Below are 115,343 nucleotides of genomic sequence, written 5' to 3' on the forward strand. Positions count from 1 at the left end.
AATATCATCAAACAAAAAGAACCAAACAACTATTCTTTAGTTGCTTGATTCTTTTTCAAAACTATTCATCAACAGGATTTGACAAACAGCCTTTAATTTTTATACAACAAAAAAGATCCAGCCTTTCGACTGGATCTTTTAAATTATGCTGACTAAAGCGCAGAGGTTTTAGCCAACACCCTTGATATATCAATATTTTTAATAGGCACAATACTTGCAAAGTGCAAATAAAGTGCATTTTTAACTAACAATTCCAAAGTTGAGAATTTTCTTTATAAGATTCACGATTTTCCTTTACATAAGTTGAAAGAAAAACTTGAATAGTATTTCCCATTCTTTGGCAAGCATACATATTAGATATGCGATTATCATTACCTAATAAACTGCTTAAATAAACTCTCAAAGAATACAAAGCTAAAATTGAATCTTTCTGTTTTTCAATCCCTGCATTCTTACAAACAGCTTTTAATTTTTCATTTAAGCTCTTTTGTGTTACCGGTAATTGGTTATTTGAACTAATTGATTTATAATTATGTAAGTTCAGAAAGATGTATCCCGATGTATTTTTTAAACCATATTCATCGAGATACTTTTTTTGTTTAATCTGAAAATCTTTAATCAAATCAATTACTTCAATATTCTTAATTGGCAAACAATATCTATAAGCGCCTTTGGGTCTGTCTTTCAAAGAACCATTAGGCTTTTTTTCTTTTTCAGACCAGCTATCGTCAATTTTAAAAGTATAAGAGCCTTCATACTTTACTAGTTGATCAAACTTTAATACCTGTAACTCTTCTGGACGTAATCCAAGATAAGTATCAACAATTAAAGCGAGCCTAGACACAGAATTAGCAATCGTGGCTCCTTTATACTCTTTAAGTAATTCTTCCCTTAAAGCACTAACTTCATCTTTAGAAAATAAGTGCCACTTCCTACCAGTACTAAAATCAGACTGCTTAAAGAATAATTTTAGGTAACCTCTAGGAATTGGATTTACAGCAAGAACAGCCTTATCTATAAGGAAAGTAAAGAAAGTTCGAAAATGTGCTAAAGTTACATCTATTACGGTACTTTTCTTTACACTAGCCTTCGGATGATTATTAAGATACCAATGTCCAAAATCGTTAAAAAAATGCTGGTCAATATCTCTTAATTGAATATCTACCTTTCTTTCCTGCTCAAGGTATTCATTTAACAAAGTTAATGAATATTTCCAGCTTCGATTCGTTGTCGCAGTAATAGACTGTGCCTTTTTTTCAACAAACTTGGTGTACTCAATTAAAAGTTGAGATTCATCAGTGATACTTGGTAAACCATTCTTATAGCTCGCATATTTCACTTTCAAATCAATTTCAAGCTTCTGTGCTTCAAGCTTACTATCAGCTCTTCTTGTTACACTTTTACGCTTGCCATTGACCATTGGTTGAATTCGCACTAGCCAAAGGCCTTTATATTTGCCCTTTAGAATTTTTTTGATCATATTAAACCTCTTTTATAAAAAGAGAGCGGAATAATGATCTCTTACATTATCCGCCCTCTTAATTATTTTGTCCAAACTTTTTCTTGGTGATAACCTGCATCTTTTAACCAATCAACGACTTGATCAATCAAGTAAAAAGGTCTACCGCCTGGTAGTTGATGGTAGGGCATACCCGCTTTCCGAAATTTATACAATAGCGTTGTACTAATTCCTAAAGCCTCACATAATTCTTTACCAGTTAGATATTTGATCATTATTATTCTCCTTAAATTGTTTTATAAGCAATTTTGGGATAGAATCAAATTAGTCGAGATTCTAGTCAATGCTTTTGTCGCTATCAGCATGACTAGTATTTTTTTTGTGATTTTATCTTCCAAATTGCTTCTGCTATTTCTTCATCTTTAATTAGTTCATTTTTTAGATCACTATACGTATCCTCGGTTAACTTTAAAGAAACAATTCTTCTTTTCAATTGCTCAAACGAATCTACTACTTGATTTGAAATGTTACATTCAAAATAAAAACTAAGTGGATCATATGGTGTAGTGATATAAATTGAACGAGCATTGAGATAACGATCATGGTATCGTGCAGGCGCCATTTTATCAATTTCCCAAGGATCTAAAAGAGTAAGCAATTGACCATAGTCGTAATCGTTGGGTCTAAGGTCATTAATTACTATGAATTCCTGACCTTTGTACTCTTGAAAGTGATCACGTTGAGACCCAAGAATAATAAAATTGTTGGGATGTAATTCTTCTAAAACTTCACGAACAAGTTTTGTTTTTCCAATTCCAGAAGATCCCCAAATCCAATAAGTGGTACACTTTTGTCCTTTAAAGTCTTTTAAAAATCGTTGATGTTTTTTATAAGCTAAAATGTCTTCAATATGATCCAACAACGTTTTATGTTTTGCCATCTCAAGGACACCAATTTTTTCTTGAAGTTCTTCTTTGGTTAATTGTTCATTTGAATAATCATCAATAAAATTCTCTATGTCATGTCTTGACGGTTTATTAACTTTTTCCCTAATTTGTTTAATCCTTGTTACAAAGTCAAAAGATGCAACTACTTCACTAGGATCATAATGATGTTTATTTTTGGCATTAGTTGTCTCATGAATTAAGTAACTATATCCATTATTAATGGTATTGTGCCAAACTTCGACATATTGTTGTTGATCATTAAATAATTTAGCAATACGGGAAATTGTTTTTGCATCTTTAAATTTTAAAATCACATGAAAATGTGGTCTAATTGGTTCGCCTTTTTCGTTAACATCTTTGTCATGAAGAATATACGCCCATTGTTCGGCATTCGACTTTTCAAGTAGCTCTTTTAAGTCTTCCTGTTTGAATGGAAGGTGTTCAATGTCTTGGGTATACATGAATTGTCTGGCTCTTACAGCCTTTTTCATCTTTACCACTCTCCTTTTTTGCACAATTTACACAATCTTGTGTAGGGGCTGAATAACAAGCTCTCAGCCCAGAGCAATAGTGATTATGGATACTTTACACAACACATTTTACATAAAAGTGCGAGTGCCTTCGCTTACGCGTTATCCCTTGTCAGGGCACGCGTGCTACGGCACTCGCGTTCCTTTTATTTGGTTCCTTCGCTGATTAGATAATACCCTTGTCGTTCAAAACCTGTGAAAGAATAGTCAGGATTCTGACTAACAATTGATTCACGTAGTTTGTTTAGGTTGTCATCCAACAATTTAGCTGCAGCAATGTTGATTGGTAATCTAATACAAATGTATAATTTATTATCTCTATATTCGCCATAGCTTTGGTAAAGATAAGAATTATATGTTTGTGTGATCGCATTAATTTTTCTTTTGCCTGTAAATTCATTAATTTCTGCTGGAATTACCAACATATGTTGAATATCAAATGTCAGCAAAAGTGATTTAATATAGTTAATTAAACTTTTGTGAACAATTTGAATTGCTAAAATGAGTAAACAGATTCCAGCAATAATAGTATTTACGATTAATGATTGAGCAATTTTTACTTTCCAAAAGTAAAATAGTGCCCAATTAATGGAAGTCAAAATCAATGTGCCCAAAAACATCATAAAAGGTAAATATAACTTAATGTGACTGGGTTGATATTTATGATTTTCAATCATAAAATTCCTCCTTTGATATTGTACGTAGGTGTTAATAGAGGTAACACCTGAAATGGATGAGTATTGTCGGTTATTTGAAAAAGACCTGTACCTTTTCCCGTTGGTATTAATATCCCATCAGGATCAATATCAAAAAGAAATTGTGTTGTTTTCTTATTGATATTGCCCAACTGCAAGCATACATTTGCCTGCTCACGAACGGCGATGGGAATAGCATCATTGCTAAAACGCTGGCTAATCAAAAGCAGGTGCACCTTCGTTGCTCTACCAAGAAGAGATATCTGTGAGAGTAATGAGAAGAAAGTATCTTTTATTTTTTTTGGCAATCCATCAGTTAAAGCCAGCACTTCATCAATACAAACTGTTAAATGCTTGAAGTGATGATGTGGATCGATGTAAAGGATTCTTTGACGCACATATATCTCTTTAACGACATTAGCCAATAGTTCATTACATTGGTTAACAAAATCGCTATTTGACATTTCTTCGGTTGGAAAGATTGTTCTATCTTCTAAACCATAGACATGCGCCCAACGCGCTGGCACATCACATTTTGGATCGATTATATACAGGTCAGAAATATCTTTTAAATAAAGAACTGTAAGTAAATATGTCAGCGTGTAGGACTTACCTGAACCAGAATTTCCAGCAATCAAAATTGAAGTTACTTTGTCATAGTCGATAGATACATCTTGCATTATTTCAATGTCTTTATTAGGATTGGAAGCAAGGTATGCATTCATATCTGTAATTGTGAGTCTTCTACTAATGCCAGTCCACGGATAGTAGAAGGCTCTTTTATTTCCAAAGTCTTCTTCATTTGTTGCAACAAGATACATAGTTGACTGCTTTAGCAAAGATTTAAGCGGATACAATGCAGAATTGGCAATCTTATAAATCCGCTGATAAAGGTCATTATCAATGATGTAACTTGCAGGTAAATGAGGAATGAAAAGAAAGCCATCATTCAACACCTTGACTTTAAAGCTGTTCGTATAACTTGTTTCACCTGAAAGATCAAGTGACATATTGAGACATTGGGTAATATAACGAGCAGTTTCACTACTTGACATTATTTCATCACCTCAAGCCCGTTAGCTTTGAAGTATACGTTATTCCCAACCTCACAAGCTTCGAGATTTTGAAATTTAATTTTGGTAAACATAGATGGTAGGCTAACCTTATTAGGAAATTTAACCTTAAATGGTTCTGTTCCTTCAGCAATAAACCAGCATTGATAACCCGTTACTTCATCTGTAGGTTTTCCATTGACCCATTTAACTTGAGTATCTAAATTAATAGATAATGAGTAAGTTGAGACGTCACTTGGAATGTACATTTTGGCTAGTGCTTCTGAGTAGCCACTTGTTCGTTTGATTTTCATTTTTTGAAAATCCTCCTTAATTAAAATTTATTTTGAAGATTTCTTTAATCTTCACTGTTTACTATAAAGTGTATGATGATAAAATACACGTACAGCTTTATGTTCATAACTTTTGACGGTGAAAGAAGATATTATTATGCCCAAACCTAAATATCCTATTCCTAATAACAATTTTCCTAGATTTATTAATGAATATTTAAGTGGTCATTCAGACTCACAAAATGACTTTGCGCGCAAAATAAATAAGCTAGTTCCAAAGAAACTAGCTATACCAATAGATAAGTCTGAAATGAAAAGCGGAAATTCCAATATTTTTAGTTGGAAAAAAGGAAACAGACCCAAAGAACCCGTTATTAGAGAGGCTTTATGTAAGATTTGTGCAATTGATTATATTGAAACTCTTTTTCTTATTCCAGCTAATGCTACTGAATATTTAATGAAAGTTTATAACTATATAAAGACTTTCATTGAAGACTTTGATATTGGTGAAACGGAAATTTCGTTAAATATGTACAATATAGGTTTTATAATATCTAGTAATACTCGTGCAAAAAAATATTTGAATTTGAATTATTTAATAAATTTAATAATTCGTGCCGAAGAGGATAGAAAAGACATCTTTAATAATGTTGCCTTAAAAAAGTTCTGTGATGATGGATTTAATGAAAATGACTATAGTATATTGTTTGAACCGCAACCACCATTTACTTTTTTTGAGTTCTCTAATTCTAATCTTCATATGATAAACGAAAAAAATAACTCGTATTTATATCCACCAAGTTGTATGTTTTCTAAACTGAGTGAAAGCTTTAATAATTTACAGCCAGATTTAGAATTTATGCTTAGCGATGATGATTGGAACACAGATAACTATAATTATAATTACTTTAGAATGTGTCTTTTTAATGATACGTCAGATGAAAATATATTATGTTTTAATACAGCAATCAATTTGCTAATTGAGTGGATAGAAAAACTGGATAAATTTTATTTAAATGAGTTAGCTAAAATGGGAATAGATGAAGATAATACTTTTTACAAAAGATCAGCTGAAACTATGCTTGAGAATAATGATTTTTTCGGTAAAAGAAAATAATTAATAATCTTAAATATGAAAATACAAAAGACTATTTACTTCAGAGTATTAAAAATAATATTTTTATTGACACCGATTGGGCAGGTACATTACGTATTTTTTTAAGCATTAGGTAAATAAAAAATTTAAAAATACAAGATATTGATTATTTGCTCATTATCACCCTGATCATATGAATTTATGATCAAAGTATTCAATTAGTGACCGTTAAAATATTACTAATGTCAGTAGACGGAAATTATTTATTTTTTAAATAAAATAAAACCAAGTTGAAAATCAACTTGGTTTTTTGGCTTAATTATTAAGATTTTCTAGAGCTACTTATGAATTAATAGCTAAATTTACCAGCATACTGGTAAATGCTACATACAATGTAGTTCTATTACTAACCTCTTTAGTAAAGTTTATTAATATAAAATACGTTCTATCTCGATTTTTCGAACAAAACAACCCATTTTGTAAAAATATTAATTACAATCTTATTTATTAAGTTGAGCAAATAATTCTTTCAAATCATCATCCTTAATAAAGTAGTACGCCATTTTCCCTCTTTTTTCACGACCTAAAATATTCTCGTCGTAAAGCTTTCTTAAATGGTGTGAAGCAGTAGCAATACTACAATCCAAAATATATGCAATATCACAAACACAGAGTGATTCTTGTGCAATCAATGAAAAAACGATTTTTAATTTCTTTTCATCAGAAATCTTAGATAATGCATAAAAGTATTTCTTTATATTTGGTTTGCCAAGAAAGTCTGAAACTTTTATCACTTTATCTGTTTCTACTAATGTTTGGTCACAAGTGATATCAGCTTTATCTAAAACGTCCATAAGTTTACCTCACTCATTATTTGAATAAGTTAATTATAAATTGAATTGATCCATTTTCAATTAAAACAGAACCGCCAATAAAAATATAGACGAATCCTATGAACCAACGACTATATTTTTCAAGAACCGCACCTATAGTAGGAACATTAGCCATCTTTTGAGCAACAAAAACTAACAAGAAAATCATTATCAAAAATACAATCAAGGTTATCACTAAATTCAATGGTGTCAAACTAATGAAGTAAGGTACAAATAGTCCAATATTATCAGCCCCACAACTTACGATAGTAATGAACATAAGAGTTCTTATTAAATTCATTTTATTATTACTATTCAGTTCCTTATTGGCCATCTTTTCACCATCGGAGTCACCAAAAATTAAAGCCTTTAATCCTAAAAATATAGGGATTATTCCAAGTAGTCCTAATAACCGCTTATCAGGAACATAATGCAATATAAAAGCAAAGAATAAACTAACTAGTATTAGAACATCAGATCCAAGGAATTGTCCTATATAAATGTCTCTAATACCTTTTTTGTCTTTAATTTTGGCAAAGAAGAGCATCAAAATTATTAATAAATCTATAGCGGTACTACTATATGTGATTGCACTGGTAATAATAGTTTTTAACATTTTATTTCGATTTCCTCCAAATAACATTCAAATCTACATTTGAATGTTATTTTGGAATATTTGAATCTAAATGTCAAGACATCTTTATTTTTTTCTTTAAAAAGTAAAAAGATCATGGTCTACATGACCATGATCTTTATCATTACATTATTCCGCTCTTAACACCGTGTGCAAAAATTGCACTTTAAAAATTTAACTGCGTGCACTTAGTGTGCATCATTTTTCTTTACGCAAAAAAATTAACCTCAACTTACCTTCGTAAAACGTCGATAAATCAAGGTTAATCAATCTAAATGAATCTTTATAATGCTGACTAAAGGATTCGAACCTTCGACCTCATCATTACTAATGACGTGCTCTGCCAACTGAGCTAAGTCAGCATCAACACATAATAGTATATCAGATGCGGTCAAAAAAGCAAGCATAAATTTTTATTCTTTATTTACAACGGTAATTCTTTCTTTGCTGTGCTCTGGATACAAGATTTCATTAACAACTAACTTAGCCATTGTGCCGTTAGTTACCTTGGATTCGCCATTTTCATCATAAAGTAATTCATCGCCACCTACTTCATAAGCAGTCGCAGGACCTGCTTCGTAAGTTAATGATGGGGAAATTCCTAGCCAATCAACGTCATCGACGCCGTTTAAGTAGTCTAGCTCTTTAAGTTGTTGCTCTGGAACATTGATCCAGTCTTTAGCGCCCGGCATTTGTGCGATGTCTTTAACAACTAAGTGGTGATCTTCACCGGTGCGCAGACTGCCTGCACCTAAAATAAAGATCACTCTAATCTTATTTTTACGCGCTAAGTCGATCAACTTTCTAGCTAAAACTAATTGATCGCCTGCTTGAGCAGGAATTGTGCCGAATGCATCGACAATTACGTCAAAGTTTTTAAACATGCTGTCGTTCATCGTCAACACGTTGCCAATAACTAAATTTGCATCGTCGCCTAATACGCGGTGAGCCTTGGCTTCATTTCTAACAATTCCAGTAACTTGTAAAGTAGGATTTTGTGATGCTAATTTATAAATTGCACTTTCAGCCATGCCAGAAGCGCCGATAATTCCAACCTTTGTCATATGCGTAGTCCTTTCTATTTTAAAATAGATTACTTCTCTTTTAGCATAGCATCTTTTAAGAAAAACTCGTCCTTTAACGCACTATTAGATTGACTTTTTCTTGTTTTGTGCACCGTTTTTCAATAAAATCTAAAGTTAACAGCTATTATTTATAAAAAGGAGTCCGCCATGAAAGCAATTCTTACTGTATTAGGCAAAGACAAAGTTGGTATCGTAGCCAGCGTTAGTCAAGTTTTAGCCGAAAATGACATTAACATTTTAGACGTTTCGCAAACTATCATGGACGATAATTTCGTCATGATGATGATGGTTAATGTCCCTAAAGATAAAGATTTTGCTGATTTAAGCGCCAAATTTACTGACTTAGGTAAAGACTTAGACGTTGAAATTAACTTGCGTAACGAAGAATTATACGACGCAATGCACCAACTTTAAGGAGAAAGTAAATGGACGCAAATCAAATCTATGAAACAAGCCAGATGCTATCTAGCGAAAACTTAGATATTCGTACAATCACGATGGGAATTTCTCTGCTTGACTGTATCGACAGCGATAGCGACCGCGCTTGTCAAAAAATCTACGATAAAATCACTACTAAGGCTCGCGACTTAGTAAAAGTTGGCGAGCAAATTGAACAAGAATATGGCATCCCAATTGCTAACAAACGCGTTACTGTAACGCCGATTTCTTTAATTGCCGCTGCAAGTGACGATAAAGACTACGTTAAATATGCCAAAACTTTAGATCGAGCAGCCAAAGAATTAGGCATCGACTTTATCGGTGGCTTTTCAGCGCTAGTTGATAAAGGCTACCAAAACGGAGACCGCATCTTAATCAACTCACTTGCTCAAGCATTAAGCGAAACTAACTACGTTTGCGCCAGCGTTAATGTCGGCTCTACCAAAAGCGGCATCAACATGGACGCAGTTAAGCAAATGGGCGATGTGATTGTCCAAGCTTCTAAACTCGACATGATGGCTAATGCTAAGTTAGTCGTCTTTTGTAATGCAGTTCAGGATAATCCGTTTATGGCCGGTGGTTTTCATGGCGTTAGCGAACCAGATGTTGTCATTAATGCTGGTGTTTCTGGACCTGGCGTAATTAAAGCTGCTCTTGAAAAAGTTAAGGGGCAACCAATGGACGTTGTCGCCGAAACAATTAAGCAGACAGCTTTCAAAGTAACGCGTATGGGGCAATTAGTTGGTAGCGTTGCCGCTGATAAACTCGGTGTGCCTTTTGGCATTGTTGACTTGTCACTTGCTCCTACTGCTGCACCTGGCGATTCAGTTGCCGAAGTTTTAGAAGAAATCGGCGTTTCGCAAGTCGGCACTCACGGAACCACTGCTGCTTTAGCAATGCTTAATGACGCAGTTAAAAAAGGCGGGATCATGGCATGTAGCCACGTAGGTGGACTTTCTGGTGCCTTCATACCTGTCTCTGAAGATGCAGGTATGATTAGTGCTGCTGAAAATGGAACGCTTAACATCTCCAAATTAGAGGCCATGACGGCTGTTTGTTCAGTTGGTTTAGACATGATTGCCATCCCTGGCGATACGCCTAAAGAAACAATCAGTGCAATGATTGCGGACGAAGCAGCTATCGGTATGGTTAATAGTAAAACTACCGCTGTTCGCGTAATTCCAGTTCCTGGTAGAGGCGTTGGCGAAGACGTTGAATTTGGTGGCTTGCTCGGTCATGCACCAATCATGGCTGTTAACCCAGCTCCAAGCGATCGTTTAATCAACCGTGGCGGTTTAATTCCAGCTCCAATTCACAGTTTTAAGAATTAATTTAATTGCATGAAAAAAACGCTAGAGGAAATTTAATCCTCTAGCGTCTTTTATTTACTCACAGTTTTAGTTATTAACTAGGAAAGTAAGAAATTAATCATTCTTTCTCTTCTTAGTGCCAGCTAAACCAATTAAACCTGCAAGACTTGCTACGGCTAAGCCGATCACGCCAGCATTGTTTTCACGTGCACCAGTTTGTGGTAATTCTTTACGTGAAGCATTGCTGTTGCTCTTTGCATTATCAGCATTGCGTGAAGCATTAGCATTTGCATTTTGACCATTTACGCCTGCTAAGCCGTTTGCATTAACGCTACCAACCTTGATTGCGTTAATTGCAGCTAAGCCCTTAGCTAATGCAGCATCTACGCCTGAATCACTAGTAGCAGCACCAATATTAGCTTTAGCATCACGAGCTGATTTTGATACTAAATCTCTTAGGTGTTCTTTTTGTGAAGCAGATAAGTTAGCGCGATTGATTTCTTCGTTCTTAGCATTGGCAGCCTTATCAATTTCAGTAATTGCTGAATCTTTCTTATCGCTAAGTGATGGAATAGTGATCGCATTAATTGCGGCGATACCGTTGTTCTTAGCAAGTTCAACAGCTTGCTCATCTCTTGCATTACTAATGTTAGCTTTAGCAGTGTTTGCGGCATCAGTTGCATCAGTAATTAATGCAGCTTTTTCGCTATCGCTTAAGTGGGATGCATTGTTGATTTCGTTAACCTTGTTAGCTAATGCTTGGTCAATTGCTTGAGTTGCTGAATCCTTAGCATTGTTCAAAGCAGCTTGGTCGTTAGTATCATTGCCCGCATTACCTGAATCGCCAGTTGTATCGGCTGGAACAACTACTTTAGCAATTGCATCAAGACCATTTTGCTTTGCGCTAGAAACTTGATCATTAGTTGTAGCAGCAGTAATTGCACCAATTGCGTCGTTAGCGGCCTTATTAGCAGCTTCAGTCAAGCTATCTCTTTGAGCTTGTGGTAAGTAAGTTGCATTGTTAATTTCATTAAGTTTGCTATTTAAAGCACTCTTAATTTCATCAACAGCACTATCTTTAGCTTCAGCTAGACTTGGAACCTTAACATTATTAATTGCATCTAAGCCTTGAGTTTCAGCATCCTTAACACCATCGTTAGTTGTTGCATTCTTGATATTTTCTTTAGCAGTTTCGGCTGCTTTATTTACTTTATCAATTAAGTCTTGCTTAGCCTTATCGCTCAAGTTAGAAGCTTTATTAATCTCATCAGTCTTAGATTTTACAGCATTATCAATGGCATCATTAGCATTTCGTTTTGCACTATCTAAGGTTGGGATGAACAAGTTGGTGATTTGATCAATTGCATTGTCACGAGCAGTCTTAACAGCATCATTAGTTGTAGTTGCTGGATCGTTGATCTTGGCAATTGCATCATCGGCAATCTTGTTTACTTGATCAGTTAAGTTCTTTTGCTCTTCAGGACTTAAGTTAGTTGCATCAGCAATTTGCTTATTCTTAGCTTCTTGAACTTGCTTGATGGCATTGATTGCGTTTTGTTTAACTTCATCAAGACTTGGAACAGGTACATTAGCAATTGCTTCAATACCCTTGTTTTGGGCATTGGTTACAGCATCGTTAGTGGTTGCCTTAGCGATATTGTCCTTGGCAGTATTAGCCTCATCAGTAGCCTTCTTAATCAAATCTTGCTTCTCATCTTGTGACAAGTTAGAAGCATTGTTAATTTCATTAGTCTTATTAGTTAATGCATTATCGATAGCATCAGTTGCAGCCTTCTTTGCATCATCTAAGTTAGTGAAGTTAACGCCCCTGATTGCTTCGACACCATCCTCTTCTGCCTTCTTAACATCATCGTTAGTGGTTGCCTTAGCGATATTGTCCTTAGCAGTATTAGCCTCATCAGTAGCCTTCTTAATCAAATCTTGCTTCTCATCTTGTGACAAGTTAGAAGCATTGTTAATTTCGTTAGTCTTAGACTTCAATGCATCATCAATTGCTTGGTTAGCATCCTTCTTAGCATTATCAAGACTAGGAATCTTTACATCTTCAATCTTCTTAACACCTGTATCAGCTGCTTGCTTGGCTTCATCATTGGTCTTAGCATTGTTAACGTTGTTAATTGCATCAGTAGCAGCCTTAGTAGCATCATTAATTAATTGTTGCTTTTCATCATTTGACAAGTTAGAAGCATTGTTAATTTCATCTTTCTTCTTATCTAAAGCCTTATTGATTAAGTCAGTACTTTCTTTCTTAACATCAGATAAGCCTGGAACAGTTACATCGGCAATTGCCTTTTCACCATTAGTTTGAGCAGTTTCAACATCTTGAGTAGTAGTTGCTTTGTTTATGTTGTCGTGAGCCTTGTTTGCGGCATCAGTAGCTTGCTTAATGAAATCTTGCTTTTCTTGATCAGTTATGTTAGTAGCATTATTGATTTCGGCTTCTTTGTTCTTCAAAGCCTCATCAATTGCCTTATTTGCGGCATCCTTAACTGGAGAAGTAGTTGGCACATTAATCTTGTCAATAGCATTTACGCCATCTTCTTGTGCCTTAGTTACTGCTTCTGGAGTTGTTGCGTTAGCAATGTTTTGTTTTGCATTATTAGCTGCGTCATTAACTAAATCAGTGTAAGTCTTCTTTTCCTCATCAGTTAATGGATCCTTAATTTCTTTAAGTTTTCCAGCTGCTTCGTTATCAATTGCGGCATTTGCTACTGTCTTATCAATACCAAGTTGCCCAGCATCAGTGGCCTTCTTAACATCATCATTGGTTTTAGCATTGTCAATGGCATCTTGAGCATTTTTAGCGTCGGTATCAATTTGATTCTTGGCTGCTTGCTTTTGATCATCGGTTAAGTTGCTGTCTTGATCGATAGCATCCTTAGCATCTTGAACTTGCTTATCAAGGTTTTCTTTGGCCTTGTCTTTTTCTGGTGAAGTTGTTGGAACTTGAATACCTTTAATTGCATCAACGCCATTCTTTTGAGCAGTAGTTACCTCTGCTGGAGTAGTTGCGCTATTAATGTTATCCTTTGCATTCTTCACTTCGTTAGCTACTTGATTACGCCACTTGTTTTGTTCATCAGTAGTTAATGGAGAACCAGCAATTTCTTTGTTCTTGCCAGCTGCTTCGTTATCAATTGCGGCATTTGCTACTGTCTTGTCGATAGCAAGCTTACCAGCATCGATTGCATTGTTGACATCAGTATCATTCTTAGCAGCATCGATTGCCTTTTGAGCATTCTTGGCGTCGTTATCGATTTGATCCTTAGCTGCTTGCTTTTGATCATCGGTTAAGTTGCTGTCTTGATCAATTTCCTTCTTAGCATCATCAGCTGCTTTATTGATGTTGTCTTTTGCTTCTTCTTTTTGAGTTGAAGTTGATGGAACTTTAATATCATCGATCGCAGCAACACCAGCGTTTTGTGCATCTTTTACTGTTTGTTCAGTATTAGCGGCAGAAATTTCACCCTTAGCATTCTTTACTGCTTGAGCTACTTGATCTTTAATGCCGTTCTTTTCTTCAGCAGTTAATGAAGATCCATCGATGGCTTTATTTTTGCCAGCAGCAGCATTGTCAATAGCAGCATTGGCGACAGTCTTGTCGATAGTAACTTTACCGGCAGTTGCAGCAGAAGTTACTGCGTCGTTAGTAGCAGCCTTATTGATAGCTTCTTTTGCAGCGCTAGCATCTTGATCTACTTGAGCTTTAGCTGCATTTCTTTCGTCTTCAGTTAAGTTAGTATCTTGATCGATTGCCTTCTTAGCTGCATCAACAGCAGTAGTTAAATCAGCAGTAGCTTTTTCCTTAGCATCCTTAACATTAGTTGTAGCACTAGTAGTTAAAGCCCTCTGTGCGTCTGTAATTGCCTTAGTTGCTCTATCAACATCGGCTTGAGTCAATGGAGATGGTGCTGTAGTTGGATCCAATAATTGTTGACCTGCTTTTACTGCATCATCGTATTGCTTTTGAACATCAGCACTAGCATCTTTGTAGTCATTGCCTGCTTTCACAGTATCAGCATTATTAACTGCTGCTGTAAGCTTGCTGGTGTCAGTTGCCTTACCATCTAATGCGTTCTTTGCTTCATTAATCTTATTCAATGCAGTTGTTAAGCTTTCAACTGTTGGATTTTGAGCGTTTAATGCATCAGTACCAGCACTAATTGCTGTGTCATATGCTTGTTGCTTAGCAGAATCGGCATTGTAGTATGCTGGGGTCTTTTCTGTAGTTGACTTGGCATATACTGCTTGTTGCAATGCATCTTTGGCATTTTGTAATGCTGAGCTATTGTCTAATGCTGTCTTTGCATTAGTTAATGCTGTGTTTGCTTCATTTACTGCTTGTTGTGTTGCATTTGGATCTGCTAATACTTGGTTAGCTTTATCAAGTGCATCAGTGTAATCTTGCTTAGCTTGAGCATCAGCATTGCTCTTATCAAGATCTACTGCATTATCTACACTATTTTGTAAAGTGGTTTTATTTGTTGGGTCTCCGTCTAACGCGCCTTTTGCAGCATTAATATTATCCAATGCTGTCTTTATTTGATCTGCTGTAGCACTTGGATTATCTAATACTTTTTGACCTTCTGATACAGCATTCTTATAGTCATTTTGTGCTTTTTCAGTGCCGTTATAGTACTTAGAAGAAGTCTTTTCAACTGTTGGTGCTTCTTTTACTGCATCTTCAAGAGTAGCCCGGTTAGCAGCTTCTGTCTTAGCATCTCCGTTCAATTTGCCATTGGCAGTATTAAGATCTTTTAATGCTTGAGTTACTTGAGCCTGAGTTGCATTCTTGTCGTCCAAAACGCTTTGAGCCGCTGTTACTGCATTGTCGTATGCTGTCTTTGCATTTTGATCAGCATTAGTGTAGTTATTGCTGTTCTTGATGTCTTTAGATTTATTAACTGCATCTTGAAGGGCATCTTTATTTGTTGGTTGACCATCTAATGCAGCCTTTGCATTAGTAATTGCATCTAATGCATTCTTGACTTCTGCTGGAGTTGCATTGCTTTTATCTAAAACTGCTTGTCCATCAGTAATTGCCTTATTGTATGCATCTTGAACTTTGCTACCTCCGTTATAGTATGCTGGAGTATTTCTTACATTCGGTGCGTCCTCCACTGCATCTTCAAGAGCTTGCCTGTTAGCGGCATCTGTCTTGGCATCTCCGTTCAATTTGCCATTGGCAGTATTTAGATCTTGCAATGCTTGATTTACTTGAGCCTGAGTTGCATTCTTGTTGTCCAAAACGCTTTGAGCCGCTGTTACGGCATCATCATATGCTGTCTTTGCTGCTGGATCGGCATTAGTGTAGTTGTTGCTGTTCTTAACGTCTTTAGATTCATCAACTGCATTTTGAAGATCTTGCTTATTGGTTGGTTGGCCATCTAATGCATTTTTAGCATTGTTAATATTCTTTAAGGCAGCTGTTAAGCTATCAACTGTAGCATTCGAATCATTTAATGCAGTACTACCGGCAGCAACTGCATTGGTATATGCTTTTTGCTTAGTAGTGTCTGCATTGTAATAAGTTGCAGAAGTCTTTTCAAAGTCTGAAGCTGCATCAACAGCATCTTGAAGATCTTGTTTTACCTTGTTGAGATCACCGTTTAAAGCAGTCTTAGCATTGACGATGGCATTAGCTGCAGCTTCAAGTTGTTCTGAAGTAGCACTGGAATCTTGAAGAAGAGTAGAACCAGCACTAATTGCACGTGTATAAGCAGTCTTAAGATTGTCAGTAGCATTAATGTAGTTAGAGCCTTTTTCAACATTAGGAGCTTCATCAACTAACTTTTGTAATTGATCACGGTAAGAACTAGTCATCCAGTCAGAAACAGTCTTAGTATCCGTATCACTAGTTACAAAGTCCTTAGCTGCATAAAGTGAAACTTGGTCGTTATCGTTTAACTTACCTAAGTTAACGCTAAATTTACCATCTGCTCCTGTTTCAGCAGTGTAAGGAACTTGAGAAGAAGTTGGATCTCCAGTTTCGCCAACGGTATAAAGAGTTTGTTCACCAGAAGTAGGAACTTGCTTAACTGTACCATTTACAGAAATGTACACGTAAGCACCAGTATCAGCAGCAGTATTTGCATTACCACTCATAATATAATTTCCATCAGCATCTTTAGTAAATGTGATATCTTTTAAGTCAACTTCTTGACCAGCAGCAATCAAGTTAATCTTATTTTTAGCATTATTTTCAGCAGTTCTAGTTGCTGTAGTTGTAGCTTCATCATAACTAGTGACTTTAGTAACAGTTGGAGTACCATTTGCTGCATAAGTAATGTCGATTTCGCCGATTGGCTGACCATCAGCTGAGGTCTTTACACCCTTAAATTGAACTTTACCGTTCTTGATTGCAGTGGCACCATCTGGCATTGAAATGTTAAATAATTCTGGTTGAGTTGAAGTGAAAGTGCTACCACTACCAAGTGATACACCAGTAGCCTTTGCGCCATCACCAGTTACATCAAAAGTACCATGGTGATTAATGGCGATTGTTGACTTACCATTCGATGAAACAATTGGGCCTGTGTAGCTATCGCCCATATTAGTAGCATCAATCTTAAATGATCCACCGTTGACATTAATTGCTGCAGTACCATTGATATATACAGGAACATAATCTGCGCGTTTGTTATAGCTAGATTGTCCATCAGAAGTAATATTCAAATTACCATTGACATTAATCGTAGCACCCGATTTTAAGTAAAGGGCACCTGAAAGATCTTGATCACTAGACTTTTTATTTAAATTAATATTTAAGTTGGCATTCTTATCGATAGTTAAATTAGTAGAACCTATTGAAGCAATTGCACGAGCAACTATACCTGAATCCATTCCATTTAAAAGTTCTGGTTTACCCTTTGAATGAGGATTTAACTTTACATTAGCACCATTTTTAACTTCAATGTTTGTAGTTCCACCATCAATTTCAAGAACATTGGAGTTAGTAGTAGTAAGAGTTACATTACTACCTTCATCAAAGATAATCTTATTATTTCCACCTTCAAATTGAAGAATTTGCTGATTATTGCCACCTTGGCTAGAACGAGTTTTGCCATCCAACGGACTAGTATATGACCCTACCGCAGTCGCATTAACAGTATTCTTAAATGTAACCGTAGAGTTAATACTTGGTTTTGTATAAACAAGTTGAGAGCCAGTGAAGTCAACATTATCGAAGGTATAGCCACCAGCGTTGTAAACTACACCCCAATAAGTACGACTGTAAATATTAAGATCCTTAAACGTTACACTGTTTTGGCTGCTCATGTTAAAGCAATAACCTGAAAAATCAATTGTGTGTTTTGTTCCTGAAGTGGCAGATTGAATAGTAAAATCACGATTTTTTATAGAAGGAACATAGTTATACTCCTTATCAGTTATAGTTCCCAAATTAATATCATTTGCAACATTAATTGTCGCTACATTTTCCTTTTGAATGGCATTAATTAAGCCCTGCGCATCAGTAACTGTAACTGAGTTTTCATCTTGAACTGCTGCTTTAGCTTTACTTTCTCCTAACGTTTTAGATAACGTATCCTTGTCAGCTGAAGCCTTAGCTTTTTCCACAATTAATTTAAGAGTTGCTGCGTTACTATTCTTATTTTCAGACTTTTCGTCTTTTTTATCAGCTGCCTGTTCATTAGCAGAATTCTTTGCAGGTGTCTTTGCTTTGTTACTGTCACCATTATCTGGTGCAGTGTTAGTACTATCAACAGAAGTTGTAGAAGATACCTCTGCATTTTCATTATTTGAAGCACTTTGAACTGAAGCCTTTGGAGCTTTTTCTTCACTCGCAGTTTCATTTACTTGTGCAGTATCCTTTACTTCAGATTCAGTTTTTACATTAATTTTCTTCGTAGTTTTGCCTACATTAGTATCTTGACCAGTAGCTTCTTGTTGACCATCATTAGTCGCAGCAGAAACTGATTGACCACCAGCCATAAAACTTAAACCAATTAAAACGGATGCGGCACCGATACTAAATTTCCTAATGGAGAATCGTTGCTTTTCATCACGCATTTTTTCTTCTAGCATCTTCTTATTATTTTTTGATACCATACAATCCTCTCCTAACAAAAATAGCCCAGGCCTGATCAATTTATTTTTATTGTATACGTAATACAATGACAACAAGTAAAGATCTAGTCTAAGCAAAATGTTTTTCTTTAACCTAGATTTACGAGTAAATTTCTCGTTTAATTCTACATTTATATAATAACATCTTTGCTTCCAATAAACATCCACAAATAAGTTATTAAAAAGTAAAATTACATATCAATAGTTTCACGTGTAACAATAATATTTACATAAAAATTGTCACTTATTCAATTACTCTTTACATTACAGATGCTTTAAGGTAAATCGTGTCCTGCAGCAAAATACAGGTCATACCATTCTTGACGTGTTAATTCGATATCGGCACCTTTAGCAGAATCTGCAATATGCGTTGGTGTCATTGTTCCTATAATTACTTGAACTTGACCAGGCCATCTTAAAATCCAGGCAGCAGCTATTGCATTTTTACCTACATTATATTTATCGCCTATTTCTTGTAATTTCCTATTTAGTTCTGGAAATTTAGGATTATTAATAAAAGTTCCTTCGAAATTTCCATATTGAAATGGTGACCATGCTTGCAGAGTAACATGATTCATCCTTAAAAATTCAAGCAAACTGCCATCATGATTAATCGAAGCATCATCAGCCATATTGGTGTGAAAGCCAAAATCAATCATTCCCGTATGCATTAAGCCAAACTGCAGTTGATCAAACATTAGTGGCTGACTTACTACACTTTGAAGCATCCTGAATTGTGCAGGATTGAAATTCGATACACCAAAAAATCTAACCTTACCTTTTGCTTGTAAGATATCAAAAGCTTGCTTGATGCCATCTAAATCCATCATAGCATCCGGTCGATGCAAGACAAGACTATCCAAATAATCGATACCCATTCTCTTTAAAATACCATCTACTCCATCTAAAATATGCTTTTTGGTGAATTCATAGCGTGAACCATACTTGCCAGCTGGTCCAAACACAATTCCAGTTTTTGATTGGATGAACAGATCTTCACGTTTGATGTTTGACAATTTTAAAGCTTCGCCAAAAACTTCTTCGGACTTTCCCCCACCATAAATATCAGCTGAATCAATAAAGTTAACGCCATTTTCATAAGCAGTTTTAATAGCTTCGGCTGCGTGCTTTGGCGCTTTTGCATCCATTCTCATAATACCTAAGGCCATATTTGGAATATCTAAACTTGTTTTTCCTAATTTTGTTGTTTTCATTTTCATGTTTTTCCTATTTACATTGAAACCGATTACACGAAAATGATACATATGATTTTAGAAGACGTAAAGTGCTTTTTAACAAAAAAGATCCAGCCTTTCGACTGGATCTTTTAAAGTATGCTGACTAAAGGATTCGAACCTTCGACCTCATCATTACTAATGACGTGCTCTGCCAACTGAGCTAAGTCAGCACGTTGCTTAACGCAATTATTAATTTAACCATACAACTAACAGTAATGCAAGCAATTTTTTTGTAATTTGGTTTTTCATACAAAAAGACTAAAATATAGTTCAGTAATTATCTATGTATTAAGGAGATCTTCACATGTCATTATCGTCATTTGTTTCTTTACCGACACAAGTTGACTGGCTACTAAGAATTTTAGTTGCTGCTTTATGTGGTAGTGCAATTGGTTATGAGCGTGCCACCCAGCGTAAAAGTGCCGGAATTCGTACCCACATGGTAGTTGCTGTGGCTTCGGCTTTATTCATGATTGTTTCTAAGTATGGCTTTTTTGACTTACTAAACATGCATGATATTGCACTTGATCCATCAAGAATTGCTGCTCAAATCGTAACTGGTATTTCCTTTATTGGCGCTGGCACGATCTTAGTTAGAAAAGAACAAATTTCTGGACTAACAACAGCTGCGGGAGTTTGGGCCACGGCTGCAATTGGAATGGCCATTGGTGCTGGTATGTATTTAATTGGAATTATCAGTACTCTGTTTTTATTTTTAATTCAAATACTCTTTCACGACGATTCATTTATCAACTTCATCATTTTGCATGTGCGCTTCAATGTTCAGATCGATGCCACTAACCACCCTGGCATTTTAGATGAATTAAAACAAAAGCTAAGCGAAAATGAAGTTGAACAAATTTCAATGAAAATTCTAGACGTCTCCGATGATCACATCTTAGTAAATGTCGATGGCGTCATCAGAAATCGTAAAGATGAAAATGACATTATTTTAACTCTTGAAAAAGATCGAGATATTAACCGCATTAATTACAGTCGTGGCGGAATGTAGCAAAAAAGCCTCACTTCAAAGTGAGGTTTTTATTTCCCAGGAAATATTTATAGTGGATATTGATATGGAAATTGTGCTGCTTGAGGAACATCTTGCCAGACCACAGTATGGCCAGCCCCATGCGAACAAAACACTGAATTAGGCGTATTTTCTAAATCAGATTCTGGGTCATAATTTTTATTGGAAATAATAGTTTGGGCATTATGGCAGTCAAAATAGCCTTTAACAACACATTCAAGATTTCCTTGTCCATGAGTATAAGTACGAACGCTAGTGGCATAATCACGCATTTGCTCAACTGGAGCACTCCCTGTTAAAACTGCTTGATCATTGATGGTTTGTGGCGTTTCAAATTGGCCGCCCATTTTTTGAATATCATTCATTGCCCGACCCACTTGATCTTGCGGTATTTCTAGACGGAAATCATACCATGGTTCAAGCAGCTTTAAGCTATTTTGAGCTCTTAATTCCATTAATCCCTGTCTGACTGCTCGCCAAGCAGCTTGTCTAAAGTCACCGCCAACTGTGTGGACATTGCTACCGCGTCCGCCAATCAGAGTTATCTTCATATCAGTTATCGGAGCACTGATTAAAACACCAAGATGTTCTTTTGCCTGCAAGGCAGTCATAATTTGATGCTGCCAATTTTTAGTTAAGACTTCAAGACTGCATTTATTTTCAAATTGTAGGCCGCTTCCTGGTTGTCCTGGCTCAAGCAGCAAATGCACTTCTGCATAATGACGTAGCGGCTCAAAGTGGCCTACTGCTTCGATTTTATTTGTGATCGTTTCTGCGTATAAAATATTTCCTTCTTCAAATTGAATATGCAGATCAAATCGTTCTTGCATAATTTGCTCAAGAATTTCTAACTGCACCTGACCCATAATTTGAACATGAATTTCTTGCAGATGCTCTGACCAAGTAACATGCAAACTCGGATCTTCATCTTCTAAAATACGCAACTTTTCCAAACAGACATTAATATCATTATCCAGTGTATTTAGCTTATAGGTCAAAACCGGACGCAGTGAGTTTTCAATCCGATCTTTTTCTTTACCCAAACCTTGACCTGGATAAGTTGACGTTAGCCCAGTAGCAGCTACAACTTGTCCTCTTTTAGCTACTGGCACAATTTCGAATTTTTCACCATTATAATTGCGGAGCTGATCGATTTTTTGATCAGGTAAGATTTCGCTTTTAGCTTTTAATTGACCGCCAGCAACTTTAATCCAAGTTAGGCGCTGGCCTTTTTTATCGTGAGAAATTTTAAATACGCGAGCGCCGAACGCAGAACCATATTGTGGCTGAAGGCTCCATTCTTGGATGCCAGCAAGAAACTGCTTGATGTTTTCTAATTTTAGAGCTGAGCCAAAATACACTGGAAAGACTTTTCGCTGACTGATCAAGTTTTGAATTGCGTCTTCAGAAACGCTACCAGTATCAAGATATTTTTCTAAAGTTTTTTCATCGCTTGCAGCAATATTTTCATAAAAAGCATCATCTTCATTGCTAAAATCAATACAGTTCTGATTAAGTGATTTTTGAATTTCAGACAAAGATTGTCCTTTATCGCTACCAGCCATATCCATTTTATTTACAAAAATAAAAGTTGGAATCTGGTATTTTTCTAGCAAATGCCAAAGAGTTTTCGTATAACTGGTCACGCCATCGCTAGCGGCAATTACTAAGATTGCATAATCTAGTGCAGTGAGGACTTGCTGAGTCTGACTTGCAAAGTCAATATGGCCTGGAGTGTCGAGCAATGTTAGATGCATATCAGGCATTTGAAGTTGAGCTTCATGAGAAAAGATGGTGATGCCGAGTTTTTTCTCTAAACTATCAGAGTCTAAAAAAGCATCGCCATTATCAACGCGACCCAACTTGCGGAGATTTCCCGCAGTATAAAGTAAGCTTTCTGATAAAGTAGTCTTTCCTGCATCAACGTGAGCAAGAATTCCCGTAATTAGTTCTTTCATAATTTTTATTTTCCTTTAAATTAATTACTTTTATTTTTGTCCAAGTTGTTAAAATATGCAAAATATTATTTCCTAGGAAATGATATTCACTAATTCTTGGGCTAAAATTGAAGGTAGATTGCTTTTTTATGCATATTATTTGACGCTGAGTCCGATTCGGCTTCATGATTAAATAAATAAGACTTTTAAGATGTTAATATTTGATATGCTAAGCTACAATAATTAAACATTTCAAAAATTATTTTTATCCACTACTTTATTAGACCAAAAATACTAAAATAAACATATATACTTTCATGAAAGGAGTATTGGATGCCTAAATTACTAGACTACATTCGTTGGCGTGGCGACTTATCTTTTGAAAGTCAGCCTTTTAACAGCGTCGATGCTGCCCTTTTTGCCCACCTGATTTATTTACCATATGATTCATCAGTTGGCGGACACAAAATTGGCGAAGCTTCAAAAAGACTTTTATTCAAGCGCACTAAACCTTATCAACTAAATAAAATGGACACAACAGAAATAGAACTATTGCCATTAAGCGATCGCTACCGCAAAATGGAGATTCTCGATTGGACCGACTACATGCAAAAAAAGCCAGCAGTTCAATTTACTGCAGCAACTATTCGCTTAAATAAAGATACTATTATCGTTACTTTTCGCGGAACCGATGGCACAATGATTGGACTTAACGAAGACGTCGACATGTCTTACCGGCCAGAAATAGTCGGACAGACTATTGCAGCCGATTATTTAAAAGCCATGGCAGAAAAATATCCTCACGATCGTATTTATACGATTGGTCATTCAAAAGGTGGCAATTTTGCAGCTTACGCAGTTTCTGCCTTACCTATTGAAGCACAAGATCGCGTTATCAAAGCCTTTAGTTTCGATGGTCCTGGCTTTATGCGCTCGACTTACTCAAGTCCATCGTTTCAGCGGATTCTACCTAAATTAATCACCTATGTTCCAGAAGGCTCAATTTTTGGTATGATGCTTGACCACCCTGAACGAACTTTAGTTGTGCGCAGCAATGCGCATATGTTAAAGCAGCACGATCCTCGTAGATGGCGCGTTGCACGCAATGGCTTTGTTTTAGCTCCCGGCTTAAGCAATGCTAGTCGCGTAATTCGTAATTCATTTATTTCTTGGAATACTAAAATTCCTCGTGAAAAGCGCGAATCATTTTGGCTTGCACTCTTTAGTGCTCTAGAAGATGAAAAAATCACTGAATTTAACCAGTTAACAGCTAACAAATTGCGTGGTGCAATTCAATTTAGTCACGCCTATCTTTCACTTGATCCTGAAATTCGCTTGGTTGCTAATGAAATCATTTCTGACATCGCCGCTACTGCACGTCAGCACATTAATATTCCTTTTGTAAACAAAGCTAAGATCTTAGAGCCACTTGGCAATGATTCTAGCAAAGGACCAATTGTTAATGATTCTTATGATGGCTCCTAAAGTTTCACGTGTAACAAAAAAGGCCTCTTCTTATTTTTCAAAGAAGAGGCCTTTTTAACGTAGTAAATTTACACTGATTTTGGTTCTGGCTTACCTAAGATCATTGTTGCAACTCTTGTTCCTGCCCAAACAGCAATAAATGAAGCAAAGTAAGAAACAACAAAGAAAATTAACCAATCATGCACGCAGCCATTAATCCAAGTTTGCATTCTAGCAGCTTGTGGTATAGCTGGATTGTAGAAAATACTTTGTCCACTACAAATCAAAGTATTGAATGTATTCAATACAGCAGAAGGAATTAATGCTTGAACTAAGTTAAAGCTGACTGTACCTTCTTTTAAGTGGAATAATTTTGCTAGCCAGTTGCCCCAGTCGTTGTAAGGAACAAACAAACTAATGACAAAGACGATCATAAAGATTTCTGCCCATAACTTAAAAATTACGGTCCAGTTCATACCCAAATTATCAACTAATGCGACGGCTACAGCCCATCACAAATCCCATGATGATTGAAAGCACAGTAGTAATAATTGTGCCAAAATGACTCTTTAAAAACATCCTAATTCACTCTTTTCTTGTCCTAAGCAATTAATGAGCTGAGGCACCAGTACTTGCATCGCTATTATTTTCTTCAAAGGCAGTATTAGCTGCGATGCGACCAAAGGTAAAGATATCAGCTAATGAGTTTCCACCTAAACGGTTACCTGCGTGAATACCACCGGCATTTTCACCAGCACTGTAAAGTCCCTTAATTGGCTCTCCTTGCTTATTCAACACGCGAGCCTTAGTATCGATTACTAAACCACCCATGGTATGGTGGATAGCTGGCTTACGTGGTGTTGCGTAAAATGGACCAACTTCGCATTTAAGCCCTAAAACATTCTTATGAAATTCTGGATCAGATCCTTGGTCAACATAAGAGTTGTAAGTCTTAATGGTTTCTACTAAAGTATCAGGATCCATGCCAATTTGTTTTGCCAAACCTTCTAAAGTATTATCTCTAAATAAGGTTCCGGCCTCAACTTGGGCATCAAGTGATTCCTGAGTAGTGTTATAAGCAGTATCCTTAATCTTGTCATCAGCAATCAAGTAGAACAAGCCACCGTTAGCAATTGCTGCTTTAGCCAAAGTATCACGTTCCGCAAACTCATTTACAAAACGCTTACCCTTTTGATTAACCATGATGAAGTTTGCAGGTGGAGTTTGAACACCAGTAAAGATTTCACCAGTCTTAGGATCAGATACAGGCATCAATTGGATAAAGCCCATGCCGAACAAATCAGCGCCAGCTTCAAGTCCCAAATTAATACCATCGCCGGTGATAGATGGTGAGTTAGTTGTGGCAATATCGTCGTCAATCTTTTGCCAGTAAGTGTTGTACTTTTGAACCATTTTCGTGTTAGCACCAAAACCACCAGCAGTTAAAATGACAGCTTTGGCATGAATAGTAACTTTACTGCCGTCTTTTCTTTGAGCAACTACGCCTTTAACTACGTCATCTTCGATGATCAAGTCCATTGCACGAGTTTCAGTTAAAAGATGTGCCCCATGTGCTTTAACCCAGTCTCCTAAAATATGAATATAGGCATAACCCATTGGTTCAACTGGCTTATGTCCTCGACGCCAGAGTCCACCAACTGGCTCAGTTACGTCGTCATTATCAAACTTAACGCCCAAATCAGCTAACCACTTAACTGAATTCAAAGCATTAATTACTAATTCATGGACTAAAGCATATTTACCGTGAATTTCATTGCCCTTTAAGTCAGTTCTCTTACCACCTAAGTAAGTTTGAATTTCGTGAAGTAAGGTCGAATCAAATAAGTAATCTGCACCTAAACCAATGTAGTCTTGAATTTGTTTTTGCAGTTTCTTAAAGTCTTCCTGATATTCTGGATCGATTTTTTCAATTGGAGTTGCAGCAAGTTCTATTAAGGTGTCTTTTTCACCAGGCAAAGCCTTAAATTTTTCTTGCCATTCAGGTTCAGCAGCATTCATTGGGCCACCAGCACGGCTAGTGTTACCACCAATTTGTGGGTACTTTTCCAAGATGACTACATCTTCGTCATGTTGAATTGAACGAACTGCTGCAGCAAGGCCGGCACCACCAGCACCGACAACAACAACGTCGGTCGTCATTTCTTCATCTTGAGCTTTTTGTGAAGCAGGTTTAGCGCGATTCTTCCATTCGTTGCTATCGCCACCAGCTTCGTCAATTGCTTGGGCTACTCCATCGATTACTCCGTGGCTAGAAATAGTAGCACCAGAAACAGTATCAACATTCAAAGTTTGGTTATCAACGATTTGCTTAGGCAAACGTTTAAATACTTCGTCAGCTACGCCACGAGTTTCGCCGCTTGAATCAATACTGATGGCAGCGATCTTATCTTCATCGATTGTAACTTCCATTGGCATAAAGCTTGATCCATGTCCCTTAGCTTTTACTTCGTATTTTCCTGATTTCATATTCATAATTATTAACTCCTAAAAACGTTTCCAATTGCTTTACAAGTTTATTTTATCGACCCTTTATTTTTTAGTGAAATAGTTTTATTACAAGTACGCTATAATAAAATTATTATCGCTATATATACAGAGGTTTATTTATGAACGATCCTGACGAACTACTCCATACCTTGGATATGCTCTTAAAAGAAAGTAATTTTACTAAAGCAGCACGCGAGCTCTATATTTCTCAGCCCTATTTAACGCAATTAATTAAGCGAATTGAAAAAAGAGTGGGAGCTAAAATTATCAACCGCGATGTCCAGCCTTTTACGTTGACGGAAGCTGGTTTGATTTATTACAAATATCTAGAAACGATTTCTTATGACGGCTTGCAGCTAGAAAGACAGCTGGCGCAATTTTCTCATCCAGAAAAAGAAATCATCCGAATTGGTATTTTAGAAAGTTTGGGCTCTTATTTACTTCCGGCAATTCTGTCCTCTTTCTTACAAAAGCATCCCAATGCCGAAATTCAGCTCTTTGAAGCTTTCCCTAGAAAAACTGAAAAGCGTCTTTTAAATGAGGAAATCGACTGCTATATTGGTCAAACGCCCGATGCTATTTCTCGAGGATTAGATTTTTATACTAACGGTGGCGAGCAATACTATATCGTCATCCCATCAAATTCGAAATACTTTCAGCCAAACAAGTTTATCTTAGAACCAGATGAATTAGACATCAAAGAATTGCTCAGCCAGCCACTAGTTTTGAGCCAGCCAGAGTCGGCGATTCGGCACCAGATAAATGGATTGTTGCAAACGTTTCACGTGAAACCACATATTGTTATGGAAAGCAATAGCGTAATTACGGTTGCTAACCTTGCAGTTAATGGCATTGGTTTAACCATTTCTTCAGCAAGTATTCTCAAGCGCTTGCGCCATCAGCCAATTAATTTATTGCCGCTCGATCGCAGCTTAATCATGATTAAGTTCTTTATTGCAGTAAAACAAGGGCGTAAACATTCACAAGCTTTGCAAGATTTAATCAAAACCTTCCAGCAAATCAAACTAGAACCATCAATTCACTAAAAAATAAAAGGGATCGGAAAATTTTCCAATCCCTTTTTGAGTTGAGTAGTAAAGTTTATTTTTAATTATTTATTTTCTAATGCTGCACGAGCTAATTCAAAATCGCCTAGCGTAGCCGAACCATTATCTGCAACTGCCGGAGTGACAATTAACTCATCTAAGTCTGGAGTTGCAACATAGTTATTATTGAATTGATCAAAGAATTTACGTACTTTGACTAAATCATCTTCGTTTAAGACAGAGCCACCAACAACCATTACATCAGGTCTTAAAGTCATATAAGCATTATACAAACATTGGGCAACGTAATATGCCACATAAGTAAAGACCTTGTTATCACGGCTCAATTTTTCACCAGGAATTCCGGTTCTAGCTTCAAGAGAAGGACCAGCAGCCATCCCTTCAACACATTTATTTTGGTGGAATGGACACTTGCCTTCATAATCATCGCCTGGATATGGCGTAACCAAAGTATGGCCGATTTCTGGGTGATTGTTTAAGCCAACGAACTTTCCAGCTTGAACGATTCCAGCGCCAACTCCCGTCCCAATTGTAATGTAAAAGTAAGTCTTACTATCATCTTTACCGCGGGCAATATATTCGCCATAACAAGATGCATTAACATCAGTAGTCATTGCTACTGGAACGCCTAATTCTTTTTCAAAGTAGCCTTTAACGTTTGTTCCAGACCAACCACGTTTTGGCGTATCCAAAATATAACCGAAAGTTCTGGAATTAGGATTAATATCAATCGGGCCAAAAGTACCGATTCCTAAAGCATTTACTGGATACTCTTTAAAGAATTGAGCAGTTTTAGCCAAAGTTTCTTTAGAATCAGTCGTAGGAATTCTCTTGCGTGCTACAACTTCACCAGTTTCTGCATCTTGAACTGCGGCGATAAACTTAGTTCCGCCAGCTTCAATACTGCCGAGATATGTCTTTTCTGTCATTTCATTTTCACCCTTTTTATATAGATTTTTTGTTTTTTAGATAATACGCTCTTATATTATAAAGAAGATTATGGTAAAAAGTAAGTGCTTTCAATGTAAAAAATGTCATTTATCGCCATACCATCTATGGCAACTAAATGACATTTATTTTTTTAGCCCTTTATTTGCTTGGATCATCATGCGTGTAATCCAGGTTAGAAAATCTGTTATATGGCTTAGAGAACATCAATTTAACGGTTCCTCTACTACCAGAACGGTTCTTTTCAATGATAACTTCAACTTCACCATTATCTTGTTCTGCCTCGACTTCGCCATCATCGCTGTCTTCATTTTCATCGCGATAATAATCATCACGATATAAGAAAGCAACAATATCAGCATCCTGTTCAATGGAACCAGATTCACGAATATCTGATAAAACTGGCCGCTTATCTTGTCTTTGTTCAACTGAACGCGACAACTGCGATAGTGCAATTACTGGAATGTGCAGCTCTTTAGCTAACTTTTTTAACTGACGCGAAATAGCAGAAACTTCTTGCTGACGCGACTCGCTTCTTGGACCTTCGATCAACTGCAAGTAGTCGATTACAACTAGGCCTAAGTTACCTTTTTCTTTAGCTAAACGGCGTGCTTTAGCCCTGATTTCGCTCATTTTAATGCCAGGAGTATCATCAATATAAATACTCGTCCGATCAAGCGAACCAGCTGCGACAACCAATTTGCGCCATTCATCTTCAGTTAATTGACCAGTTCTAAGGTGCTGCGAATCAATCAAGCCTTCTGAAGCCAGCATTCTTTGCACTAACTGATCAGCACCCATTTCTAGAGAAAACATGGCAACGGTCTTATCCGTATGCAGTCCCACAAATTGTGCTACGTTTAGGGCAAAGGCCGTTTTACCAACACCAGGACGCGCTGCTAGGATAATCAATTCATCATCATGAAATCCTGTCGTCATTTTATCTAATTCTTGAAAGCCTGTTGGTAGGCCCGTCACCATATTTCCATCGTCAGGAATATTATTAATGGCTTCGACAGTTTCATTTAAAACGTCATGGATCGATTTAAAGCCTCCTGAAGCATTTTCCTGGGAAACATTCATAATTGAACTTTCGGCATTATCTAAGATGTCTGTGACGTCGTCAGAGCCTTCTATGGCATTTTGAATGATACGTTGACTTGTTGTAATTAAATTACGCAATAATGCTTTTCGCTTAACAATTTGTGCATAATAAGTCACGTGCACTGCCGTTGGCGTAGCAATTGCTAATTGAGAAACATAAGCTAGTCCGCCGATGTCTTCAAGCTGATTTTTCTTTTTTAATTCATCTTGCAATGTCACAACGTCAATAGCGCTGCCACGATCTGCAATATCAATCATTGCGCTAAAAACCAGACGATTAGCATGTTCATAAAAATCGTCTGGTTCTAGTATATCTGAAGCTTCAATAATCGCTTCTGGGTTTAAAAAGACGGCACCTAAGACCGCCTTTTCTGCCTCACTATCATGAGGTATTTGTTGAGAAACAACATTATCCATTTTTAATTAATCTTGCTCCGTAATATGAACGCGAACTGTTGATTCTACGCCTTTGAACAACTTAACTGGTACATTAGTATAACCTAAAGACTTAATTGGTTCAGGCAATGATAATTTACGTTTATCAATCTTAATGCCGTATTGCTTTTCTAAGCCCTCAACAATCTTCTTACCAGAAATTGATCCAAACAAACGTGAATCAGTACCAGCCTTAGATTTAAAGTTAACAATAGTCTTGTCATCTTCAAGTTGCTTTTTAATTTCTTGTGCTTCAGCTTTTTGAGCCTCATACGCATCTTTTTCTGCCTTTTCAAGGCGCTTTAAAGTATTAAGGTTTGAACTAGTAGCTTCTTTAGCAAGTCCTTTTTTAATTAAAAAGTTTTGAGCGTATCCATCTGGAACTTCCTTAACTTGGCCTCTTTTACCTTTTCCTCTAACATCTTGAGTAAAAATAACTTTCATAACTATTACTCCTATTCATTTTCTTTTAAATATTCATCAATTGCCTTAAGCAATTCGTCTTTTGCTTGCTCAACTGTTACATCTTCAAGCTGAGTAGCCGCATTAGACAAGTGACCGCCACCGCCTAATTTTTCCATGATTACTTGAACATTGATTTCACCCATAGAGCGAGCCGAAATTCCAATAGTAGTCTTACTGCGTCTGGCAATCGCAAAACTTGCATCTACATGCTCTAATGATAGAGCAGTATCAGCTGCTTGAGCCACAATAACTGGGTTATAAATTTGATCATTTTCACCCATTAAAAGCGCCATATTCGGCTTGATCATTTCAATAGTTGATACTAAATGGCTGCGCTGCAAGTAATTATTGATATTTTCTTTTAATAACTCTGCCACAACTGTTGAATCTGCTCCAATTGAACGTAAATAACTAGCTGCATCAAAGGTTCTAGTTCCTGTACGCAAGGAGAACTCTTTAGAATCAACTGTAATTCCGGCCAGCATGCCAGATGCTTCAAGTGGACTTAACACGCCCTCTCCGCCTTGTGGCTGGTATTCAATCATTTCAGTTACAAGCTCACAAGTCGAAGATGCATATGGCTCAATATAAACTAGCATTGGATTTTCAGGAAATTCTTCACCACGTCTATGGTGGTCAATAACAATCAACCTATTCTTCAATCTATTATATAGTAACTGGTCATAAGTAATTGAGTACTTAGAGTGGTCAGTTAATACTAGCAATGAATCATCGGTTGCCTGATCTAATGCATCTCCAGGACTGATAAAAATATCTTTATCAATTCCAGCTGCTTTCATTTTAGCAACTAATCGCCCAACATCATAGTTCACATGTTCAGTATCTAAAACAACATTAGCTTTAACGCCGTGAACTTGCGCAATTTTCACAATTCCAATTGCAGATCCAATCGCATCTAAATCTGGATTGCGGTGTCCTTGAACAAAAACTCGATCAACGCCTTTAAATAATTCTTCAAGTGCTTGAGAAACCATTCTTGCACGAACGCGGGTCCGTTTTTCCATTGGGTTAGACTTACCGCCATAAAAGCGAGCATCTTTACCAGGCCGCTTAACTACAACCTGATCACCGCCTCGTCCAAGAGCTAAGTCCAAGTTCGATTGAGCTTGATCCGCAATTTCGTTCAAACTTTCAGAACCAAAGGCAATTCCGATAGATAAAGTAAGTGGCGTATTGCGACGACTTGATTCTTTTCTAATTTTATCTAAGATTGAGAACTTATCTTCTTCCATCTTATCCAAATCAGAAACGTGAGCCAGCAAAATAAAGTGGTCCTCATCAATTCGCTTCAAATATGCATGGAATTGTTTAGCATATTCATTGAGCGATTTTTGAACGTATGAACTCATATCGGTCAAATCTTGATCGCTCATGGCCTGGCTTAATTCATCATAATTATCAATAAAAATTAGGGCAATTGCCAAACGTTGCTGCTTATATTTTTCTTCGATATTAGCATACTTAGTAATATCAAAAAGATAAACGACGCCGAGATTATTTTGGACGACCATTTCAAATTTATGATTGCCCCAAGTAATTACTCGGTTTTGCGAAGTTTTATCATCAATTGCTTCATTAATGAACTGATAAAGCTGCGGATCGACTGATTTAATCGATGATCCAATGGCGTCTTTATCTTTTAAATAAAGCTGCAGATAAGGATTAATCCATTGAATCTGTTGATCATCATCATATAGCAAAATACCTAGCGGCATTTTAATCATAGCTTCTTGTTCGCCGCGTTTTATTCTGTAAGATAAATTGGCCGCATAATTATTAGCATTGCCAGCGAGTACATATGTCCCGTATACTGCAAACGCACAAGTCAAGACAAACAACAAAAACATCGCTAAGCCATAAAGCGGGCTAATCAAAAAGCCGATAATGGCTCCAATTAGGGATAGCACTAAGATAATAATTAGAGATGCTGTTAATCTTGAATCCTTAATGAATGCAGGCAATTCTAATTTTCGTAAAAAATCTTTCATAAAGATCCTTTCTGATTGCATTAACATCTAGAAAATAGTGTACACTGCGTTAATTTATATTATACCCTAGTAAAGAATGATGTGTGGATAATTTAAAGAGCAAAAGCCAAATAAAAGATATCCACATGTGGATATCTAAAATAAAAAAGAGCAACTTTTTGCTCTTTTATCACATCATATCATGTTTCTTCAAGTACCACAGCAAAACTAGCATTACTAAAATGGTGCCAATTGTAATCAAAATCCAGTCAGCCGTGCTATTGAGAATCGGCAATTTAACGTTCATCCCGAAAAATCCAGTAACAATAGTCGGAATAGTTAAAAGCAGCGACCAAACCGTTAAGAACTGCATGGTATTGTTTAGGTTGTTATTCAAAATATTATTAGACGTTTTAGAAATTTCTTCAGTCACTTCGTTATAGATCTTAACCATCTGCGATGATTGCTGAACTTCGATGATAATGTCATCACACATTTCTTCTTCAGATGCATTCATATGTAGACCTGATTTTTTATTTTTAACAGTTTCAAGCATCATTAAATTAGTTCTAATTGAACTAGATAAGAAGACTAAACTTTTTTCTACTTGAGCTAGTGCCTGCAAATCTTTATTTTTAATTCGACCACTTAAGTGACTATCTAAAACAATACGTTCACTATTTAACTGACTTAAAGCTCTTTGGAAATATTTAGTTACCGAAAATAGAATCGCAAAAACTAATTCTTTTTCACTATGGATTGTTTCATCAGTTTTTTGACGAAAATCTTCAATCATATAAGTCGTATCTGGAGTATGGACCGTAAATAAAGTACCACTAACCATCAAAAATTTAATTGGCAACGTTGTAAAATGGTCTGCATCTTCAGTTGGCCAAATCGGTACATCGTAAACGAACAAGTCACTATTAGTAATATAATCGTGATCAAAGTGAGGACGTTCATGAAGGTCGTTGATATAAGAAATAATCTCTGAAGTAAGATGGAACTTAGATTTAAGTATTCGAATATCATGATCATCTAAATTGTAGATATCATACCACTTATATTTAAAATCGTATTGGCCTGGTAAACTTTGTTTAATGATCATTGTCCAATCCCCTTTTTTAGCTTGCAGTACTATCATAACGCAAATAAGTAATAAAAAAGAGTACCTTTCGGTACTCTTTTTTGCTTTTTGATCTGTTTTAGTCTTCTGCGACAAATGGCAATAAGCCCATAACGCGAGCTCTCTTGATTGCAACAGTCAACTTGCGTTGATTCTTTGCGCTAGTGCCAGTGACACGACGTGGTAAAATCTTACCTCTTTCAGAGATAAAACGTTTCAACAAATCAACATCTTTGTAGTCGATGTAATCGATATGGTTAGCAGCAATGTAGTCAACCTTACGACGACGACGGCCACCTCTTCTTTGTTGAGCCATGTTCAAAGATCCTTTCTAGTTAAAATTTAAAATGGGAGATCATCATCTGAGATATCGATAGAACTACCTGAATCTGCAAATGGATCTTGCGGTTGCGCATTGTTATTAGTGTTAGCGGTATTGTTGTTAGTGCTTGGTGCACTATTTCCACCAAAGTTATTAGTACTTGGTGCACCAGCATTATTACCAGCTTGTGGTGCAAATCCTGGGTTACTTTGACGATTCTCACGATCGCGACGTGATTCCAACAATGAGAAGTTATCTACGACTACTTCAGTAACGTAGACCCTCTTACCATCTTTATCATCATATGTTCTCGTTTGAAGACGTCCTTGAATACCAACTAATGAGCCTTTTGAAGTAAAGTTAGCAAAGTTCTCTGCAGCTTTACGCCAAATTACACAACTGATGAAATCAGCGCCACGCTCACCTTGGCTATTAGTATATTGACGATCAACAGCAAGAGTAAACGTAGCAACTGAGATTCCGCTCCCAGTAGTACGTAAATCAGGATCACGTGTTAAACGGCCAACAAGTACAACATTATTAATCATACTTTTGTCCCCTTCCTAATTCACGAAAAAATAATTACTTGTCTAATTTAACAGTCATTGAACGTAAGATTTGGTTATCAATACGTGAAAGACGACCAAATTCGTTAACTGCATCTGCGTTATCAGCAGTGAAAGTTAAAATGTGGTATGTACCTTCACGGTATTTATCCATTTCGTAAGCGAAACGTCTCTTACCCCAATCCTTAGATTCAAGATCTTGAGCACCGTTGTCGGTTACAACCTTGTCAAAACGTTCAATCAAAGCCTTCTTTGAATCTTCGTCAATGTCAGGCTTGATGATGTAAGTAACTTCGTACTTAGTTTTTGCCATATAAATGCACCTCCTCATGGACTAAATGGTTCTTGTGTCAAATCAAGAACAAGGAGTAATGAATAATATTACTCACAATGGTTGATTTTATCACAGAAACAAAAAAATTACCAAACTTTTTTCACGTGATCCTGAGCAAATTGCTCATTATTTATTACACGAAAAGTTGGTAATTTTATTTTTAATCTAAATTATTCTTGTGAATCTTCTGAATTATCGCCGTCAGTTAACGCATTTTCTTCAGAATTTTCATTTTCTTGCTCGTCATCGTCTTGCGCTGGAATAGCGGTTACGCTGGCAACTTTAGCACCATCATCAACACGAATTAACTTGACACCTAAAGTAGCACGACCAGTTTGAGAAACATCGTTGACGTCGAATCTGATCATTACTCCGGCACTAGTAATTAACATGATGTCTTCATCGCCATTAACTACAGTTACACCAGCCAATGGACCGTTCTTTTCACCGATATTAGCGGTCTTGATACCTTTTCCGCCGCGGCCTTTAACTGGATATTCTGAAGCAGCGGTACGTTTACCGTAACCTTTTTCAGAAATTACTAAAACTTCTGAATCAGGCTCTAAGATATCAGAACCAACTACATAGTCATTTTCACGTAAGTTAATTCCGCGAACACCAGCAGCGGTACGTCCCATTGCACGAACGTCGCTTTCGTTAAAGGTTACAGCATAGCCTAAGTGAGTTCCAATTAAAATGTTTTGCTTACCATTAGTCGTCAAAACATTATTTAATTCATCGCCATCGCGCAAAGTTAAAGCAATCAATCCACTACGTCTAATATTGCTAAATTCGCTAACGTGAGTTCTCTTTACAGTTCCTAAACGCGTTACAAAGAACAAGTAGTTGTCTTGCGCATCTTCAGGAACATTGATGACAGCTTGAATTTTTTCGCCTTTATCTAACTGCAATAAGTTAATGATTGGCAATCCCTTGGCATTTCTTCCAAATTCAGGAATTTCGTAAGCCTTCTTAGAATATACCTTACCTAAGTTAGTGAAGAAGAGTAAGAAGTCATGGGTGCTTGAGAAGATCAAGTGGTTGATAAAGTCATCGTCTTGAACTCCCATACCTTTAATACCACGACCACCACGGTTTTGAACTTTAAAATCGCTCGCTGGCATTCTCTTAATGTAGCCGTTGTGAGTTAAAGTAAGCAATACGTCTTCTTTTTCGATTAAGTCTTCGTCTTCGATAGAAACTACTTCACCCGCAGCAATTTCAGTTCTTCTCTCATCCCCAAAACGCTTTTGGATATCAAGCAATTCATCATAAATAATCTTATCGATACGTTCAGGCTTAGCCAAAATATCGCGATAATCAGCAATCTTTGCTTGTAATTCTTGATATTCAGCTTCAATCTTGTCGCGCTCTAAACCTGTCAAACGAACCAAACGCATATCTAATATGGCTTGCGATTGACGATCATCTAAGCCAAAGCGAGAAATCAATTGCGCCTTAGCAATATCGCTGGTCTTAGAACCACGGATAATCTTGATAATTTCATCAATATGGTCTAAAGCGATTCTTAAACCTTCAAGAATATGAGCACGTGCTTCAGCTTTTCTTAAGTCAAACTTAGTTCTACGTGTAATAACGTCTTCTTGGTGGTCTAAGTAATATTGCAGCATTTGCTTTAAAGTTAAAAAGTGCGGTGCACCATTAACAATTGCCACCATATTGATACCAAAGTTGGCTTGCATTTGGGTTTCTTTGAATAAATTATTCAAAACCACGCTGGCACTAGCATCACGACGAATATCAATCGTAATTCTCATACCAGTCTGGTCAGATTCATCACGAACACCAGTAATTCCATCGATAATTTTTTCACGTGCTAAATCAGCGATCTTTTTAACTAATTCGGCTTTATTTACCAAGTATGGGATTTCGCTAACAACGATGCGTTCACGACCATTTTTCTCAGTTTCGATATTAGTCTTAGCACGTACAACTATATTGCCCTTGCCGCTTTCGTAAGCGCGATAAATTCCGCTGCGTCCCATGACAATACCACCAGTTGGAAAGTCTGGTCCAGGAATGACCTTCATCAAATCCTTAACCGTTACGTCAGGATTATCCATCAACATATGGATTCCGCTTATTACTTCAGCCAAGTTGTGAGGCGGAATATTAGTAGTCATACCAACAGCAATACCGCTAGCACCGTTTACTAACAAATTAGGAATTCTAGCTGGCAAAACAACTGGTTCATTTTCAGTATCATCGTAGTTACGTTGCCAATCAATGGTTTCTTTATTGATGTCGCGCAACATTTCAACGGCGATTTTACTCATACGAGCTTCAGTATAACGCATAGCAGCTGGTTCATCGCCGTCTACAGAACCAAAGTTTCCGTGACCGTCGACTAGCATGTAGCGGTATGAGAAATCTTGAGCCATGTGGGCCATTGCCAAATAAATTGATGAGTCACCATGTGGGTGGAATTTACCCATAACTTCACCAACAATTCTGGCACTCTTTTTATATGGCTTATCGGGACTGACGCCCAATTCGTTCATTCCGTACAAAATACGACGCTGCACTGGCTTTAAACCATCTCTAACATCAGGTAAAGCACGCGCAACGATAACTGACATTGCATAATCCAAAAATGAACTACGCATAGTGTGAGTCAGATCAACATTTCGTATTCTGCGATCTTGCATTTGATTATCGTTATCCATCTAAATCTCCTATGCATCCAAGTTTTCTACGTATTTAGCATTCTTTTCAATAAAGTCACGTCTTGGAGCAACTTCATTACCCATCAATAATTCAAAGACTTCATCGGCATCTTTAGCATATTCAGGGCTTACACGATCTAAACGTCTATTTTCAGGGTTCATAGTAGTTTCCCATAACTGTTCAGGGTCCATTTCTCCCAATCCCTTGTATCGCTGAACAACAGGCTTAGGACTTGGTTGAAGCGTACCTAAGTAGTCGTGCAATTCTTCGTCAGTATCAAGGTATTTTTCAATTTTTCCTTGACGCACTTGATACAGAGGGGGCCGTGCGATGTAGACATATCCTTTTTCAATCATTGGACGCATGTAATTGTAAAACAGCGTAAGCAGCAATGTTCTAATGTGAGCTCCATCGACATCGGCATCCGTCATAATAATTAACTTATGATAACGTGCTTTTGAAACATCAAAGTCAGCACCAAAGCCAGTTCCCAAAGCAGTAAACAAAGAACGAATTTCTTGGTTAGCTAAAATTCGATCCATTGAAGCTTTTTCAACGTTCAAAATCTTACCTCTGATTGGCAAAATTGCTTGCGTTAAACGCGAACGTCCTTGCTTTGCCGAACCTCCTGCAGAGTTACCTTCGACGATAAACAATTCTGAAATGCTTGGATCATTACTGGTATTATCGGCTAATTTACCAGGTAAGTTAGCAATCTCAAGGCCTGACTTTTTACGAGTAACTTCACGAGCACGCTTAGCTGCAACACGTGCGCGAGCAGCCAATTGCCCTTTTTCAACAATCTTACGACCGACTTGAGGGTTTTCCATCAAGAACTTACTAAAGGTTTCAGAAAAGGCCTTATCAACGGCTGCACGAGCATCTGAGTTACCTAGCTTAGTCTTAGTCTGTCCTTCAAATTGTGGATCAGGGTGCTTAACAGAAACAACCGCAGTCATCCCTTCACGAATATCTTCACCAGAAAGATTGTCATCTTTATCTTTAAAGATCTTAGCTTTACGAGCATAATCGTTAACTACACGCGTTAAAGCAGTCTTAAAGCCGGCTTCGTGCATCCCGCCTTCATAGGTATGGATGTTGTTAGCAAAAGTCATCAAAGTCGTCTTATAGCCATTAGTGTATTGCAATGCTACTTCAACAGTAATGCCATCGTATTCGCCTTCAACATAAACTGGTTCGTCAAATAAAACTTCTTGACCGCGGTTAAGAAATGAAACGTACTCTTTAATACCGCCTTCAAAATGGTAAACGTCAGTTTCAGCAGTTTCTTTACGCTTGTCAGTGAACGTTAACTTAAGACCCTTGTTTAAGAAAGCTAATTCACGAATTCTGTTTTTTAAGACCTTGTCATCAAACGTAGTTGTTTCAGTAAAGATATCAGGATCTGGATAAAAATGAACGATGGTTCCGTGTTGATCTAATGGCACAGTACCAATCTGTTTCATTTCTTGCACTACACGACCGTGGTCAAAAGCAATGGTGTACTTTTTACCATCACGCATAACAACAACGTCTAATTTAGTAGACAAGGCATTTACAACTGAAGCCCCTACACCGTGAAGACCACCAGATACCTTGTATCCGCCACCGCCAAATTTTCCTCCGGCGTGCAAAACCGTAAAGACTGTTTCTAAAGCTGGACGACCAGTCTTTTTCTGGATATCAACTGGGATACCACGACCGTCATCTTGTACAGTTACACTGCCGTCTTCATTAACAGTAATTTCGATCTTTGTCGCAAAACCGGCTAATCGTTCATCGATACTGTTATCGATAATTTCCCATACTAGGTGGTGCAATCCTTGGCTACTGGTAGAACCAATATACATACCAGGACGCTTTCTAACAGCTTCCAGGCCTCCTAAAACTTGAATCTGGCTGGCATTATATTCATCAGCTTTTTCTTCAAATTTTTTAGCTTTTTGTAAGTCTTGCTTGCTCTTATCTTCAGCCATTTAATTCTCCTCTTTAGTAATAATTCCTGACTTGATGTAGTAAATTCTTGGCGTCTTCACTACTTCCCAGGAAATTCCTTCCAAATCCGTAGTAGTAATAAAAGTTTGGGTTTTTCCATGAATGTAATTAAGTAAGCTGCTCTGGCGATTATGATCTAATTCGCTCATCACATCATCCAATAGTAAAATGGGATACTCATTAGTCAGATGATGCACCAGCTGGATTTCAGCTAACTTGATACTCAAAGCAATTGTTCGCTGCTGACCTTGAGAAGCATAATCATGAGCATTTTTACCATTAATCTTAAAAAGCAAATCATCGCGATGAGGCCCGGTCAGCGTAGTTCCTTTGCGAATTTCGTTTGCCTTATTTTTATGAAAACTATCTAAAACTTTATGATAGATCTCATCAACTTGATCACCGGCCTCAATTTCGTTAATTGAAGGTCGATAGTAGATTTCGAGTTGTTCTTTATTTGCACTAATTTGACTATGTGCATCATGGGCATAACTATTTAACAATTTTACGAAGTTGAGTCTGCGATAAATAATTTCCGCAGCGATACCTGCCAGTTGATCTGACAAGACATCTAAAAAAATCTTATCTTTTGCTTTGCCTAAAGACAGCTGCTTAAGATAATTATTTTTTTGCTGTAGAACTTGCCGATATTGACTAGAAAAATACAGATATTCTGCATTGATTTGTCCAAATTCCAAATCCATAAATCTACGCCTTAAAGCGGGTGCTCCTTTAACCAAGGCTAAATCTTCAGGTGAAAACAAAATCGCATTCATTTGTCCGACATATTTGGACAATTTTTTTTGCTCTAACCGATTAATCCAGGCCTTTTTGCCCTTAGGCGATAAGCGTAATTTTAGTTCTACTTCGACCTGACTTTTGTGCACCTTGCCTTGAAGACCAGCGTATTTACTGCCAAAGCGAATCAATTCTTTATCGGTGCTAGTTCGATGAGAACGCGTTAACGCTAAAAAATAGATTGCTTCTAACAAATTGGTCTTTCCTTGGGCATTTTGACCTAAAAAAATATTAATTTGTGGATCAAAATCTGTTTGCAAAGTTGAGAAATTTCGAAAATCCTTCAAAGCCAAATTTTCTAAATACATGACTACTCCGCAACAAATTTATAGGTTTGTCCCTCAACTTCAACTACATCATCTGGATGAAGCTTTTTACCTCTACGATTTTCTGGTGCCCCATTTAACTTAACTGGGTTGTCTTTTAAATACCACTTAGCCTGTCCACCGGAAGAAATAATACTTTCTTCTTTAAGAAATTGAGCTAAAGTAATAAATTCACCCTTAATTGTGAAATTTTTAATACTACTCACCCCATTTAACTAGTTATACCTTATTATTATACCGTTTTTCACGATGAAAAACAATTCACATTCGCCTTCTAAGCGCTTTTGAATGAATTTATAGTTAACTAATATCCCTATACTCAAACGTACAAAAAAAGCTGAAAATGGCAAAATTTGCCTTTTCAGCTTAAGTTATCACCAAAAAATACTTCGAGACTTTTAGAATGTTCTAACCGGAGTAATCAATTGCGTAAAGTCAACGTCTTCTTTTGCTGGCGTAACAGTAAATGGACGTAATGGCTGAGTAAATTTCATGACAATTGAATCAGTAATTGAAGCTCTTAGAGCGTCTCGTAAATAATCTGGGTTAAATGCAATTTCCAAGCTATCGCCAGTTAAACTCTTAAATGGAATTTCTTCTTCAACATTTCCGATTTCGGCAGATTGACCACGCAAAACTACGCTTTGCTTATCAGTGTCTAAATTCATCTTAACCACGTTGTTGCGACTTTCGTGGGTAAGCAAACTTGCACGGTCCAAAGAACGAGATAAAGTAGACAAATCAAATTCTACTTGAGTTGTAGAGCTAGTTGGGATTAAGCGATCAGTATCTGGATATGATCCTTCTAGTAAACGTGAGTAAAATGCAATATTTCCAATATTGAAAAGTACTTGATTATCACCTGGGTTAACAGTAATTTCAGGGTCTTTTTCACCAATAATTCTAGAAAATTCAACTAGACTATTTCCAGGAATTACCAAATTAGATTTCACTTCAGGTCCGTTTTCTACAGAAATTGTTCTTTGAGACAAACGATGACTATCAGTAGCAACAGCTTTAATTGCATTACTGCTAAAGCTAAAGTTAACCCCATTTAAAGTTGGACGGCTTTCTTGGTTAGCAACAGCAAATACAGTTTCGTTAATTACTTCTCTAAAAGTTTTACCGGAAAGCTCGAAAGCTGCATCGGTTGGAATTTCTGGTAAACGTGGATAATTATTTGCATCCAAACCGTTAATCATAAATTCGGTATTTTCAGATGTGATTTTTGTTTGGAAACTTTCTTTTACTTCAAATGAAAAGTCTTTGCCCGGCAATTTTTTGATAATTTCACTGAAAAAGCGTGCTGGTAAAACGATTGAACCAGTTGATTCAACTGTTAAATCATCGTTAACTGGAATTTTGATTTCAATAGAAATATCAGTATCGCTACCAGTTAAGACTAATTCTTGTTCAGAAAGATCCAATTTGATTCCGCTTAAAATCGGAATAGTAGCACGTGAAGAAATAGCACGCATAACATTGTTCAAATTATCGAGGAACAAATTTCTATTTATTGTAAATTGCATTGATTATCCTCCGTTTATTTTTGAGTACTCTTTTTTATTTAATTATATATTTAAATACTTAGAAGTAGTAGTAGGTACGGTGGATTATGTTGAAAACTGTAATAATCCACTGATATGAAAGAAAAGTACTTGTACAAAACATGTGAATAATTCTAAAAGTTATCCACATGTTATTAACTTTACTAATGATCAAGCATTGCTTTCAAATCATACACAGCCGACTTAATATCTGAGTCAGTTTTGATTGCACGATCGATTTTTTCGACTGCGTGCATGACTGTCGTATGATCTTTTCCGCCAAATTCTTGACCAATTTTTGGCAAACTAGAATCTGTTAACTCACGCGACAAATACATGGCAATTTGGCGTGGGACAACAATCTGCTTTACCCTCTTTTTACCTTTTAATTCGGCAGTAGAGGTTTGGAAATAGTTGGCAACGACTTCTTGAATCTTGGATATCTGCAGTCCACGATTTTTTTGGACTAGTTTTAAGTCGGTTAAAGCTTCTTTAGCTAAATCGACATTAATATCTTCTTTTTCAATCGTTGCATGAGCTTGCACTTTAACTAATGCGCCTTCGAGTTCACGGATATTAGTATCTACTTGCGAAGCGATATAGTCTAAAGTATTGTCGTCAATTGAAAGTCCGTCTGCTTCGGCTTTTTTACGCAAAATTGCAATGCGAGTTTCTAGATCAGGCGGCGTTATTTCGACCTGTAGTCCCCAGGTGAACCGCGAAACTAATCTTTCAGATAACGCTGGAATTTCGTTCGGCAAACGATCACTAGTCATTACGATTTGCTTTTGATCGTTGTAAAGCGTCTCAAAGGTGTGGAAAAATTCTTCTTGAATCCCCTCTTTTTTAGCAAAGAATTGAATATCATCTACTAATAAGAGATCACAGGTACGATATTTTTCACGAAATTCGTCTTGGGTCTTATTTTTTATGGAATTAATAAAATCATTAACGAAGGTTTCGCTTTGAATGTAAACAACTTTGGCATTCGGCTTTTCCGCAAGCATTTGATGACCGATTGCTTGCATTAGGTGAGTTTTACCAAGACCTACACCACCAAAGATAAATAAAGGATTGTAAAAACTACCTGGATTATCGGCAACTGCTAAAGCAGCTCCGGCAGCAAGTTTGTTGCCTTCGCCTTGAACAAAAGTATCAAAAGTATATTTACTATTTAATTGCAAATCTTTAGCAAATTCATCAGGTGCTTCTTCGTGAACTGGTTTTGGCTCAGTATGCGGTTGAGGTGTAACAAAGCGTTCAGGTCCTTCTTCGCCTGCAACGGTGAAAACTGGAGAAATTTCCATATCAGCGTAAGCATATGCTTCTTGAACTAATTGAGATGCAAGATTTTTTTCCCAATAGCCTTTTGACACGGGAGATTCTACAGCAATTAACATTTGTTTAGTAGTTTTATCAAAGGATAAAGGTTTAGTATTTTTAAACCATGCGTTATAGGCAACTTCACTGTAACGTTTTTTCATTTCAGAATTAAAAAATTGCCAAAATTTATCTAAATCAAACAAAAAAAGATCCTCCAATTGGATGGTTTACGTTTTAAAACAAAATAAATTTTAGCATTTTTTAGTTAGGTTTTCCACAGGTGAATAAGCGTAAATAACAATTACACAGGGATGTGGATAATTATTTTTTGAGTTTCCACAAGCAAGAAGAAAACAAAACGAAAATACACTTTTTCCACAAGTGAAGTGTGCATAACTTTTGCTTATTTTTCAAAGGTTTAAAAGCTAATTTAAAAATTATTTCCACAGGCTGTGAATTCTGTTTTTCACACCTTGTTGATTGTGGAAAACAGTGCGAATTATCCTGTGTATAATTTCTGAACGAAAAATTTATAAAAAATATTTCCACACCAAAAGATAAAAAATTGCGCAAGAGTTTGGTATTTTTTTCTTTTAAAACCTTGGTTTTTTGCGGTAAATATGCTATCCTAATTTAGAAATTGTGCTTAAAGTACTAAAAACGGAGGTGCATATTAATGTCCACTAAGAGAACTTACCAACCTAAGAAGCGTCACCGTTCACGCGTTCATGGTTTCATGAAACGTATGGCTACTGCAAACGGCCGTAAGGTTTTAGCAAGACGCCGTAAGAAGGGTAGAAAAGTCTTATCTGCTTAAGCCACTGAACTCAGTGGTTTTTTTAATCTAAGTTAGGATGAAAAGTTTTGAGAAAATCCTACCGAGTAAAATCCGAAAAAGATTTTCAAACTGTATTTGAATATGGCCAATCTATGGCGAATCGGGCCTTTGTTCTTTATGTTTTACCTAAAGAGGGTCAGAAGCATTTTCGCGTAGGTATTTCTGTCGGAAAAAAAGTTGGTCACACAGCTGTAGTAAGGAATAGATTGAAAAGATATATTCGTGCTACACTCACTGAATTTAAACCAAATATTAAACCTGATTTAGATTTTTTAGTGATTGCTAGGCCATATGCGAGAGATTTTAATATGGTAAGAACCAGAAAGAATCTTGAACATATAATGAAGCTTTCACATATTCTGACTACTACGGAAACCGAGGAACAGTAGAGTGAAAGACCTTTTAACAAAGAAAAATTTAAAAAGGCTTGTACTTGTTTTAGGAATTGTAGCATTAGTACTCACTGTAAGTGGGTGTGCTGCACCAACAGCAGGTAATATTCAACCAATTTCTCATACAAGCGGAAGCTGGTGGGATAGATACGTTCTGTATTACTTGTCACAATTCATTTTATGGATTGCAAGTTTGGTAAATAATTCCTATGGCTGGGCTATCGTAATCTTTACTATCATTATTAGAATTATCTTATTCCCACTGCAGGCTCTTTCTATTAAGAGTATGGCCAAGCAGCAAAAGCTCCAACCTCAGATGGATGCTTTACGTAAGAAATATTCTGGTACTGATGTAGAGACACGCCAAAAATTACAGGCTGAAACAAGCAAGCTTTATAAAGAAGCTGGCGTAAATCCATATGTTGGATGTTTGCCACTTTTGATTCAATTGCCAATTATGTGGGGACTGTATCAAGCAATTTATCGAACACCAGAATTGATGAACGGTAAATTCTTATGGATGGACTTAGGACGTCCTGACCCATACTACATCATGCCAATTTTAGCTGCGGTATTTACTTTTATGTCTTCATATATTAGTCAAATGTCACAGCCACAATCATCCCAAAATGGTATGACAAAATCTATGACCTACGTAATGCCAGTAATTATTGGTGTTTCAGCAATTGGAATTCAGTCAGCAATTTCAGTTTACTGGGTTATTTCCAACCTCTTCCAAGTAGTTCAAACCTTTATTTTGCAAAATCCATTCAAGTATCAACGTGAAATGGAACAACAAAAAGAGGCTGAGCGTGAACGTGAGCGTCGTTTACGCAAGACCTACAAGAAGTTAGGCCGTAAGAAAAAGTAAATAAATTATCTAAATCATATAGATAAAGTAGTCAAAGTGCTTTGTCCATCATGTTTCAATGGTGGAGTGGGCACTTTTTTTATTGAAATTTTTAGTTAGGGAGTAAAAATGGCACAAGTTTTAACTCAATTTGATACAATTGCTGCAATTTCTACGCCACTTGGTGAGGGTGGCATTTCAATTGTCCGTTTGTCAGGACAAGATGCTGTGAAAATTGCAAATAAAGTTTTTAAAGGAGCAAATTTAGCTAAAGTCGCATCGCATACCATTCATTATGGACATGTGATAGATCCTGAAACTAATAAGGTAATTGATGAATGTATGGCAACTGTCATGCTCGCTCCAAAAACATTTACACGTGAAAATATCGTCGAAATTTCTTGTCACGGTGGAATTGTCGTTACTAATGATATTTTGCAATTGCTTTTAGCAAATGGCGCTCGAATGGCAGATCCAGGTGAATTTACCAAGAGAGCCTTTATGAATGGGCGTATTGATTTAACACAAGCTGAATCAGTCATGGATATGGTGCGCGCTAAAACTGATCGTGCGCGTCAAGTGGCTATGAATCAACTTGAAGGCGGCTTAATGACAAAAATAAAGGCTATGCGCCAAGACCTACTAGATACCATGGCTCAGGAAGAAGTAAATATCGATTATCCTGAATATGATATGGATGATATGACTGGTCAGGAAATGAAGCAAAAGGCAATTTCTGTTTCTAAAAAGATCGATGAGCTTTTAAATACAGCCCAGGAAGGTAAAATTATTCGCTCAGGTTTAGCTACGGCAATTGTTGGGAAACCTAATGTCGGTAAATCATCTTTATTGAATTATTTAACTCAAGATGACAAGGCCATTGTGACCGATGTGGCAGGAACTACGCGTGATACTTTGGAAGAATATGTGTCAGTCAAGGGCGCTGCTTTAAAGCTAATTGATACTGCAGGAATTCATGAAACTTCTGACAAAGTAGAAAAAATCGGGGTCGAAAGATCTAAAAAAGCAGTTGATCAAGCTGATCTTGTCTTGCTCTTACTTGATTCTAGTCGTGAATTAGAACAAGAAGATCGCGATTTATTAGAATTTACAAAAAATAAAAAACGTATTATTGTTCTAAATAAAAACGATTTGGGTCAAAAGATTAGTCCAGAAACAATTAAAAAGATGACTGATAGTCCAGTAGTTGTAACGTCAGTTTTGCAAAAAGAAAACTTGGACCAATTAGAAAATGCAATTGAGAAGTTATTCTTTAAGGGAATTGAAAATTCAGCTGATCAAGTACTAGTTACTAACCAGCGTCAAGCAAGTCTTTTGGTAAAAGCTAGACAAGCATTAGCTGAAGTAATTAAGGGCGTTGATGATGATATGCCGCTTGATTTAGTCCAAATAGATTTAACCAATGCTTGGAATGATCTAGGTGAAATTACAGGTGAAAGTGCACCTGATGAGTTAATTACGCAGTTATTTAGTCAATTCTGTCTAGGAAAGTAGGAAGCATATATGAAGACATATGAATCTAATGAATATGATGTAATTGTCGTTGGAGCGGGGCATGCTGGCTGTGAAGCAGCCTTAGCTGCTGCCCACATGGGTGAAAAGACTTTATTATTAACAATTAATTTGGATATGGTTGCTTTTATGCCGTGTAATCCTTCTGTGGGAGGACCTGCTAAAGGAACTGTGGTGCGCGAAATTGATGCTTTAGGCGGTCAAATGGGCAAAAATATTGATGCTACTTATGTACAAATGAGAATGCTTAATACGGGAAAAGGTCCAGCTGTTCGTGCTTTACGTGCGCAAGCTGATAAGTGGCAATATCATGAACATATGAAAGACACCATTGAAAATACGCCTAATTTAACTTTGCGTCAGGGTGTAGCAGATGAATTAATCGTTGAAGATGGCGTATGTAAAGGCTTAGTTACAAATACTGGTGCTAGATATTTGGCTAAAAGCGTAGTTTTGACAACCGGTACTGCTGCTCGCGGTAAAATTATCATTGGCGAATTGACTTATTCTTCTGGTCCTAACAACTCGCTTCCTTCAATTAAGTTACCTGAAAATTTGGAAAAACTTGGCTTTAAATTGCGTCGCTTTAAAACAGGAACTCCTCCTCGTGTAGATGGCAATACGGTCGATTATTCTAAAACTGAAGAAGAACCTGGCGATAGCGAGCCACGCCATTTTTCTTACACAACTAGCGATGCTAATTACATTAAGCCTGAAGATCAGATGTCATGCTACATGACTTATACCAACCCTAAGACGCATGAAATTATACGTCAAAATCTGGATCGTGCACCGATGTTTTCCGGCATTATCAAGGGCGTGGGCCCACGTTATTGTCCATCAATTGAAGATAAGGTTGTTCGTTTTGCGGACAAAGACCGTCACCAAATATTCTTAGAACCCGAAGGTCGCCATACTAAAGAAATTTATGTTGGGGATTTTTCAACTTCAATGCCTGAAGAAGTACAACTGAAAATGGTGCACTCTGTTGCTGGATTAGAGCATGCCGAATTGATGCGTCCAGGATATGCAATTGAATATGATGTTATTGAACCTTGGCAGCTCAAGCATACTTTGGAAACTAAGAATATTAAAAACTTATTTACTGCTGGACAAATGAACGGAACATCTGGCTATGAAGAAGCTGGCGGACAAGGTTTAATTGCCGGAATCAATGCTGCGTTGCGCGCACAAAATAAGCCAGGCTTTACTTTACAAAGAGACGAAGCTTATATTGGCGTATTAATTGATGATTTAGTAACTAAGGGCACTAATGAACCATACCGACTGCTTACTAGTCGTGCTGAATATCGTTTATTATTGCGTCATGACAATGCAGACTTGCGTTTAACTGAAAAAGGCCATGAACTTGGTTTGATTTCTGAAGAACGTTACCAAGAGTTTGAAGCTAAAAAGAAGGCTATTGCTGATGCTATGCAGGTTATTAAAGAAGTAAAAATCCATCCAACTGATGAAGTCCAAGAATATTTAGCTTCAATTAAGCAAGATCGTCTAAATGCAGGCGTTAGCGGTGCTGACTTTTTAAAGAGACCGCGTGTTAGTTTTGAAGCTATTGAAAAACTAGTTGGTCATCCGTTAGCTAGTGATCGCTATGTAAAAGAGCAAGTTGAAATTGCTCTTAAGTATGAGGGCTATATCAAGAAAGAAAATGTTATGGTTGATCGTTTGCACCGGTTGGAATCTAAGAAGATTCCAGAAGGCATTGACTATAATGCTATTTCAAGTTTAGCTACTGAAGCACGTCAAAAATTCGAAAAAATTCGTCCAGAATCAATTGCCCAAGCAGAAAGAATTTCTGGCGTAAATCCAGCAGATTTAGCAATTTTGACAGCCTATATTCAACAAGGCAAGATAGCTAAACTGCCTGGATATGGCTCAAAGAAAAACGAAAAATAACGAAAAATCTGAATAAAGAGCACTATTTGAAAAAATAGTGCTTTTTTTGCTTTTAATATTACAAAAATGTTACAAAATCAAAAATATAAAAAATTATGATCACTTAATCACATCAAAAAATCCTCATAGGATAGAACTTATTGTGCTATTTTAAATAAGTTTGTGAAATAATTATCTTTATATTTACGTATATCCTTGTATAGCAAGAAATGAAAACACTTTCAAAGTGTGCACAAGTGTGGTTTAATTTAGATGTACAGAAATAGAATTTAAGGAGATGCGTATATATTATGGCAAAAATTAATGGCTCAGATGCTATGCTAAAAGTTCTATATGATTGGGGAATTGATCATATTTATGGTTTCCCAGGTGGTTCATTCGACTCAAGTATGAACGCTATTTATGATTTCAGAGATAAGATGAAATTCATTGAAGTTCGTCACGAAGAAGCAGGTTCTTTGGCAGCTTCAGCTGAATATAAATTAACTGGTAAGTTAGGTGTATGTTTTGGCTCAGCTGGACCTGGTGCTGCGCACTTATTCAACGGTTTATACGATGCTAAGTATGACAAGACTCCAATGGTAGCAATTGTTGCTAACGTACCAACTAGTCGTCAAGATATTGATTTCTTCCAAGCCTTTGACGAAGACAAATGGTTCTTAGATGCTAGCGTATGGTGCGCTTCAGCTAAGACTGCTGATTTAATTCCAGTTCTGACTGATGAAGCAATTCGTCAAGCTTACGCAAGAAAAGGTCCTGCAGTTTTAATAATTCCTAAGGACTATGGCTGGCAAAAGATTGAAGACAACTTCCGTGTAAACAAGGATGCTAAGCCAGAAGCTAACTACCCAGCTCCAACTAAGACTTCGGTTGACGAAGCTATTAAGTTGATCAATGAAGCTAAGAATCCTGTAGTTTACTTTGGTAACGGTGCTAAGGATGCTAGCGAAGAATTAAAGGAATTTTCTGACAAATACAAGATGCCACTTCTTTCATCTTACTTAGGTAAGGGTGTTGTAGAAGACGCATTCCCAGCATACATGGGTACTATTGGCCGTATTGGGCCAAAGCCAGCTAACGAAGTTCAAAGCTATGCTGACTTAGTTGTTTGGGTTGGTAACAACTCACCATTCTCATTGTTATGGTTCAACAAAGACACTAAGGTAATCCAAATTGATGTTGATGAAGCTAAGTTTGGTAAACGTCACTCAGTTGATGTTTCAATGCTTGCTGATTCTAAGAAGAGTTTACGTGCATTAATTGATGCTGGCGAAGAAAAGGCAGAAACTCCACTTTACAAGGCAGCTTTAGCTGACCGTGAAAATTGGGATGCATGGCATGAAAGCTTCAAGGATTCTGATGAAATGCCAGTTCGTCCAGAACCAATCTTTGATGTAATTAACAAAGAAGCTGACGATGACGCAATCTTTGCTATTGATGTTGGTAACGTTAATGTAGATCATACTCGTTTGCTTAAGATGCATGATGATCAAAAATGGACTACTTCAGGTCTTCACGCAACTATGGGTTATGGTGCACCAGCTGCTCTTACTGCAGCAACTGTATATCCAGACCGTGAAGTTTGGAACTTAGCTGGTGATGGTGGCTTTGCTATGATGAGTCAAGAATTATTGACTATGGCTCGTTACAACATGCACATCTTGAATGTGGTATTTACTAATGAAACTTTAGGATACATTCAAGCAGAACAAGAAGATGAATCTCACCAACCATTATCTGGTGTTATCATTCCAGATAACAACTGGGCAAAAGTTGCCGAAGGTATGAATGTCAAGGGTGTTGTAGTACGTACCAAGAAAGAATTCGAAGACGCAGTCAAGGAATTCAAGAAGATGGATGGTCCAATGCTTATTGATATTAAGTACACTCATGAAATGCCATACTCAACTGAATTAAATACTTTAAGTGATCCAGCCTTTGTTGAGAAGTATCAAGCAGAAGCTTTGAAGCCATTCAGTTACTTCGCAGAAAAATATGGTGTTGAAGCAGATGCCGCAAGTGGCGCTTCTGAGCACGAAGAAGAAAGTGCAGAAGAAGTAGTTGAAACTGATACTTCATCTGGAGCATCAAGACATTAATTTAAGCATAATATAGAAGAATAGATACGCCTGTAAAAGAAATGTTTCTAAGTTTTAAGAAACATTTCTTTTTTTAACTAAAAGTAAGCAAAACTGTGCGAAAAGTTGGCATAATCAAAATAATGAGAGTTGTTGACAATCAAATTATAATAGCTTAAAATTTTGTTAATTTACTTTTAATGATATCGCTATAGAGAGTGGTAAAGCATATGCTTTTCAATGTGTTATGGAGTAGGTAGTGACTCTGAAAGAAAATTAGAAAAGGAAGTCCAATCCTTAGAAGATATTATTCTTTAATTAAATTATTATGTAGGTGATTTTATGCGTGCTGTTCTAAAAGAGCTTAATGGCAAATACAAGTTTGAGTATTTTCTTTTTTTAGGAATGAATATTATTAATACGTGTATTGAAACATCTAATGTTTTTTTGGAAGGTATGCTAATAAATTCACTAGTATATAAGGCTGATAGGACATCATTCATACGCAATATAGTAGTGATAATAGCTTTAAACGTCATAAGATTGTTTTTGTCTTTTTTTATAAATAAAATTCAAATTCTAAAGTTTAGAAAAATAAACATAGAAGTAAACGATACGATAATAAAGAAGCTTTATTCAAAAGATACGTTAGAAGTCTTAAAACTAGATCCTATTCAAACTGCAGATAGAATTACGGAAGACACTAATGAAATCTTAAATTTCCTGTTTCAAACAGTAAATCAGATAACTTCAATTGTTATTTCCTCGATTATAATTTTTATTTATATTATTAAAGCCAAATCTCACTTTTTCTTGCTGGTAATGATTTTGCTACCAGCCTATATTATTTTGTACCTCTTTTTAAAACCTAAAATATTCAAAATAAACTTAGAATTAAGACGGATTTACAATGAATATTTTTCTGGGTTTGCTGAATGGCTGAATAGATATGTTGAAATTAAAGGCAATAAACGCGAAGAGATGGAATCTAAAAGGTGGAAAAAGACCAAAGCATCTCTTTTAAATATTACAAGAAGAAACTTTTTTCTTAATTTGGGAATGTCTACCGGCGAGATCGTCTTACAATTGATTTTTCAGTTAATATTGTTTATTAATGGCGGATTGGCCGTAATATCGGGAAGCATGACAATAGGAGCTTTTTCAGTTCTTTTCCAATATTTTAATCAATTATTAGGACAAGTAGATGAGATCTTTTCTATTTTATTTAACTTTGAATCTTTCCGGGTTGCATACATGCGAATTGATCAATTGATGTCTATCCGGAATGAAGTAGACGGAGAAATAGTCATTCCTAAGATTGAAAATATCCAAGTTCATAATTTCAATATTAGTCTAGATGCACGAAAGACGTTATTTTCCAAAAAACTTACATGTAGTTTTAATAATTCTGGTCTTTACGTTGTTAGAGGCAGAAATGGAATAGGAAAGTCTACTTTTTTAAGGACGATAATTGGACTGTATACGCCAGCAAAAAAAGGAACAATTTTAATAAACAATATAGATATTGACTTAATAAACAAGAAAAAACTTAGAGAAGATAATATAAGCTGCTTATTCCAAGACACGATTCTTCCCAATTGTCTTGTAAGAGAATATTTAGATATGTATGTAAATGAGAGTAACGAAGATCATATTTCTGAAGATCAATATTTCCAAAAAGTATTTAGCTCTTCGCAATTTAACATAAAAAAAGTGTTAGATAAGAAAATGACTGAGCTTTCAACAGGCGAAATACAATTAGTAAAACTTTACTCTGCTATTTTGAAAAAGAAGGCGCACTGCTTTTTATTAGATGAGCCATTAGCTAATATTTATCCTGAATTGCAATCAGATTTATTAAGCTTATTGAAAAAAATAGCGCAAACTAATCTAGTTATAATCATTAGTCATGATCTTGGAATTGAGGAAAAAGCTAAAAATATAAGGATAAGATAACTATGAAAAATTTTCTACACCTTTTGCTGGTGGGCTTTATGAAATAAAACGGATTGCTATAATTACCAAACTAATTTATGTAGCATATGGATCACTTTTTTAACTAAAAGTAAGCAAAACTGTGCGAAAAGTTGGCAAAAAAAGTATACTAGTAATTGAATGAATAAAACTAATTAAATGGAGGCACTATTTATGCAACAATTTGGGGTTATTGGCCTTTCAGTCATGGGTAAAAACCTTGCATTAAATGTTAAAAATCACGGCTTCTCTGTATCTGGATTTTCAATTGATAAGCCAGAAGTTGATGCTTTAGCTAAGTATGAAGATAAGGATTTAAAGCCTACTTATACTTGGGAAGAATTCGTTAACTCTTTGGAAAAGCCACGTAAGATTTTGATTCAAATTATGGCAGGTAAGCCAGTTGATGAAACTTTACAAAAATTACTTCCACTACTTGATAAGGGCGATATTTTAATTGATGGTGGTAACTCAAACTTCCACGATACCAACCGTCGCGCTCATGAAATGGCTAAGCATGGAATTCACTTCTTTGGTATGGGTGTCTCTGGTGGTGAAGAAGGGGCACTTAATGGTCCAGCTTTGATGCCAGGTGGAGATGAAAAAGCTTATGAAGAAGTAGCACCAATTTTAGAAGCAATTGCAGCAAAAACACCTACTGGTCAGCCATGTGTTGGTTACATTGGGTCAGAAGGTAGTGGTCACTACGTAAAAATGGTTCATAACGGTATTGAATATGGAATTATGCAAATTATCGCCGAAGTATATGACGTTTTGCGTACTGCGGGCAACTATTCAAACAACGAAATGAGTGAAATTTTTGCTAACTGGGACAAGGGTGCTCTTCAAGCTTATTTAATTGAAATCACTTCAAAAGTTCTTAAGCAAAAAGATGACCTAACTGATGACAATATTATTGATCATATCTTAAATGAGGCTTCTTACAAGGGAACTGGTAACTGGATGTTAGAAGATGCAATTAAGTTGGGTGCGCCAATTACTGTTATTGCTGAAGCAGTGCTAGCTCGTTTTATGTCAAAAGCTACCTTTAGAGATGGTACTGCTCCTAAGATGGATCAAGCTAGAGCTCCTAAAGATTTAGTAGATAAATTAGGCAAAGCATTGTACTTAGCCATGGCTGTATCATATGCTCAAGGATTTGAACAAATGACTATGGCAGCTAATGCTTATAACTGGAAATTGCACTTTTCAACTATTGCTCAAAACTGGGAAGCCGGCTGTATTATTCGCTCACAAATGCTTCACGACATTAAGTTTGCTTATAATTCAGATCCTGATTTGAAGAACTTATTTAAGGCACCATTCTTTGCTAAGGTTATGAATAGCAACCTTGATGCATTAAAAGAAGTTGTACAAATTGCTGCTGAAGCTGGCGTACCAACTCCAACTTTAAGTGCTGCGCTTAATTACTTAGAATCAATTTTCAACCCACGTTTACCACAGAACATTATTCAAGGACAACGTGATTACTTTGGTGCTCACACTTACCAAAGAAATGATCGTCCAGGTACATTCCATACTGAATGGTATGAAGAAAAATAAATTTGTTACACGTGAAACTTTAAAGCCACTACGAAAGTAGTGGCTTTTTGCGGTAAAATAATATTTATATCAATCAGAAAGCGGGAAAGTATGAAATACGAGGAAAAAAGCAATCTCAAATTAATGCTGCAAGCATTATGCGTGGGATTAATTGCTGGAGTTGTAGTGGGATTTTTTAGATATGGAATTGGTAAAACCGAAGCTTTTTGGCTCGATTTATTTAAAAAGTCGCACCAAAATCCATTATGGTTTATTGTAATCGTAGCAGGACTGGCATTAACTGGCATAATTGCAGGATATTTTGTTAAACAATATCCGCACGTTGGTGGGTCTGGTATTCCGGAAGTTAAATTACAAATGCAAGGAAAGTTAACTTTGCAATGGTGGCCGATTTTGTGGCGAAAGTTAATCGGCGGCATTATGGTTATTGGAACAGGATTATTTTTAGGACCAGAAGGACCATCGCTTCAATTAGGTTCCACAATTGGTCAAGGAGTCGGCCAAGGCTTTAAGCAAACTAAAACAAATTCACGAGTTTTGCTAGCAACAGGTGCTGCCAGTGGTTTATCAGCTGCTTTTGGTGCCCCTTTAAGTGGTGCGTTGTTTGTTTTAGAGGAAATTTTTCATAATTTTTCGCCACGTGTGTGGATGAATGCCTTGGTGGGTGCGATTGCCTCGAACTTTGTTGTATCTAACTTATTTGGTCAAAAACCAGCTTTAGCTTTAGCTTACAATCATTCTTTCCCAATGCCACTTTATTGGCATTTAGTGTTATTAGGACTTATTTTGGGACTTTTAGGACACTTATATAAATTGGGCTTGTTTAATTTTAAAAAGTTTTATGCAAAAATCACTTTTATTCCGCGCTGGCTACACGGATTGATTCCACTAGTGATCTTAATACCGATTATGTATTATTTGCCGCTAATTACTGGACCAGGTAATCATTTGATTTTGTCTTTACCTAAGTCAATTGCTTATAGCAGTTGGAATTTAGTAGAGATGCTGGCGATTTTTTATGTAATTAGAATTGCATTTTCAATTGTTTCTTATGATTCGGGTCTGCCGAGCGGCATCTTTTTACCAATTTTAACAATGGGTGCTTTAATTGGTGCAACTTACGGTCTATTTATGGTACAGCTGGGATTATTGCCACAAAAATTAGTTATTAATTTAATTATTTTTGCCATGGCTGGTTATTTTGCAGCAATTATTCGAGCACCATTTACAGCGATTATTTTAATTACTGAAATGGTCGGATCGCTGTTACATTTAATGCCGTTAGCTGTTGTAGCATTTATTGCTTTGTTAGTTGACCAATTACTTGGCGGCCGTCCAATTTATGATAGCTTAGCGGCTGCTATGGAGCCAAAATCTAGTGAAAAGGGATTGTGTGGAGAAGAAGATCAAATTTCAATCCCAGTCTATGAAAGCAGTAAATTAGTCGATGAAAAAATTGAAGATGTTAAATGGCCGGATGATACCTTAATTAAAGTTATTCATCGCGGCAGTCAAGATATTATTCCGCATGGAGATACCGTGATTGTAGCTGGCGATTTATTAGTGCTAGCTGTTGATCAAAATCGACGCGGACAAGTCTATGATGCAATTAAAAAATTGCAAGGTGTCGAATTAGATGGATAGCTTAAATATACAAAATAGCCCTCTAGCTCAAATTTAAGCTAGAGGGCTTATTTTTTTACAATTAAAGTATAGTTGCACCTAGACAAGATTTAAAATGATTTAAGGCCCATTTATGTCCATTTTCATCAAAACTTGCAACACCATCTTGGTGAATTACTAAATTATAGCAGCGATTATATGCATCCATTGCCGTATGAAGGACGCAGATATCGGTGCAGACACCAGTCAGATGCAGAGTATCGATTTTTCTTTCTCTTAAAATAAGATCTAAGTTAGTACCTGCAAAAGCAGAATAGCGCGTTTTATCCATGAATATGACATGATCATTCGTCTTATTTTTGTCATACCACGGTTGCAGCTTGCCATATAATTGCCGACCCCAAGTGTTTGGCAAATTATGCGGTGGAAATAACTTAGTTTCGGGATGATATTTATTTCCTGGGAAATGTAGGTCAGTGGGAATAATTACCCATTTATTTTGCTTTAAAAATGAATCTGCTAAATTGACAATTTCATTTTCAATTTCTTGAGCAGGTTTGCCACAAGTTAAGCTGCCTTTGTCTGAAACAAAATCATTAGTGTAATCGATGATTAAGAGTGCTTCTTGAGTCATAGTATTCTCCTTTATAAATATAATTATGGCTATTATGAGCCACAAAAGAAAAAGCCTCAAGTGAGACTTTAAAATTAGTTATTCTTTTTTGAATTTGGGTGAAGTTTCTGGTGCCCAAATTAAGCAGATAATGAAACTTGCGAGTAATACAATGCTGCAGACCAACATGGCTAAACTTGCACCACCGCTATTAGTTAAAATTGGTAGTAAGAATGTTCCTGCAGCGGCACCAATTCGACTGATTGTGATACAAGTGCCGACACCAGTTCCGCGAACTTTAATATCAAATAATTCAGTAGGATAAGGATAATCGAGTACTAGTCCTGAAGAAAGGATGATGGCAAATAAACAAAAGATTATCAGCTGTAAATTAGTTGGAATATTTTTAACTAAGGCTAAAATTCCAATTAAGACACCGGATAATAAAAAGTTTGAAACCAGAACGGCTCGGCGGCTGATTTTGTTAAAAATAAAAATTCCAAATAAAACTCCGACAAACATTCCGCCATTGTAAATAATTCCTGAAACCTTTTGATCAGTGACATGCATTCCTTGCAAAAGAATCGGCAAGAAAATGCTAATGCCGAAAAAGGCAAAGGCCTGACAGGCATAAAATAGGCCACCAATTAAGATGCGTCGTAGATATTTTTTAGAAAAGAGAATTTTCCAAGTAACTTCTTTGACTGGTTTAGCTTTTTTTAGGCGCTTGGGAATTCCCCATCTGCGTCCCATATGTTTTTTAATAACTTGGTTTGCTTTCTTAACTTTACCCCGACTAGCTAGCCAGCTTGGAGAAGCAGGCAATGGAAAAATCGATCTAAAAATTGCAGCTATAAATGCAGGAATAGCGCTGGTAGCTAAAATAATTTGCCAAGTATAACTGCCAAAACCATTTACAAATGTACCAGTGATATATGATGCAATGAAGCCAATTGTCCAGTAAATAAGCAAATGACTTTGGCGTTTGCTGTCTTCACCAGCAGGAAGCCACTCTGTAAGTAGAGCATTTCCAACAGTATAATCAACCGCAATCATCAGCCCAATAATTACTCTAATAATAAAGATCAGAGCAAAGTTTGCGGTTAATAACTGCAAAAGCGAAAAGATGCCCAAGATATACATATTGATCATCAGTAATTTGCGACGACCGATTTTGTCCGAAATTCTGCCAATGATGATACTTCCAGCAAGTCCAATTAATGAACCGGCGCCAATTAATCCCGTCCAAAGATCACTAATTGTTAAATACCTAGCTGCGTTAGATAAGGCAGTTCCGGATATTCCTAAGGCAAAACCACAGGCAATCTGGCCTAATACTACTGCTACAAAAACACGCATGTGAATTGGCATCAGTGGCGCTTTTTTGTAGTTCTTCTTTGGTTTTACTTTGTTTAAATTGTTTGCTTGATCACTCATAAAAAGAGACATGTTGAAAAATAGTCTCTGTAAAAATACCTCCTTAAATTTACTTTTCAAAATATAGTAACTATATTCCACCTTAACAAATTATGAAAAATCATGCAAAGTGGACATCTATTCAATAGTCTTATTAGCTTCAGATCTTTCAACTACTTACTTGATGACTGCGTCGACAAAATTAATACTTTCTCAATGAAACACATAAAAATAAAAAGCTATTATTAGTAACAGCTTTTTAGAATAAATATTCAATTAATTTTAATTATCTAATTAATCTTCTTTTTCAATCTTTCCTGCGGCAATTGGCAAGGTAGTGTGAGTATCATAATCCATTACACAGCCCTTAACAGTGTCTGGTAATTCAAGACTTTCAGGGACGCCGTGGACATAAACTACGCGTTTATCTAATTGAAGATCAGTGCTGCCGAAAGCTTTTTTGAAGTTTTCTTGTAATTCGGTCAAAGGCACATCAACTTCATATTCGTAATAACCATTGCTGTCAGCGACAGGGTAAGTATTGTTAGGAATATTCATTTTTGCTGGATCCGCATCAAGTGGCACCATCGTAGTTCCTGATACTGGTTCGGTTTCAGGTAAATCGACAAAGCCGTCGTGGTTGACATCTTGAGCCATAGTTGCAGCCTGAGCGACTTTACCATCAGGAAAGCCGTGGAAATGTTCCCAGTGTTCGATATTCTTTGGTGTATCAAACATTTCTACTTTAATGTGAAGTTGATCGCCATTTTCGGTAAATTCGGCTGTCCCATGGGACTGACAACCAATTTTTTCTGCATTTAGTGGGTTAATGTGAGCAATATATTTTGTCATAATAAAGATCCTTTCTTTTAAGTAACACTTCAGCTCTATCATAAATCAAAAAGCTTGAAAGTTCATTTATCAGTGCTTACAAGTTAATTATAAAAAGATAGGGTATAATAAAATTGATTTATATCAAGAAAGAAGTATGAACAAATGACAAAACATTCGCCACTTGCTTGTTTGAGTAATGCCACTTTATTTAAGGACTTACCAGAATCACTTAGAAAAAAGCTAGTTACCATTTCGACGCATCAAGAATATTTTCCTAAAGGCAGTTTGATTCGCCAACCCTTTGATGGAAAAGACGGGATGCTTGTCATGGATAAGGGAAAGGCTAAAGTTTATAGTCTTAATGAAGATGGTAAAGAGACGATTTTAGGCTTGCTGAATAAGGGCGATTCTGAAGGCCAGGAACATTTATTTTCGACTAGCAGTCCTGAGAGTTTTATTCAGGCAACTACTGATGCTTGGGTGTGTTCGATGACCCGGAATGATTTTCAAAAATTAGTTCGTCAAACGCCAGATCTAGCCTTAAGTCTACTCAATGATTTTGGTCAAAAATTAGTCACTGCGGAGAAAAATACAGTGCGTCGCAATTCAATGGATGCTAAGCAAAGAATTATGGCGTATTTGAATGATTTGTCAAAAAAACAAGGTACAAATAAAGTAAAGCTAGATCTTAAGAAAAAAGACCTAGCTGGTTATTTGGGCATTACGCCAGAAACTTTAAGTCGTAAGTTAAAAGAATTGGCTAAGGAAAATAAAATTCAAGTCGATAAAAAAATTATCACAATTGCAAAGTAAAGGAGCCGGTAATAAAACCCAGAAATTCGGACAAGAATTTCTGGGTTCATATCATTATCTAAGTTTGTCTATTTTTTTCAATTTTTTCCAAGCCTTTTTAGAACCACGGCTTAGGTCTTTATTTAATTTGTACTCTTTCCAATCTTGTACGAATAGTAGATCAAGATTGTAACCTTCTGGATAAAGGTCTTTTGCCTTTCTAACTAGCTTAGCTCCTTTAACTGGTATTGTCTTAAAATTTTTATTAACAAAGATAATGATTTGATTTGCAAGATCCGAGTTTTGATAAAACAAAACGTCTTGTTCGTACTCAGGGACTTTAAGACGATCACCTTTTTTAAAAGAAATTGTAGATTTAATTTTTTTCGAATGATTTTTAAATTTAATTTGACTTTGATTTAAAGGAAATTTACCAGTATTTAAGAAATTATTAGCTTGTGTTAAAACCTCTTGAGGCATACCATTCTTTTCAGCTATCCATAGAGCGCGGCTGGTTCCTATCTGATTTAACAGTAACTTATATGTTGGCTCAAGTGTCTTTAGATCAAAGTCCATAGCTGCAGTGATAAAAGCGGGATGCTTAGTAGAATAGTCTTTTATTGCACTATAGTGAGTGGTTGCTAAGATTAGACTGCCTTTTAATTGTAATGTCTGCAGCAGAGCAATAGCAAGAGCAGCACCTTCGTTTGGATCTGTACCGCTGCCTAATTCATCTAATAAAATTAGACTGTATTTTGTTGCATGCTGGACAATATAAGACATTTGTTTCATTTCAGCAGAGAATGTAGACAGAGAGTTATCTAAGTCCTGATGATCGCCAATTGAAGTATATATAGCAGTCATTATTGGAATTGAGCAAATCCCTGAACTTGGTAAGAATAGTCCAAATTCTGCCATTGCAATGGCCAAACCAACTGTTTTTAGAGTGACAGTCTTTCCACCTGCATTAGGACCTGTGATTATCAAACCACGTTTAGTAGAATCTAAATTAAGTGAAAGAGGAACCGGATTAGATAAAAGAGGATGCCTCATTTCGTTTAATTGGAGTTGATTTTGTTCATTTAACAATGGTCGTTTACCATTAATATTTTGAGAGTATTTTGCTCGGGCTAAGATACAATCTAGGTCAATAATAATATTAAGATTTGCCTCTAGTTGAGATAATTCCTGGTAAATTTTTGCTGATAAATCACCTAAAATTTGAGATTCAATTAAATAAATCTGATTTTCAACAGTTGCTTTTTCTTGGGTAAGATGCACGATTTTAGTGGGTTCTATAAAAACTGTATTTCCATTGTTAGAATGGTCGATAATATTACCACCAAAAGTGTGTTTAAAACTTGCTTTAATCGGGAGAGTATAATGATTATCTTTTTGAATTATCTGATAATCTTGCAGCATAGTTTGATATTTTTTACTTTGCAAATATTTTTGCAATGTATCTTGAATATTTTTGCTTAATTTTTTGCTTCTTTGTCTTAACTTAGCGAGATCTTTGTCTGCATTATCAGAAACTTGTCCACGTTCGATAGCATTATAAATTTCGCCTTCTAGCGTATCTAGGATAGTTAAAGTATCACAATAACTTGCGATAATTGGAGTATTATTTCTTTGCTTGTTAAAAAAGCGCACTAATAGACATGTAACTCTAATGAAGTCTGCTGTTTGTTCTAGTTCTGCTGGATTTAAGATAAATCCTTTTTTGACCTTATTTAAAATTGGAGTAAAGGCGTCTGAACTAATAAAAGGAATGTGTAATCCATGATTTAAAATCCAGACCATTTCTGCAGTCTCATCAAGTAAAGCAGTTGCTTTAATTAATTTAGTTGCAAGTGGTTGAACTAGAATTTTGTCTTTTGCTTCGGGTGAAACGGCATAGTGAGAGACAAGTTTACGTACACGTGAAAATTCGATTTCGTCAGTATTATTCAATTTTGTTTTTTCTCCTTAAGAAAATAGATTTTAAATTTGTTTTTCTCAAGGGAAAGTAAATTAGTCCCTTGAGACTAAAATACAATTAGCATCATATGGCAATATATCCTTTTCTAAATTATTGATTTTAATGATATAACATTTTTACGAAAAAATCATTATAAATTAGGGTAAACAAAGTAGCTTGAAAAATATAAAAATGCTGATAGTCTTCGCTTTAATGAACGATGATATCAGCATTTTGCTTTAATTATTTGTTTTTATAAAATGTCTCTTCTACTGCGTGAGTGATTGCAATCTTATCATGAGCATAAGAAAGTCCACCTTGAATGTATAGACGGTAAGGCGCACGAAGGGGACCATCAGATGATAATTCAATGGTAGAACCTTCAGTAAAGCTACCTGAAGCCATGACAACATCGTCTTCATAACCATCTTGGTGGTATGGAATTGGATCAACGAATGAGTTCATTGGGGAATAGTGCTGAATTGCGGCACAGAATTTAACCATTGGATCTGGTTCGCCAAAGGTTACAGTTTGAACAATATCAGTTCTTGGATCATCCCACTTAGGAGCAACCTTCATACCCATTTCTTCGCATAATGCAGCAGTAAAGATCATCCCTTTGATGGCTTCACCAGTTGTATGAGGTGCCATAAAGAATCCTTGGTAAATATCACGTAAATAGCCCCAAGTAGCACCTTCTCCTTTACCTGCTCCAGGGACGTTAAGGCGTGAGCCTGCGCCTTCGATTAATTCTTTTTTACCAGCTAAGAATGCACCACCTTTAACAATTCCAGCACCAGCATTCTTGAAAAGCGAACCTGCAAGCATGTCAGCACCATAGAATGTTGGCTCTTCAGTTTCAGAAAATTCACCGTAGCAGTTGTCGACAAAGATTTTTACATCAGGACGTACTTCTTTGATGAATTTAAGCATTTTTTTGATTTTTTCCATAGTGAAACTAGCACGTACAGCATATCCCAATGAACGCTGTATAGTTACAACCTTGATTGATTTATCTTGCAAATCTTTTTCAGCTTGTTCGTAATCAACTTCGCCATTTTCTAATAAGTCAGTATGCTTAAAGTTAATACCCCATTCTTTCATATTGCCTGGCTTATCGCCAGCTAAGCCGATAACTTCTTGAATGGTGTCATATGGCATCCCTGTTAAGTAATAGAGCGTGTCGCCAGGACGCAGCATACTGAATAATCCTACAGAGATAGCTTGCGTTGCTGATGAAAATTGTGGACGCACTAAAGCATCGCCAGTTTTAAAGTAGTCGGCATAAATAGCTTCGATTTTATCGCGTCCCATGTCGTCATAGCCATAACCGGTTGAAGGAACTAAATCTTCTTCGCCTACGCGGTGTTTTCTAAATAATTCTAAAACGCGTTGTTGGTTGTACAAAACTTGCTCGTCAATTTCGTTTAAACGACCAGCAATCTTTTTGTCAACTTTAACAACTTTTTCTTTTAAATCTTGTGGTAAATCTTCAGTCCATGAAAATGTCATATCTATCTCCTTATTTTTCTTTTAATACTTCAGCTTGTACGCTAATTTTGCCATTATCTTTTTGATCCCAGTAAACGCCTTGAATTTCTGGTACAAAACCAGGGAAGCGTTCGATTGCGCCAACTAAAACTTCAAAGTATTGGCGATCGATCTTAGACCACTTTTCGCCTGGTGCAACAATAAAGACGCCTGGTGGGTAAGGAAGTGCTCCTTCGGCAGCAATGCGGCCTTCAACGTCGTTTAAATCAACTAATTCACTTTCATTTTTCATGAATAACTGATCTGCAGCAGCTGGCGTCATAACGTAGTCTTGCATATCGTTTTTGGTAAATAATTCCCTTTGTAAAGTAAAAGTTTGATTTTCGCGATAATAATTGTGCATTTCTTGGCATAACTGTCTTAAAGTATAACCTTTATAGCGTTCAGGATAAACCTTGCTCAATTTAGGCAAAACTTTTTCTAGTGGAGCATCTTCGTCATAAAATTTTTCGAATTCTAAAAAGGCGTTAAGCAGTGTATCTAATTCTGCCTTGGTGTCGCCTGGAGTTAGTAAAAATAGCAGCGAGTTTAAGTCGTCTTTAGCGCGAATAATGCGTTTTTCCATTAAAAATTCGGCTACTACTGGGCCAGGGATGCCAGTTTCTTCATATTTGGCGTTTCTGACGTCGATGCCAGGAGTTTTGACAGTGATCTTTAATGGATCAAGCATTGCTTGACCAGCCGCAATTTTGCTAAAGCCGTGCCAAAGATTATCAGGTTCCAAATTCCAGTACTTTTCGCTGCTTGCTAGATCATCTGTACTAATATTTTCAAAATTATCAATTACTAGAGGCTTAAATAGTTTTGACTTTTTAATTAATTCTTTGCGCCATTCAATGCCTAAGCGCAAAATTTTATCCCACCATTTTTTATTACCAGCTCCGTTTGTTAAATAAGAGTTAACGGTTAAAGAAGCATAGAGTGGGTAAGAATAGCTGGAAGTCACAAATTTTAAGTAGGCATGGTTGAAGTGTTTGTGATCAACGTAGCGCTTTTGACCTTTTAAGTGGCTGTCTTTTTTCAAAATTTGTGAAGCTTGTCCCATGCCAGCTTGTTGTTTGTGAAGGGACTGAGTAACTAAAATTCCTGGATCGTCAGGTCCAAATTCTAAGTTAAGAGGCGACAGGTGATTCATAATTGGCACAAACTGTTCAAAGCCGCCCCAAGCACAGTCAAATAAAATGTAGTCGCATAACTTGCCAATTTTATCGATCATCCACTTAGCATCGTAGAAAAGACCATCATAAGTTTCAGATTGAATAATGGCTAATCTGAAAGGCCTCTTGGCTTTAGCTTTTTGAGGATCAACTTTAGCAATTTCTGATCTAATTTTTTCTTCACTAAGAAAGTTAGGATCCATTTCGCCAATTAACCCTAAAGCGTTGCGGTCTGTGGGAATGTAGACAGGTTTTGCGCCACTCATAACTAATGCACTATTATATAAAGATTTGTGGTTATTGCGGTCAAATAAAACTAAATCGCCCTCAGTTAAAAGCGCGCTGGCACAAATTGAGTTAGCACTAGTTGTTCCGTTAGTGCAAAAATATACTTTATCGGCATTGTATGTTTGCGCTGCTTTTTGTTCCGCTGTTAGTGGCGTACCACTATGAGTCATGGTATCGCCGAGTTCAGCAACAGTGTCGCTAGTGTCGGCATACATTAAGTTTTTGCCGAAAAAGCGATTGAAGACTACACCTGCAGGATGTTTTTCATAATAAAGTCCATTGTGGTGGCCTGGAGTAGTAAAGCTAACAGGACGATCTTGGGCAAAGTTAACTAAGTCTGTTAAAAAGCCTGGGACCATTTCATTAGTGTAGTTTTGTGCTTGTTTGATGATTTGTTTTTTCTCGTCTTGTGAGATCGTTTCACGTGAAACTTTAATAATAGGGATGCCAAGGCCAGAAGTTTTTTGAAGATCCTGAGCTATATTTTCAGCTTGCTTATTAGCTACAACAATTGCAGCTAATTCACTTGCCTGTGTATTTTTATTTAATGCAGTAGTTTTCCAATTGGAAAAATCTCCGTTTTGAATGTTGCCATCAACGGCAATTTTTAAATAATTCATTTTTTCACCTTATTTTCCCTATTATTTTCAAAAAAACTTGCAAAAGCTTGATAAATCCTTATAATTTTCTGCGGATGTTTTTTCATCTGAGAAATTATTATAAGGATGTTACGGCATAAATTATATCTACTTATTGAGGTTATAGACAAGTGGTTTTCAATACTTTGCTGATTGTATTAAAACCTCCCAACTTTTTTGCTTAGATAAATGGCAATTAAATTTGGGAGGAAAATAAAATTGGATAAACCAGATATCTTAGATAGCTTAGAACCTAACAAAAAACACTATATGAGTTGGCCAGTCATTGCCTTAATTGACTTTGTTACCATCATTAGTTTTGAAAATATTTTCTATCCATTTCAAAACCAAGGATTATCAGTAGTTATTTCATGGATCTTCTTACTATTTTCATACGTGATTCCTTACGCATTGATTAGTAGTCAGATGAGTTTAACTTTTGATAATCAAGATGGTGGTCTTGCTTCATGGGTAAGACGCAGTACGAATGATACTTTAGGATATTGGACTTCATGGATGTATTGGGTCCAGAGCGTGCCTTATATCGTGGACGTTTCCAACTCAGTTATTGTTTCATTTAGCTGGATGATCTTTGGAAACAATAGTTTAGATAAAAAGATGTCAACATTCTGGTTTGGAATTTTGACATTCGTAATTATTTTGATTTTTATTTTATTAGAAAATAAACTACGTAACTCACTAGAAATTCTTTCTTTAATTGGTGGGGGAGCAATGTTTATTATGTCTATGCTCTTTGTCTTGCTTGCTGCATGGTCAGTAATGCATGGACATCATATTGCAACGCAACCTTTTAACTGGGGTGCATTTAAGCCTTCATTTAGCTTGAATTACTTCTCAACTACCGGTCTTTTGATCTTTGCAATGTCGGGTGCTGAACTTGCTGCGCCATATGTGCAACAAATGAAGAATCCTAAGCGCGACTTTCCTAAGGCAATGTGGATGCTTGCCATTATGACTGGATTTTTAACAATCTTTGGAACATTAGCTTTAGCAATGTTCTTTAACGCTCATCATATTCCACATGATTTCAAGATGAACGGTCCTTACTATGCCTTTCAATTACTTGGTGAAAGTTTGGGCGTAGGTAAAGTGCTAATGTACATTTTCGCAGTTGTGCAAGCAATCTTTATGATGGCGCAACTGGCAGTGCTACTTGATGCATCAAGTCGTGTGTTTGCTGGGGATGTTGGTGAGAAGTTCATGCCAAAATGGCTTACCAAGAAAAATAAGAACGGTCGTCCAATTCACTCATACACATTTACCGTTGGACTTAGTTTATTCTTGCTATTATTAACTGGAACTTTACCTAACATTAATACCATTTATAACTGGCTTTTGAATGTTAACGGAATTATTTCACCATATAAGACTTGTTGGGTATTCTTTGCCTTTGTTGCAATGAGAATGCACCAAGAAAAGTATCACTCAGACTATGTCTTCATTAAAAATAAAGCTGGTGCTTTGGCAGTTGGTTTTTGGTGCTTGATTTTCACCTTTGTCTGCGCAACTTTAGGATTTATCCCACAAAACGTAGAATTAGGGACAAGCGCATTTAGCCACCAATTATGGATGAACATTATTACTGTCGTTGTATTGTTTGGCCTAGGATTTGTTTTACCATGGCTTAGAAAACGCGAAGCTAAGCGTGAACAAGCAATGAGTGAAGAATTAGACTAACTTAAAAAGACTGAATCGAGATTTTGATATCTCTAGATTCAGTCTTTTTTGCGTTTTAATTTACCAGATATGTACTCGTTTTTCGGGATCTAACCACATGCCATCGCCAGGCTTAATATCAAAGGTTGTATAAAAATCGTCGATAGATTGAGCAGCAACATTCGCTCTAAGCTCTTGTGGAGCATGAGGATCATAGGCAATAATTGATTTTCGATATTGAGGTGTCATTTTACCACGCCAAATTTTAGCCCAAGTTTGAAAGACTTCTTTTAGATCGCCGTTTTCTTTTTTAGCAGTTTCTATTGCGACTGTAAGACCACCTAAATCGGCAACATTTTCACCTACAGTTAAATTACCATTTGTTTTAAGACCTCCGCAGACAATACCATCAAATAAAGTGATTTCAGCTTGCGATAGTTCATTGAATTTAGCATAGTCTTCTTCACTCCACCAATTACGAATATTACCAACCTCATCAAATTTAGAACCATTTGGATCAAAAGCGTGGGTAATTTCATGAGCAATTACGGCACCAATACCGCCAAGGTTTTCACTTAAAGTACGTTCTGTACTGTAAAAAGGATCTTGTAAGATAGCTGCGGGGAAAGTAATGTCATTGTTTATTGGATTATAAAAAGCATTGATCAAGTTGGCAGGTGTATCTTCTCCCCAAAGTGTACGATCTACTGGCTTATTTAATTGGCTAAAATTGTATTTAATTTTAGTTTGGTTAGCCTTAACTAGATTTTCGTAAAGCGATTTAGTTGACGAAATTTCGATAAGATCATATAAATCAGAAACGTGATCAGGGTAACCAATTTTTAAAGTAATTGCATTAAGCTTTTTAAGTGCTTGTTTTCTTGTCTCATTGCTGAGCCAAGTATTATTGTTTAAACGCGTTTTATATGTTGCAAGCATTTTATGAATCATTTGTTCTACATCGGCTTTAGCTTGCTTTCCAAAGTAAGTTTGACCATAGTAAAGACCGATAATTTCACCAAAAACGCTATTGGCAATGCTGTAAGCGTGCTTATCTTTAGCTTGTAGTTCTTGTAATCCATAAATTGCATGTTCATAAGCAAAAGCTGCTTCACGAAATTCTTGTGAAAGATAATTGGCATAGCGATTAATAAATGTTACTATCATCCAGCCCTTGAGCTCTTCAAAGCTCGTAGAATTGATTAATTCATCGATATGCTTCAAAAACTCAGGTTCTGTTACAATGATTCTTTCTGGCAAGTCAGGAAAAAGACTACTTAACAATGCACTAATATCAAGGGATGTGAAAGCTGATTGGAAGTCTGTTAATGTATAGACATTGTAGATGGCTGCAATATCATTTAATTCTTCTTGTGATTTTTTGTATTTTGCTAAACGTTTATCGAATTTAATTGCGTCGCTAGCACATTTTTTACTATCGTCATCAGTAAGTCCGGATAGTTTTAGTAGATCTTGTGCTTGCTTTTCAAAAACAGATAGTAATTGATCAGCAGAAGAATCTTTATATGTAGCTGCATCTGGCAAAAAAGATTCAGTTGAGCCAAAGTAAAGTGCATTTTTAGCTGTGTTTTTCATATCGGCAAAGACACTGAGGCTGAATGGGAAGGCAAAATCAGATAAAAGTAAACTACTTGCTTGGCGATTAAAATCTGAGAAACTGTTTAAAGAAGTCAATTTGTTCAGATCATTTTTAATCGGTTTTGCACCATCGTCGTCTCTTTTATTAAAATCTAAAGCCAATTGGTAAAGCTGGATTGCTTTATTTAAATTATTGATTTTTGGTAGATTTTTATTGTTAGAAGAAAAATCATTAAGATCATCTAAAAGCTGTTTCTTGATTTTAATATCTAGTTCTACGAACCCATTAATCGAAGAACGGTCGGCAGGAATTTCAGCTTTTTTGAGCCATTTTGAATTAGTAGCTAAGTATAAGTTATCTTGTAATTTTGCAGCAGTGTTTACTACGGCTGAGTCACCAAGACCGCCACGAATTTTGAAAGTTTTCATAGTTATTTGCTCCTTTAAATTTAATGTTGATTTAATAATATCAAGAAAGTAAAATTATTTTAAAATTAGTCGTATTCGAATAATTTTAAGGAGTACAGAATGACTGTTGGCGAATTGCTTAAAGAATATCGAATAAAACAAAATAAAAATCAAAAAGAGTTTGCGGCCGGAATTGTTAGCCAGTCCTATTATTCAAAAGTGGAAAAGAATATCCATCGAATTACTGTAGATGATTTATTACTACTTTTGACGCATAATGCGATCCCAGTTAAAAATTTTTTTGAAAAGTTAGAAATTGATCCACATCAGCAACAATTAAATCAGGTAAACGCTCTTTTTGAGGAAGTAACCCGAGCTAATTATGCGGACAATTCATTAGCCAGATTTAAGAAGATTAAAGAAAAAGCTATTAACTTAGATATCGAAGCTGATATGAAGAAAAAGATGTTGTTGATAATTGATGGATTTTTAGAATCGGAAAAAGATGATCCCGAAACTTTTGACTTTAATTTAAGAAATAAGATAAAAGAAGAGTTATTTTTAATGCCAGAATATGATACCTATAAATTATCAGTGTATGCGAATTTCGTGGATTTGTATGATTTTGATAGTAATCGGCAAATAATTAAACAGATTGTTAAAGCTTTAGAAAAGAAAAAAGTCGAAAGACAAGACGAAATTTTATTTGCAATTATATTAAATGTCTTAAAGCAAGGCGTTGAAGAGAAAAAAGATAGTGAATTAAATGAGCTTATTAAAATAGGACATCAAATTTTTGTAATTCCTGAATTTTTTATGTACCGTGAAACGCTCACATTTTATGAAGAATTGATTGCTTATCGTACTGATAAAAAAGAGAGGCATTTAAAAAAGTGTGAATTGATTTTAGAAAGTTTTGAATGGGGCGGAATGTCTGCTTTTGGCAAAGGGATGCTAGAATTTCTTAATAGATATAAAGAGAAATAGATAAAAAAGCAATGAAGTTTTGAAGCTCCATTGCTTTTTGTTATAATCCCAAAATGCTAGATAAATAATACATCCCTGCCAATAGCAAAGTCATCAAGCCGATAAGACCAATCATAGTTGCCTGCAATTTCTTAGTGATCACAAGATAAGCAATAAATTCGCGAATAAAAGCATTCAAGGTGAAGTACCACTTGGTTTTAGCACCATAACCGATGCATTGCAGTCCTTGGCGTTTTGCTAGAACTAGAGCTCGGTAAACATGATAAGAATTAGTAACTAGGCAAAAACGTGCATTAGGCTTCATTAATTTATGGGAAAATTTGAGATTTTCGTTAGTTGTTTTAGATTGGTCTTCAATGATGATATCAGCTTTTGGTATACCGCCCTCTTCAGCATAAGCTGCCATTGCATGAGATTCAGGAATTTCTTCATCTCGACCTTGTCCGCCTGACATGATAATTTTCGAGCCGGGATTCCGCTTATAAATTTCAATTCCGCGATTAATGCGACTGGCTAAAAGTGGTGTAACTTTTTTGCCAATTAATCCAGCGCCGAGCACCACAACGTAGTTTAATTGCTTTTGCCGAATATTAATTAAGTTAAGCCAAGACGTTAAAGTGTACATCACCATGATAAAGATCAGATAGAAGATGCTGAGTGACAAAAATAGATAGATAAAACGAAACCATGGCTGTGTATTAAAGCGACCGAGCAAAGGAAATCCAAAAATTAAAAATAGGATTGCTACTCCCATTCCTAAAGAGAGAAAATTAGTCCATTTAGTTCCTTCTTTGAATAATATTTTAATGCCATTATAGACAAACATTAAAATGAGTAAAATCACGAATAAGAAGATTAATAAGGCAATGCCGACAGCGAGTAAGAGTAGAAACTGAGAAATCAGTTTATGTTGGTTAGGAAATTTTGTATCGATAACAATAATCGTATCAATAGCTAAGAATCCCAGAAACATCAAAGTGGTAGTTAAAGTGAATCCAGCCCACATTGACCGTCTTTCATGAGTTAAAACAAAAATAAATATTCCTAAACTTGCCAGGAATAGTCCTAGAGACCAATAGAAAATTTCAAACATAAAATTCCGCCTTTTAGCTGAGTATATTTTCTCTATAAAATAAATTTTAACAATATTTCAATGAAATTTACTCTATAAGGTAAATTTAAATAAAATAATTTTCTAAAGAAGAAATAAGTCTTGATATACTGGTATTTCTTCAAATTAAAATAGATAATCCTCATTAATTACAGTTGAATTCACATTAATCAAAAGAGAGAATCCCTTCAAAATTGGATTCTCTCTTATTTTTATTCTGCTTGTAGTGAAAGTTGCGACTCAAGTGCTGCATTTCTAGGCTGGATTAGATATCTTGCATTGGCTTTAAGTTGTTTATTGCCGAGTGCAATTACTAAAAGTGCACCGATTAAAGGAATAATGGTGATGAAGGCAGTGTATAATAATTCTCCATTACCGTAAAGTGACAAAAATCCACTTCCTGTGCTTGGAGATGAAAATGAAATAAAATCTAGTAAAAAATGGGCTAAAACTGGTAGCCAGAGTTGACCAGTGTATAAGAATAAAGTTGCCATTAAAATACCAAATCCTAAAGTATAGATTACTTGAAGAGAAACAGTGTTAAAAGTAGCACTAGGTTCTCTTAAGTTTAGATAGTGGGTAAGTGAAAATTGTAAACTTCCGACTAAGATGGCCAATAAATAACCATTCTTCATTTTTCTAAAACCAAAAAGTAAAATTACTAAAATAATATAGCGCTCAGTTTCTTCAAATAGGCCTGCTCCTACGCCTACAAAAAATTCTTTCCAACTTGGTATTGAAGTACTCATATCCCAGTTAAAGAAGAAGGTACCCCAATCGTATGCCTTAAATGACAAAGGTTCAAAGAAGGCAAACCATATAGAAAATAAAGCTATAAAAGTTGCTAAAACGTAGAATGATTTAGATAGAATTTGTGGTTTAAAAACCGGTCTAAACTTAAGTCCCCAGCCTTTCATCAAAAAGTAGGCTAGGATTAAGTAAATGAAACCGTACAGTGTAGTTGTTGAGAAGAAATTGTTTAAAAAGCTGTATTCTTCAGGAAAATGCACTGAATGAGTTAAAAGCAATGTTATGGTCAGATAGGTGACAGCAGCAAACCGCCAAAAGGTATTAGTGATTTTCGTAAAATATAGTGTTGTTACTGGTATTAAAACAAGTAAATAAGACAAGACATAGAAAACCGCAATTAAAAAACTCAATTGTGAAAAGTTTTGCACGAGTACGCCTATTAAATTACGCAAATAGGTAATAAAAATTAATGGACTTAAAGCAATAATATAGATAGTGCGTACTCTTTGAAGAGATGATTTTTGAGTATTACGCGTTAAATAAAATAATCCTAAAAATATAAATGCAAACAAGTTTTGGAGAAGAAATACAATATTTTTATGATTAAGAATTATAAAAAAGATAGCTAAAACTAAATTGAATAATAACTGTATATTGAAAGCATTTCTCCAACTTTTTTTCATGAAAACCCCTCCTATTGTAAGTGCTAAATTAATATTTTCATAATTATATCATTTTTTGCAAAAGAGTCGTTGACTAAATTAAAAAAATATTAATTGAACTATTTATCATTGTCTTAAAACTTAAGATAGAAGGAATACAATATTTTGCCAACTCAATTCCGCAATAAAAAAAGCATAGTAGCTTTGACTATGCTTTTGCTGTATCACCAGCAATTTTTGTTTTATTAAGCATTAATGAACTTCCAACAACGGAAACGGATGAAAATGCCATTGCTAATCCGGCAAGTTCTGGGCTAAGCGTTAAGCCAATTCCCATAAAAAGACCTGCTGCAATTGGAATACCAATTGTGTTGTAAATGAGTGCCCAGAAGAGATTCAGTTTTATTCTGTTAAATGTCTTCTTAGAAATATCAAGAGCGCGGACAACGCCACGAAGATCATTTTGAACTAAAACGATACCACCTGAGTCAATGGCAATATCAGTTCCTGATCCCATTGCAATTCCGACATCTGCAGTAGATAGAGCTGGTGCGTCGTTGATTCCGTCACCAACGAAGGCTACTTTATCTCCCTGATCTTGTAATTTCTTAATATGCATCGCCTTTTCATTTGGTAAAACGCCAGCAATAACTTGATCGATTCCAACGTCATTTGCGATAGCTTGAGCAACTTTTTCATTGTCACCAGTAAGCATAACAGTCTTTAGACCACGCTCTTTTAGTTCGGTAATTGCTTGTTTGGAACTTGGTTTTGGCATGTCTTGAATTGCGATTAAGCCGATAACTTCACCGTTAAGGCCAACGTATACTACAGTTTTAGCTTGATTTTGCAATTCATCAGCTTGATTCATCATTTCCTGGGAAATATTGACATCAGCCAGTAATCTGGAACTGCCGACAAAAGCAATTTGACCATTATAATTGGCCTTAACGCCTTTACCTTCGATTGCTTCGAATTCTTTTACTTTTTCAATTGTTAATTTTTCACTTTCAGCTTTTTTAACAATTGCGGCAGCTAAAGGATGTTCGGAAGATTCCTCTAAACTTGCAGCAACTGCTAATACTTGCTTTTGATCACCGACAATATCAGTAACTTCAGGCTTACCGACAGTGATAGTACCTGTTTTATCAAATACAACTGTATCTAAGTCACTAACTTCTTGTAAAACTTCACCATTTTTGATTAAAACGCCCATTTTAGCGCTACGAGCAGTTCCAACCATTAAAGCGGTTGGAGTAGCTAAACCTAGTGCACACGGGCAGGCAATAACAATAACGCTTACGGCAAAGAGCATTGCTTGAACAGCAGTAGCTCCTAAGAATGAATACCAAATTATGAAAGTTAAAATGGCGATAATTAAAACAGCTGGTACGAAAATATTAGAAATCTTATCAGTTAAGTTCTGAATAGGAGCATGGCTTGTTTGTGCCTTTTTAACTAGATCCACAATCTGAGCTAGCATTGTATCAGAGCCGACTTTGGTTGCCTTAAAAGTAATCGTACCGTTACTGTTGATTGTTGAACCCACAACAGTATCGCCGACTTGCTTAACTACCGGCATGCTTTCACCAGTAACCATGGATTCGTCAAGAGTCGTAGTACCTTCGGTAATTTCACCATCAACTGGAATCTTTTCACCAGGTTTAACGCGGATTAAATCACCAACTTGGACCTCATCTAAAGGTATTTTGACGAACTTGCCATCTTTTAAGACTTCAGCATCTTTTGCTTGCAAGCCCATTAATTTTCCTAAAGCATTAGATGCATTGTCATGCATCTTTTCTTCCATAGCATCGCCGAGTAAAACGAAGACCGTCACGAATGCGGCACTTTCAAAGTATACTGGTCGGTTAGTAATCATGGCAAAGATGCTGTAAAAGTAAGCAACTGCCGTTCCAGCAGCAACTAATGTATTCATATTAGCGCTATGCTTTTTGAAGGCGGCAATGGCGCTTTTCCAGTAAGGTGCAGCAGAAATTGCCATAATAATCGTGGTAGTAACCAGCGCAATCCAGTTATAGCCGGGCATCATCCAGTGAAAGGGCATTGCCAGCATTTGGATTAACATTGGAATCGCTAAAATAAACGATATCCAAAAGCGTTTAATATTAGAAAGCTTCATTATTTAACAACAACCTTTCCATGGAACATGTCCATTGAGCATGCATAATTGTAAGTGCGTGGCTTATCTGTTGGAATGTTCACTGTTACTTCTTTTTTACCGTCTAATTTTTCATCAAGACCTAAATCTTTAAAGATCACTTCATTCATACAGCCCATATTATCTGATGGAATAAATTTTAATTGGGCAGGTTTTCCTTGTTTAAAAGTAACTACTTCGGGCTTATAGCCATGGTTTTCAGCATTAACGACAACTTTTTTAGTTTGATTTTTTGAAAGAATACTCATTATTTAACAATCACCTTTCCATGAAACATATCCATTCCGCAAGCAAAATTATAAGTTGCTGCCTTGTCGGTTGGAATTTTTACCGTAGTAATTTTTTGTTTTGTTAAATCTTTATTGACACCTAATTGCTCGAAAACAACGTGAGATAAACAAGCAGTTGAGTCTTGCATATCAAAGTTAACTTCGGCTGGAACGCCTTTTTTCAAAACAACGGTAGCAGGAGAATATCCGCCGTTGACGACAATCGTGGCATTTTGTTCATCGTTAACCACGCTTGCTTGACCAATGTCTTCTTTATGTTTCCCAAAGAACCACCAAACGATAAAGCCGATTAAGATCAATCCGACAATTAGGACAATAATTTGACTGGTATTCATAGCTGCCTCCTAGCAAACAGTACTGCCGTTTTTCAAACAATTACATGGCACCATCTCTGGTGCATTTTTTTCCTTTTTATCGATTTCCTCTGTCATCTTCATTAGATCCCCTTTAGAAATAGGGGCTTCTTTTAAAAGCTCGAGAATTACTTCTCCTTTATGCATATCGCACATTTTATTGAGTAAATCGCTAGCTGCTTGATGCATCATTTCCACTTGACTCACAGTAGGGATATAAATAAATTTGCGACCGTCTTTTTTAGTTATTAACAAGCCTTTTTGAACTAAGCGACGCATGAGCGTCTTAATAGTTGATTCTGACCAATCCTTTTTTGCCTTAAGTTGGTCAATAATTTGACTAGTATAAGCTTTTTCCAATGTCCAAACGATACGCATAACTTCCCATTCGGCATCTGAAATATTAGTATCTAAATTTTTATTTTTCATCGTTATTCCTTTCGTCTACATTTGTAATCATATAATTATAGTTTACATTTGTCAACAAAAAGATTAAAAAGAAAAGTCTTTCTTCAAAATTAAGAAGAAAGACTTTTAATATCAAAACTGTGATCACTGTGTTCAATAATATAGGGATCGTGTGAAACAATCACTACAGTTTTTCCCTGATTTTTTGCATATACTAAAGCTTCGAAAATTTTGGTACGATTATGCGGATCAAGAGAACCTGTTGGTTCATCACATAATAGTATTTCTGTCGGTTTAAGTAAAGCGCGAACAAGAGCTATACGTTGTTGTTCACCACCAGACAATTTTCCTACAACAGTTTTTTCAGAAATATCTGGTAAAAAATGATGGAGTAATTCCTGCTTTTGCTTATTGAAGCTGTCTTTTGATCGTTTATGCGATACATAAGCTAAATCAAGATTCTTTTTGATATTTTGATCGCTAAGTAAAGCGAAGTTTTGAAATAAGTAGCTAATTTTATATTTAAGGATTTTTCGAGCTTTTTGGCTTCGAATTTTAGGAGCAGTCTCATCTAATAAAATGTATTCTCCACTTGTTGGTTTTTCAAGTAAGCCAATGATGTTTAGAAGCGTTGATTTACCACTACCGCTGTCACCATAAATAGTAGTAATTTCACCTGGTAAAATATCTAGATTTAAATTTTTAAAAATTGTTTTGTTTTGGAACTGCATAGTAAGATTTTTAATCTTAATAATTGGTTTATTCATAGAGATACCTTTCTAAAATAGTACGTGAGAAAACATGAGAAGCTATAAAACTAATAGTAAAGTCAAGTATTGCGAGGAAGCCTATTCCGATTAGTAAAATTGGACCTGTGAATGGGAAAATCATCTTAATTAAAATAAAAATAATGGCTAATTGGGCCAGCCACAACAGCCAGTAATCTCTAAGGTAATTCCAATAGTTATAGCCGAGAGTTTGCTTAATCGCAATTTTTTGCCCGTAAATAGAGAAATAAAGGTAGATAAGAGCAATATTAACTAAAAGAAATAAAATAATACTGATAAAAGCAGCAATAAAGTCAGAAACAGCAGTTCCGAGTGTAGAGAGAATATCTTGAAAATTTTCGTCTTTACTATAAATAAATTGAGAATAATTATCGTCTTGATTGTATTTTTTTAAAAGTGGATAATAATGCCAATAAATTTCTTGTGGGGTGCGACCTTTGAGTGGAATTTTTAAAAAGTCATCTGCATTCCCAGTTCCCCAGTTGGCTGGAATAATGTAATCTGCAGTTTTAGGAGTAAACACAGCAATATAACGATAATTAGAAGATTTGGTAGTATTAGCTCTAATTAAAGGCTGGTTATTTTTTATAAATATAAATTCTGGATGAGGATCATACCCGTACATCCCTGAGTCTAAGTGATTTAAAATTTCTTTTTTTAAATTTTTATTCTTTTCAGGAAGTAAAAATACTAGATGCTTGTGGTTAAAAGAAATATTAATTTGCTTATTTTTAGTATCTTTAAGAGGATTGAATTGTAAATAAGTTGAATTAACCACAGCATTGTGTCCCTCAGGGCCACTTGCCCAATCAACATAGATACTGCCATCTTTGATAAATTGCTTGACTAGTTTAATATGAGAACTTAAAGGCTTATCCTTATCGTTAATAGTGTTATAGCCCTGATATAGAGGAAAGACAGCTGCATATTTTGAAAAATAATCTTTATCATGATGTGGAAACGATACTTTTGCTAATTGAAATAAAGAAAAAGCTGAGAAAAATAGATATATAATGAGCAATCCTTTAGCTAAGAACAAAGTTCTAAATAGGCCTTTGTTGTAGGAAAGATGCTTAAGTAAATTATTAATTGGTAATAAAAATAAAATTGAAGTAATGACGCTGGAGATTAAAGTTTGAACGAAAAAGATTAATAAACAAATTGCACTTAACAAGTAAATGTAATTATTTAGATTGTAATAAATACTGAGCGGAATACTGATTGCCAGCATAATGCCTAAGCCAAGTAGGATTTCAGGGAGGATAAATTTCTTAATGACATAAAAAATAGAATAGCCATGAAGGCGACTGATTCCAATTTCATAGGAAAAAGAAAGAATATATATTACTAAAAAGGCTAGATCAAAAATACTTAGAGTAATGATTAGTTGATTGAAATTTAATTCAGTAGCATTGTAAGTAAGTGGTATATCGGGATATGGTTTAAAATCTTTTATACTCCAATTCTTATGGAACTTAGAATTTAAATTTTTGCGTAATTCTTGCGTAAAATCCTTATATACGTCACTTTCTAAACTTTCAATATAAAAGGAGCCTTCATAAGTTTCAGGAAATTTGGTTATTGGACGGACTGTAATGTCTAGGTTATATTTTTTTATTTTTTGAGGAGAAGAAAGTTTAGTGGAATAAATTTTATTCTTAAATTTTATTCTTAAATTTTGTTTCAAAGTTATCTTTGATTAATGAAGATGGTAAGTTGCTTACTTCATACGTTAGATGCGTAACCGTAGAAAAATAATTTGGGTGGCCGGCGACAGTACCTTCATAGTAGCTTTTCTTGAGATAAGGAACAGATAATTTTTTACTTGTTTCGTCTAGAGCATCAATTATTTTTGCATAGTCTTTATGATTTGTTGGATAAATTGGAATACCGATAGCTTGATAATTATTAGAGATGTCTACTTGCTTTAGAGTATGTTCATTATTAGATTTGGTTAGAAAAAATAGAAAAACCAAGAAAGCCAGAGAAAGATTTATAATCGTTAAAGTCGCCTTGAGTAATTTTTTGTACATAATTATTTTCCTTAAAAAGAAATATGAAGTAATTATCTTGAAACATAATTACTTCATATTGAATCTAATGAATATTGTTTTTAATCAATTCCATACCAGGCTTGAGCTAATCCATAGCCCTTTGCGACAGCTTCTGCCCATTGACCAGGCCCTGCATAGCGGACTACTAAAGGCCCACTACCAACTTTAGCAGAAGCGTGGTGATTTCTCGTAGCATGATAGAATCGTGAGTGGGACCACTTATAGCCATTAAAATAATTATGATGGTCAGAATAGTATACCCATCTACCATTTTTTACATTTACGATTTGAGAAAAAGATGTAAAAAATGGTGAAAATGGCACTTTAGGTGTTTTAACAGGATTTAATAATAGATTAGATGAAGCACTAATAGTTTTATTTCCATTGAAAACAACTGATCCTGAATTTGGCATGTTATCACTAATATCGATAGTAGCAGCGTGACTAGTGCTAGATAATAGCGAATCTGATCAAAAATTTTATCTAGTAGTTTAGGGAAAACGTGGAAATGTTGGATACATATTGAATTTCCATCCTTTCTGATAATTTATTTTGAAATAATTATACAGTCTTTTTATAAATTTGGATAAAAAAGCTCGAAAACGAGCGGATTATTTTGGCAGTAAAGTGAGAAGACGTGATTCGCCGCTTTCTTGAAGTAGATACTTAATTAGTTTGAGTTGAGTGTCATTGTGAGCTGAATATGCTTTAAAGTATAGGCTTACTAATCGATATTCGAATAAAGAGGGATCTGGAGAAAGAAGCTCAATTATTTTGAAGCATTCGGCCCAAAGTGCTGAATTAGGTCTAGAGTGGGTATAAAAAAGATAATTTAATCCAATAGAAGCAATTAAATTTTGCATAAATAAGGGAAACTGATTAATTTGTTTATATTTTTTAAAAATTTGAGCTATATGGAGGTCCAAATAATCAGGGGATAGGATCATCATTGCGTTTCCAAAAAAGGAAAGTAACATTGCATCTTCAGTCCAATTTTCTTTTTCAAAAAGACGAGATTGAAGATAATGTTTGACTTCAGTAGGGATATTCTCCATATTTTGTGCGAGCATTGCTTTAAGGAGGATGACTTGATATTGCAGGTCTTGAGATAAGTGAAGTTTTTCTGATGCATTTAATAATTGGTCTAGCTTTAAGGTATCCTGTGAGAAAAAGGCCTCTTTTAAGTCGTGAATAAAAGAAGATTGGCGGATTTCTTTAGTAGAAGAGTCTGAAAGTCCAGCAAAAAAATTATTGACGTCAATGTTATGCCGATTCAAAAGTTCAATTAATTTTTTAGCAGAAATATCATGTATATCATTTTCAACTTTGCCATATTGTGCACGTGAAATAATTCCAGCTGCCATTTGCATCTGTGACAGTCCTAATTTTTTTCGCTCTTTTCTCAGAGCTTCTCCGATCGTCATTTGAGTTCTCTCCTTAATAATTAAAATATATTGATAAAATTAAAGAACTATTAATGGACGAGTGCAATACTTTTTTGACTAAAGAACAAAAAATCAGCTTTAATTCAATATCATAGACAGATTTTGAATTTAAAGCTGATTATGAGACTAATTTAATAATATAGATTTTATTTGGCTTTAACTGGGAACCAGATTGTACCATCAGGTGTTGCCCAATTGCCATCGGAAGTTTTATGAAAAGTTAGAGTTAGTTTTTTGCTTTTAAGAGTCCATTTATTTTTATCTTCAGAAACATTTACTCGACCAAGATCTACGCTAAAAGGTTTTTCGTAATCTTGCGGATTATAAGCTTCGTTACCAGTCAACGCTTTATATAGTGCTTTGGCTGTAGGAGTATTAGAGTGGAGCTGCTTCTCATTACTGAAGGAACTTCCTTTTTTTACGGGTTCGGAAGCTGTCAGACTGGCATTGTTTTTACCAAGGTATAGAAACAGATGGAGTCCTACATGATTGACTAGTGTGCTGTCGCTTTGGTTCGCATTATAAGTTTGGTAACCCTGATTTGCCAAATTTTTAGGAACAGTTGAGGAGTTACGATGAAGCAACCAGCCACCCCCAACTAGGATAGCAAGTACTAGGACGGTAAGAGCAACTACAAACTTTTTATTCATTTTATTTCACCTCGTTATTAATTAAAAAATTATTTGCAATAATAATACATCGCGATTAAAGGAAAAAATAAAAATGCTCGTATTCGAGCATAAAAGTTAAATCATTATTAACAAATTATTGCAATAATTAATCTAAGAGATATAATTTTTAATAAAAGAAATCATAAAATGGGGATGAATCTAATGGATGAACACTACAAAAAATGGATCCGAGATCGGAAAATTAATTATCGAGCAACTTGGATCGCATTCATAGTTATCTTGGCACTCGTGCCAGCTCTTATTTATAATCTCGGAATATTTATTACTTTTGTGGAATTAGGTGGATTAGCTTACTTCATTTTAGATATTAGTCAGATACTAAAAGAAAGCCATGCTTTTCCTAAATGGTTTGCTATCGGCTACTGGATAGTTACTGCACTTTATTTTGTTGCAAGTTTTGTCAGCGTCTTTTTCAATGTTTGGTATTTAGCACAAGCGTTAGGTATAATTGCCAGCGCATATTTCGGACTGAAGGTTTATTATGTTGAATCTAAAGGAATACGTAATAAGCCAATAAAATTAGGAAGTAGCACACTTGCTTTATTTATTGGTCTGGTAGTTGCAGCTGGTTTATTAATTTTCAATCAATTATATTTCTGGATCTGGGTAATAGGTTTTGCAGTAGTCTATGACATTTTTTACTGGAGTGTCAGAATTTATATCCAAATCAAGGGTACAAATCGGGAGTTTTAAAAATGGATGATCCAAAAGAATTGGAATACACCTTATATTTGATCAGATCAGTGTTGCAAGATTGCATTGATAAGCTAGATATGCCATTTAATAGAGAATCTTTTTGCTGTATTATGGGATTAGCGCTAAAGATTCTGAGAAAATCGACAGATTGTTTTTAGATATTGTTGAGCAGAAAAATGCAGTTAGTTTTTCTGATTTCAATCAAATGTTGAATAAGAAATTAAATACGGACTTTGCACCGCAAGTTGCTAGACAATTATTGGAAGCTTATAAGACCTACCAGCCACTTGCAGTTTCTAAAGTTAAAGAGTAAAAATTTCACCAGAGAAAAAAGATGTCTACCAAGGACATCTTTTTTATTCGCATGAACTTTCGCAAACTCGTACTTTTCTCACGCGAGTAGTGCGAGAATTAAAAATTTAGCTACTAAAAAAGCGTCTAGTTTACTAGGCGCTTTAAATTTAAATCAAGATTCCTTGACAGTGATCGACTTCGTGCTGGATAACTTCCGCAGTAAAATCAGAAAAACTCTGCTCATGTTCTCGTAAATTGGTATCTTGATATTTGACAGTAATATTTTTATATCTTTGAGTGGATCGTTGCCCGTTCAGTGATAAACAGCCCTCAACTGCCATATAAGGATTGCTCTTTACAACAATTTGCGGATTTAGCATTACCATTGGAAGTGGTCCGGCAAAAAATGCGATGATTCGTTTGTTTTGACCAATCATATTTGCGGCTAAGCCAGCAGCTTGATTGTCATGTGAAATTAGGGTGTCACGTAAGTTTGTGGCAATATTTAAATCGCTGGCCGTAGCAGGAAGCGATTTTTGACTTAAAAATAGTTGATCGCGTGTAATTGATTGAGCTACCATGTTTTTCTCCTTTAATTTTGTTTAATACATATATTTTAATATGACTTTGAATTTAGCTCAAAATTAGTGCCTAAAAAAGCGCCACTATTTAGTGACGCTTGTGTTTATCCCATGTTCGTAATAAGGAAGAAAATAATAAAAATAAAGAATAAGATGTACATCATTGGGCTAACTTCTTTATATCTCTTAGCGGCAATCATTGTGATTGGGTAAGCGATCATTCCAAGTGCTAGTCCATCTGAAATGGAGTAAGTTAATGGCATTCCGACAACTACTAAAAATGATGGGAAGGCAACTTCAAAATTATCCCAGTGGATATATTTAAGATTGCCGGCCATTAATACGCCGACAATAATCAATGCTGGAGCGGTTACAGTAGTTGGAATTACTGCTAAAAGAGGACTGAAAATCATTGAAATTAAGAATAAGATACCCACAAAGATTGCAGTTAATCCAGTTCTACCGCCCATTGCGATACCTGCACTTGATTCAACAGAAGTACCAAGTGGAGCAGTACCCAAAACAGAACCTTCAACCATAGCAAGTGAATCAGATAAAAATGCTCTACCAATGCGAGGAATTTTACCATTTTTATCAACCATGCCAGCTTGTTGCGTCATACCAATTAAAGTACCAGCAGTATCAAAGAAAGTAACTAGTAAGAAAGTTAACACAACCATGAAAAGCTGTGGTGTATTAATATCTTTTAAGTGAAAGACTGCTTGACCGAAAGTTGGCGCAATACTTGGAGCAGCCGAAACAATACCATGTGGCATTGGGATTTGCCCAATAACCATACCGAAGATCGCAGTTACGATCATTCCGATGAAAATAGATCCAGGAACTTTAGCAGCCATTAAGATTACCGTTAAAACTAAACCAAACAAGGTGATCCAAACAGCTGGCGTATTAAATGAACCGAGGCCAACTAAAGAAGACTTATTATCAACGATTAATTTACCATTTTGTAAACCGATAAAGGCGATGAATAAACCGATTCCGGCAGAAATGGCGTATTTTAAATCTTGTGGAATAGCATCGACAACTTTTTCACGTAATTTTAAAACAGTGATTAAGATAAATAAAATAGAAGCAACTAATACGCTGGCTAGAGCCGTCTGCCAGTTAATGTGCATCCCGATAACTACGTTGTATGAGAAAAAGGCGGCACTACCTAATGTTGGTGCTAAAGCGATTGGGTAGTTAGCGATGAATCCCATTAAAAAACAACCAATTGCAGTTGCGATTGCAGTAACAGTAAAGGCTGCTCCCTTATTAATCCCTGCTGCACTCAAAATATTAGGGTTAACAAAAAGGATGTAAGAGAGTGAAACAAACGTAGTAAGAGCAGCAATTAATTCGCGTTTGACACTGGTATTTGCTTCATCTAAATGAAAGACGTTGTCTAAAAAATGCATTAATCCTCCAAAAATAAAAAAGAAAAAAGGACATAGTTTACCGCAAAGCCATGGGTAAAAGATGTCCTTTAAAAAATTATGACGTCTGATACCTATAGTCCTGAATTTATGGCTCAGGGTAGATACTGTCGACCTTATTTCGACGATATATAGATAACTTGATTGTTAAGTATTCTAGCAGAAATTTAGCGTATACGCAAATGGAGATAGATGATTTCCTGGGAAATAGGAGAAACTGGTCAATCAATTTTAGAAAAATCATATTTTCGATACTTGATAGCTGTTTGGGGATCTTTGAAAATTGCGCTGTGGATGTCACCTGATGAGTAAGCTAAATATAGGCACGGATATCCTTACTAATATTTTTAAAATCTAAAAATGTTTCTAACACTGTGTAAACATCAGCTAATTCTTCAAGGAGATTTTGATCGTCGGGTGCAGCTTTAACTTCATTAGCTTCTTCGACGATTTTATTTTTTAAGGCATCTTCTCGTTCTTCAGGTTTAAGTTGACGATAAGATGCGTAGGTAGCAAATTCAGGAATTTTGTCTCTAACTAATTTTGTCATTACAATAACTTTATTTCACATTAAGAACAACGAAGTAAACGACGAAAACAAAGAATAAAATCCACATCATTGGTGTGATTTCTTTGAATCTCTTAGCAGCAAGCATTGATACTGGGTAAATAATTAAGCCCCAGCCAAGACCGTCTGAAATTGAGTAGGTAAGAGGCATACCAAGTGCGATTAAGAAACAAGGAATTGCAATTTCCAAATCGGTCCAGTGCACATGTGCCAAGTTTTCAGCCATTAAAACTCCAACGATGATTAAAGCGGGTGCAGTTACTTGAGTGGTAAATACACTTAAGATTGGGCTGAAGATAGTTGAAATTAAAAAGAAAATACCAACCCAGACAGCAGTTAAACCAGTTCTACCACCAACCGCGATACCGGCACTGGATTCAACAAAGGCACCAACGGGTGAAGTACCAAGAACGGAACCAACTAACATACCTGATGAGTCAGCTGCTAGAGCTTGCCCTGCGCGTGGCATTTTGTTGTCTTTCATTAAGCCGGCTTGTTGAACAAGTCCAATTAAAGTACCAGTAGTATCAAAGAAAGTAACCAGTAAGAAAGTGAAGACAACAATCCACATTTGAACGGTGTTGATATCGCTAATATGGAAAACGGCTTGACCAAAAATTGGTGAAAGACTTGGAACTCCTGAAATGAAGGCCTTTGGCATTGGAATTTGACCGATTGCGATACCGAAAATAGCAGCCACGATCATTCCGATAAAGATAGCGCCAGGAACTCTGGCGATCATTAAGAAAATAGTTACAACTAAACCAAAAATTGTGATCCAAACAAGTGGATTGTTCAAAGCACCAACAGTAACTAAAGTGGAATCACTCTTGCTAATTAATTTACCACCTTGAAGACCGATAAAGGCAATAAATAAACCAATACCAGCTGAAATGGCATATTTAATATCACTAGGAATAGCATCAATAATCATCTCACGTACTTTAAATACAGTTAGTAAGATGAAAAGAATTGAAGCAACAAAAACGCTGGCTAAGGCAGTTTGCCATTTAACATGCATTCCTAAACAGACCGTGTAGGTAAAGAATGCGTTAAGTCCCAAGGTTGGAGCCGATGCAATAGGGTAATTGGCAACTAGTCCCATTACAATACACGTGAAAGCAGCGGATAAGGCGGTTGCGGTAAAAAGAGCACCTTTATTCATGCCGCTTGCTCCTAAAACAGCTGGGTTAACAAATAGAATGTAAGACATACTTACAAAAGTAGTCAATCCAGCTAAAAACTCTGTTTTAAATGAAGTGTGGTTTTCATTTAAATGGAAAAATTTACCAATTGAATTCATGTAACCCTCCAGGTATGGTAATGTTCGGATTTTAAAGAAAAAGAAGCTTTAAAATGATTTGCTTGTATTCTTAATCATCTAAAAGCGAATCTTCAACTAAAATTATATCTAAAATATTAACTATTTCAAGGACGGCAATCAAAATTATTCGATTAAACTAATCTAGAGATAGACAATAGTAACTAAAATGACATATTTTTGACAGAATACGAACATTATTACCTGGGAAATATAATATTTTATAATTTAACTATTGACTTTAACTTTGCGTCAATAGTTATCGTGAAGATAGGAGGTGAAACTGTAATGCAAGAAAAATATTCAATTGGTGAAGTAGCAAAGATGCTAGACATAAGTACTCGGACTTTGAGATTCTATGATGAAAAAGATCTTGTTAAACCTGCCTATATTGAAGAAAATGGCTATCGCTTTTATGAAAAAGAGCAAATAAAACAAATAGAATTAATTTTATTTCTAAAAGATATTGGCTTTTCATTAAAACAAATAAAAATACTCGTTCAAGATCAGCATGGGAAGCAATCGCTTGAGTTGCTTCTAAAGCAGCAATATCAGGAAAATAAACAGAAAATAAATGAATTGACTGCAAAGCAAAAACAGATCGAGCATTTACAAAAAATAGGTGTTTTATCTGCATTAACTAATTTTTCTGACATTACAAGCATTATGAGAAGAGAAAATAAAATGATCACAGTAAGGCGGAAAATGTGGCTTTATCTAATTATGCTAATAATATTTGAATTGATGGGTATTAGCTTAATGTACGCATTACAATTAGGTCCGATTATAGTGATAGTGATTGCTATGTTAGGAGCTGTATTTCTTTCAAAATACTGTTATGACCGCGTTGAATATGTATGCCCTAATTGTGGGGAGATCTTTATTCCATCATTTTTAGCCTTTAACTTAGCTGCACATACACCTAAGTTTAGAAAACTAACTTGCCCAAAATGTGAAAAGAAATCATATTGCTTAGAAATTAGCAGAGAATAAAGTAATGTCGAAATAATATTTATCACTACTATTAATTAACCTCCTAATTTGATAGAGTATGAAAAAAGGGAGAATAAAACTATGAGCGATAATCGTATGAATTACACTATTGATAAGCAAATGCAATTTCCATTAGTTGATATCGAGCTTGAAGATGGTGAAAAAGTTTATATCGAACGTGGAAGTATGGTCTATCATTCAACCAGCATTAACTTGAACACTAAAGTGAATGCTGCAGGATCCGGTATTGGAAAATTAATGCGTGCAGTTGGTAGATCAATTTCTTCTGGTGAGAGTTTTTGGATTACTGAAGCGCAAGCTAAAGGAGAAACAGGTCATTTGGCAATCGCACCATCTTTGCCAGGCGAGATTTTGCATTTAGAATTAGGTGATAAGCAATATCGCATTAACGATGGTAAGTTCTTAGCGATGGATGGCTCAGCAAGTTATTCAATGAAAAAGCAAACCTTGGGTCGGGCACTTCTTTCTGGAACTGGTGGCTTTTTCGTGATGACGACTAGTGGTCAAGGAACTGTCTTGTGTAATGCATACGGCTCAATTAAAAAGATTGTTTTAGATGATGACGAAATTACGATTGATAATAACCATGTTGTGGCTTGGTCCACTGATTTAAGTTATGACATCCATTTTGATAATGGCTTTATTCAATCAATCGGCACTGGTGAAGGCGTCGTTAATACTTTCAAAGGGAGTGGCGAAGTTTATATTCAGAGCTTGAATATTGAGACTTTTGCTAGTAGATTAGATAAATTCTTACCAAGTGGTGATTAAAAAGCTCGTGCGAATGCACGGGCTTTTGTTTATGTTAAAGTTATATTTTGGGACATATCATAAAGTATACTTTACAAAAATACTATTTTTTGTAAAGTACGTTTAACGCTTTTTGCTAATTTTAATGAGAAGTAACGACATTAATAAAATGCTCACAGCTGCAACAAATATAAAAGTTTGATCCAAGGGATTATGCTGCAGAGCATTAAAAATCACATACACGATAGTAGCAATGATGGTAAGAATATAGACTAGTTTAAAAATTGTTTTTCCAGTAATAAACATCTTCGTTTCACCTGTCTTTGCACTTTTTAAATTAGTTAATTTCTCTATTCATTATACTATGATTTATATAGACTTTATGTAAAAAAATACCGATTATCAAGTTAGCGATAATCGATATTTTATTTTGGTTAATTTTTTAAAGACGATAATTTGTATCTAGCAAGTTAATCCATTGGTCGCCACCAACATTTAACATTGGTACGCCATTATTATAGGAGTTAAATACTCTCCAAGAACTACCTGCTGGAAGGACTCTGCCTAAATATTTTCCAGCACGATTGTAGAGTTTAGTTCCTTTAGGATTAGTAACTTTAGCTATAGCTCCAGACTTAATGGTTGGAAGATAGAAACCAATTCTGGGATCTTGACCTAAAGTTACATATTTTTGCGGAATCCATTGGTTGCCGCCTAAGTTGAGCCAATTTTCACCATTAACTTCGGCAATTTTGAAGAATTTCCAGTTAGAACCAATTGGCAGATATCTATTTAAAGGATAACTGCCAGGATTACCCCAAACAACAATTGGAGTTTTATAAGTAACTTTTGCAGTTCCAACCTCAGAACTGATCTTTGGCTGAGGCTTTGAATTCTGCGTATTAGTAGAAGATACAGGCGAAGTATCGAATCCGCGCACATATTGATTAGTTCCAAGTTTAAGCCAATTTACGCCTCCGCGAACAAGTGACTCAAAGGCTTTCCATTTAGTGCCATTTGGTAAAGTTTGTGAAGTTGGAGTTTGCGGACTTGGTTGAGAATAAACCCTGACGCTGTTTCCACGCTGTGCATAGGCTTCTACGATCGCGTTGATGGAGTGAGCTGAATCAGTAAGTTCAGGTGAACCAGAGCCATATAGGACTGAAAGATCCGCACCATTTACCCATTGATCACCACCTAGGTTAAACCACTTTTGACCATTTACATTTGCCACTTTGAAAAATGACCAATTAGAGCCTACTGGGAGATAGCGACTAGTCTTTTGACTGGCGGGATTAGTATAAACAGCCGTTTTTGCAGTAACTTTGGCAACGCCGGTGCGGTATTGAATATCTTGTGCAGATTGAGTAGTAGCGGCATTTACGTGATTGTTTGTAGTTAAAATAGCCCCGCAGCTTGATAATAGTGTTAAAGCACAAATACTAAATGAGATAGATTTCTTAAGTTTCATGATTACTTGCCTCTTTAGATTAGAAATATTCCGCCTATATTATGAGTCATTTCTTTGTGAAAATATAGAGCAAATATCTATTTTCCTGAACCCCATTGAGTGTATTTCTTAGGGATGTATTCATCGTTACCTACAAGATAACAAATTTCACCATTAATTACTCTCGTGTACTTAACGTTCCAACGGGTACCAGTCTTAAATACTTTATTAGATCCTTGAACTTGAGTACCGTCGGCGTGCAATGCATTTACACCATAATTTGGTTGATAGTGAATTGTAATAATTCCATTGTCATAGTGGCTGGTATATTTCTTAGGAATATAAGTATTATTACCAACTAAGTACATTTCTTCACCATTAATTACTTTAGTATTAACGACTTTCCAGCGAGTACCGTCTTTAAATTTGTAATTACTACCGGCAATTGATTTACCAGTATTTTGGAAAGCTAAAACACCATACCCGGGTTTGTAGACAATTTGTGCAATTTGTTCTGGTTCTGGGACAGTTCCTACAGGAGTGGAAGCTACGGCGCTGCCACCTGCTTCATGATCCCAAGCTGTAAGGTTGTTTGAAATAATAACATTAATTAATGTTTGAGCATAACTAGGTGAAGTTGCATATCTGTCTTGTTGCAATAAATAAGCAGCCCTTCTAAAATCTTTGACCCCAATAATATTTGCATAATTTTTTGTATGTAATAGAGCCGTGTGAGCCTTGAAAGATTCTTCCATAGAAGAATAACCAGCGAACCTATCATGGGTATAATAGCAATAACCGTTATTACATTCTTGAGTTCCACTAAGATTGGATCTTGAACCATATCCTTTAATTCCAAAGTAATTGTTACCTAGAATGTGACCACCCCAGCCCGTTTCGACAATAGCTTGAGCGGCTGTGATTGAGGGAAGAATCCCTTGTGCTGCATCAGCTAAACATAAAGGCTTAATACGATTTAAAAAAGCTTGATTGCTAGGTGAGGCATAGAGTGATAGAAAAGGAGATGGATTACTCATTTGATTAAATAAATTAATAGCATCTTCAGTATAGTATCCAGGTCCCATAGCAGGATATTTTCTAATCTTCACTTTTTTATCTACCTTTTGTTGAGTAGATTCGGGCTTTGTTTGATTTTGTGCGTAGACTATAGGAGCAGAGCTTATAGATGTAAGTAATAATAAAGCTGCACCTGATAGTTTAATGATCTTTTTGTTCATTACTATTCCTCCATATATATTATTTCTACTTCTATTATGTGGGAGAATAATAAAAACTAAGAAAAGCTTTCATATATGAAACTAAAAAGAAGAAAAACCAGAAAATATGGCTGAATTCAAGCAAAAAACTCCTAAAATGTTGCATATATGGAACACTATAAATATAATTAAAAAAACTATGCTTTACTTTTAATTGTCTGCAAAGTCTTAAAAGCAGACTCAAATATATCAGCAATGTCATTAAGATCATATTGGCGCATAGTACGAATGTAATCTTCAGGATAAGAAGAATTATTAGTTTTCTTATACAAGAGCAGAGCCTTAAGAAAGTTCTTTTTAATTTTGATATATAAAGAGTAGCGATTTAATGGGATAGTATCAAACTTTAATAAGAATAGGTCGGCACGCTTAGTATCAAAAAGAACCAATTCTTGAAAGGCGTTTAGTAGGCCTAAAAGCATATCTAAGTAATTTTCAAAGCCAGTTTTTTTGATATTTTCAATATCGTCAATAATTAAACAGGCTAGGCCGTAAATTGTTGAGGTTGATAAAAGAGAAAGAGAATTACCAAATATATAAATATTTCTTTTACTCCAAAAGGTTACGCTAGATAATTTTTCTTCTAGTAATTCTTTATATTTTGTGGGAAGAATATTTTTGTCAGTTAAATCGTAGTAATAATTGGCAGCCATTGCTGCGTTGAAAAGATAAGTGTCTTTGTGAGTTGAATTATAATTATCTAAATTTTGAATAGTTAATTCTTTAAGCTCAAAGGAGCTATCATTTTTCCATGCAATTTCTATTTGACGAATAAATGGATCATGCGGGGTAACAGCCGTAATAAATACGAATTCTGAAGGTGAGATATGAATATTATGCAAAAGTTCAATTACTTTTCCATAATCCATATCGCCCTCATCATTTTCCCATCTAGATAATGATGTGGGCGAAGTTACATTCTTAGCAGCAGTTCGCAATGAAATGTGATTTTTAAGTCGAAGTTTTTTGAATTCACTACCAAACATAGGAGGAGTCCTTTCGCGATGAAAAAGATTGTAAAATATATAGTAATTATTGCATTATTTATACCATTTTTGAATTTGAAAAGATGGGAAACTTTAGATGGTGATAAATTCATCTATATCCCACGTACTCATCTAGTTAATAATTTTAACAATACACATACAAAATAGCAGAAAATAAAAAAATACCGATTATCAAATCCGCGATAATCGGTATTTTGTTTGAATTTATTTTATCTATTTAAAATTGAGCACCCACAAGAAGATGATAAATACTACGAACAGTACCCACATCATTGGGCTAACTTCTTTGCCGCGCTTTGCAGAAACCATACAAATTGGGTAAGTAATCATTCCTAATGCCAAACCATCAGAAATTGAGTAAGTAAGAGGCATTCCAAGCAAAATCAAGAATGCAGGAACAGCAATTTCTAACTTGTTCCAGTGAATGTGGGCAGTGTTTTGTGCCATTAAAACTCCAACAATGATTAAAGCAGGTGCAGTTACTTGGGTAGTGAAGATGCTAAGTAGCGGACTGAAAATCATTGAAATTAAGAAAAAGATTGCTACAAAGACAGCAGTTAAACCTGAACGACCACCAACTGCAATACCAGCACTTGATTCAACAAAGGCACCAACAGGTGAAGTACCAAAAATTGAACCAAACATCATAGCAGTAGAGTCAGCTGCTAAGGCTTTACCAACACGTGGCATTTTATTATTTTTCATAAAGCCAGCTTGTTGAGCAAGACCAATCAAAGTCCCAGCAGTATCAAAGAAAGTAACAAGCAAGAAGGTTAAAACAACAACCCACATTTGCAAAGAGTTAATATCTTTAACGTGGAAAACTGCTTGACCAAAAGTTGGAGCTAAGCTTGGAGCAAGTGAAATGAACTTGTGTGGCAATGCAATTTGACCTGTGCAAATTCCGAAAATGGCAGCTAAAACCATGCCGATAAAAATCGCGCCAGGAACGCCAAGAATCATTAAGATAACAGTTACAATTAAACCAAAAATAGTGATCCAAACAAGTGGATTGTGAAGTGAGCCTAAGCTAACTAGAGTAGACTTGTTGGCTACGATAACGCCACCATCTTGTAAACCTAAAAATGCGATAAACAAGCCAATACCTGAAGAAATGGCAAATTTTAAATCTGAAGGGATGGAGTCAATGATCTTTTCTCTTAATTTAAAAAGCGTAATTAAAATGAAGATAATTGAAGCAACAAAAACGCTGGCTAAGGCAGTTTGCCAGGAAACGTGCATTCCAATGCAGACGGTGTAAGCAAAAAACGCGTTGATCCCTAAAGCAGGAGCTTCACCAATTGGGTAGTTAGCAACAATTCCCATGATTGCAGTTCCCAATGCGGCCGCTAGCGCGGTAGCTGTGAAGACAGCTCCAGTAGGCATGCCACTAGCACCTAAAACACTTGGGTTAACGAATAAAATATAAGACATACTAATAAAAGTAGTAAGTCCAGCAATAAATTCGGTTCTAATATTAGTTCCAAGCTTATCTAACTTAAAATATTTTGTAATAAAATCCATCTTTTCCTCCAAATAGTATTGTTCGGATTTCAAATTATTTATTTGACTAAAATAGTTTACCATTCATTCATTTTTATGTAAACGCGAATTATTGCTTTAAATATAAATAATATAGTTACTTTTATCTCTTGAAAAGATAACTAAAGTGATAAAATTCACGAGCCTTTTATTTTGTTTGCGTTTCTAATAATGATTAAATGTATTTGTATACTGGAATAAGAAATGAGGTCAAATCATGACAGTTTATTATAAGGGATTTCCTCAAAGCACTCGGGAAGAAAAATTAAAGATGACTAATTTGCTTGAACTTCCAGAAAAAGTCAAGAAAATTATGCCAGAGGGTGCTTATTACTATATTGCAAGTGGTGCAGAAAACGAATGGACTTGGCGGAATAATACCCAAGCATTTAACCATTTCCAAATCGTTCCACGTGCGTTAACTAACATGCAAGATCCACAATTAGATACAACATTTATGGGAATGAATTTAAAGACTCCTGTAATGATTTGTCCAATTGCTTGTCACGGAATTGCTAATGCAGAAGCTGAAATTGACACTGCTAAGGGTGCTAAGGCAGCAGGTGCTTTATTTGGAATGAGTACTTACTGCAACAAGAGTGTTCAAGATGTTCAAAAGGCTGTTGGTAAATCTCACAGATTTATGCAATTATACTTAAGTAAAGATTGGGACTTCAATAAGATGGTTATTGAAGAATCCGAAAAAGCTGGATTTGAAGGCTTTTACTTAACAGTTGATGCTTTAGTTAGTGGTTATCGTGAAGCTAATATTCGTACTAACTTTACTTATCCAGTTCCTTTGGCATTCTTCCAAGAATGGACTGGCGGTAAAGGCGAAGGCCAAAGCGTTGCTCAAATGTACGCTAACTCTGCTCAAAAGATTGGTCCTGACGATGTAAGAAAGATTAAGGAATTAACTGACTTACCATTGATCGTTAAGGGTGTTAAATGTGCTGAAGATGCTTACAAGGCATTGGGTGCAGGTGCCGATGGTATTGAAGTTTCTAACCACGGTGGCCGTGAAGTTGACGGCGGTCCCGCAACTATTGATGTTTTGCCTGGCATTGCAAGAGAAGTTCGTCACGCTGGCAGAAAAGTTCCAATTATCTTTGATGGTGGTGTACGTCGTGGTTCTCACGTATTTAAAGCTTTAGCATTAGGTGCTGACTTAGTTGGTATTGGTAGACCATTCCTTTACGGCTTAGCTTTAGGTGGTGCACAAGGTGTTCAATCAGTTATTGAACAATTGAATAAGGAATTATTAATTGATATGCAATTAACTGGCTGCAAGACTATTGAAGACGTTAAGCATGCTAAGATTGATCACTTTACTTATTCTGCTGATTGGGGTATTTCTTCAACCAGTAAAAGCGTCATGCCACCATACCCTGTAACTGAAGATAATCAATTAAAGGGTGAAGCTGCTGATGCTGTAAGTGGCGCATCTGAACATTAATTGCTTGCCTAAACTTATTTATATAAATTAGACGTACTAGTTAAATTTTTAGTGGTATATAAATCTATTTCTCAATAAAAAAGTCGCGATTCTAAAGAATCACGACTTTTTGTTTATGCTTCGATTTGAATATCAGTTTGTTTATCCCAGTCCATTGGCAACTTACCCATAGACTTTAATTTATCGACAATTTGGTTTAAGACAATTTCACGGTCTTCTTCTCTAGCCATGAAATCATACTTATCACCATCAATTACCATTTTTTCAGAGTAATCGTACTTTTCATACCATGGCTTGTAGTAGCGTAATAGACGTTTGTAATAATCTTCAAGTGTTGAGTCATAGCTTAATTGTTCATAAGGACGACCACGTTTTTTAATACGTTTGATCATAGTATCGTATGAAACATTTATATGAACTAATAAATCTGGGCTCTTTTTTGGCATACGCTCTAATTCGTCCATCATATTATGCAAAAGTTCGTAGTATGTATCTACTTCTTCTTTAGTGGCACGTCCAATATCAGCGTTCATTTGGAAAAATAAAGCATCTTCATAAATAGAACGGTCTAAAACGTTGTTTCCTTGCGTTAGGGCTGCCTTAATGCTGTGAAAACGCGTATTTAAGAAATATACCTGGAGTAAAAATGCATATTTTTTAGGATCTGCATAAAATAAAGGTAAAACTGGGTTGTCATCAACGCTTTCGTAGAAAGGCTCAGTACCTAAATATTTTGATAATATACTTGTTAAACTGGATTTACCGGCTCCAATTGGCCCGCTTAAAACAATAACTGTCATCACGTTCCTTCTAACTTTTTATTTTATAAATTCCCAATTTGTTGTAATTTGCGATCAATCTCGCTTAAGACTTCTTTTTTAGCATCTTCATCAACTACAAAGTCGAGTAAATCGCCATTAATCTCCATTTTAGGAGAAGCGTCATATTGCTCATACCAAGGTTCATAGTAGCTAAGCAAGCGTTTGTAGTAGTCCTTTAAGCCTGGATCTGTACTAATTTGTTCGAAAGAACGGCCACGCTTTTTAATGCGAGAAAGCATTGTATCTAACGAAACGTGAATATAAATTAGGAGATCAGGCTTTTTGCTAGGATTGCCCGGAGTATCTTCCATCATGTTGTCGAGCAAATCGTCATAAATCTTGAACTCTGTGCGATCAGCGACTTTACTGTCAGCATTCATTTTGAAAAATAGGGCATCTTCGTAAATGGAACGATCAGAAACGCTGTTTTTTTCTTGAATTGCTTGGTTAATTTGCGCTAAACGATGATTTAGAAGGTAAGTGTTTAATAAGAATGTATATCTTTTCATATCCTTGTAATACAAAGGAAGGACTGGATTATTATCTACGCCTTCATAAAACGCTTGTGTTCCCAAATGTTCAGCTAAAATGCTAGTTAAACTGGATTTACCGGCTCCAATTGGCCCGCTTAAAACAATAACTTTAATCACGTTCTTTCTACAATATCTTGTTTGCTTTATAAGTTTAAAACAATATCTTGTATGTAAGCAAGGAATTTTTGAATTATGTTCCACGCGCAAAAGTCAAGTTAATTTGGGTAAAAATAGCAATTATTTTTTGAAATATAGTTTCAAATAAGCTCTATATCTATACATATAATGAAATTAAATTTTATATTAATGATAAAATATAGTTGTGTAACTAAAAGAAAAAAGACAGAAAGTAACCAATTTATGCATAATATTTTAGAATATTTAAATTCGTCGAAATTAAAAGGCACATCTAAAAAAATCGCCGATTATTGTTTGGATCATACAGAATCTTTTTTAGAACATGATGCAAATACATTAGGTAAATTAACCAATACAAGTGCAGCCTCAATTATTAGGTTCTGCAAACAACTTGGCTTTAAAGGATTAACCGATTTTAGGTTAAAGCTCGCTAAAACAACAGGTAGGGTTGAAGATAAGATTGATCCTTTGGTTACAAGTAGCGATGAGCCGAAAGATATTTTACAAAAATTATTAATTAATTCTCGCCAAAATACTGAATTAACAGCATCTTCAATTAAATTGGACGCGTTAAATCAAGCTGTTAAAATTATCAAAAAAGCAGATCAAATTATAATTGGTGGTGTGGCAGCGTCAGGATTAGCGGCTATGGATTTGTATTATAAATTTATCCGTGCAGGGAGAAAAACATTTTTTAGCCAAGATGCGCATATTGCTCTAGAAAGAATATCATCTTCGACTAAAAAAGATGTTGCGATTATGTTTTCATATAGCGGATTGACCAAAGAAATTATCTTGGGAGCAAAAACCGCCAAAAAGAACTGTACTCCCGTTATTGCGATTACTAGAAATGAGACTTCTCCTTTGTCTAAAATTGCGGATATAGTTATAGCTTTGCCTACAAAAGAAAAATTATTGAGAGTAGGAGCAATTGATTCACTTTTTTCTGAAATTTTTATTTCGAGCTTGCTATATTTGGCAACAGTGAATAAAGATTTAGATTATCTAGAAAAAGAAATGCGAGATACAGAAGCCTTAACTACGCAATTAAAAGTTGGTGAATAATTATTTTATTATATTACTTTGATTCGTCGATAGTTGGAAGCAATTCTGGCTTTTCAAAAAACAAACCAATGGCTAAACGTCTAATATTTAGCCATTTTTTGTTTGCTCTTGTGGGATTGACTCGATTTGTTAAACAAATATAATAGCTATTATTATCAAAATCTAAAGCAATAGAAGTACCTGTAAAGCCAGTGTGCCAAAGCGTATGACTATTCTTATCCCAGCGTTTCCAGCCTAAGGTGCGTCCTAAAAAGTTATAGTTAAATAAAGATTCAATATATTCAGCAGGGATAATATTTTTGCCATTATAAGTACCTTTGTTAAGATACATTGCGCAGAATTTTTTTAAATCATCTAATGTCGAAAAAAGTCCAGCATTTCCGGAAACGCCGCTTAATTTTCCCGCTGTTTCATCGTGAACTTTTCCGCAAAGAGTGCCTCTAGTTGGCGTTTGTTCAGTAGGAACGAAGTTAGAAACATCATAAGTTTTATCTAAACAATAGCCTGTATGAGTTAAATTTAACGGCTTTAAAAGATGTTCAGCAATACTTTTATCTAAAGACATCCGATCGATTTTTTCAATGATAAGACCTAACAAAATAAAGTTAATGTCGGAATAGATCATATTTGTTCCAGTTTTATAGACTAGATTTTGATGCTTGATAGCGTAAAGTACGTCTTCTTTGTCGCGATAAGAGGATACATTTTCAAGATCTGCTGGAAGGCCAGAATTATGTAATAAAAGGTTTTTAATAGTGATCTTTGAATAAGGCGTATCTGGCAGAATTGAAGATACTGTAGTTGTTAGAATTATTTTATTTTCACTTAAAAGCTGCAAAATTCTGGTTGTAGTAGCAATTACTTTAGTTAATGAGGCTAAATCATAGATGCAGCCTGAGTTTATTTTGCTTTGGTGAGCGTAATTTTTAAAACCTAAGTATACAGTTTCATTTTCTGGAGATTTAATATTATTTAAGCAGTATGAAACTCCAGGAGTAGCTTTTTCTTTAATAGCATTTTGCATTAAAGCATAAATTTCAATATTATTTTTCATTTTTAAACTCCACACAAAAGCCTATTTTAGTATCTGGCTAAAATAGGCTTTTATAATAAATAATTTAATCTATTCTGTTTGTCTTATTGGATGAAACAGATTCTTAATAGATAATTTCTTTGCAAAAGTTGTATTTTCAACAACTGATTTGCTTTCTTTGTCGTTAAAACTAATCGTTTCTGCATTAGTACTTGCATTATCTGAAGTTTGAGTAGTTGTAGCATTCTTAGCTTCTTTTTCTAACTGCTTCTTGTCCCAAACCTTGAAGAATGGGTAGTAGATGACTATTGAAATGACGATATTAATTAATGATAATACTGCCGCTCTCCAGTCAAATCCAGTTGCCATATAAGCACCAATCGGTCCAGGTAAAGTCCATGGAACTAAGGCTATTGTTCTAGAAACTAAGTGCAAAACAGTCGCGAAGTAAGTTAAGGCACCAGTGATCATCGGTGTAATGATAAATGGAATAGCAAAGTATGGGTTTAAAACAATTGGCAAACCAAAGATAATAGGTTCATTAATGTTAAAGATACTTGGAATAATAACTGCTTTACCTAAAGTTTTGCCAAATGATGATTTAGATGCAAAAGCAAGTAAAATACATAACCCTAATATTGTACCAGAACCACCAATGTAAACGAACCATTGGAAGAACTGTTCAGTCATAAATCTAGGTGCGTTAGCTGCACTAACTCCATGAGCAATAGCAACCATGTTTGCATCTAGGTTCTTGTACCAATATGGATAAATTGGTGTTGATGTAATAGCACCATGAATACCAAATAACCAAAATAGTGAGTTGAAGAATGGTGGGACAATAGCTGAAATAAAGTTGTCTTTACCAAAGTTTGATAATGGTGATAAGAGAGCTAATAATCCTGCGTTTAAGTCAAAGTGTAGTAACTCTTTAATTATCCATGCAATAAGAATAATAACTGAAGCAGGAATTAATGATACGAATGAATTTGAGACTGCAGGTGGAACACCATCTGGCATTTTGATAACCAAATTCTTTTCTTTAAACCATCTAATAATTTCAACGGAAACCATTGAAACAACCATCGCTGTAAACAAACCTTGTGCACCAAAGTTCGTTGATGGAAGAACAGTACCTGCAACCATGCCAGATAACTTAGCTGCTTTAGCAGTCAATGTACCAGGACTAACAGCCAAAATAAAGAAAGCCATAGTGGCAACTGTAGCAGACGAATTTCTATCAAGCTTATAATGTTCTGCTAAGGCTGCAGCCATTGCATAACAAGAATATAAAGCCATCATGCCTATTGAAAAGGTAACAGGCACCTGCAGAGCTGGTAGATATGGTGTAATAAACTTTTTCCAACTATCTACTGGAAACTGCGAAATAATAGTGAAAAATGACCCAACAATTGCGACAGGAATAATAACTGCCATACCATCTCGGATTGCTACAAAATAACGGTTACCCGCTAGTTTTGACATTTTCGAGGTGATTTTTGCGGCATTAAATTTCGCCATCTTAAATCCCTCCTATAATTTAAATAAAATATCCCTCATAAATGAATACGGTATCATTTATAAGTTAAGAATAGCACTTTTAAGTCTTTAATGAAATATTTTTTTATATTTAGTCGATAAATAACACTTGTATATTGTTAAAATGAAATATTTTTTCAAAAACTATTGAAAGCTATTTCAAAAAAGCATACGATGAAATCGCATATAGTAACTATATTAAATAGAAAAGGAGGCAATGTATGACATATAGGATTGGAATTGATAGTGGTGGCACACATATCACAGCAATTGCTTATGCAGATAAAAAAGAAATCGCTACTGCGCAAAGCGGTCCAGGAAATATCTTTTTGAATCCTGATCAAACAGTTCAAAATTTAGTATCTGTAGTAAAAGACATTGTAAATACGCTTCCTAATGATAAATGCGAATGTATTTTGATAGGAATCGCGGGATTAGAAACATTAAAAGATCCGTTTGATAGAAAAGAAATTGCAGGTTTTTCAAAAGAAATTGGTAAATTAGCCGAGGAAAATAATGGAGATGCAATTAAAGTATTAAAGCATCAGGGTAATTTGTTGGCTGATGAAATTATTGGATTGATTGCGCGTTGCAAAAATAATGATGAAACAGCTAACAATTTAGCTTTATCTGGATCGGTTTTGGTTAACAATACGTTGATTAAAAATATTATTGAAAATAGAGTTCAAGAAGAATTTCCTGATATTAAAGTTACAGTTTCTAAATCTAGCAACACCGATGCCGTAAATTATTTTAAGAAAGAAGAGTAATTGCAATGACTATGAGACATTTAGGTCTATCGATTTATCCAGACCACAGTAAATTTGAAGATAATGCTCATTATTTAGACTTGGGCCATAAGTATGGATTCAAAAGAATTTTTATGAGCATGCTGGAAGTTCAGGGTACAGTTGAGCAAACTAAAGAAAACTATAAAAAGATAATTTCTTATGGAAATAAACTCGGTTATCAAACTTTTCTAGATGTATCGCCACGTATTTTGAATAAGCTTGGCGTTGATTATCATGATTTATCATTCTTTCATGATATTGGGGCGACTGGTCTTAGATTAGATCAAGCCTTTGATGGAGCTACCGAAGCCTTAATGTCGTATAACCCATATGGTTTAATTATTGAATTGAATATGAGTAATAATGTTGACTATCTTAATAACGTTATTTCTTATCAAGCAAATACGCCATTTATTTATGGATGTCACAATTTTTATCCGCAAAAAGGCACTGCACTGCCTTATGACTTCTTTATGGAATGCTCTAAGAGATTTAGAAAATTTAATATTCATTCAGCAGCCTTTGTTTCAAGTAGTGTAGGAAAAATGGGACCATGGAACGTAACAGATGGCTTGCCAACTTTAGAAGAAGATAGATATTTACCGATTCAAGTTCAAGCAAAGCAATTATGGGCTACTAACATGATTGATGACGTGATTATCGGAAATGCATATGCATCAGAAGATGAATTGCGTGCTTTATCATTAGTAAACCCTTATCAGTTAGTTTTGCATGTTGACTATGTAAAAGACGTTAATGACATTGAAAAGACGATTGTCGAAAAGCCACAACATTTTCGTCGCGGAGATATGAATAGCATTGTGATTAGATCTACTATGCCACGTGTAACTTATAAAGATATTCCAAATACTCCCCATGATAATGAGCAAGAGTTTAAACGTGGGGATGTGTTAATTGGAAATGATGGTTTTGGAATTTATAAAAATGAATTGCAAATAGTTTTGAAGCCTCATACTGAATCTCGAAAAAATAAAGTGGGATCAATTGCTAAAGATGAATTGTTCTTGCTTGATTTCATTAAGCCTTGGACTAAGTTTAAATTAACTTCTGAATAATCATGAGTGAAATATTAACGACGACTTTTTATTCATCATATTTAAAACTGGATTGGAATTATGATTTATATCTACCTGATGGATTTTCAACAAATAAAAAATATAATTTAATCCTTATGTTTCATGGCTTATATGGAAATCACACAAACTTTTTAGATAGAAATAGAATTGATTCGCAGCCGATCTTAGATCAGTTAATTGAAAAAACAAATAAGCCAGTATTGGTGGCCTTTGTGGATGGCTTTAATAGTTTTTATATCGATTCGTTAATTGGAATGAAAATGGAATCTGCGATCATTGATGAACTAATTCCATATTTGAGAGGTCAATATAATCTTAGTCAAATAAGTATCGGTGGAATATCGATGGGGGGTTATGGGGCTAGTCGATTGGCCTTAAAATATCCTGAGCAATTTAGGGATGCAATGCTGATTTCGCCAGCAGTATGGCAAATAAATGATGTTCCAGATGTCATTTATAAATCGATTCATGCTTTTCAAGATAATAAGGAAAATTGGAATAATGATGTATATCGAAAGCTTTTTCCAACTTCATATTTAAGTCAGGAAAATAGAAAAGTTAATTTCTTTATTGAAAGCAGTCAATTAGATGAGATAGTACCGATTAATTCTGTAAATCGCTTTATCAACCAGTTAAAGAAAAATAATAATAATTTAGTAGTAACTGAGGATGAATATGGAGGACACAATTGGAATTATTGGCAAAAAGCTATCAAGCAAGGGTATGGATGGCTAATAAATAATTTACCTGCTTAAAGTAATTTAAGGAGACTTAAGAATGACTTTATTAATTAAGGATATTAGTTGCACAATAAAAACTGTTCCACTGAAACGTCCTTTTATCACAGCACTGCATGAAGTAGATAGTATACAAGCGGTGCAAGTTAAAGTGCTTTTGAGTGATGGAACAATCGGAATAGGTGCAGCTACACCTAATGAAAAAGTAACTGGAGATAATTTACAGACGACACAAGAGGTTATTTCTTCAGTAATTAGACCAGCATTAATTAACGAAGATTTTCTAAATTGGAATCAATTAATTTTTAAATTGAAAAAATGCATTGTTCATAATCCTGCTGCCAAAGCAGCAGTAGAAATTGCGCTGTATCAAGCTAAAGCTAATGAAAATAAACAATCTTTAGTTAATCTTTTAGGCGCTGATCCAGGCAAAGTAAGTACCGACTATACGATTAGCATTGGTTCAGATGAACAAATGGTTTCTGAAGCCCAAAATTTAGTAAAGCAAGGATTTACATCATTAAAAATCAAACTAGGGACGCATTCTATTTATGAAGATATAAATACTGTAGAAAAAATTGCTCAAGCAGTTGGTCCAAATGTTTCTTTGAGAATAGACTGCAATCAGGGATGGAATAAAAAGCAAACGCTTCTAGCAAGTTCGAAGTGGTCAGAAAAACAACTAAATATTGATTTTATCGAACAACCTATAAAAAAAGATTTAATTTGGGATCTTGCCTATCTTACTCAGCACTCGCTTATTCCGATTATGGTTGACGAAAGCGTCGAGTCTTTTGAAGATGCAATAAAAATAATAAATGCGCATGCCTGTGACTATATAAATATTAAGTTAATGAAAACTGGTGGATTATCCGATGCAGTTAAAATTAATGATCTAGCTCATGCTTGTGGAATTAAAACAATGGTTGGCTGCATGATTGAACCGGTTGAAAGTATTGCAGCAGCGGTAGCTTTTGCAGTGGCAAATAAAAATGTGGCATTTGTCGATTTAGATTCAATTTTTATGGCAGTTAAAGATCCAGATTTAGATAAATATTTGAAGATTTCTGGAAATCAAATTTCGTTGAAGCAAGAAAATGAATAAAATTGATGAAATTGAAAAGCTAACTCAAAATAATCCCTGGCGTACTGCAATTTTAATTAAAGAAAATGGACAACTCAGTTATAGTAGTCCAGATATTGATTATGAATTTAAAGCAGCTTCATTAATAAAATTGGGAATTGCTTTATATATTGCAGAAAAAAAGAATGATACATTAAATGATTTTATTTATTTGAAAGAATCAGAAATAGTTGGTGGCGCAGGAGTCATTAATAGATTGCATATTCAAAAATGGCATATCTGTGATTTAATTGATTTAATGCTATGTCTTTCTGATAATACTGCAACTAATGCATTGCTTGATTATTACGACATCGATTGCATTAATAGCTTTTTACAAGAAAACTTTAAAGGTATTCAATTAAAGCGATACTTAATGCAAAAAAGCAGTGAAGAAAACTTAACCTCAGTTGTTGCAATTATGGAAGTTTTTGAAAGACTTTTAAGTACAAGTAATACCACTTCGAAAGTTATAGTAAGGGCACTTGCTCATCAAAGCGTACGAAATAAATTAGTTGCGTTCAGTAATCCTGAGTTTAAAACTTTTAATAAAACTGGAGAGCTAGAGCAAGAACAACATGATATTGCGAGATTTGAAAAGGATAGTAAGCAAATTGATTGTTGCGTAATGACGCATTTTGAAACTTTTGATGAATATCAACAGATAATAAAAATGATGCAAAAAATAGGAAAGTTGTTAACTGAGTAAAGTAGTTAGGACGAAGAAAAATTATGGCAATTGAAGATTTAACTACGGAGCAAAGAAACCCCGCGACAATGCACATCGATACGATGTCGACGCTCGACATGGTCAAAACTATCAATCACGAAGATGAAAAAATCGCTCAAGCTGTAGGAAAACAAAGTACGCAAATTGCTAAGGCAATCGATATGGCGGCTGCAAATTATCATAAAGGCGGCAGACTCATTTATATTGGAGCCGGCACTAGTGGCCGGTTAGGCGTGTTAGATGCAGTTGAATTAGTTCCAACTTATGGTATAAAGCCGCAGCGTGCTGTGGGCCTAATTGCAGGCGGTGAACGTGCTATGTATTTGGCAGTTGAAGGCGCTGAAGATTCACAAGAATTAGCACAAAAAGATTTGAAGAAATTAAATTTAAATGCTAACGATATTGTGATTGGACTTGCTGCAAGTGGGCGCACACCTTACGTAATTGGCGGCTTAAAGTATGCTGGTCAAGTTGGTAGTGTTACTATTTCTGTAGCGTGTGTAGAAAATAGTGAGATTGGTAAATATGCACAAGTTCCAATTGAAGCAGTTGTGGGACCTGAAGTTGTAACAGGGTCTACTAGAATGAAAGCTGGAACTGCTCAAAAGATGATTCTGAATATGATTTCTACAGGGGTCATGATTAAGCAGGGGAAAGTGTATGAAAATGTCATGATTGATGTGCAACCAACTAATGAAAAGCTTGTAGATAGAAGCGAACGAATTATTGTTAGTTGTACACATGTGGATAAAGATAAGGCACATGAAATTCTGAAAAAAGCACACATGAATGTTTCACTGGCAATTGTGATGGCAAAAACTGGCTATGATGTGGATAAAGCTCAAGAAATATTAAAAGAAAATCATGGCAATGTCAGCCAAGTTTTGAACTAAAGCCAAAATCTAGATACTAAAAAAACAGTAAATCGATCAACAGTTTCGATTTACTGTTTTAATTTGGCTAAATTTACCTTTTAATTTTTATATTTATCGCTTAATTTTGCAGCAGCTTCTTTATCGCAAATAATTGTTACATCTGGGTGATCTTGCAAAATGGATGCAGGAACTTCTTCAGTAACTGGACCTTCAACCAAAGCCTTAATTGCGTCTTGTTTGCTATCGCCAAAGGCTAAAAGAACGATCTTCTTGCTTTGCATGATTGATTTAATACCCATACAAATTGCTTGACGAGGTACTTCATCTTCATTATCGAAAAAGCGAGAATTTGCCTTGATTGTACTTTCAGTTAAGTTAACTTTATGAGTTAAGCTGCCAAAAGGAGTACCTGGTTCGTTGAAAGCAATGTGGCCATTACGTCCGATACCTAAGATTTGGATATCAATTGGATTGTTTGCAATGATTTCGTTGTAGCGATCTACTTCTTCATCAATGTCTTTTGCCATTCCATTAGGAATATAAGAATTTTTGAATGGTTTTTTATCAAATAAGTGTTTTTGCATAAAGTAGTGGTAACTTTGGTCGTTATCAGGCTTTAAGCCGTAATATTCATCCAAGTTAATGCTCGTCATATTTGAAAAATCAAGATCGCTGTCGCACATGTCATCATACATTGGAATTGGCGAAGATCCCGTTGCTAAGCCAAGAACTCTAGCTCCGTTTTCCATTCCTTGTTTAATGATTTCAAAAGCCTTAGTGCCGCCTTCAATATTATCTTTAGTAATAATTACTTTCATCATGGTACCTCCTCATTTACTGGTCTAGTCCATTATATAATTTATAATTGGTCTAGTCAACTTAACCGCTTACATTTTTTAGAAAATATTTTTTTGAGTTAAAATTTAGGTGAGGTGACTGCAATGAGTAATCAATTTTTAGACTTAAATTTAGCTGGAATTGGCATGGGAACTTGGGCCATGGGCGAAGATAAAAGTAAACGCAAAGATGAGATTGCGTCTTTACGTTATGGGCTAGATAATGGCTTAAAAGTAATTGATACCGCTGAAATGTATGGCGAAGGCAAAAGCGAGAGTTTAATCGGGCAAGCGCTTAAGGGATACGATAGAAGCAAAGTATTTTTAATTTCAAAATTTTATCCTTATCATGCAACGCCAGAACTTGAAAGACGCAGCTTGGAAAATAGTCTAAAAAGACTTAAAACAGATTACTTAGACTTATATTTGCTGCATTGGCGCGGAAATAAAAGATTATCTGAAACTGTTGCTGGTTTAAAACAATTACAAAAAGAAGGCCTGATTCGCTACTGGGGCGTTTCTAACTTTGATGTGGCTGATATGGAGGAACTTTTTAGCGTTCCTGGTGGATGTGAATGTTTTGCTAATGAAGATTTGTACAATCTAGATAAACGCGGCGTTGAATATGACTTGCTTGACTGGCAAAAACAAAAGGGCGTCGGCTTTATCGGATATTCTCCATTTAATTCTGGAGATGGCAATTCGATTCGAGTAACAAATAACTTGAAAATCGTTGCTCGCGACCATGATGCTAGCGTTCACCAAATCATGCTCGCCTGGGCACTTAGAAGCAATCGAATTTTGACAATCCCTAAGGCAGGTAAGATTAGCCATGTGAAAGATAATTTAGCTGCTAGCACCATTAAATTGACGCAAGATGAACTAGAATTGATTAATGCAGACTTTCCGCAACCAACTAATAAAGAGCCACTCGCAATGATATAAATTTTGCAAATATGCAAAAAAAGAGAACCACACGGTTCTCTTTTTTGATGCAATTTGCCTCAGTATTTATTCATATGTTTTTTAAAGAATTCAGCTTCTTCATCATTAGCCTGACTAGCGAGTTCATCTTTTTGATTAATTAAAAAGACGTGTGATTCGGGCTGTTTTTTATCGCCCCAGGATTTTTGAATAACTTCCACTCCTCTTGCTCTTAAAAATCCGTCTAATCTAACGCTGCAATCATGAATGAAATCTTGATTAGCGGTGGAAATAAAAGTTGGCAAAAAATCGCTCGTAATATATTTTTCCACGTTTAACAGATCACGTATCTTTTCATCTTGCATTAGCTCAGGCGTAAAGTAGGCCATTGTAGCGCCGCTAATCATCCCTTTATCCAGCATAAAAGTAGCTGGACTATTTAAAGCGACGGCGCGAAAAATTAGGTCAGGTAAATCGTAGCCGAATTTTTGACGATAATCAGGATTAGTTAAAATTGCTGTATACTGCTCAACCATTTGGCCGCCAGCTGAATCGCCAATTAAAAATACATTATCTTTATCTAAATTGTATTCGTCAGCATGCTTATCTACCCAGTGAATGTATTGATTGACTTGATCTAGTTCTTTTGGAAATTGAACTTCAGGACCTAATTTATAATTTGGATTCACAAAGGCAAAGCCGCGTTTAGCCATCCCTAAACCATAAAACTGATAAGTTTCTTTAGTGCCGTAAACCCAACCGCCACCATGAATATTGATGATGACAGGTAATTTACCAGTTTTATTTTTAGGTAAGTATAAGTCAAGTAAATTCCACTTAGGATCTGGTCCATATTGCAAGTCATCGATTCTTTTGACTTCTGGTATATCATGAGGTAAGCCGCTATCGCGCTTATCATCATTAGCTTTGCAGTCTGCACGCATTTGGTTTACTGCGCTTAATATTTCGTTTTGGTTCATTTTTTAATCCTCGTATATCTTTTCTTTGAATTCGTTTACATTATAAAAGAAAAAGTTACACAATGACAAAAAACGAAGATCCATTTCTTAGATCTTCGTTAAAAGTTAGATTTTAATTTTGTGATCAATAATCTCTTGCTTGGCTTTTTGACTGGCAATCCAGATGCGTGTTGGAATATCGGGATTATGGACAATATAAACGCCGTCGTTTGATAAATCATACTTAATTGTTTTCTTATTAGGAAAACCTTGTTTATAAATTTGGCTAGCAAGGTCATTGACTGCAACATCAATACGGCTGACGACGCTAGTTAAGGTGAAGTTTGCTTCTTGGCCGCCTTTTGCCTGGTATTTACCTAGATCTGATTGATTGCGATCGACACCGATGACCCAGACTTTTTGACTTACAGGATTAGCTTGATTGATTTGTCGGGCTGCTTTGAAGACACCCTTACCGGCTTTTCCAGCTGCATGAAAGATAATGTCTACTTTTTTATTGTACATGTTTTCGGCGATTTCTTGGCCTTTGGTAGCATTTGAGAAGGTATTAGTGTACTGGGTTAAAATTTGAATATTTTTATGGTATTTTTTTGCAGTATTCTTGATGCCTTCTTTAAAACCTTTTTCAAATTGCGTCACGCTGCGAGTATGAAGGCCTCCGATAAAACCGATCTTTTTGGTTTTTGTCATCTCTGCTGCAACTACGCCGGCTAGGTAGGCGCCTTGTTTAGTATTAAAGTTAATTGTTGCAGTATTTTTTAGGCAGGGAGCAGAAGAATTAATTAAGACGTAATTTTTATTAGGATAATTTTTAGCAGCTTTTAAAATCGGCTTTTGTAAATTAGACCCCACGCCAAAAATGGTATTAAAAGAAGAATCGCTAGCTTTATCAACTAATGTCGGGATCTCGTCATTGCTATCAGCCGAGAGTAAGTCATAGCCGCTGCTACCTTGATTCAAGTTGTGAGTATGAGCATATTGTTTAATTCCTTGCCAAGCAGATTCATTGAATGAGTTGTCGTCAATGCCTGAATTATCAGTAATTAAGGCAACTGTTTTTTGCGAAAGCGAAAAATTGCTACTAGTTGGACTTTTTTTGGATGAGCAAGCACTAAGACTCAAACAGGCTAGTGCAGTCAAAGTGATTTTAGCAAAAATGTTTTTAAATTTTATCATGCTAAAAATCCTCCGTGAATGTAATAATTATAGATTAACCTAGCAATCTTGAGTATTTTTGTCAATTGAGTAAATATTATGAGAAACCATTTATAATATAAGAAATTTAAGAAATCAAAGAAGAGGTCCAATTTGGGCCTCTTCTTACTGGATGTTGAATTATTTTTGTAGTGGAGAAAATGGAATTTGATTATTTTTTGTCTGAAACTTTATCAAGTACCTTTTGATATTTTCTAATAGTGTTAAAGTCAGAATCTGTTGTATCGGTATAACCATAGTGGTTATAAACGCTTTCGATGATCTTGTTGCCTTCTTTAGACTTAGCGATATTCTTAAATGCCTTAGCAACTTTCTTTCTGAAAGCTGGACTCATATCGCTTCTAACTGAGATGGTGTCATTAGGAATCCATTGCGTAAAGTAAATTGGTACAACGTCTTTCATTACTTTAGGTTCATCTTTAGCAGCAATTGGACGAGCGTCGGCAAAAACAAATGCTGCATCGACATCACCGTTGTAAACAGATAAAACTGCTTGGTCAGCGCCTTTAATTTGGGTTACTTTACAGTCTTTTAAGACATTTAAGCCTTTTTGGTAAAGTTCAACAATTGGAAATACATATCCTGATGAAGAAGTTGGATCCATCACACCGATTGATTTTCCTTTGAGATCTTTCCAAGATTTAATGCCAGAGCCTTTTTTAACAATAACCATTGCGCGGTATTCATGCATTAGCTTGTTATTAACTTTACCGCTTGGTTCATCATAGCCGTAACGTTCAGCTTGAAGCAAAACATCAGCAACTTTACGTTTGTGAGCTAAGACATAAGCATCAGGTGGTAAAAAGCCGACATCAACTTTCTTGGAAGCCATTCCTTCAACTAAGCCATTGTAATCAGTAGAAACTGTTACATGAACTGGCATATGAAGTTGCTTTTTAAGTAAGCCTTCAAGAGGCTTAGCCTTAGCTTCAATTTTGTTAGCTTGCGCACTTGGTACGAACTGAACGTTCAATTCTTTAGGCGTAAAAGATTTTGAACTAGAATTGCTGGATTTAGATCCGCTTGAACAAGCTGCAGCAAGTCCGGCTGTAAGGACGAGCAGTGCACTAACGAGAACTTTTTTAATCTTCATCTTTAAATTGCGAACTCCTTAATAAAAACTTTAATGATGTTGACTCTTTAGTTATACTAAAAAATCTATTATTAGGCAAGAGGAAATATGAATAATTTTTAGTTAAATAGTAAAAATAGTTCGTAAAATATAATAAAAGTGTTTTTAAAGTGGCTTTATATCACAAAAAACGCACATGATATATGAACATTAATCATGTGCGTTTTAAAATTATATTTAGCTTATTAGTGAAGATTAAAAATAATCCCAATTAAAAATCCAACTGATTCTGCAATAAATAAAGCTTGCGTATTTTGGACAACTTTTGGAAATGAAGTTCGCTTATTTTGAATTTTCCATAAAAAGCGCATGTTTTTAACTAGTAGTGGGATGCAGAATAAGATTAACAAAACGCTCCACGGCATCACGCGAATTAAAACGGCCCAAATGGTCAAAGCATAGCCTAAGACATAATTGAAAATAAATAGATAAAGTCCGCCCTTAATTCCGATATAAAAAACTAGAGTATGACGACCATTTGCGATATCAGCCTTGTAGTCGCACAAGTTATTGCCCAAAAGCAAAGTGTAATTACAAATTTCTGGAATTCCGGCTGCTAAAATGATTGGTCCTACAAAGCTCCATGTAAATGGAACGTTAGGATAAACATTGATATAAACCATAACCAACATGATTCCAAGGCCCATAGCAAATTCTGCAGCTAATTCGCCGAATGGTCCTGATGAAATAGTATGATCACCAGTTGAATAGCCGATGGCAATCGCATAGCAGATAATACCGATAATCCAAATCCAGTAATTAGTTTGATATCCGATTAAGAAAGCGCAGATAGCTGAAATAGCGAATAAAACGATCGCAAGCCATTTAACATGACTGGGTGATAAATCATACATACCAATGGGATTCTTCTTGTGGTCGCCAGTTTTGGCAGCTTTTTCGCGCTTGTAATCCCAGTAACCATCATTAACATTCATAAAAATCTGCAAAACAATCGTAGCAATTACCATCTCAATTAAAGGAGCAATCCTAAAAGTGCGATAGTTGTACCAGGTATACATAATCCCTAGTAAAACCGGAATAATCGAATTAAAAAGCGTTCTAGGTTCAACTAGCTCGTAATAACCTTGCTTAGCTGATTGTGACATTAGTCTATACTTCTTTCTGTTTTAAAGTGATCCTTGATCCATTAGATACAAGTTATGAAAATGCTCGTTAGTCTCAAATAATTCATGTGGGTTGCCGCTCATTTCAACAACTCCATCTTTGAAGAATAAAACTTGATCAATATATTTCATTCCTTGCAAGTGGTGAGTAATCCATATAACAGTTTTATCCTTTAAGACCTTAAATACAAGGTTTAATAATTTTTGCTCAGTTAATGGATCTAGTCCAACTGTTGGTTCATCAAGCAACACAATCGGTGCATCTTGCAATAAAATTCTCGCTAATGCTAAACGCTGTTTTTGACCGCCAGAAAATCTTGCTCCGGCTTCAGCAACTTGCGTGTCTAGTTTATCAGGCAAACTTTTTACAAAATCAGCTAATTGTACTTTTTCTAAAGCATCCATCATGTCGTCTGCAGTGGCATTTTTATTAGCCATTTTTAAGTTTTCATAAATTGAAGTATTAAATAGAAATGGTTCTTGGTTTAATACAGAAAATAGCTTTGGTCTTTCATCTTGCAGGCAGCGCACGTTAATATCATTTAATTTAACTTCGCCTGCTTGCGGTGCGATATCACCAAGCACTAACTGTAAAATTGTACTTTTTCCTGCTCCTGATGGTCCAATTAAGGCTGCTTTTTGGCCCTTAGCTAGTTTCAGAGAAAAGTTTTTGATAATTGGCACCTTTTCGCCAGGGTAGGTGAAGCGGACGTTATCAACTTGTAATTCTTTAAAATCTGCTGGATTTAGAGTTTGTTGGGTAGGCAAATCTTCTTTTTTGGGATGCATCGCGTTTAATCTTTTAACTGAATCGCTATAAGTATGCCATTCTTCTGCTCCTTGAGCTACAGGAATAAAGGCGTCAGATAATGGAAAAAGCGCTAAAACTACGGCTCCGACATAATTGGCAGCTTCTTGGTTGTAAGTTAGCGACTTATTAGTGAAATAAAGCAGGGCGATTGCCATTAAGCCAAAGACAAATTCCAAGATAAAATCGCGGGCCCAATCGAATTCGCCAGACTTTTTCTGTTTTTTACCTAAAGTGGTGACAGTTTTTTGAGTTTGATCGTGAAAAGCTTTTTGTCTACCAGAAATTTGCCAATCGCCAGCACCTAAAACTTGATCAGTGTATTCGGTATAAAGACTGGCTTTTTCCGCCTTTTCTTTACTGCGAATTGCAGCTTGCTTAAGCAGCGAAAATAGTGGCACTAAAAACAGTTCAATAAGCAATAAAATAAAAATTATGCCTGCAAGTGGCCAGCTAAATAATCCTAATAAAATTACTGCAAAAAAGCCAACTAAATAACCGACGATTGCTGGGAAAATAGTACGCAAATATAAATTTTGCAAGTGGCCAATATCTTCAGTTAATAAAGAAAGCAAGCTTCCAGTTTGATAGTTAGATCCCACCGCAGAACTATTTTTTTCAACGATATCATAAAGTCTGCGCCTTAAATCGCTAGTTACTCTTAAGACCCAATTGTGAGAAACTAGTCTTTCTAAATATCTAAATAAAGGACGCCCAATTCCTACTGCACGCATTAAGACGATTGGCACATAGATCATAAATATATTTTCTGGACGCGTAGCTGCTTTATCAATGGTATAGCCAGCATAAAACATTAACGCACCACCGCAAAAGAACATTACGATTCCTAAAAAGATGGCTAGAAGTAAAACCCACTTGTATTTAGCCAGGTAAGGCTTAATCCAGCGATCGTTTTTCCATGTTAATTTATCCACCTTATAAAGCCCCTTCCTTTAATGGCTCAGTGAGTTTTCTAAATTCAGTACCATTTTTGGCTAAGTCTTCTGGCCTTCCTTGTTCAACAATCTTGCCATCTTCAATAACTAAACACCAATCCATATCTTTTAACCAGTGCAAACGGTGAGTAGCAAATAAAACTAAGTGGTTTTGCATTAAAGGCTGCATAGTCTTTTTTAGTTCGTATTCAGTTTCAATATCAAGGTGAGCTGTTGGCTCGTCAAGAAATAGAATTTTACGGTCTTTAGCTAAAAAAGCACGCGCTAAGGCAATTCTTTGTTTTTGACCGCCTGAAATACCACGTCCGTGTTCACCAATTGGCGTATCAAGGCCTTTTTTAAGACTAGCGATAAAGTTATCAAGACCTGCTTCATGGACAGCTTGATCGATTTCTACTTGTGTAGCATCAGGTTTATAAAAGGTAATGTTACTTTTAATCGTATCAGCAAACATGAACGGCTCTTGGGGAATATAGGTGAATTGATTTTGCCAATTCTTTTGGTCGAGCTGAGCTAAGTTAGTATTGTTAACAGTAAAGTTATTAGCCTTTTCAATTGGAGTCAAAAAGCCACCTAATAAACGCATTAAAGTGGTTTTACCAGCTCCAGTAGGGCCGATAATACCGACTTTTTGATAGCCATGTAAAGACAAATTAATATGACTTAATTCATCTGTGTAATGCTTATCTTCAGTTTGTTTTTGCTTGGCAATCCCAGTCATTTTAGCATTTTTGTTTACTTTAAACTTATCTTGATCTTCGTGGCTGTAAGCAAAAGAGACATCATTAACTGTTAATGTACTACCTTGATCCCAAGTGAAAGCAGGTAGCTGGTCTTCTTGAGTTGTCGTTTCAAAGGATAAGACGTCAAACATTTGCGCCATCGCGTTTTTACCATTTAAGGTTGCGTGAAAGTCATTTCCAAAATCTCTAATTGGCAAGAAATATTCCGGAGACAAAATCAAAATAATCAATGATGGATACAAAATTAAGTTGCCGTTAATTAAGCCGATTCCTAGAAACATGGCGATCATGGCAATTGATAAAGTAGTGAAAAAGTCCAAAGTAAAAGTTGATAAGATAGCAACTTTTAAAACTTTCATGGTTTGTTTACGATAGTTTTCACTATTTTTATAAACTACTTGACCATATTTTTTGGCTAAACCTAAGACTTTTAATGTGCCAAGACCACGTAATGCATCGACAAAGTGATTTTGTAATTTAACATAGCCGGCATATTGCTTGCTGGCACGTGCCTGAGCTGCAGTACCTAAAATAATCATAAATAAGATTAATAAAGGGAATACTAATAACAAGATCCAGCCAGACAGTGCATTTAAAGTGAAAATATAGATTAATAAAATCCACGGAATAATAGCCAAAGCAATGATTTTAGGGAAAATTAAGGCAAGATAGTTAGATACTTCATCCATGCCGTCTAAAAGCATAGCCACTAAGTTACCAGTTCCCACGCGTGAACTTAGTGCAATTCCGCCATGGTAAATTTTATCTAGTAGCTGACTGCGCAATAAACTAGTTGTTTGATGAGCGTAATTATTCATGTACCATTTTTGAAACCAGGAAATTGCCTGGCGCAACAAGTACATGATAAAAAAGAGCAAAACATTTATTGCGATGAATGAGAAAGGATGTCTATTCCAAGATCCGACGATTGCTCGAGCAAGAAAAATTCCTTGCCCTAAAATAGCAAATGCTTGCAAGACAGCAAGTCCTGCAAGCATTACTAACATGATCTTGGCTTTCGGTAATTTGAAAAGTCTTTTATCGATCATTAAATTTTTACCTCAATAAGTTATTTTTCAACTTGAACCTTTAAACGGTGTCTAAAGACAACGTATGACCAAATAATGTAAGCTAAGGCAATTGGCAAGCAGATGATTAAAACGATTGTCATAACTTGCAAAGTCAATTGACCGTTAGCAGCATTTTTAATTAATAGTGAGTTGGCTGGGTTTTGTGCGATAAGAACGCGTGGGAATAAACCGTTAAAGAGTAATACTACAACGCTTCCTAAGGTTAAACCGCTAGTAATAAATGCCCAAGCTTGGTGATTAGTTTTGTTAAATATTTGAGACAAAACAGTAAAGACAACAATTGCTAAAGTAATGACAATTGATGAAATAGGACGCTTTTGGAAGAAATCTGTTTGAAAGATTACCAATAAAGCAAAGACAACTTCACCAGCATAAGCAATAATGTATAATTTGTTGTTCAAATCTTGTGCACGTCTACTTAAATCAGGATCATCAATTCTTAATCTTAAGAAGTTTAAACCATGAATTAAGCAAAGTAAGACACCGGCAACACCAGCAACAATTGAAA

General features: G+C 35.6%; 97 protein-coding genes, 2 tRNA genes, 1 pseudogene and 1 riboswitch (1 of these 101 running past the window's edge). Of the genes and pseudogenes, 31 read left to right on the forward strand and 69 right to left on the reverse strand.

Going from position 1 to position 115,343, the window contains the following annotated elements:
* Positions 1-244 precede the first annotated feature (244 nt).
* From BN55_RS07235 to BN55_RS07260, 6 genes are all read right to left on the reverse strand, one after another.
* Positions 245-1,480 carry a phage integrase SAM-like domain-containing protein gene (locus BN55_RS07235; protein WP_008471398.1) on the reverse strand — a complete coding sequence of 412 codons (1,236 nt, stop codon included), beginning with the start codon at positions 1,478-1,480 and terminating at the stop codon, positions 245-247.
* A 62-nt stretch (positions 1,481-1,542) separates the two neighbouring features.
* The gene (locus BN55_RS07240; RefSeq protein ID WP_008471399.1) at positions 1,543-1,734 is read right to left on the reverse strand and encodes a helix-turn-helix transcriptional regulator; all 192 of its coding nucleotides are present in this window, start codon (positions 1,732-1,734) and stop codon (positions 1,543-1,545) included.
* Positions 1,735-1,826: 92 nt separating this feature from the next.
* Entirely contained in the window at positions 1,827-2,897 is a 1,071-nt protein-coding gene (locus BN55_RS07245; protein WP_008471401.1) for a Rep family protein, read from the reverse strand.
* A gap of 185 nt (positions 2,898-3,082) precedes the next feature.
* Positions 3,083-3,613 carry a hypothetical protein gene (locus BN55_RS07250; RefSeq protein ID WP_008471403.1) on the reverse strand — a complete coding sequence of 177 codons (531 nt, stop codon included), beginning with the start codon at positions 3,611-3,613 and terminating at the stop codon, positions 3,083-3,085.
* Positions 3,610-4,686, reverse strand: a complete 1,077-nt coding sequence (locus BN55_RS07255) for a helicase HerA domain-containing protein (protein ID WP_008471404.1) — start codon at positions 4,684-4,686, stop codon at positions 3,610-3,612. The genes BN55_RS07250 and BN55_RS07255 overlap by 4 nt, the downstream gene beginning before the upstream one ends.
* Positions 4,686-4,997 (reverse strand): hypothetical protein, encoded by a 312-nt coding sequence (locus BN55_RS07260; protein WP_008471405.1) that lies wholly within the window; start codon positions 4,995-4,997, stop codon positions 4,686-4,688. Before BN55_RS07260 ends, BN55_RS07255 begins: the two co-directional genes overlap by 1 nt.
* A 136-nt stretch (positions 4,998-5,133) precedes the next feature.
* Here BN55_RS07260 and BN55_RS07265 point away from each other — a divergent pair, with 136 nt between their 5' ends.
* On the forward strand, positions 5,134-6,093 hold the full coding sequence (locus BN55_RS07265) for a hypothetical protein (RefSeq protein ID WP_008471406.1): 960 nt from the start codon (positions 5,134-5,136) through the stop codon (positions 6,091-6,093).
* 479 nt (positions 6,094-6,572) lie between these two features.
* Here BN55_RS07265 and BN55_RS07270 read toward each other — a convergent pair whose 3' ends face one another.
* The 4 genes from BN55_RS07270 to BN55_RS07285 form a co-directional block, all read right to left on the reverse strand.
* A complete protein-coding gene (locus BN55_RS07270; RefSeq protein WP_004039861.1) occupies positions 6,573-6,926 on the reverse strand; it encodes an ArsR/SmtB family transcription factor in 354 nt (117 codons plus the stop codon).
* Between the two features lie 16 nt (positions 6,927-6,942).
* The gene (locus BN55_RS07275) at positions 6,943-7,560 is read right to left on the reverse strand and encodes a CadD family cadmium resistance transporter (RefSeq protein ID WP_008471408.1); all 618 of its coding nucleotides are present in this window, start codon (positions 7,558-7,560) and stop codon (positions 6,943-6,945) included.
* 307 nt (positions 7,561-7,867) lie between these two features.
* Positions 7,868-7,940, reverse strand: a tRNA-Thr gene (locus BN55_RS07280).
* 51 nt (positions 7,941-7,991) lie between these two features.
* Positions 7,992-8,642, reverse strand: coding sequence for an NAD(P)-dependent oxidoreductase (locus BN55_RS07285; RefSeq protein WP_008471410.1), 651 nt, complete (start codon positions 8,640-8,642; stop codon positions 7,992-7,994).
* Positions 8,643-8,810: 168 nt separating this feature from the next.
* Here BN55_RS07285 and BN55_RS07290 point away from each other — a divergent pair, with 168 nt between their 5' ends.
* Positions 8,811-9,077, forward strand: coding sequence for an ACT domain-containing protein (locus BN55_RS07290; protein ID WP_008471411.1), 267 nt, complete (start codon positions 8,811-8,813; stop codon positions 9,075-9,077).
* Positions 9,078-9,088: 11 nt separating this feature from the next.
* Positions 9,089-10,432, forward strand: coding sequence for a PFL family protein (locus tag BN55_RS07295; protein ID WP_008471412.1), 1,344 nt, complete (start codon positions 9,089-9,091; stop codon positions 10,430-10,432).
* Between the two features lie 93 nt (positions 10,433-10,525).
* Here the strand turns inward: BN55_RS07295 and BN55_RS10035 are convergent, their stop codons facing one another.
* The 3 genes from BN55_RS10035 to BN55_RS07310 form a co-directional block, all read right to left on the reverse strand.
* Positions 10,526-18,502, reverse strand: coding sequence for a DUF1542 domain-containing protein (locus BN55_RS10035; protein WP_008471414.1), 7,977 nt, complete (start codon positions 18,500-18,502; stop codon positions 10,526-10,528).
* Positions 18,503-18,795: 293 nt separating this feature from the next.
* Entirely contained in the window at positions 18,796-19,734 is a 939-nt protein-coding gene (locus tag BN55_RS07305; RefSeq protein ID WP_008471416.1) for an aldo/keto reductase, read from the reverse strand.
* Between the two features lie 121 nt (positions 19,735-19,855).
* Positions 19,856-19,928: transfer RNA gene (locus BN55_RS07310), tRNA-Thr, on the reverse strand.
* Positions 19,929-20,062: 134 nt separating this feature from the next.
* Here BN55_RS07310 and BN55_RS07315 point away from each other — a divergent pair.
* A complete protein-coding gene (locus BN55_RS07315; RefSeq protein ID WP_008471417.1) occupies positions 20,063-20,770 on the forward strand; it encodes an MgtC/SapB family protein in 708 nt (235 codons plus the stop codon).
* 47 nt (positions 20,771-20,817) lie between these two features.
* Here the strand turns inward: BN55_RS07315 and BN55_RS07320 are convergent, their stop codons facing one another.
* Complete coding sequence (locus BN55_RS07320; protein WP_008471418.1) at positions 20,818-22,746, reverse strand: elongation factor G; 1,929 nt, start codon at positions 22,744-22,746, stop codon at positions 20,818-20,820.
* A 312-nt stretch (positions 22,747-23,058) separates the two neighbouring features.
* Here BN55_RS07320 and BN55_RS07325 point away from each other — a divergent pair, with 312 nt between their 5' ends.
* The gene (locus BN55_RS07325) at positions 23,059-24,210 is read left to right on the forward strand and encodes an Mbeg1-like protein (RefSeq protein WP_008471419.1); all 1,152 of its coding nucleotides are present in this window, start codon (positions 23,059-23,061) and stop codon (positions 24,208-24,210) included.
* Between the two features lie 68 nt (positions 24,211-24,278).
* On the opposite strand, the gene BN55_RS07330 is transcribed toward BN55_RS07325, so the two are convergent.
* Together BN55_RS07330 and BN55_RS07335 are read right to left on the reverse strand one after the other, a co-directional pair.
* A complete protein-coding gene (locus BN55_RS07330; protein WP_008471420.1) occupies positions 24,279-24,665 on the reverse strand; it encodes a hypothetical protein in 387 nt (128 codons plus the stop codon).
* A 133-nt stretch (positions 24,666-24,798) separates the two neighbouring features.
* The gene (locus BN55_RS07335) at positions 24,799-26,676 is read right to left on the reverse strand and encodes a flavocytochrome c (RefSeq protein ID WP_040469507.1); all 1,878 of its coding nucleotides are present in this window, start codon (positions 26,674-26,676) and stop codon (positions 24,799-24,801) included.
* 140 nt (positions 26,677-26,816) lie between these two features.
* Here BN55_RS07335 and BN55_RS07340 point away from each other — a divergent pair, with 140 nt between their 5' ends.
* Entirely contained in the window at positions 26,817-27,743 is a 927-nt protein-coding gene (locus tag BN55_RS07340; protein ID WP_008471423.1) for a LysR family transcriptional regulator, read from the forward strand.
* 65 nt (positions 27,744-27,808) lie between these two features.
* On the opposite strand, the gene BN55_RS07345 is transcribed toward BN55_RS07340, so the two are convergent.
* The 14 genes from BN55_RS07345 to dnaA form a co-directional block, all read right to left on the reverse strand.
* The gene (locus BN55_RS07345; protein WP_008471424.1) at positions 27,809-28,693 is read right to left on the reverse strand and encodes an ROK family protein; all 885 of its coding nucleotides are present in this window, start codon (positions 28,691-28,693) and stop codon (positions 27,809-27,811) included.
* A gap of 160 nt (positions 28,694-28,853) precedes the next feature.
* Positions 28,854-30,233, reverse strand: a complete 1,380-nt coding sequence (gene dnaB / locus BN55_RS07350; RefSeq protein WP_008471426.1) for a replicative DNA helicase — start codon at positions 30,231-30,233, stop codon at positions 28,854-28,856.
* A gap of 6 nt (positions 30,234-30,239) precedes the next feature.
* Entirely contained in the window at positions 30,240-30,695 is a 456-nt protein-coding gene (gene rplI, locus BN55_RS07355) for a 50S ribosomal protein L9 (RefSeq protein WP_008471427.1), read from the reverse strand.
* Positions 30,696-30,706: 11 nt separating this feature from the next.
* Positions 30,707-32,725, reverse strand: a complete 2,019-nt coding sequence (locus tag BN55_RS07360; protein ID WP_008471428.1) for a DHH family phosphoesterase — start codon at positions 32,723-32,725, stop codon at positions 30,707-30,709.
* A 169-nt stretch (positions 32,726-32,894) separates the two neighbouring features.
* Positions 32,895-33,812, reverse strand: coding sequence for a magnesium transporter CorA family protein (locus BN55_RS07365; protein WP_008471429.1), 918 nt, complete (start codon positions 33,810-33,812; stop codon positions 32,895-32,897).
* A 97-nt stretch (positions 33,813-33,909) separates the two neighbouring features.
* Entirely contained in the window at positions 33,910-34,146 is a 237-nt protein-coding gene (gene rpsR / locus BN55_RS07370) for a 30S ribosomal protein S18 (RefSeq protein ID WP_008471430.1), read from the reverse strand.
* Positions 34,147-34,172: 26 nt separating this feature from the next.
* Positions 34,173-34,700: a single-stranded DNA-binding protein gene (ssb, locus tag BN55_RS07375; RefSeq protein ID WP_008471432.1), complete on the reverse strand. Its 528-nt coding sequence runs from the start codon at positions 34,698-34,700 to the stop codon at positions 34,173-34,175.
* 34 nt (positions 34,701-34,734) lie between these two features.
* Positions 34,735-35,031 carry a 30S ribosomal protein S6 gene (rpsF, locus tag BN55_RS07380; protein WP_008471433.1) on the reverse strand — a complete coding sequence of 99 codons (297 nt, stop codon included), beginning with the start codon at positions 35,029-35,031 and terminating at the stop codon, positions 34,735-34,737.
* A 191-nt stretch (positions 35,032-35,222) separates the two neighbouring features.
* Complete coding sequence (gene gyrA, locus BN55_RS07385) at positions 35,223-37,739, reverse strand: DNA gyrase subunit A (RefSeq protein WP_008471434.1); 2,517 nt, start codon at positions 37,737-37,739, stop codon at positions 35,223-35,225.
* 9 nt (positions 37,740-37,748) lie between these two features.
* Complete coding sequence (gene gyrB / locus BN55_RS07390; RefSeq protein WP_008471435.1) at positions 37,749-39,716, reverse strand: DNA topoisomerase (ATP-hydrolyzing) subunit B; 1,968 nt, start codon at positions 39,714-39,716, stop codon at positions 37,749-37,751.
* On the reverse strand, positions 39,717-40,841 hold the full coding sequence (gene recF, locus BN55_RS07395; RefSeq protein WP_008471436.1) for a DNA replication/repair protein RecF: 1,125 nt from the start codon (positions 40,839-40,841) through the stop codon (positions 39,717-39,719).
* A gap of 2 nt (positions 40,842-40,843) precedes the next feature.
* Positions 40,844-41,065 carry a S4 domain-containing protein YaaA gene (yaaA, locus tag BN55_RS07400; protein ID WP_008471437.1) on the reverse strand — a complete coding sequence of 74 codons (222 nt, stop codon included), beginning with the start codon at positions 41,063-41,065 and terminating at the stop codon, positions 40,844-40,846.
* A gap of 192 nt (positions 41,066-41,257) precedes the next feature.
* The gene (gene dnaN / locus BN55_RS07405; protein ID WP_008471439.1) at positions 41,258-42,388 is read right to left on the reverse strand and encodes a DNA polymerase III subunit beta; all 1,131 of its coding nucleotides are present in this window, start codon (positions 42,386-42,388) and stop codon (positions 41,258-41,260) included.
* A 182-nt stretch (positions 42,389-42,570) separates the two neighbouring features.
* Complete coding sequence (gene dnaA, locus BN55_RS07410) at positions 42,571-43,932, reverse strand: chromosomal replication initiator protein DnaA (protein ID WP_008471440.1); 1,362 nt, start codon at positions 43,930-43,932, stop codon at positions 42,571-42,573.
* A 473-nt stretch (positions 43,933-44,405) separates the two neighbouring features.
* Here dnaA and rpmH point away from each other — a divergent pair, with 473 nt between their 5' ends.
* From rpmH to BN55_RS07455, 9 genes are all read left to right on the forward strand, one after another.
* Positions 44,406-44,546, forward strand: a complete 141-nt coding sequence (gene rpmH, locus BN55_RS07415; RefSeq protein ID WP_003648141.1) for a 50S ribosomal protein L34 — start codon at positions 44,406-44,408, stop codon at positions 44,544-44,546.
* Between the two features lie 47 nt (positions 44,547-44,593).
* The gene (gene rnpA, locus BN55_RS07420) at positions 44,594-44,956 is read left to right on the forward strand and encodes a ribonuclease P protein component (protein WP_008471443.1); all 363 of its coding nucleotides are present in this window, start codon (positions 44,594-44,596) and stop codon (positions 44,954-44,956) included.
* A gap of 1 nt (position 44,957) precedes the next feature.
* Entirely contained in the window at positions 44,958-45,830 is an 873-nt protein-coding gene (yidC, locus tag BN55_RS07425; protein WP_008471445.1) for a membrane protein insertase YidC, read from the forward strand.
* 108 nt (positions 45,831-45,938) lie between these two features.
* Entirely contained in the window at positions 45,939-47,324 is a 1,386-nt protein-coding gene (gene mnmE / locus BN55_RS07430; protein WP_008471447.1) for a tRNA uridine-5-carboxymethylaminomethyl(34) synthesis GTPase MnmE, read from the forward strand.
* Between the two features lie 9 nt (positions 47,325-47,333).
* Entirely contained in the window at positions 47,334-49,259 is a 1,926-nt protein-coding gene (gene mnmG / locus BN55_RS07435) for a tRNA uridine-5-carboxymethylaminomethyl(34) synthesis enzyme MnmG (RefSeq protein ID WP_008471448.1), read from the forward strand.
* Positions 49,260-49,549: 290 nt separating this feature from the next.
* Positions 49,550-51,358, forward strand: a complete 1,809-nt coding sequence (gene spxB / locus BN55_RS07440) for a pyruvate oxidase (protein ID WP_008471449.1) — start codon at positions 49,550-49,552, stop codon at positions 51,356-51,358.
* A gap of 321 nt (positions 51,359-51,679) precedes the next feature.
* The gene (locus tag BN55_RS07445; RefSeq protein WP_008471450.1) at positions 51,680-53,293 is read left to right on the forward strand and encodes an ABC transporter ATP-binding protein; all 1,614 of its coding nucleotides are present in this window, start codon (positions 51,680-51,682) and stop codon (positions 53,291-53,293) included.
* 192 nt (positions 53,294-53,485) lie between these two features.
* Complete coding sequence (gene gndA / locus BN55_RS07450) at positions 53,486-54,874, forward strand: NADP-dependent phosphogluconate dehydrogenase (RefSeq protein ID WP_008471451.1); 1,389 nt, start codon at positions 53,486-53,488, stop codon at positions 54,872-54,874.
* Between the two features lie 90 nt (positions 54,875-54,964).
* Positions 54,965-56,518, forward strand: coding sequence for a ClC family H(+)/Cl(-) exchange transporter (locus BN55_RS07455; protein WP_008471452.1), 1,554 nt, complete (start codon positions 54,965-54,967; stop codon positions 56,516-56,518).
* Positions 56,519-56,579: 61 nt separating this feature from the next.
* On the opposite strand, the gene BN55_RS07460 is transcribed toward BN55_RS07455, so the two are convergent.
* The 3 genes from BN55_RS07460 to BN55_RS07470 all read right to left on the reverse strand — a co-directional run bounded on the left by BN55_RS07460 (position 56,580) and on the right by BN55_RS07470 (position 59,378).
* On the reverse strand, positions 56,580-57,131 hold the full coding sequence (locus BN55_RS07460) for a cysteine hydrolase family protein (protein WP_008471454.1): 552 nt from the start codon (positions 57,129-57,131) through the stop codon (positions 56,580-56,582).
* A 78-nt stretch (positions 57,132-57,209) separates the two neighbouring features.
* Positions 57,210-58,547 carry an MFS transporter gene (locus tag BN55_RS07465; RefSeq protein ID WP_040469509.1) on the reverse strand — a complete coding sequence of 446 codons (1,338 nt, stop codon included), beginning with the start codon at positions 58,545-58,547 and terminating at the stop codon, positions 57,210-57,212.
* Between the two features lie 273 nt (positions 58,548-58,820).
* Complete coding sequence (locus tag BN55_RS07470) at positions 58,821-59,378, reverse strand: hypothetical protein (RefSeq protein WP_008471457.1); 558 nt, start codon at positions 59,376-59,378, stop codon at positions 58,821-58,823.
* A gap of 144 nt (positions 59,379-59,522) precedes the next feature.
* On the opposite strand from BN55_RS07470, the gene BN55_RS07475 reads away from it, so the two are divergent.
* Positions 59,523-60,173 carry a Crp/Fnr family transcriptional regulator gene (locus BN55_RS07475; RefSeq protein WP_008471458.1) on the forward strand — a complete coding sequence of 217 codons (651 nt, stop codon included), beginning with the start codon at positions 59,523-59,525 and terminating at the stop codon, positions 60,171-60,173.
* 54 nt (positions 60,174-60,227) lie between these two features.
* Here the strand turns inward: BN55_RS07475 and BN55_RS07480 are convergent, their stop codons facing one another.
* The 3 genes from BN55_RS07480 to BN55_RS07490 form a co-directional block, all read right to left on the reverse strand.
* Positions 60,228-62,105 carry an endonuclease MutS2 gene (locus tag BN55_RS07480; RefSeq protein WP_008471459.1) on the reverse strand — a complete coding sequence of 626 codons (1,878 nt, stop codon included), beginning with the start codon at positions 62,103-62,105 and terminating at the stop codon, positions 60,228-60,230.
* Positions 62,106-62,355: 250 nt separating this feature from the next.
* Complete coding sequence (locus BN55_RS07485) at positions 62,356-63,624, reverse strand: methionine gamma-lyase family protein (RefSeq protein WP_008471460.1); 1,269 nt, start codon at positions 63,622-63,624, stop codon at positions 62,356-62,358.
* A gap of 10 nt (positions 63,625-63,634) precedes the next feature.
* Entirely contained in the window at positions 63,635-65,728 is a 2,094-nt protein-coding gene (locus BN55_RS07490; RefSeq protein WP_008471461.1) for a putative ornithine decarboxylase, read from the reverse strand.
* Positions 65,729-65,965: 237 nt separating this feature from the next.
* Here BN55_RS07490 and BN55_RS07495 point away from each other — a divergent pair, with 237 nt between their 5' ends.
* Positions 65,966-67,444, forward strand: coding sequence for an APC family permease (locus tag BN55_RS07495; RefSeq protein ID WP_008471462.1), 1,479 nt, complete (start codon positions 65,966-65,968; stop codon positions 67,442-67,444).
* A 60-nt stretch (positions 67,445-67,504) separates the two neighbouring features.
* Here the strand turns inward: BN55_RS07495 and BN55_RS07500 are convergent, their stop codons facing one another.
* Complete coding sequence (locus BN55_RS07500) at positions 67,505-69,451, reverse strand: M13 family metallopeptidase (protein ID WP_008471464.1); 1,947 nt, start codon at positions 69,449-69,451, stop codon at positions 67,505-67,507.
* Between the two features lie 99 nt (positions 69,452-69,550).
* Here BN55_RS07500 and BN55_RS07505 point away from each other — a divergent pair, with 99 nt between their 5' ends.
* Positions 69,551-70,417 carry a helix-turn-helix domain-containing protein gene (locus BN55_RS07505; RefSeq protein WP_008471465.1) on the forward strand — a complete coding sequence of 289 codons (867 nt, stop codon included), beginning with the start codon at positions 69,551-69,553 and terminating at the stop codon, positions 70,415-70,417.
* Positions 70,418-70,457: 40 nt separating this feature from the next.
* On the opposite strand, the gene BN55_RS07510 is transcribed toward BN55_RS07505, so the two are convergent.
* The 12 genes from BN55_RS07510 to BN55_RS07565 all read right to left on the reverse strand — a co-directional run bounded on the left by BN55_RS07510 (position 70,458) and on the right by BN55_RS07565 (position 81,110).
* The gene (locus BN55_RS07510; protein WP_008471466.1) at positions 70,458-71,510 is read right to left on the reverse strand and encodes a YdcF family protein; all 1,053 of its coding nucleotides are present in this window, start codon (positions 71,508-71,510) and stop codon (positions 70,458-70,460) included.
* 230 nt (positions 71,511-71,740) lie between these two features.
* Entirely contained in the window at positions 71,741-72,961 is a 1,221-nt protein-coding gene (locus BN55_RS07515; protein ID WP_008471467.1) for a CPBP family intramembrane glutamic endopeptidase, read from the reverse strand.
* A gap of 187 nt (positions 72,962-73,148) precedes the next feature.
* Positions 73,149-75,083: a copper-translocating P-type ATPase gene (locus BN55_RS07520; protein WP_008471468.1), complete on the reverse strand. Its 1,935-nt coding sequence runs from the start codon at positions 75,081-75,083 to the stop codon at positions 73,149-73,151.
* Positions 75,083-75,370, reverse strand: coding sequence for a cupredoxin domain-containing protein (locus BN55_RS07525; protein WP_008471469.1), 288 nt, complete (start codon positions 75,368-75,370; stop codon positions 75,083-75,085). Before BN55_RS07525 ends, BN55_RS07520 begins: the two co-directional genes overlap by 1 nt.
* The gene (locus BN55_RS07530) at positions 75,370-75,747 is read right to left on the reverse strand and encodes a cupredoxin domain-containing protein (protein WP_008471471.1); all 378 of its coding nucleotides are present in this window, start codon (positions 75,745-75,747) and stop codon (positions 75,370-75,372) included. Before BN55_RS07530 ends, BN55_RS07525 begins: the two co-directional genes overlap by 1 nt.
* A 9-nt stretch (positions 75,748-75,756) precedes the next feature.
* Positions 75,757-76,194, reverse strand: a complete 438-nt coding sequence (locus tag BN55_RS07535; protein WP_008471472.1) for a CopY/TcrY family copper transport repressor — start codon at positions 76,192-76,194, stop codon at positions 75,757-75,759.
* An 89-nt stretch (positions 76,195-76,283) separates the two neighbouring features.
* Positions 76,284-76,940: an ATP-binding cassette domain-containing protein gene (locus BN55_RS07540; RefSeq protein ID WP_008471473.1), complete on the reverse strand. Its 657-nt coding sequence runs from the start codon at positions 76,938-76,940 to the stop codon at positions 76,284-76,286.
* Positions 76,933-78,648: a hypothetical protein gene (locus BN55_RS07545; protein ID WP_008471474.1), complete on the reverse strand. Its 1,716-nt coding sequence runs from the start codon at positions 78,646-78,648 to the stop codon at positions 76,933-76,935. The genes BN55_RS07540 and BN55_RS07545 overlap by 8 nt, the downstream gene beginning before the upstream one ends.
* A complete protein-coding gene (locus tag BN55_RS07550) occupies positions 78,620-78,994 on the reverse strand; it encodes a hypothetical protein (protein ID WP_008471475.1) in 375 nt (124 codons plus the stop codon). Before BN55_RS07550 ends, BN55_RS07545 begins: the two co-directional genes overlap by 29 nt.
* An 80-nt stretch (positions 78,995-79,074) precedes the next feature.
* Complete coding sequence (locus tag BN55_RS07555; protein ID WP_008471477.1) at positions 79,075-79,428, reverse strand: lactococcin 972 family bacteriocin; 354 nt, start codon at positions 79,426-79,428, stop codon at positions 79,075-79,077.
* A gap of 198 nt (positions 79,429-79,626) precedes the next feature.
* Entirely contained in the window at positions 79,627-80,439 is an 813-nt protein-coding gene (locus tag BN55_RS09610; protein ID WP_008471479.1) for a helix-turn-helix domain-containing protein, read from the reverse strand.
* 167 nt (positions 80,440-80,606) lie between these two features.
* Positions 80,607-81,110: a hypothetical protein gene (locus BN55_RS07565; protein WP_008471480.1), complete on the reverse strand. Its 504-nt coding sequence runs from the start codon at positions 81,108-81,110 to the stop codon at positions 80,607-80,609.
* 183 nt (positions 81,111-81,293) lie between these two features.
* Between BN55_RS07565 and BN55_RS07570 the strand changes: the two genes are divergently transcribed.
* Both BN55_RS07570 and BN55_RS10040 read left to right on the forward strand, forming a co-directional pair.
* Entirely contained in the window at positions 81,294-81,845 is a 552-nt protein-coding gene (locus tag BN55_RS07570; RefSeq protein ID WP_008471481.1) for a hypothetical protein, read from the forward strand.
* A gap of 103 nt (positions 81,846-81,948) precedes the next feature.
* Positions 81,949-82,161 (forward strand): hypothetical protein, encoded by a 213-nt coding sequence (locus BN55_RS10040; RefSeq protein ID WP_008471482.1) that lies wholly within the window; start codon positions 81,949-81,951, stop codon positions 82,159-82,161.
* A 148-nt stretch (positions 82,162-82,309) separates the two neighbouring features.
* Here the strand turns inward: BN55_RS10040 and BN55_RS07575 are convergent, their stop codons facing one another.
* From BN55_RS07575 to BN55_RS07590, 4 genes and pseudogenes are all read right to left on the reverse strand, one after another.
* A complete protein-coding gene (locus tag BN55_RS07575) occupies positions 82,310-82,723 on the reverse strand; it encodes a peptide deformylase (protein ID WP_008471483.1) in 414 nt (137 codons plus the stop codon).
* Positions 82,724-82,827: 104 nt separating this feature from the next.
* A complete protein-coding gene (locus tag BN55_RS07580) occupies positions 82,828-84,141 on the reverse strand; it encodes an NCS2 family permease (RefSeq protein WP_008471484.1) in 1,314 nt (437 codons plus the stop codon).
* Positions 84,142-84,216: 75 nt separating this feature from the next.
* Positions 84,217-84,314, reverse strand: a riboswitch (purine riboswitch).
* A 176-nt stretch (positions 84,315-84,490) separates the two neighbouring features.
* Positions 84,491-84,709, reverse strand: a pseudogene (locus BN55_RS07585) (nucleoside triphosphate pyrophosphohydrolase); the annotation flags it as partial.
* 10 nt (positions 84,710-84,719) lie between these two features.
* Complete coding sequence (locus BN55_RS07590) at positions 84,720-86,030, reverse strand: NCS2 family permease (RefSeq protein ID WP_008471488.1); 1,311 nt, start codon at positions 86,028-86,030, stop codon at positions 84,720-84,722.
* Positions 86,031-86,336: 306 nt separating this feature from the next.
* Between BN55_RS07590 and BN55_RS07595 the strand changes: the two genes are divergently transcribed.
* Positions 86,337-87,041, forward strand: a complete 705-nt coding sequence (locus BN55_RS07595) for a MerR family transcriptional regulator (protein ID WP_008471489.1) — start codon at positions 86,337-86,339, stop codon at positions 87,039-87,041.
* Between the two features lie 81 nt (positions 87,042-87,122).
* Entirely contained in the window at positions 87,123-87,833 is a 711-nt protein-coding gene (locus BN55_RS07600) for a TIGR00266 family protein (protein ID WP_008471490.1), read from the forward strand.
* Between the two features lie 421 nt (positions 87,834-88,254).
* Here the strand turns inward: BN55_RS07600 and BN55_RS07610 are convergent, their stop codons facing one another.
* The 4 genes from BN55_RS07610 to BN55_RS07630 form a co-directional block, all read right to left on the reverse strand.
* The gene (locus tag BN55_RS07610) at positions 88,255-89,283 is read right to left on the reverse strand and encodes a hypothetical protein (protein WP_008471492.1); all 1,029 of its coding nucleotides are present in this window, start codon (positions 89,281-89,283) and stop codon (positions 88,255-88,257) included.
* 77 nt (positions 89,284-89,360) lie between these two features.
* A complete protein-coding gene (locus tag BN55_RS09615) occupies positions 89,361-90,500 on the reverse strand; it encodes a glycoside hydrolase family 73 protein (protein WP_008471493.1) in 1,140 nt (379 codons plus the stop codon).
* 176 nt (positions 90,501-90,676) lie between these two features.
* Positions 90,677-91,525: an Rgg/GadR/MutR family transcriptional regulator gene (locus BN55_RS07625; RefSeq protein ID WP_008471496.1), complete on the reverse strand. Its 849-nt coding sequence runs from the start codon at positions 91,523-91,525 to the stop codon at positions 90,677-90,679.
* Between the two features lie 234 nt (positions 91,526-91,759).
* Complete coding sequence (locus BN55_RS07630) at positions 91,760-93,070, reverse strand: NCS2 family permease (protein WP_008471497.1); 1,311 nt, start codon at positions 93,068-93,070, stop codon at positions 91,760-91,762.
* Positions 93,071-93,305: 235 nt separating this feature from the next.
* Between BN55_RS07630 and BN55_RS07635 the strand changes: the two genes are divergently transcribed.
* Complete coding sequence (locus tag BN55_RS07635) at positions 93,306-94,544, forward strand: alpha-hydroxy-acid oxidizing protein (RefSeq protein ID WP_008471498.1); 1,239 nt, start codon at positions 93,306-93,308, stop codon at positions 94,542-94,544.
* A gap of 113 nt (positions 94,545-94,657) precedes the next feature.
* On the opposite strand, the gene BN55_RS07640 is transcribed toward BN55_RS07635, so the two are convergent.
* A complete protein-coding gene (locus tag BN55_RS07640; protein WP_008471499.1) occupies positions 94,658-95,344 on the reverse strand; it encodes a deoxynucleoside kinase in 687 nt (228 codons plus the stop codon).
* 23 nt (positions 95,345-95,367) lie between these two features.
* A complete protein-coding gene (locus BN55_RS07645) occupies positions 95,368-96,015 on the reverse strand; it encodes a deoxynucleoside kinase (protein WP_008471500.1) in 648 nt (215 codons plus the stop codon).
* A gap of 243 nt (positions 96,016-96,258) precedes the next feature.
* On the opposite strand from BN55_RS07645, the gene BN55_RS07650 reads away from it, so the two are divergent.
* A complete protein-coding gene (locus BN55_RS07650; RefSeq protein WP_008471501.1) occupies positions 96,259-97,101 on the forward strand; it encodes a MurR/RpiR family transcriptional regulator in 843 nt (280 codons plus the stop codon).
* A gap of 13 nt (positions 97,102-97,114) precedes the next feature.
* On the opposite strand, the gene BN55_RS07655 is transcribed toward BN55_RS07650, so the two are convergent.
* Both BN55_RS07655 and BN55_RS07660 read right to left on the reverse strand, forming a co-directional pair.
* Complete coding sequence (locus tag BN55_RS07655; RefSeq protein WP_008471503.1) at positions 97,115-98,155, reverse strand: serine hydrolase domain-containing protein; 1,041 nt, start codon at positions 98,153-98,155, stop codon at positions 97,115-97,117.
* Positions 98,156-98,224: 69 nt separating this feature from the next.
* Complete coding sequence (locus BN55_RS07660) at positions 98,225-99,655, reverse strand: PTS sugar transporter subunit IIC (protein WP_008471505.1); 1,431 nt, start codon at positions 99,653-99,655, stop codon at positions 98,225-98,227.
* 239 nt (positions 99,656-99,894) lie between these two features.
* Here BN55_RS07660 and BN55_RS07665 point away from each other — a divergent pair, with 239 nt between their 5' ends.
* Genes BN55_RS07665 through murQ form a run of 6 tightly spaced genes read left to right on the forward strand, consistent with a single transcriptional unit; the run spans position 99,895 to position 105,044 of the window.
* Entirely contained in the window at positions 99,895-100,443 is a 549-nt protein-coding gene (locus BN55_RS07665) for an acetate and sugar kinases/Hsc70/actin family protein (protein ID WP_008471506.1), read from the forward strand.
* Positions 100,444-100,448: 5 nt separating this feature from the next.
* The gene (locus BN55_RS07670; protein WP_008471507.1) at positions 100,449-101,540 is read left to right on the forward strand and encodes a DUF871 domain-containing protein; all 1,092 of its coding nucleotides are present in this window, start codon (positions 100,449-100,451) and stop codon (positions 101,538-101,540) included.
* Between the two features lie 2 nt (positions 101,541-101,542).
* On the forward strand, positions 101,543-102,316 hold the full coding sequence (locus BN55_RS07675) for an alpha/beta hydrolase (RefSeq protein WP_008471508.1): 774 nt from the start codon (positions 101,543-101,545) through the stop codon (positions 102,314-102,316).
* A 22-nt stretch (positions 102,317-102,338) separates the two neighbouring features.
* Positions 102,339-103,403 carry a dipeptide epimerase gene (locus BN55_RS07680; RefSeq protein WP_008471509.1) on the forward strand — a complete coding sequence of 355 codons (1,065 nt, stop codon included), beginning with the start codon at positions 102,339-102,341 and terminating at the stop codon, positions 103,401-103,403.
* Positions 103,396-104,130, forward strand: coding sequence for a serine hydrolase (locus BN55_RS07685; RefSeq protein WP_008471511.1), 735 nt, complete (start codon positions 103,396-103,398; stop codon positions 104,128-104,130). Before BN55_RS07680 ends, BN55_RS07685 begins: the two co-directional genes overlap by 8 nt.
* A 23-nt stretch (positions 104,131-104,153) precedes the next feature.
* Entirely contained in the window at positions 104,154-105,044 is an 891-nt protein-coding gene (gene murQ / locus BN55_RS07690) for an N-acetylmuramic acid 6-phosphate etherase (protein WP_008471513.1), read from the forward strand.
* Between the two features lie 80 nt (positions 105,045-105,124).
* On the opposite strand, the gene nagB is transcribed toward murQ, so the two are convergent.
* Complete coding sequence (nagB, locus tag BN55_RS07695) at positions 105,125-105,844, reverse strand: glucosamine-6-phosphate deaminase (RefSeq protein WP_008471514.1); 720 nt, start codon at positions 105,842-105,844, stop codon at positions 105,125-105,127.
* Between the two features lie 123 nt (positions 105,845-105,967).
* Between nagB and BN55_RS07700 the strand changes: the two genes are divergently transcribed.
* A complete protein-coding gene (locus BN55_RS07700) occupies positions 105,968-106,807 on the forward strand; it encodes an aldo/keto reductase (RefSeq protein ID WP_008471515.1) in 840 nt (279 codons plus the stop codon).
* Positions 106,808-106,866: 59 nt separating this feature from the next.
* Here the strand turns inward: BN55_RS07700 and BN55_RS07705 are convergent, their stop codons facing one another.
* The 7 genes from BN55_RS07705 to cydB all read right to left on the reverse strand — a co-directional run.
* Positions 106,867-107,766, reverse strand: coding sequence for an alpha/beta hydrolase (locus tag BN55_RS07705; protein ID WP_008471516.1), 900 nt, complete (start codon positions 107,764-107,766; stop codon positions 106,867-106,869).
* Between the two features lie 105 nt (positions 107,767-107,871).
* Entirely contained in the window at positions 107,872-108,942 is a 1,071-nt protein-coding gene (locus tag BN55_RS07710; protein ID WP_008471517.1) for a BMP family lipoprotein, read from the reverse strand.
* 190 nt (positions 108,943-109,132) lie between these two features.
* Positions 109,133-110,074, reverse strand: coding sequence for a phosphate/phosphite/phosphonate ABC transporter substrate-binding protein (phnD, locus tag BN55_RS07715; RefSeq protein ID WP_008471518.1), 942 nt, complete (start codon positions 110,072-110,074; stop codon positions 109,133-109,135).
* A gap of 224 nt (positions 110,075-110,298) precedes the next feature.
* Complete coding sequence (locus BN55_RS07720) at positions 110,299-111,219, reverse strand: prenyltransferase (protein WP_008471519.1); 921 nt, start codon at positions 111,217-111,219, stop codon at positions 110,299-110,301.
* Positions 111,220-111,240: 21 nt separating this feature from the next.
* Complete coding sequence (cydC, locus tag BN55_RS07725) at positions 111,241-112,980, reverse strand: thiol reductant ABC exporter subunit CydC (protein WP_008471521.1); 1,740 nt, start codon at positions 112,978-112,980, stop codon at positions 111,241-111,243.
* Between the two features lies 1 nt (position 112,981).
* Entirely contained in the window at positions 112,982-114,793 is a 1,812-nt protein-coding gene (cydD, locus tag BN55_RS07730; protein ID WP_008471522.1) for a thiol reductant ABC exporter subunit CydD, read from the reverse strand.
* Between the two features lie 20 nt (positions 114,794-114,813).
* On the reverse strand, positions 114,814-115,343 hold the 3' portion of the coding sequence (gene cydB / locus BN55_RS07735) for a cytochrome d ubiquinol oxidase subunit II (RefSeq protein WP_008471523.1). Its footprint extends 493 nt past the window's final position; the window shows 530 of its 1,023 coding nt (coding positions 494-1,023); the start codon falls outside the window, past its right edge; the stop codon is at positions 114,814-114,816.

The organism is Lactobacillus hominis DSM 23910 = CRBIP 24.179 (assembly GCF_000296835.1).
Classification (GTDB): domain Bacteria; phylum Bacillota; class Bacilli; order Lactobacillales; family Lactobacillaceae; genus Lactobacillus; species Lactobacillus hominis.

What these genes read in the sequence shown, in the direction of transcription:
- rplI (WP_008471427.1), bottom strand. Translation starts at nt 30,695, where the DNA reads ATGAAAGTTATTTTTACTCAAGATGTTAGAGGAAAAGGTAAAAGAGGC.
- BN55_RS07265 (WP_008471406.1), top strand. Translation starts at nt 5,134, where the DNA reads ATGCCCAAACCTAAATATCCTATTCCTAATAACAATTTTCCTAGATTT.
- phnD (WP_008471518.1), bottom strand. Translation starts at nt 110,074, where the DNA reads ATGAAGATTAAAAAAGTTCTCGTTAGTGCACTGCTCGTCCTTACAGCC.
- BN55_RS07515 (WP_008471467.1), bottom strand. Translation starts at nt 72,961, where the DNA reads ATGAAAAAAAGTTGGAGAAATGCTTTCAATATACAGTTATTATTCAAT.
- BN55_RS07270 (WP_004039861.1), bottom strand. Translation starts at nt 6,926, where the DNA reads ATGGACGTTTTAGATAAAGCTGATATCACTTGTGACCAAACATTAGTA.
- BN55_RS07655 (WP_008471503.1), bottom strand. Translation starts at nt 98,155, where the DNA reads ATGAAAAATAATATTGAAATTTATGCTTTAATGCAAAATGCTATTAAA.
- gndA (WP_008471451.1), top strand. Translation starts at nt 53,486, where the DNA reads ATGCAACAATTTGGGGTTATTGGCCTTTCAGTCATGGGTAAAAACCTT.
- rpsR (WP_008471430.1), bottom strand. Translation starts at nt 34,146, where the DNA reads ATGGCTCAACAAAGAAGAGGTGGCCGTCGTCGTCGTAAGGTTGACTAC.
- BN55_RS07490 (WP_008471461.1), bottom strand. Translation starts at nt 65,728, where the DNA reads ATGAATTATTTAAAAATTGCCGTTGATGGCAACATTCAAAACGGAGAT.
- BN55_RS07625 (WP_008471496.1), bottom strand. Translation starts at nt 91,525, where the DNA reads ATGTTTGGTAGTGAATTCAAAAAACTTCGACTTAAAAATCACATTTCA.
- BN55_RS07665 (WP_008471506.1), top strand. Translation starts at nt 99,895, where the DNA reads ATGACATATAGGATTGGAATTGATAGTGGTGGCACACATATCACAGCA.
- BN55_RS07520 (WP_008471468.1), bottom strand. Translation starts at nt 75,083, where the DNA reads ATGAAGCTTTCTAATATTAAACGCTTTTGGATATCGTTTATTTTAGCG.
- BN55_RS07340 (WP_008471423.1), top strand. Translation starts at nt 26,817, where the DNA reads ATGAACGATCCTGACGAACTACTCCATACCTTGGATATGCTCTTAAAA.
- BN55_RS07565 (WP_008471480.1), bottom strand. Translation starts at nt 81,110, where the DNA reads ATGAATAAAAAGTTTGTAGTTGCTCTTACCGTCCTAGTACTTGCTATC.
- BN55_RS07485 (WP_008471460.1), bottom strand. Translation starts at nt 63,624, where the DNA reads ATGACATTTTCATGGACTGAAGATTTACCACAAGATTTAAAAGAAAAA.
- BN55_RS07635 (WP_008471498.1), top strand. Translation starts at nt 93,306, where the DNA reads ATGACAGTTTATTATAAGGGATTTCCTCAAAGCACTCGGGAAGAAAAA.
- BN55_RS07260 (WP_008471405.1), bottom strand. Translation starts at nt 4,997, where the DNA reads ATGAAAATCAAACGAACAAGTGGCTACTCAGAAGCACTAGCCAAAATG.
- BN55_RS07235 (WP_008471398.1), bottom strand. Translation starts at nt 1,480, where the DNA reads ATGATCAAAAAAATTCTAAAGGGCAAATATAAAGGCCTTTGGCTAGTG.
- BN55_RS07255 (WP_008471404.1), bottom strand. Translation starts at nt 4,686, where the DNA reads ATGTCAAGTAGTGAAACTGCTCGTTATATTACCCAATGTCTCAATATG.
- rpsF (WP_008471433.1), bottom strand. Translation starts at nt 35,031, where the DNA reads ATGGCAAAAACTAAGTACGAAGTTACTTACATCATCAAGCCTGACATT.
- BN55_RS07505 (WP_008471465.1), top strand. Translation starts at nt 69,551, where the DNA reads ATGACTGTTGGCGAATTGCTTAAAGAATATCGAATAAAACAAAATAAA.
- BN55_RS09610 (WP_008471479.1), bottom strand. Translation starts at nt 80,439, where the DNA reads ATGACGATCGGAGAAGCTCTGAGAAAAGAGCGAAAAAAATTAGGACTG.
- BN55_RS07290 (WP_008471411.1), top strand. Translation starts at nt 8,811, where the DNA reads ATGAAAGCAATTCTTACTGTATTAGGCAAAGACAAAGTTGGTATCGTA.
- BN55_RS07320 (WP_008471418.1), bottom strand. Translation starts at nt 22,746, where the DNA reads ATGAAAGAACTAATTACGGGAATTCTTGCTCACGTTGATGCAGGAAAG.
- ssb (WP_008471432.1), bottom strand. Translation starts at nt 34,700, where the DNA reads ATGATTAATAATGTTGTACTTGTTGGCCGTTTAACACGTGATCCTGAT.
- nagB (WP_008471514.1), bottom strand. Translation starts at nt 105,844, where the DNA reads ATGAAAGTAATTATTACTAAAGATAATATTGAAGGCGGCACTAAGGCT.
- BN55_RS07670 (WP_008471507.1), top strand. Translation starts at nt 100,449, where the DNA reads ATGACTATGAGACATTTAGGTCTATCGATTTATCCAGACCACAGTAAA.
- BN55_RS07675 (WP_008471508.1), top strand. Translation starts at nt 101,543, where the DNA reads ATGAGTGAAATATTAACGACGACTTTTTATTCATCATATTTAAAACTG.
- BN55_RS07580 (WP_008471484.1), bottom strand. Translation starts at nt 84,141, where the DNA reads ATGCATTTTTTAGACAACGTCTTTCATTTAGATGAAGCAAATACCAGT.
- BN55_RS07455 (WP_008471452.1), top strand. Translation starts at nt 54,965, where the DNA reads ATGAAATACGAGGAAAAAAGCAATCTCAAATTAATGCTGCAAGCATTA.
- mnmE (WP_008471447.1), top strand. Translation starts at nt 45,939, where the DNA reads ATGGCACAAGTTTTAACTCAATTTGATACAATTGCTGCAATTTCTACG.
- spxB (WP_008471449.1), top strand. Translation starts at nt 49,550, where the DNA reads ATGGCAAAAATTAATGGCTCAGATGCTATGCTAAAAGTTCTATATGAT.
- rpmH (WP_003648141.1), top strand. Translation starts at nt 44,406, where the DNA reads ATGTCCACTAAGAGAACTTACCAACCTAAGAAGCGTCACCGTTCACGC.
- BN55_RS07335 (WP_040469507.1), bottom strand. Translation starts at nt 26,676, where the DNA reads ATGAAATCAGGAAAATACGAAGTAAAAGCTAAGGGACATGGATCAAGC.
- BN55_RS07660 (WP_008471505.1), bottom strand. Translation starts at nt 99,655, where the DNA reads ATGGCGAAATTTAATGCCGCAAAAATCACCTCGAAAATGTCAAAACTA.
- BN55_RS07550 (WP_008471475.1), bottom strand. Translation starts at nt 78,994, where the DNA reads ATGTACAAAAAATTACTCAAGGCGACTTTAACGATTATAAATCTTTCT.
- BN55_RS07530 (WP_008471471.1), bottom strand. Translation starts at nt 75,747, where the DNA reads ATGAATACCAGTCAAATTATTGTCCTAATTGTCGGATTGATCTTAATC.
- gyrA (WP_008471434.1), bottom strand. Translation starts at nt 37,739, where the DNA reads ATGGATAACGATAATCAAATGCAAGATCGCAGAATACGAAATGTTGAT.
- BN55_RS07470 (WP_008471457.1), bottom strand. Translation starts at nt 59,378, where the DNA reads ATGACAAAATATATTGCTCACATTAACCCACTAAATGCAGAAAAAATT.
- BN55_RS07250 (WP_008471403.1), bottom strand. Translation starts at nt 3,613, where the DNA reads ATGATTGAAAATCATAAATATCAACCCAGTCACATTAAGTTATATTTA.
- BN55_RS10035 (WP_008471414.1), bottom strand. Translation starts at nt 18,502, where the DNA reads ATGGTATCAAAAAATAATAAGAAGATGCTAGAAGAAAAAATGCGTGAT.
- BN55_RS07305 (WP_008471416.1), bottom strand. Translation starts at nt 19,734, where the DNA reads ATGAAAACAACAAAATTAGGAAAAACAAGTTTAGATATTCCAAATATG.
- BN55_RS07330 (WP_008471420.1), bottom strand. Translation starts at nt 24,665, where the DNA reads ATGAACTGGACCGTAATTTTTAAGTTATGGGCAGAAATCTTTATGATC.
- BN55_RS07575 (WP_008471483.1), bottom strand. Translation starts at nt 82,723, where the DNA reads ATGGTAGCTCAATCAATTACACGCGATCAACTATTTTTAAGTCAAAAA.
- BN55_RS07710 (WP_008471517.1), bottom strand. Translation starts at nt 108,942, where the DNA reads ATGATAAAATTTAAAAACATTTTTGCTAAAATCACTTTGACTGCACTA.
- BN55_RS07275 (WP_008471408.1), bottom strand. Translation starts at nt 7,560, where the DNA reads ATGTTAAAAACTATTATTACCAGTGCAATCACATATAGTAGTACCGCT.
- BN55_RS07705 (WP_008471516.1), bottom strand. Translation starts at nt 107,766, where the DNA reads ATGAACCAAAACGAAATATTAAGCGCAGTAAACCAAATGCGTGCAGAC.
- BN55_RS07240 (WP_008471399.1), bottom strand. Translation starts at nt 1,734, where the DNA reads ATGATCAAATATCTAACTGGTAAAGAATTATGTGAGGCTTTAGGAATT.
- BN55_RS07445 (WP_008471450.1), top strand. Translation starts at nt 51,680, where the DNA reads ATGCGTGCTGTTCTAAAAGAGCTTAATGGCAAATACAAGTTTGAGTAT.
- BN55_RS07465 (WP_040469509.1), bottom strand. Translation starts at nt 58,547, where the DNA reads ATGAGTGATCAAGCAAACAATTTAAACAAAGTAAAACCAAAGAAGAAC.
- BN55_RS07700 (WP_008471515.1), top strand. Translation starts at nt 105,968, where the DNA reads ATGAGTAATCAATTTTTAGACTTAAATTTAGCTGGAATTGGCATGGGA.
- BN55_RS07640 (WP_008471499.1), bottom strand. Translation starts at nt 95,344, where the DNA reads ATGACAGTTATTGTTTTAAGCGGGCCAATTGGAGCCGGTAAATCCAGT.
- BN55_RS07595 (WP_008471489.1), top strand. Translation starts at nt 86,337, where the DNA reads ATGCAAGAAAAATATTCAATTGGTGAAGTAGCAAAGATGCTAGACATA.
- BN55_RS07570 (WP_008471481.1), top strand. Translation starts at nt 81,294, where the DNA reads ATGGATGAACACTACAAAAAATGGATCCGAGATCGGAAAATTAATTAT.
- BN55_RS07535 (WP_008471472.1), bottom strand. Translation starts at nt 76,194, where the DNA reads ATGAAAAATAAAAATTTAGATACTAATATTTCAGATGCCGAATGGGAA.
- gyrB (WP_008471435.1), bottom strand. Translation starts at nt 39,716, where the DNA reads ATGGCTGAAGATAAGAGCAAGCAAGACTTACAAAAAGCTAAAAAATTT.
- murQ (WP_008471513.1), top strand. Translation starts at nt 104,154, where the DNA reads ATGGCAATTGAAGATTTAACTACGGAGCAAAGAAACCCCGCGACAATG.
- BN55_RS07685 (WP_008471511.1), top strand. Translation starts at nt 103,396, where the DNA reads ATGAATAAAATTGATGAAATTGAAAAGCTAACTCAAAATAATCCCTGG.
- cydD (WP_008471522.1), bottom strand. Translation starts at nt 114,793, where the DNA reads ATGATCGATAAAAGACTTTTCAAATTACCGAAAGCCAAGATCATGTTA.
- BN55_RS07540 (WP_008471473.1), bottom strand. Translation starts at nt 76,940, where the DNA reads ATGAATAAACCAATTATTAAGATTAAAAATCTTACTATGCAGTTCCAA.
- BN55_RS07720 (WP_008471519.1), bottom strand. Translation starts at nt 111,219, where the DNA reads ATGTCACAATCAGCTAAGCAAGGTTATTACGAGCTAGTTGAACCTAGA.
- dnaN (WP_008471439.1), bottom strand. Translation starts at nt 42,388, where the DNA reads ATGCAATTTACAATAAATAGAAATTTGTTCCTCGATAATTTGAACAAT.
- BN55_RS07475 (WP_008471458.1), top strand. Translation starts at nt 59,523, where the DNA reads ATGACAAAACATTCGCCACTTGCTTGTTTGAGTAATGCCACTTTATTT.
- recF (WP_008471436.1), bottom strand. Translation starts at nt 40,841, where the DNA reads ATGTATTTAGAAAATTTGGCTTTGAAGGATTTTCGAAATTTCTCAACT.
- BN55_RS07590 (WP_008471488.1), bottom strand. Translation starts at nt 86,030, where the DNA reads ATGAATTCAATTGGTAAATTTTTCCATTTAAATGAAAACCACACTTCA.
- BN55_RS07500 (WP_008471464.1), bottom strand. Translation starts at nt 69,451, where the DNA reads ATGAAAACTTTCAAAATTCGTGGCGGTCTTGGTGACTCAGCCGTAGTA.
- BN55_RS07525 (WP_008471469.1), bottom strand. Translation starts at nt 75,370, where the DNA reads ATGAGTATTCTTTCAAAAAATCAAACTAAAAAAGTTGTCGTTAATGCT.
- BN55_RS07360 (WP_008471428.1), bottom strand. Translation starts at nt 32,725, where the DNA reads ATGAAAGATTTTTTACGAAAATTAGAATTGCCTGCATTCATTAAGGAT.
- dnaB (WP_008471426.1), bottom strand. Translation starts at nt 30,233, where the DNA reads ATGGATAATGTTGTTTCTCAACAAATACCTCATGATAGTGAGGCAGAA.
- BN55_RS07680 (WP_008471509.1), top strand. Translation starts at nt 102,339, where the DNA reads ATGACTTTATTAATTAAGGATATTAGTTGCACAATAAAAACTGTTCCA.
- mnmG (WP_008471448.1), top strand. Translation starts at nt 47,334, where the DNA reads ATGAAGACATATGAATCTAATGAATATGATGTAATTGTCGTTGGAGCG.
- BN55_RS07610 (WP_008471492.1), bottom strand. Translation starts at nt 89,283, where the DNA reads ATGAAACTTAAGAAATCTATCTCATTTAGTATTTGTGCTTTAACACTA.
- BN55_RS07555 (WP_008471477.1), bottom strand. Translation starts at nt 79,428, where the DNA reads ATGCCAAATTCAGGATCAGTTGTTTTCAATGGAAATAAAACTATTAGT.
- BN55_RS09615 (WP_008471493.1), bottom strand. Translation starts at nt 90,500, where the DNA reads ATGAACAAAAAGATCATTAAACTATCAGGTGCAGCTTTATTATTACTT.
- BN55_RS07630 (WP_008471497.1), bottom strand. Translation starts at nt 93,070, where the DNA reads ATGGATTTTATTACAAAATATTTTAAGTTAGATAAGCTTGGAACTAAT.
- BN55_RS07295 (WP_008471412.1), top strand. Translation starts at nt 9,089, where the DNA reads ATGGACGCAAATCAAATCTATGAAACAAGCCAGATGCTATCTAGCGAA.
- BN55_RS07650 (WP_008471501.1), top strand. Translation starts at nt 96,259, where the DNA reads ATGCATAATATTTTAGAATATTTAAATTCGTCGAAATTAAAAGGCACA.
- BN55_RS07345 (WP_008471424.1), bottom strand. Translation starts at nt 28,693, where the DNA reads ATGACAGAAAAGACATATCTCGGCAGTATTGAAGCTGGCGGAACTAAG.
- BN55_RS07600 (WP_008471490.1), top strand. Translation starts at nt 87,123, where the DNA reads ATGAGCGATAATCGTATGAATTACACTATTGATAAGCAAATGCAATTT.
- BN55_RS07315 (WP_008471417.1), top strand. Translation starts at nt 20,063, where the DNA reads ATGTCATTATCGTCATTTGTTTCTTTACCGACACAAGTTGACTGGCTA.
- BN55_RS07285 (WP_008471410.1), bottom strand. Translation starts at nt 8,642, where the DNA reads ATGACAAAGGTTGGAATTATCGGCGCTTCTGGCATGGCTGAAAGTGCA.
- BN55_RS07325 (WP_008471419.1), top strand. Translation starts at nt 23,059, where the DNA reads ATGCCTAAATTACTAGACTACATTCGTTGGCGTGGCGACTTATCTTTT.
- BN55_RS07245 (WP_008471401.1), bottom strand. Translation starts at nt 2,897, where the DNA reads ATGAAAAAGGCTGTAAGAGCCAGACAATTCATGTATACCCAAGACATT.
- BN55_RS07510 (WP_008471466.1), bottom strand. Translation starts at nt 71,510, where the DNA reads ATGTTTGAAATTTTCTATTGGTCTCTAGGACTATTCCTGGCAAGTTTA.
- BN55_RS07365 (WP_008471429.1), bottom strand. Translation starts at nt 33,812, where the DNA reads ATGATCATTAAACAAAGTTTACCAGGCCAATACGATTTTAAATATAAG.
- BN55_RS07460 (WP_008471454.1), bottom strand. Translation starts at nt 57,131, where the DNA reads ATGACTCAAGAAGCACTCTTAATCATCGATTACACTAATGATTTTGTT.